The organism is Pseudomonas sp. GW821-FHT11D10, from assembly GCF_058808435.1.
Map to the genome: position 1 here is coordinate 429,086 of NZ_JBXARR010000001.1, position 112,709 is coordinate 541,794.

Here is a 112,709-nt window from a genome sequence, read left to right on the forward strand (position 1 = left end):
CTGTTGATCCTGTGCCAGCTGACCCAGGGCGAACGCAACGTCGGCGAGCTGGAGAAAATGACCGGCGTGCGTCAGCCGACCCTGTCCCAGCAACTGGGCATCCTGCGTGATGAAGGGCTGGTCGCGACCCGTCGTGAAGGCAAGTACATTTTTTACGGTCTCGCCAGTCACGAAGTGATCCAGGTGATGAAAACCCTTTCCGGACTCTACTGCGGAGCCGTGCTCAAAAGCTGGGCGCAATAGACCCGGCTATCCTTGCGTGCAGCCATAAGGAACAAACAATGAACGATCAACACTGGGGCCCATCCATCAGTGCGGACATCGTGGTCATCGGCGGCGGCACTGCCGGCATCGGTTTTGTCGCGAGCCTGCTCAAGCGCGATCCCGGCCTGAAAATCACGTTGATCGAGCCGAGCACCCTGCATTACTACCAGCCGGCGTGGACGCTGGTCGGCGGTGGCGCCTTTGATGCCAAAGACACCGCCCGACCAATGAACAAAGTGATGCCGCGTCAGGCCACCTGGATTCAGGCGGCAGTGACCGGCATCGACCCCGACCAGCGCCGTCTCACCCTCAACGATCAACGCACGGTCACCTATCAGAACTTGATTGTCTGCCCCGGCCTGCGCCTGGCGTGGGAGAAGATCGAAGGCCTTCAGGAAAGCCTCGGCCAGCACGGCGTCACGTCCAACTACAGCTATCAGCACGCGCAATACACCTGGGATCAGGTGCAGAAACTGAGCGGCGGCAAAGCGCTGTTCACCCAGCCACCGATCCCGATCAAGTGCGCCGGCGCGCCGCAAAAGGCGCTGTACCTGTCCTGCGATCACTGGCTCAAGCGCAATGTGCTGAGCAAGGTCGAGGTCGAGTTCAATCTGGCCGGCGCCGCGCTGTTCGGTGTGCCGACCTTCGTGCCGCCGCTGATGAAGTACATCGAGAAATACAACGCGCGGCTGGCGTTCAATTCCAATCTGGTGAAGGTCGATGGCCCGGCAAAAACCGCCTGGTTCGAGGTCAAGGATGTGGACGGCAACGTCACCCGCCAGGCCAAAACTTTCGATCTGCTGCATGTCGTTCCGCCGCAGGTTTCGCCGGATTTCATCGCGCAAAGTCCGCTGGCCGACGCCGGCGGCTGGTGCGAGGTCAACCCGCACACGCTGCAACATCCGCGTTATCCCGAAGTGTTTGCCCTGGGCGATATTTGCGGAACCACCAATGCGAAGACCGCCGCAGCAGTGCGCAAGCAGGTCGTGGTGTTGGCGGAAAACCTGCTGGCCCTGCGCAAGGAACTGGCGCTGCCGCTGAAGTACGACGGCTACGGTTCCTGCCCGCTGACGGTGGAGAAAGGCAAGGTGATCCTCGCCGAGTTCGGCTATGGCGGTAAGTTGCTGCCGACCTTTCCACTCGATCCGACCGTGCCGCGCCGCTCCGCGTGGTGGCTGAAGGCGACGCTGCTGCCGTGGTTCTACTGGAGCGGCATGCTCAAGGGCCGCGAATGGCTGACAAGCCTGTCCAGGGTCGACTGAGAACACTCTATGTTGCTGGCAAGTCTGTTTGGCGTGGTGATGGGATTGATCCTCGGTCTGACCGGGGCCGGCGGCGGGATTCTCGCCGTGCCGGCGCTGGTGCTCGGGCTGGGCTGGACGATGACGCAAGCGGCGCCGGTGGCGTTGTTCGCCGTCGGCAGCGCGGCGGCGGTCGGCGCTATTGATGGCTTGCGCCATGGTCTGGTGCGTTACCGCGCGGCGCTGCTGATTGCGGCGCTCGGCGCGGTGTTTTCGCCGGTGGGCATCTACTTCGCCCATCAGTTGCCGGAAAAGATCCTGATGATCCTGTTCAGCCTGCTGATGGTGATGGTGGCGTGGCGCATGCTGCGCCGCGAACGCCAGCAGGAGGGTCCGAGCGATCATGGCCACGCCAGTTGGGGCCAGAAAAATTGCATGCTCAACGAGCAGACGGGGCGTTTCGACTGGACCGCCAAATGCACCGCGACCCTCGCGGCGCTCGGCGCGGTCACCGGCGTGGTGTCCGGGTTGCTGGGGGTTGGCGGCGGGTTTCTGATCGTGCCGGCGTTCAAGCAACTGACCGATGTGCAGATGCGCGGCATCGTTGCCACGTCCTTGATGGTCATCAGCCTGATTTCCGCGATCGGGGTGATCGGCGCGTTCCATGCAGGGGTGCGCATCGACCATCTGGGCGCGTCGTTCATCGTCGCCAGCATCGTCGGCATGATGATCGGCCGCAAACTCTGCGCGCGAGTACCGGCGAGGACGTTGCAGGTGGGATTCGCCAGTGTGTGCCTGGTGGTTGCGGCTTACATGCTGCTGCGGGCGTGAGCCGTTAAGCAAAGAAAAAAATCGCAGCCCTGGCTGCGATTTTTTTGTCACTGGTTGTACGCCGCCTCGGTGTTGTCGATCAGCGGGTTTTTCTCGGTCAGGACGATCTGGGCAATTTGATCCTTGCGCATGAATGTCACCTTTGGATGCGACTGCGCGTAACGGATAAAACGCTCCATGGCCTCGACCATTGCCGGTGTGCCGCCGATGCGGTCGTGCAGACTCACCGACATCATCCGCCGCTTGCTCGCGCCTTCGGCGTAGAGGCGATCGAATTCCAGCACCAGTTGCTGGTAGAACTGCTCCGCGGAGAAGTGTCGGCCCTCGACCAGCACGATGTCGTTGTTGCGCAGGGTGTACGGCACCACGGCAAATTTGCGCCCGCGAACCATGGTCACGAACGGCTCGTCGCGGCTGACGTCATCGATGTGATAGGTGAAATTCAGATCCTGCAGCACCTTCAGCGTATTGGGACTGCGCCGCAGCCAGTTGGCGTTGTAGCCGACCGAGCGCTGACCGGTGATTTTCTCCACCGCCGCAACGCCGTCGCCGATGAACTGTTTTTCCTGGGCGTAGTTCATGTTGTACGAATCGGCCCAGCGCATGCCGTGGGCTGCCAGTTCATGGCCGCGCTCGGCGATCGCCTTGGCCAGTTCCGGGTGCTTGACCGCCGCTTCGCCGACCACGTGGGAGGTGACTTTGATGCCGGTGCGATCCCACAAGTCGAGCATGCGCCACAGGCCTTCCTTGTAGCCGTAATCGAACCAGGTCTGCGCCGGCAGGTCCGGATAACCTTTTGGCAGCGGTGTACCGGAGAACGGGCTTTCTGCACCTTCGGGCTGGCCTCCGGTTTCGAATTGCATCGACACCGAAATCACCAGTTGCGAGCCATCCGGCCACGAGCGTTCCTGGGCAAAGGCGAGGGCGGGCAGCAACAGCGCGGCGGCCAGCAGGTTTTTCAGCAGACGCGGGGAGCGTTGCCAGCGGGGAGTGGTCATATCGGGCACCTTGCAGGTTGAGAAGTGCTGCAAGGTTGGCATTCGCCAGGCCCGGGAAAAATCCGCTGCGGGCGAGATGACTTTTAAACAAAATTTACGAATCCACCCCAAACCCGTGTGAGCAGGCAGCCACAGGGATATGGGTTTGGCTGCCGTTTTACGGCACACTCAAGCCATCACCGTACAAGGCCGATCAATGAACCAATACGCCCCGCGCAACTGGCAGCCGCACGAGAAGCCCAGTCTGCCCGGTTCCCCCTCGACGCCGCTGCACTCCAACCCCAAGCGCCTGGCCTATGCGCTGGTCGGGTTGCTGGTGGCGTTGACCGGCGGGTTGGGCAATTCGCTGGTGGTCGCCAACCTGCCTTACCTGCAAGGCGCGCTCGGGGCGACCACGGCGGAGATGGCCTGGCTGCCGGCGGCGTATGTGATGACCAACGTGTCGATGAACCTGCTGCTGGTGAAGTTTCGCCAGCAGTTCGGCCTGCGGGCGTTTACCGAGGTGTTTCTGGTGCTGTATGCGCTGGTGACCTTCGGCCATCTGTTCGTCAATGACCTGAATTCGGCGATCGCCGTGCGGGCGGCCCACGGCATGGTCGGTGCGGCGTTGAGTTCGTTGGGCCTGTATTACATGGTGCAGGCGTTCCCGGCCAAATGGCGGATGAAGGCGTTGGTGCTGGGCCTCGGCACCTCGCAACTGGCCTTGCCACTGGCGCGGCTGTTTTCCGAAGACCTTTTGCAGATCGCCGAATGGCGCGGCCTGTACCTGTTCGAATTGGGCATGGCGCTGCTGTCGCTGGGCTGCGTCCTGATGCTCAAACTGCCGCCGGGTGACCGGTTCAAGACCTTCGAACCTCTCGATTTTCTTACCTTTGCGATCCTGGCCAGCGGCGTGGCCCTGCTGTGCGCCGTGTTGTCCCTGGGCCGGATCGACTGGTGGCTGGAGGCCGACTGGATCGGCATCGCCCTGGCCGCGTCGATTGCCCTGATTCTCGCGGGGCTGGCCATCGAACATAACCGCAGCAACCCGATGCTGATGACCCGCTGGCTCGGCAGCGGGGTGATGATCCGTCTGGCGCTGGCGGTGATCCTGATTCGCATGGTGACCTCGGAGCAATCCACCGGCGCCGTGGGCTTCATGCAAAACCTGAACATGAGCAGCCAGCAGCTTCATAGCCTGTATGTGGTGATGCTGATCGGCAGCGTCGCCGGGTTGCTGACCAGTGCGCTGACCATCGACCCGAAACACCTGCTGATGCCGCTGATTGTTTCGCTGGCGTTGATGGCCACCGGCTCGATCATGGACAGCTCATCGAACAACCTGACCCGCCCCGGCAACCTGTATTTCAGCCAGTTCCTGCTGGCGTTCGGCAGTACCTTCTTTCTCGGCCCGACCATGGTGCTGGGCACGCGCAACGTGCTGACCAATCCGCGCAACCTCGTGAGTTTTTCGGTGTTGTTCGGGATCTGCAACAACCTTGGCGGCCTGATCGGCGCGGCGTTGCTGGGGACCTTCCAGATCGTGCGCGAGAAGTTTCATTCCAGTCATATCGTCGAGCAACTGGTGATGTCCGATCCACGCGTCGCCGCCCGGGTGCAGAGCGGTGGTTCGGCGGTCGGCTCGCTGATTGCCGACCCGAGCCTGCGCAACCTGCAAGGCATTCGCAGTCTGGCCAACGCCGCCACCCGCGAAGCCAACGTGCTGGCCTATAACGATGTGTTCATGCTGATCGCGGTGATCGCGATCCTGACCATGATCTGGATTTCCATCCGTGCGCTGTGGCTGATCAGCACCACCCGAGCCGTCGCCCCGACACCTTCCGTACCTTCCAGCGGTGCCACTTCTTCATGACCGAACCCACTACCACGACCACCAATGCCATCGCCGCCACCCCTGAAGGCGTGGCGCCGCCGTCATCACCGAACACCGAGCCGCGCTCGTTGCGGGTGCGGATCATCTCGTCGCTGGGCTTTGCCGCAATTGCCATCGTCGGCGTGCTGATCGTGCTCTACGCCTGGCAGTTGCCGCCGTTCAGCAGCGCGGTCGAGACCACTGAAAATGCCTTGGTGCGCGGGCAGGTGACGATTATCGGCCCGCAGCTCAGCGGTTATGTGTTTGAAGTGCCGGTGCAAGATTTCCAGTTTGTGAAGGAAGGGGATTTGCTGGTGCGTCTCGATGATCGCATCTATCAGCAACGCCTCGACCAGTCGCTGGCGCAACTGGCGGTGCAGAAGGCCTCGCTGGCCAACGTGGTGCAGCAGCGCAACAGCGCCGAAGCGACGATCAAGTTGCGGCAGGCGGTGGTGGCCGACAGCGAAGCGCAGCTGCGCAAAAGCGAGGCGGATCTGCGACGCAACAAGGCGCTGGTCAATGACGGCTCCGTGTCCAAGCGCGAGATGGACGTGGCGCTGGCCGCCAACGCGCAAAGCATTGCAGCGGTGGCGCAGGCGAAGGCCAATCTGGAAATCGCCCGGCAGGATCTGCAAACGGTGATCGTCAATCGCGGTTCGCTGGAAGCGGCGGTGGCCAGCGCCGATGCCGCGGTGCAACTGGCTCGGATCGATTTGTCCAACACCCGGATCATCGCTCCGCGTGACGGTCAGCTGGGGCAGATCGGCGTGCGTCTCGGCGCCTACGTCAACTCCGGGGCGCAGTTGATGGCGCTGGTGCCGAACCAGAAATGGGTGATCGCCAACCTCAAGGAAACCCAGATGGACAATGTGCGCGTCGGGCAACCGGCGAGCTTCACCGTCGACGGCTTGAACCACCGTAAATTCACCGGCCATGTGCAGCACATCTCGCCGGGCACCGGTTCCGAATTCGCGTTGTTGCAGGCCGACAACGCCACCGGCAACTTCGTGAAAATCGCCCAGCGGGTGCCGGTGCGCATCACCATCGATCCGGATCAGCAGGAGAGCGAGCGTTTGCGGCCGGGGATGTCAGTGGTGGTCAGCATTGATACGGCGGCGGGCGACACCCAGAAACACTGACCTCAGGCGGCGATCATCGGCGGCAGGGTGCCGAGCACGGAAACCGCCGCCACGGCGCCGATCCCCAGCAGCCATTCGAGCATGACGCTGCGCTTGAGGGTGTCGATCCGCTGTTCGCACTCGTTGATCCGCAGGCGATTGAACAGCGCCAGTGCAAGCATGCCGAACACCAGCAGCGCCTTGATCAACAGGATCAGGGCGAACCCCGAGAACAACGGCGTCGGCCACCATTGGCCGGTGAGGACGCGTACGTTGATCAACCCGGTGATCAGCAGGCCGGCGACCAGCCCGTAACCGAGACCGCTGAATCGCCGCAAGACTTCGCGCATGTCTTCGTGACGTTGGCGCAGGATCATTACCAGCATCAGCAGCCCGCCGAGCCACGCGCCGACGCAAGTCAGGTGAATGACTTGATTGAGGATCAGCATCTGCCCGCTGAAGCCATCGAGCATCGCGCCGTGACCAACCGGCGCGAGCGTCATCAGCAGCACCGCGCTCAGACCCAGCCGCAATGACCGGTTCGAACGCCACGGCGTAAACAGCAACGCCAGCAACAGCGCATTGATCAGCAGATGCCAGCGCCAGACCTGACCGAAAAACGTATGACCGAGGACCAGTTCGACGGTGGCCGGATCAAACGCGGCAGCCGCCGAACCCGCCATGCTGGCGGTAATCAGCAACGCCCAAGTGACGCCGCTGGCCAGGGCAATCGCCGCCAGCCAGCGAGCCAGCCGCGCGAGGTGCCGATCCAGCGCCGGCGCTTCACCCTTGAGCAGCAAGGGGCGGAACAGCCAGGCCCCGAACAGCATCAACACCACGATGAAATGCAGAAACCGGCACAGCACCAGCGCTTCACTCATGAATTACTGGCCAACCTTGAACTGATAGGCGCCTTCGCTTTTGTGCGTGTCGACCGACACCGCGTGCCATTCGACCTTGTATTCGCCAGCGGTCAGCGGTGCTTCGGGGGTAACGATCAGGGTTTTCTTGTCGCCTTCGGTGGTCAACGGTTTGACCGCCACCGGCTTGCCGTCATGGATCACGGTGACTTTGGTGAAGCTGGCTTCGACGCCTTCGGAAAACACCAGACGCAGATCCGCCGGTGCCGCGACGGTGCTGTCGGCAGCCGGCGTCTGGCTTTTCAGATGGGCGTGGGCGAACGCCTGGGAAGTGACAACCAGCGAAGCCAGCAGCGCGCCAGCGGTGAACAGTTTTTTCATCGACATGGAAAGATTCCTTTCAGTGAAATGGCGGGCTGAGTATAGAACGTGGATCACAGGGCTTTCAGGCGCATGTGAATGACCGGGAAGGGCCGGCCTTCGCCGTCGAGCGCCGAGCGGCCGATGTCTTCGAATCCGTAGTGCCGGTAGAAGCCGTGGGCCTGCGGGTTCTGTTCGTTGACGTCGACCTTCAGCAGCGGGCGGCGGACGTGGTCGAGCAAACGTCGGCCGATGCCCTGGCCACGAAACGCCGGGTCGATGAACAGCATCTGCACGGTGTCGTCGTCGGTGGCGATGAAGCCTGCCAGGGAGTGATCGGGGTTCTCGAAAACCTGCACATTCAGGGCAGGCAGGTAGGTGTCACGCACCAGCGGGAACAGCCGGTGAATGTCGTCTTCCGGGAGAAAATCGTGGGTGGCGCGGACCGAGCGCTCCCACAGTGCGGCGAGCTGCGGATCATCCGCAGCGATGCGCTTTCGAATGGTCATGGACAGATCCTTCAGTGTCTGACGGGGAGAAGGAGGGCGATCCTAAACCAGAAAAAAGCCCAAGTGTGTGAAGAATCGTTCTCGGCTGTCGCCCCTTGCCCAGAGCGGATGCTAGTCTTCAACAACGTTGTCTTCAGGGAGCCCTCATGGGCAATCACAAGATCGAAATCCGCCGCACCAACGTCGACAAGATCCTGCTGGCGGCGGAAAAAGTCTTCGCCGAAAAAGGTTTCGGCGGCACCGCCATGGCGGATATTGCTGCTGAAGTGCAGCTGCCGCGATCCAATCTGCATTATTACTTTTCGACCAAGAGCGAGCTGTACAGCGCGGTGCTGTTCGACCTGCTGGAAGTGTGGAAGCAGGACGCGCTGTGCTTCGAGATGTTCGACGATCCGCGCGTGGTGCTCAGCAGCTACATCCGCGCCAAGATGAACCACTCGCGCAGCCGGCCCTATGGCTCGAAAGTCTGGGCCAACGAAATCATCCACGGCGCCCCGACCCTCGGCGAGGCGCTGGATGTGAGCCTGTATGACTGGGCGAAGATGAAGGAGGCGAAGATCCGGCAGTGGGTGGAGGACAAGCGGATTCTGCCGGTGGAGCCGTCGAGTTTGTTGTACATGATCTGGGCGTCGACGCAGCACTATGCCGACTTTGATCATCAGGTGAATATTTTGAATGAGCATCAGCCGTTGTCGGACATGCAGTTCGAGCGGGCGGTGCAGACGGTGACTAGCGTGATTTTGCGGGGGATTGGATTAGAGCCTTGAGCCATGTGTTGTGACTGCCGACCCCTTCGCGGGCTTGCCCGCGAAGGCGTCACCTCAGACGCCGCATGCCTCAAGGTGAGACATGGTAGGGATTGCGCGGATCATGATTCCAGTCCAGAAACGGCTTCCCTGTCTCCATCGGCACCATTTCGATGCAATCCGCCACCGGACAAGTGATCTGACACAGATTGCACCCCACACACTCATCATCGATCACTTCATATTGATGCGTGCCATCGGCCTGTTTCAGACTGCTGATCGCCTGGTGTGAAGTGTCTTCGCAGGCAATGTGGCAGCGCCCGCAACCGATGCACGCCTCCTGATCAATCTTCGCGATCACCTGATAGTTGATGTCCAGGTACTTCCAGTCCGTGGTATTGCCCACCGCGCGCCCGGAGAACTCGGCGATGCTGGCGTAACCCTGACTGTCCATCCACCGCGACAAACCATCCTTCATCTCATCGACAATCCGGAAACCATGCAGCATCGCCGCTGTGCACACCTGCACCGCGCCGCTGCCCAGTGCGATGAACTCCGCCGCATCGCGCCAGCTGCCAATACCGCCAATGCCGCAGATCGGCAGGCCCTGGGTCTGCGGGTCGCGGGCGATTTCCGCGACCATGTTCAGCGCGATCGGCTTGACCGCCGAGCCACAATATCCGCCGTGAGTGCTTTTGCTGCCGACGGTGGGCAGGGCGACCATGTGTTCGAGGTCGACGCTGGTGATCGAGTTGATGGTGTTGATCAGCGACACCGCATCGGCGCCGCCCCGGTGTGCGGCGCGGGCGGCGACGCGGATGTCGGTGATGTTCGGTGTGAGCTTGACGATCACCGGCAGCGAGCAATAGGTCTTGCACCAGCGCGTGACCTGCTCGACGTACTCCGGCACCTGACCGACTGCCGCGCCCATCCCGCGTTCGGGCATGCCGTGGGGGCAACCGAAATTCAACTCGATGCCATCGGCGCCCGTGGCTTCCACCAGCGGCAGGATGTGTTTCCACGACTCTTCGACGCACGGCACCATCAGCGACACGATCAGCGCGCGATCCGGCCAATCCTTCTTCACCTGAGTGATTTCCCGCAGGTTGATTTCCAGCGAGCGGTCGGTGATCAGTTCGATGTTGTTGATGCCCAGCACTTCGCGGTTGGCGCCGTAATGCGCTGAGTAGCGCGACGACACGTTGACCGCCGCCGGGTCTTCACCCAGGGTTTTCCAGACCACGCCGCCCCAGCCGGCCTCGAAGGCGCGCACCACGTTGTAGGCCTTGTCGGTTGGCGGCGCGGAGGCCAGCCAGAACGGATTGGGGGCTTTGATTCCGGCGAAGACAATCGAGAGATCGGCCATTTACGCAGCCTCCACATTAAGCATCAGTTGAGCGTTGATCGCCTCGGCGGCGCGCTTGCCGTGTTGCACCGCTTGCACGGTCAGGTCCTGATCGAGGCTGGTGCAGTCGCCGCCCGCATACACGCCGGGGATGCTGGTGCGCAGGTTTTCATCGACCTGGATGCGTTCGCCCTGACGCTTGAGTTCGCGGGCCAGCGGGTCGGCGAGGGCGCTGCCGTCGAAGGCCTGGCCGATGGCTTTGAAGATCGCATCGGCGGCCAGCTCGAACGTTTCGCCAGTGGTTTGCAGGCGACCGTCCACCAGATGGGTACGGGCGAAGCGCATGCCGCGCACCTTGCCCTGAGCGTCGAGCAGCACTTCGTCCGGTTGCGCCCAGGTGAGCAGTCGCACCTGATTGGCTTTGGCGATGTCCTGTTCATGGCCGGTGGCGCCCATGTCCGCGGCGCCACGGCGATAGACCAGATTGACGTCGCGCGCACCGAGGCGGGCCATTTGCACGGCCATGTCGATGGCGGTGTTGCCGGCGCCGAGGACGATGCAGTGTTCAGCCAACGGCAGTTGCGACAGGTCATCGGCCTGGCGCAGTTCGCGGATGTAGTCGGTGGCGGCGAGCAGGCCGGGCGCGTCTTCATGGGCCAGGCCGAGTTGCTTGCTGGCGTTCAGGCCGAGGCCGAGGAACACCGCGTCGAACTGCTGATGCAGTTCGCTGAGGGTCAGATTCTCACCGAGTTTCTGGCCGTGACGGATTTCGATGCCGCCGATTTGCAGGAGGAAATCCAGTTCCTTCTGCGCGTAGTCGTCGACCAGTTTGTACTTGGCGATTCCGTATTCGTTGAGCCCGCCAGCCTTCTCCCGCGCTTCGAAAATCACCACGTCGTGACCGTGCATCGCACTGCGATGGGCACAGGACAGACCCGCCGGGCCGGCACCGACCACCGCGATGCGTTTGCCGGTAGCAGCGGCACGCTGGAAAGGGTGCTCGGTGAAGTGCGCGTTGTCCACGGCGTAGCGCTGCAGCAGGCCGATCAGCACCGGCGCGCATTCGTGGGCGTTGTTGCGCACGCAGGCTTGCTGGCAGAGGATCTCGGTCGGACAGACCCGCGCGCAGCTGCCGCCGAGGATGTTCGCCGAAAGGATTTTCTGCGCCGCACCGGGCACGTTGTCCTGATGGATGTTGCGGATGAACGACGGAATGTCGATCTCGCTCGGGCACGCATTCACGCACGGCGCGTCGTAGCAATACAGGCAGCGCGAGGCTTCCAGATGCGCCTGACGGTCGTTGAGCGGCGGCGCCAGATCGGTGAAATGGCCGGCGAGGGCGGCCGCACTTTCGTGCGGGTGCGGGAGATGGTTCAGGGTCTCGATCACGGTTTTTTGCCTCACGGTTAATTGAGGTTTTCTGCCTCTGTCGGGCAGTGGTTTTTGATCGTTCCCACGCTCCGCGTGGGAATGCCTCAAGGGACGCTCCGCGTCCAGTGACGCGGAGCGTCACGGGCTGCATTCCCACGCAGAGCGTGGGAACGATCGGGGATCAGCGCTTGACGGCCACAGGCCTGTGCAATTCCGCCCGCTTGCTCAGCAAATCAAACACCGCCGGATACGCCGGCCGTTCGATATACCGGCCCGCCCCACGCTCGGCGCGCAGGTCGCCATCGGCCCAGACCACCCGGCCCTGGCTGACGGTATGGCTCGGTACGCCGGTCACGGTCTTGCCTTCGAAGATGTTGAAGTCCACCTGCTGATGGTGGGTCTTGGCGGAGATGGTGCGAGTGCCTTGCGGATCCCACAGCACCAGGTCGGCATCGGCGCCGACGCGGATCGCGCCCTTGCGCGGGTAGAGGTTGAAGATTTTCGCAGTGTTGGTGGAGGTGAGGGCGACGAAGTCCTGCATCGACAAACGTCCCGAGTTCACCCCTTCATCCCACAACACTGCCATACGGTCTTCGATGCCGGCGGTGCCGTTGGGGATCTTGCTGAAATCGTCACGGCCGGCGGCTTTCTGCTCGGCGCAGAAACAGCAATGATCGGTGGCGGTGGTGTGCAGATTTCCGCTCTGCAAGCCATGCCACAGCGCCTCCTGATGCCCGCGCGGACGGAACGGCGGGCTCATCACGTAACCGGCGGCGGTCTGCCAGTCCGGGTGCTGGTAGACGCTGTCGTCCAGCAGCAGATGCCCGGCCAGCACTTCGCCGTAGACCGGTTGGCCCTTGCTGCGGGCATAGGTGATTTCGTCGAGGGCTTCCTTGGTCGAAACGTGCACCAGGTACAGCGGCGTGCCGATGGTTTCAGCGATACGGATCGCCCGGCTCGCGGCTTCACCTTCGACTTGTGAAGGCCGCGACAGCGGATGCGCTTCCGGCCCGGTGATGCCCTGGGCCATCAACTTGCGTTGCAGGTGATAGACCAGCTCGCCGTTTTCCGCGTGCACGGTCGGCACCGCGCCGAGTTCCAGGCAGCGCTCGAAGCTCGCCACCAGCGTGTCGTCGGCTGCCATGATCGCGTTCTTGTAGGCCATGAAATGCTTGAAGCTGTTGATCCCGTGATGGCTGACCAGCTCGGCCATTTCCTCACGCACCTGCTCGCTCCACCAGGTGATCGCGACATGGAAACCGTAGTCGGACGCGGACTTTTCTGCCCAACCACGCCACTGGTGAAACGCTTCGAGCAGCGATTGCTGCGGATTGGGAATCACGAAATCGATGATCGAGGTGGTTCCGCCGGCCAGGCCTGCGGCGGTGCCGCTGTAGAAGTCTTCGCTGGCCACGGTGCCCATGAACGGGAGTTGCATGTGGGTGTGCGGATCGATACCGCCGGGCATCAGGTACTGGCCGCTGCCGTCGAGCACTTCGGCGCCGGCGGGAACATCCAGGTTTTCACCAATGGCTTTGATCACGCCGTCAGCGCAATAGACATCGGCGCGGTAACTTTCATCATGGGTAACAACGGTGGCGCCACGGATCAACAGAGACATTCCGAGTTCCTCGCAGGCATGACCGACTTGTGCCGGTTCTAGTGTTTTATTGTTTGCAGCACCAAATGCGTAATCTTGTCAGCGCTGTCAGGAATAGACGCTAGTCGCAGTTATGCAATTGATCAAGATTATTTTTTATAAGCTTATGACTGTTTTAAATTATTGAAAAATAACGATAAAATACAAAATCACCAAAATGGTGAGGCGCTTCACCATTTTGACGCACTTGACAGGTTGGAAATATGAGCAAGATTTCCTATGTGAAATCAGCCGCTTGAAGTTGAGCGGAGAGTGAGGCGTCCTGAAGAAAAATAATGCAGTGCACCAGATTGAGTCCTGACAGTTCGGACAACTTGCCTGGCATTTAGCCTGAGTGTTCAGTCAAGTTTTCGCGGCCTCACAAGGTGAATAATTAAAACTGATAAACATCAGTCGGTTACAAAAAAAATAGAAGCACGGCCCGATGCGAAAGCGGGGCACCCGGCACGTTTATTGATGCCGCCGCTGACACCATGGCCGGTGCATGAAAGTTGTCAGTTCCTCCGGCCATCGTCCGGCTCGCACCTGCGTGTGCAGCCGTCTGATGAGCAAAAAAATAATCAGAAGAACAGTGGAGCGGCCATGCAACAGAACAGATCGCAAGTGACCGAGCGCGACGGCTTGTTCGAACTCGAAGCCGGCAGCGACGTCCTCGACAGTCCCCGTTACAACCACGACATGGCACCGACCAAGGTGCGCGAACGAACCTGGAACAAATGGCACATCACCGCGCTGTGGGTCGGCATGTCGATCTGCGTGCCGACCTACACCCTCGGCGGCGTACTCACCGCGTATTTCGGCCTGAGCGTCGGCGAGGCCTTGCTGGCGATTCTGTTTGCCAACGTCATCGTCCTGATTCCTCTTACGCTCAACGCGTTTCCCGGCACCAAGTACGGGATTCCGTTTCCGGTATTGCTGCGCTCGTCGTTCGGAATTCTCGGCTCCAACGTGCCGTGCCTGATCCGGGCGCTGGTGGCGTGCGGCTGGTTCGGCATCCAGACCATGTTTGGCGGGCTGGCGATTCACCTGTTTCTCGGCTCGGTGTTCGAGGGCTGGAAATCCCTCGGCGGGACGGGGGAGGTGATCGGTTTCATGATCTTTTGGGCGCTGAACCTGTGGGTGGTGATCCGTGGCGCCGAGTCGATCAAATGGCTGGAAACCCTGTCGGCGCCGCTGCTGGTGGCGGTCGGCATCGGGTTGCTGGTGTGGGCCATGCCCAATGTGTCGATGACCGAACTGCTGGCGATTCCGCCGAAGCGTCCCGAGGGCGCGAGCGTGGTCAGTTACTTCGCCGCCGGGCTGACGGCGATGGTCGGTTTCTGGGCCACATTGTCGTTGAACATTCCCGATTTCAGCCGTTATGCCCGCAGCCAGAAGGATCAGATCCTCGGGCAGATTTTCGGCCTGCCGCTGACCATGTTCCTGTTCGCCGCACTGGGTGTGGTGATGACCGCCGCGTCGGTGAAACTGGTGGGCGTCAGCGTCTCCGATCCGGTGACGCTGATCGGCCACATCCAGAGCCCGGTGTGGGTCGCGGTGGCCATGGCACTGATCATCATCGCCACGCTGTCGACCAACACCGCTGCCAACATCGTTTCGCCGACCAACGACTTCCAGAACATCGCGCCCAAGGTCATCAACCGTACCAAAGCGGTGATCCTCACCGGGTTCGTCGGGCTGGCGTTGATGGGCCATGAATTGCTGAAAAAGCTTGGGTTGATCGTCTCCGATGTCAGCCTGGAAACCGTGTATTCGAACTGGCTGCTGGGCTATTCCAGCCTGCTCGGGCCGATCGCCGGGATCATGGTGGTGGACTATTTCCTGATCAAGAAACAGCAACTGGACCTGGCTGGCCTGTACCGCGACGACGTGTACCCGGCGTGGAACTGGTCCGGGTTCATCGCGTTCGGCGTGCCGGTGGTGCTGACCTTGTTGTCGCTGGGCAGCAGCGCATTCAGCTGGTTCTACAGCTACGGCTGGTTCACCGGCTCGGCGCTGGGCGGGTTGATCTATTACGGGTTGTGCGCGATGCGTGCGCAGCCTTCGGTAGTGAAATCACCGGTGTAGCAGATGATCGTTCCCACGCTCTGCGTGGGAATGCAGCCCGGGACGCTCCGCGTCCCCACAGCGGACGCAGAGCGTCCATGGATGAATTCCCACGCAGAGCGTGGGAACTATCGATATCCATAAGAAAACTGCCTGAGGAGATCCCCATGAACGCAGCCGTAGACGTTCTGCAATCGACCCATCAGCACATCAACCGCGACCGCTTGTGGGCGTCGCTTATGGAGCTGGCCAAGCTCGGCGCCACGGTCAAGGGCGGGGTCTGTCGCCTGGCCCTGACCGACCTCGACCGCCAGGCCCGCGACCTGTTCGCGCAGTGGTGCAAGGACGCCGGTTGCAGCGTCACGGTCGATGAAGTCGGCAACATCTTCGCCCGTCGCCCCGGCCGCAACCCGAACCTGCCGCCGGTGATGACCGGCAGCCACATCGACACCCAGCCCACCGGCGGCAAGTTCGACGGCTGCTTCGGCGTGCTGGCCGGGGTCGAAGTGCTGCGCACCCTCAACGACCTCGGCGTGGAAACCGAGGCACCGCTGGAAGTGGTGGTCTGGACCAACGAAGAAGGCTCGCGCTTCGCCCCGTGCATGATGGGCTCCGGCGTGTTCGCGGAAAAATTCACCCTCGAAGAAACCCTGGCCAAGGTCGATGCCGACGGCGTCACGGTCGGCGAAGCACTGAACGCCATCGGCTACGCCGGGCCGCGCAAAGTCAGTGGGCACAAGGTTGGCGCCTATTTCGAGGCACACATCGAACAAGGCCCGATTCTTGAGGATGAACAGAAAACCATCGGCGTAGTGCTCGGCGCGCTGGGGCAGAAGTGGTTCGACCTGAAACTGCGCGGCGTCGAAGCCCACGCCGGCCCGACCCCGATGCACTTGCGCAAGGACGCGCTGGTCGGTGCCTCGGTGATCGTCGGCGCGGTCAATCGCGCGGCGCTCGGGCACCAACCTCACGCCTGCGGCACGGTCGGTTGCCTGCAAGCCTATCCCGGCTCGCGCAACGTCATCCCCGGCGAGGTGCGCATGACCCTCGACTTCCGGCATCTGGAACCGGCACGCCTCGACTCGATGATCGCCGAGGTGAAGCAAGTCATCGAAGCCACCTGCGAAGAGCACGGCCTGACCTATGAACTGACCCCGACCGCCGACTTCCCGCCGCTGTACTTCGAAAAAGGCTGTGTCGAAGCGGTACGCGGCGCCGCCAAAGGTCTGGGCCTGTCGCACATGGACATCGTCAGCGGCGCCGGCCACGACGCGATTTTCCTCGCCGAACTCGGCCCGGCCGGGATGATCTTCGTGCCGTGCGAAGGCGGCATCAGCCACAACGAAATCGAAAACGCCGCGCCGGACGATCTGGCGGCCGGGTGTGCGGTGTTGCTGCGGGCGATGCTGGCGGCTTCGGCGGCGGTGGCCGGGGGACAACGCGCTGCCTGAGGTTCATTAATCGTTCATGAAAATGTGCGACGTTGCCGCCCCTGAAAAGGAAGTCAGGGACGCGCAATGTCGCCCATCAAAGTCATCACTTCAGGCTCGGCGTATCTGGACATCGACGCCTACGCCTGCTGCATCGCCTACGCCGAACTGCTCAACCTGCAGGGCATTTCGGCCCGCGCCGTCAGCAGCGCAAAACCCAATGCCAGTGTCTCGAAAACCGTGCTCGGCTGGGGCGCTGTTCTGGACGATTACCGCCCGACATCCAGCGACGAGTTTGTGCTGGTCGACGTCTCCGATTACCACCATTTCGACCCAATGGTCGCGCTCGATCGGGTGGTGGAAGTCATCGACCATCATCCGGGCTTCGAACACCATTGGGCACAGACACTCGGATCTGCCGCCGACATCCGCCCAATCGGCGCAGCGGCGACGCAGATTTTCCAGCGCTGGAAAGGCGCAGGATTGCTGTGGAGGATCAGCGAACAAAGCGCCGCGCTGCTGGCCACGGCGATTCTGGACAACACACTGAATTTCACCGGGCAGATGACAACGGCGGCGGACATCGATGCCTATGCCGAACTCGCGCCCCACGGGAAACTCACAGCTGACTGGCCCGAGCAATATTTTCTCGAATGCCAGGCAACCATCGAATCAGACATCTGCGCCGCATTGGCCGCAGACTTGAAACGGATGAAACCTGACAGTCTCCTGCCGCAAGTCTTCGCTCAAATGACGGTGTGGGACGCCGATGCCTTGCTCGAAAGGCATCGCTCGACGATCAACGACTGGATGGCCGGGCAGGGCGATGACTGGCTGCTGAACCTCATCAGCATCCGCGACCAAAAAAGCTGTCTGCTGGCCAAACCCTTGGTCTCCCAACAGAAGCTGAGCCATTTGTTATCACTCGAATGGCACGCTGGAATGGCCGTTAAAGAGCCATCAATGCTGCGCAAGGAACTGCTGAAGCTTTCTTTACAGACCCCACGTCACAAACCCGAAAGCTGAATCGTCATCCCGTTGAATCCCTCAAACACGGAGCAACGCGATGTCGTCCAACACCCAAGCCGTCAACCTGCAACAGGCCATGCCGCAAGTGTTCGAAAGCCTGACCCAGGTGCATGTCAGCATCAACGACCATGACTTGCCGCCGTTGCTGCGGCACCTGATCCATCTGCGTGCCTCGCAGATCAACCAGTGCGGTTTCTGCGTGAAAATGCACACCCGCGAAGCGCGCGAAGCCAATGAGAGCAACGAGCGTCTGGATCGCTTGATCGTCTGGCGCCACGTCAACGATTTCACCGCCGCCGAACAAGCGGCGCTGGCCTGGACCGAAGCCCTGACGGTGCTCGATCCTCACGCCGATTACGCACCGTTGCGTGGTGCCCTGCGCGAGCATTTCAACGACGCGCAGATCGCTGCCTTGACGGCGGAAATCGGCATGATCAACCTGTGGAACCGTTTGCAGGTGTCGAGGCACTGATCGATGAACTTCGCTGAAAAAACCGTCGCGGTGTTCGAACAGCGACGACCCTTTCTGCTGGGGCTGGCGTATCGCATTCTGGGTTCCCGCGCGGAAGCCGAGGATGCGGTGCAAGAGCTGTTCATCAAATGGCTGGAGGCCGATCAGGCTTCCATCGCCACACCGGCCGCGTGGCTGACGACGGCTTGCACCCGCCATTGCATCGACCTGCTGCGCTCGGCGCACAAGTCCCGTGTCGATTACGTCGGCACCTGGTTGCCGGAGCCGATTCACACCACTCACCACCAGTCGCCCGAACACATGCATGAACTCAGTGCGTCGCTGTCCACCGCGTTTTTACTGATGCTCGAACGGCTGACGCCCAAGGAACGGGCGGCGTACCTGCTGCACGACATCTTCGATTTCGATTATCCGCAGGTTGCTGAAACCCTCGGCATTCAGGAAGCCGCGTGCCGCAAACTGGTGTCACGGGCCAAGGCGAGTATCGGTGGCGAGCAGATCCGTTTTCAGCCGGAGCCGGCGCGTCAGTCGCAGTTGCTGGATGCCTTTCATTCAGCCATCGCCAGCGGCTCGACCACCGCTCTAAGTGCGTTGCTGAGCCAAGACGTCGAACTCTGCGCCGACAGCGGCGGCAAGGCGTCGGCGATCCGCGAAACCTTGCTCGGCCAGAAGAATGTGCTGGATTTCATCGGCCAATCGCTGCACACCTACTGGCAGGCGCAGGAGTGGCTGCCGGTTGAGATCAATGGCGCGAAAGGGGTGGTCATCAAGGCTGACGGGCTCGTCACCGCATCGATGACATTCGGGTTCGATGGCGCAGGGCGGGTGAACCGGATCTTCATCATGCGTAACCCTGACAAGCTGTCAGGGTTGCAGGCTTCGGCCAATATCCTCTAGCCGGGCACCTGTGGGAGCGAGCCGCTCCCACAGTTTTTTGTACCGGCCGGGGAAGTGTTATTCCTTGATCGCCGAACCCTTGCGACGGTTACTGCCGTTCGGATTGCCAACGTCCAGCAATCGTCTTTCCACCAGCACATTCTCCAGCGCCTGGCGTTCGGCCGGCGCCATCTCGTGCTCGCGCTTTTTCAGCTCCAGCAGGATGGGGCTGGACCAGGTGCGATAGGTCTGTTCGATGAGGCGGTTGGATGTCATCAGTCTCTCCTTGATCAAGAGCCCGGTGTAACTGGCAGGGGCTCAATCCGATGAGGTACTAACGTTAGTCGACAAAAGCGCAGGGCGCTAATGCCGCCGGCGGGAGCTGACGAGGCGAATCGTCGCACCGCCGCTCCCACCGGTCATGCATCAATCGTCGACCTTCATCATCGCCTGCACACCCTCCCAGGCCTCGGCCCGCATCCGCTCGATATCCAGCCCCGGAATCACGCCGTTGTCGACGACGATCCGCCCACCCACCAGGCTGTATTTCACGGCGATCGGCTCACCCGCGACAACCGGTGCGACGGCGCTGTCGTGGAAACCGTAGAACCGTGGATGGTCGAGGCTGTAGATCACCAGATCAGCCGCTTGACCAACCTCCAACGTACCGACCGCACCGAGCCCGAGCACTTGCGCACCGCCGGCCGTGCCCCAGTGGATGACGTCTTCGGCGGTGGTGGCCGAGGCGCCTTGTTCGGCGCGGTGGATCAGCCAGGCGGTGTTGGCTTCGCCGACCATGCTTCCGGATTCGTTGGAAGCCACGCCATCGACGCCGAGGGAGATCGGCACGCCGGCCTCGTACATTTGCGGGATCGGCGCGACGCCGCTGCCCAGCCGGGCATTGCTGACCGGGCAGTGGGAGACGCCGGTGCCGGTCTGGGCGAGCATGCGGATTTCCCCCGGTTGCAGGTGCACGGCGTGGGCGAACCAGACGTCCGGGCCGAGCCATTCGTGTTCGGCGACGAACTCCACCGGCAGACAGTTGTACTTGTCGCGGCAGAAATTCACGTAGTTTTCGGTTTCCGATAGGTGCGTGTGCAGGCGCAGTCCCATGCCTCGGGCGGTGTGCGCCAGTTCGCGCAGCAGCGTTGGCGGCAGCGAGAAAGTCGGCGTGGTTGGCGCCACCACTACCCGGCGCAGAGCATCCGGGGTGTCCTGGTGGTAGCGCGATTTCAGCCGTTCGATGTCGCCGACCATTTGCTCCAGGGATTCCGGTTGCAGCGCGGTTTTCGAGAAGCCCGGATGCGCGCTGGCCGATTCCAGTGCACCGCCACGGCAGAGCACGAAACGCAGGCCGAACTCTTCGGCGAGGTCGAACAGCAGGTCGCCGGTCTCGGTGCTGCCGTGGGCGTGGTAGAGGTAGTGGTGGTCGGCGCAGGTGGTGACGCCGGACAGCAGCAGTTCGACCATCCCCAGCCGTGCGGCGATCCGTGCCAGTTGCGGGGTGAAGCGGTTCAGGCGCGGGTAGGGCACGCTGGCCAGCCAGCCTTGCAGGTCCTGATTCAAACCTTCGGGCACGGCTTTGAGCAGGTTCTGGAACAGGTGATGGTGGGTGTTGATCCAGCCCGGATAGACCACCGAGTTGCGCGCGTCGATCACTCGCTCACCGGGTTGTGGCTCAAGGTTGGCGGCCATCTCCGCGATCCGGCCGTTGACCACGCGGATGTCCACGGCGCCGGCCCGGGCACGGGGGCCGCGCAGACCGGTCATCACCGCGACCGGGTGCTTGATCAGGATGTTTTGAAGTTGAGTCATGGGCAGCTCCAGTCAGAGGATGTGCGAGGCGGATTTGCCGGGTGTGGTTTCTGGCACGCTGACGCCGTTGAGCGCCGCGTTGAGCAGTACCGACACCAGGCAGGCGATGACCACGCTGCTGTGCAGGAACGGCTGTGACCACTCGGGCAATTGTTTGAACAGGGTCGGGGCGAGCACCGGCACCAGGGCGGCGGCGATGGTGAAACCGACGATCAGCACGTTGTAGCGATTGCGCTCGTAGTCCACCTTGGCCAGGGTCTGGATGCCCGCCGCCGCGACCACGCCGAACATCGCGATGCCGGCACCGCCCAGCGCGGCGGTCGGCATCGAGGCGATGATCGCCCCGGCCTTCGGCACCAGCGCAATCGAGCACATCAGCAGACCGCTGATCGCCACCACCCAGCGGCTGCGCACGCCGGTCAGGATCACCAGCCCGACGTTCTCCATGAAGGCAATGAACGGAAACGCGGCGAACATCCCGGCGATGGTGCTGGCCAGGCCATTGGCGCGCAGGCCGTTGATCACCTGTTTGTCTTCCACCGGTTTGTCGACGATGTCGCCGATGGCCACGAACAGCCCCATGGACTCGACCATCTGCACGATCATCACAACCACCATGGTGGCGATGGGGATCAGGCTGAAAGTCGGCAGGCCGAAATAGAACGGGTAGGGCACGGTCAGCCACGGCGCGTCCTCGACGCTGTGAAAGTTGCCCATGCCCAGACCGTAAGCCAGACCGGCGCCCACCAGCATCCCGACCAGCACCGCCATGTTGCGCAGCAACGGGCTGCCATAACGGTTGACCAGCAGGATGGTCAGCAACACCACCACGGCCACGGCGAGAAACGCCGGCGCGCCGAAATTGCTCGCGTTGCGCCCGCCGCCGACCCATTCATAAGCAATCGGGAACAGCTGCAAACCGATCACCGTGACGATGCAGCCGGTCACCACCGGCGGGAAAAACCGTCGCAAGCGGCCCACGAAAGGCGCGATGAGCATGGTGAAAATCCCCGCGCCGATCACCGCCCCGCAGACCCCGGCGAATCCCACCTCCGGGTTACTGCCGATGGCGATCACCGGGCCGACGCTGCTGAACGCCACGCCTTGCAGAATCGGCAGGCGCACGCCGAACTTCCAGAAGCCGACGGTCTGCAGCAGCGTGGCGATGCCAGAGCAGAACAGCGTGGTGCTGATCAGCACCACCGTGTCGGCGTGGGACATCTTCAGGGCGCTGGCGACAATCAACGGCACGGCGATGGCGCCGATGTACGAGACGGCCATGTGCTGCAGGCCGAGGGTGAGCATCTGTCGCACCGGCAAAACGCGGTCGACAGGGTGGACGGTGGAGGAGGAACTGGCTGACGACATGGGGAATCACCTCTAGCTGTTGTTATTCGGTACAGAGGGGTATTCGTTCTGTGTGCCCGGAACCGCCATCCACCGGCTCCGATGCCGGGTTTCAGCCGGCCAGGCAGGCGGCGAAGCCCTGGTTCAGCGCCGCCCGATCCAGGTCGCGGCCGATGAACACGATCTTGCTCGAGCGCGGCTCGGAACCCCACGCGGTCGAGGCGCGGAACTCCACCAGGCTGTGCACGCCTTGCAACACGTAGCGCTGGTCTTCGTTGGCCACCGCCAGCACGCCTTTCATGCGGTACAGGTTGTCGGCCTGAGCACTGCGCAACTCGCTGATCCAGCGGTGGAAAGCCATCAGGTCGACAGCGCCGTCTACGGCAATGCCCACCGAAGACACGCTCGGGTCGTGCTCGTGATCGGGCTCTTCAGCGTGATGGTCATGGTCGTGGTGATCGTGATCGTGCTGATCCGCGCCGATTTCCATCAGCTTCTGCGTGCATTCGAAGGCGCCGATGCCGAGGATTTTCGACAGGTCGATCTGCGCGTGGGTCGAGGTCACCAGATCCGCCGTGGCGTTCAGTCCACGGATCTTGCCGCGCAGGGTTTCCACCTCTTCAGCGCTGACCAGATCGACCTTGTTGATGACGATGCGGTCGGCGCAGACGATCTGATCCACCGCCTGATTGTCGACGCCGTCCAGTTGCAGGTCTTCCAGATGCTGGGCGATGTGTTTGGCATCGACCATGGTCACGATCGCGTCGAGCTCGACTTCCTCGGCAATCGGGTCGTTGATGAAAAAACTCTGGGCCACCGGGTACGGGTCGGCCAAACCGCTGGTCTCGATCAGGATGTGGTCGAGTCGCACCGGGCGCGCCACCAGTTCGCGGACGATGCGCACCAGATCCTCGCGGACTTCGGCGGTGCAGCAGACGCAGCCGTTGACCATTTCGTAGATCTCTTCGGTCTCGGAACTGAGCACCAGATCGCCGTCGATACCGACCTCGCCGAACTCGTTTTCGATCACCGCGATCTTGCGGCCGTGGTTCTCCTTGAGGATGTAATTGAGCAGGGTGGTTTTGCCGGCACCGAGGAACCCGGTGAGGATGGTGACCGGGATTTTGGTGTTCGGGGTCGGGGCGTTGAAGGGGGTGTTCATGTGAGGCTCCTTGGTATTGATAGACCGGTGCACGATGAAGGGGAGTGAGGCTGGATTTGGCTGGGGGCCGGGGTTTCACCCCAGCGCAACGCGGTGCCGGCATCGAGGCCGAACAGGTCGAGGACGCGGCCGAGGCTGTGCTCGACCATTTGCGCCAGGCTGTCGGGGCGGGCGTAGAAGGCCGGGACCGGCGGGGCGATGATCCCGCCCATCTCGGTGATGGCGGTCATGTTGCGCAGGTGGGCGAGGGTCAGCGGCGTTTCGCGGGCCATCAGCACCAGGGTGCGGCGCTCCTTGAGGGTGACGTCGGCGGCGCGGCCGATCAGCCCTGATGAGGTCCCGGTGGCGATCTCCGCCAGCGTCCTCATCGAACACGGCGCAACCACCATGCCCAGGCAACGGAACGAACCGCTGGCGATCCCGGCGGCCACGTCATCGGCGCGGTGGTAGTGGCTGGCGAGGGCGGTGACGTCCGCCAGTTTGTAGTCGGTTTCGTGGGCCATGGTCAGCAGCGCGGCGCGGCTGATGATCAGGTGACTTTCGATGTTCAGCTCGGCCAACAGCTCCAGCAGGCGCACGCCGTAGATGAACCCGGACGCACCGCTGATGCCGACCACCATCCGCTGACGGTTCACGATGGCAGACCTTCAAGCAGTCGCCGCGCGCGTTCGAGCACATCCTGATCGAGCTGCGCCTTGATCCCGTCGAACCCCGAACCGCGCGTGGCATCCAGGCCCATGCGCGACGTGGTGCCGTTGACCGATGATGACGGGTCCAGCGGACTGCCGGGCAAACCGTCAATCGTGAAAATGTCGAGGTGTGGCTGGAAATGCGTGGCCAGCGCCCACAGCACCTGGCTGTCGTCGGTGAGGTCGATATCGCTGTCCACCGCGATCACGGTTTTCAGGTACGGATCCCAGCCGAGCAAGGCGAGCATGATCTGCCGGGCCTCGCCGTCGCGGCTCTGGTCCAGCGCCACGTAGCAGTGAAAATGGGTGCCGGAGTTCGGGTAATGCACGGCGGTGACGGCGGGGAAGCGCGCCTTGAGCTTCTCGCTCATTTCCGCCTCGCGGGGCAGCCGCGCCAGGGTCAGGTGTTCGGCGTAGCGCCCGCCCATCACGTCCACCAGCCACGCGTCCTTGCGCCGCAACAGGGTGTCGACGCGCAACACGTTGTTGGTCGAGCGGTCCGAGGAGTAACCGCTGAACTCGCCGAACGGACCTTCTTCGGCATAGGCCGTCGGGTCTATCGCGCCTTCCAGCACGAATTCGGCGTAAGCCGGGACGCCGATGCCGTAGCGCGGGGTCTTCACCAGTTCCAGTGGCGCACCGAACAGCCCGCCGGCCACTGCGCGTTCATCGCTGCCGTAGGGCAAACGTGCAGCGGCGGCGAGCATGAACAGCGGGTGCGCGCCGACCACCATGGCCACGCGCAATTCTTCGCCACGTTCGCGAGCGGTTTGCAGCATCCGCCACAGATGCCCGCGTGAATGCAGGCTGGTGGCCAACGCCTGACGGGCGTGGCGCATCGAGCGGTGGTAGCTCATGTTGGCGATGCCGGTCTGCGGGTCCTCGGCGATGATGATCGCGTTGGTGATGTAGGGGCCGCGATCACTGTCGAAATGCTTGAGCATCGGCAGCAGTACCAGGTCCAGCGCTTCGCCTTCGAAGACTTCATCGAGCACCGGGCCGGTTTCAACGTAGCGGGGCGGGATCGGCTGGTTGGCGCGGGTCTGAAAGGTTTCGTGCAACTGCGCGGCCGTGACGCCGAACAGCCGGGCGATACGCCGGCGGGAGGCGAACAGATTGGTCGCCACCGGCACGCCGAGGTTGCCGACGTTTTCGCAGATCAGCAGCGGATCGCGGCCCTGAGTGGCGAGGGCATCGACCAGGGCGGTGACGTCCTGATCGGCGGAAAGAGGGTGGGTGATGGTCAGCACATCGTCCGGGTACTGGCGGCGATAGGCGTCGATGAATACGTGAAAATCCTGAGAGTCGCCGAGCGTCGAACGGGTCATGGTTTCACCTCGTAAAAAGCAGGCACGCAGGGGTGAGGCTGGCGTTCGATCGACAAGCCGTTGGCCTGCCGGTCGAGCGAACGCCGGGTCATCTTCGCGCCTGTAAAGTCGCTGTGTGGCTGGGTTGAAGCCGGGTCAGATCCTGTTTAGAGATAGGTCGTGGTCAGACGAATGTCCGCCTCGGCCAGATCCTTGGGCGGCGGGGTCGGTTCGATCCCGCACAACCGGGCGATGTTGTTGCCCAGGTAATCCTCAAGGTGATCCTCGTCGATCCCCAGGCCCTGCGGCGCCGGCGAGCACAACACTTCCAGCTCGCGCAGCCACATGCCCGGTTCGTTCGGCGGCGAGTCGGTGCCGAACACGATCTTGTTGCGCGGCAGCTCCTTGGCGAACTCGACGATCCGCGACTGGAAGCACCAGCCGGATTCGCAGTACACGTTCGGCGTGTCCATCGCCATCCAGAACGCCTCGAACGAGTAGTTGCCACCGGTCTGGATGCCGAAGTGACCGATGATGAAATTGACCATCGGGAACTCGCGGATGATCGGGTAGAACATCGTCGGAATGGTGTACGGACCGTCACCGGTGTGGATCAGCACCACGATGTTGTACTTGGCGCAGACTTTCATGGCCGGACGCAGCCAGTCGAGTGCGCGATCCGGGCGATAGCCGTGCATGTTGGCGTGCAGCTTGAGCATCTTGAAGCCGTATTCCTTGATGTGGAATTCCAGCTCTGCCGCACCGTTTTCCGGTCCCCAGCGCGGGTTGAAGTTGAAGTTGCCGATGAACCGGTCCGGATACTTCACGCACAGTTCGGCGACGTAAGACATGTAGTCACGCACGCCCTCGCGGCCACGTCGGTTGCCGTCGCGGTAACCGGTGTTGCCCGGTGGCGGCTGGATGAAGCCCATGTCGATCCGGCGCGGTTTGCCGTTGATCATGTACGGGCCGTCCATCAGCTTGAGCATGCGCTCGCCGGTGAACGGTTCGCCGGTGTGGCGCCAGGCCTCGTCGACCAGGTTGGTGGGGTGCAGATGGGTGTCGATGATCATCGGTTCAGCTCCTGGCCAGTTGGGTGGTGACGGGGCGCTTGAGTTGCGCCTCTGCTTCGGAAACGGAACGCGGCGGCGGGGACGGCTCGAGGCCGATCATCCGTGCGGTGTTGTTGCCCAGGTAGTCTTCGAGGGTGTCCTCGTCGAGGTTCAGGCCCTGCGGCGGCTCGTGGCAGAGCACTTCGAGCAGGCGCAGCCACATGCCCGGTTCGTTCGGCGGGGTGTCGGTGCCGAACAGGATCTTGTGGGTCGGCAGGACCTTGGCGAACTCGACGATCCGCGATTGCAGGCACCAGCCGGACTCGCAATAGACGTTGGGCAGCTCCATCGCCCATTGCATCGGTTCGAACACGTAGACGCCGCCGGTCTGCACGCCGAAGTGGGCCATGATGAAATCGACGTTGGGGAACTCCTTGATCATCGGCACCCATTCCGACGGGATGCTGTAAGGCCCGTCGCCGGTGTGCAGCTTGACTGGAATGCCCAGCTCGGCGCATTTCTCGAAGGCCGGGCGGACCCAGTCCAGCGCACGGTCAGGCCGGTAGGCGTGCATGTTGGCCTGCATCTGAACCATCTTGAAACCGTGTTCCTTGACGTAGCGCTCGATCGCCTCGACGCCGTTTTCCACGCCGCAGCGCGGGTTGTAGACGAAGCAGCCGATGAAACGGTCCGGGTAGGTCTGGACCATTTTCAGGGTGTAGGCCATGTAGGCGTCGATGGATTCGCGGCCCGACAGTTCACCGTCGGTCCAGGTGTAGATGGTGTTGCCTTGAGGCGGCTGGATGAAGGCTTTGTCGATGCGGCGAGGCTTGCCGTTGACCATGTACGGGCCATCCATCATCTCCAGCAGACGCTCGCCGGTGAACGGGTCACCGTCATGCCTCCAGGCGAGGTCCACGAGATCCGTGGGATAGCAGCTGATATCGATGATCATTGAAGTCGATCTCCTGATAGCGGGGAAGGGAGCCTTGCGGCTCACAGCATCCACGTCCCGGGCAATCGGCCGTTTCTATGCGCAGCACTCGCGCATTCCCTCGCCTGTTCGCATCCGGCCCGGGTGGGTGGTTGCTTGAGGCGAGTATTGGAAGGCGGGGGAGGGTTCGTACAATATTAATTGGGTGGGGTGGTGATACTTGTTCGATATGGGCTTGCCAGCGATGGCGTCAGTGAAGTGTTTGCATGGCCAACTGCTTGATCACTTCAACAACAGGGGCTACCCGCTCGGCCTGCCCATGCGGCCACACCGCATACAGGTTGTAATGCGCCGCAATCTGCGCCTCGTTCAACGCCACCAGCCGCCCGCTGCGCAACGCATCGGCGGCCAATAATCCACGCACCAGCCCCGCGCCGACACCCGCTTCGGCCGCCGCAATCAGATTCGCCGCATTATCAAAAATCACCCGCGCCGGCGGTTCGGTCGGTGTCATCCCCGCCGCATCCAGCCACGGAATCCACGACCTGCGCGTATACCCCAACAACGGCAATTCAAGAATCTGCGCCGGGCTCAATGGCAGCTGCAAACCATGCCGCTCCAGCAACGCCGGAGACGCCACCGCCAACACCCGATCCCCACAAATCTGGGTCATCTCGCAATCGTCCCAATCGCCATAGCCATAGCGCAGCGACAGGTCCACCCGTTCGAACGTGCTGCGATCACTGCGCGGCATCGACAGGATTGTCACTTCGTAATCCGGCAAGCCGTCGAGCAGTTGCGGCAGACGCGGATTGAGCCAGCTCTGCGCCAGTTCGCTGTCCACATCCAGGGTCAGACGCTGAGCCACGCTGCGGTTTTTCACCGAAGACAATGCCCGGTCAATCTGCGCCAGACCATCCGACAGCACGCTGGCAAACAGCTGCCCGGCATCGGTCAGGTTGCTGCCGCCGCCTTCGCGCACGAACAGCGGCTGGCCGATGAAGTCTTCCAGGGCGCGGATCTGCTGGCTGATCGCGCTGTGGGTCAGGTCGAGCTTGCGCGCGGCGCTGGAAAAACTGCCGCTGCGCGCTGCGTGGATGAACGCGCTCATGGACTGGACCGACGGGTATCGCTTGTACATGTTGTTAGTCCTGCTTACACCGGTTGGCAGAAATCGTCGCTGGCCGCGCGTTGCCGGGGGTTCCAATAATCGGTCACCAGGCCCGCACAAAGACGGGCCGCTCTTTTGGAGCCTGACAATGATTGCATTCACGGTAAACGGCGAACGACGCGAGCTGGATGAGGCGTCCCCCTCCATGCCCTTGTTATGGGTGTTGCGTGATCAGTTGAAACTCACCGGCACCAAGTTCGGCTGCGGCATGGGCCTGTGCGGTGCCTGCACCGTGCACCTGAACGGCGTCGCGGTGCGTTCCTGCCAGTTGCCGCTGGCCGCCGTCGCGGGCCACAGCATCACCACCATCGAGGGCCTGTCGCCCAGCGAAAACCATCCGCTGCAACTGGCCTGGGTCGCCGAAGATGTGCCGCAATGCGGCTACTGTCAATCCGGGCAGATCATGTCCGCCGCTGCGCTGCTCAACACCGGTGCACCGGTCAACGACGACTCGATCCGCAACGCCATGTCCGGGAATATCTGCCGCTGCGGCACTTACGGGCGCATCAACAAGGCGATCAAACGTGCGGCGAATGCGCCGAAGGAGGCGTGATGAGCCTCATCGACGGCACACTTCATGAACCCTCGCGCCGGGTGTTTCTCAAGCAGGCGGTGACGGTGGCGTCCGGGCTGGCGATTGCGCTGTACCTGCCTTCCGGCGCGGCGGCGACTGAAGCGAAAACCACAGCCGCTGAATTCGAACCCAACGCCTGGGTGCGCGTGCTGCCCGACGGGACGGTGAAACTGGTGGTGCACAAGCACGATTCCGGCACCGGTACCCAGACCGCGCTGGCCGCATGTGTGGCCGAGGAACTGGACGTCAACCCGATGACGGTGCAGGTCATCACCCCGGAAGATCCGTTCTTCGAAACCTACATTCATCCGGTCTGGAAAGTCTTCTCTACGGGCGGCAGCACCAGCGTTTCACTGGAATACGACCGCCTGCGCATGGCCGGTGCCACGGCACGCGCGCTACTCATCAGCGCGGCGGCGCAGCAGTGGAAAGTCAGCCCCGACAACTGCACCACCGAGGAAGGTCGGGTCGTGCATGCGTCAAGCAAGCGCAGCCTCGGCTACGGCGAACTGGCCGGCGCGGCGGCGCATCTGCCGGCCCCGGCCAACGTCACGCTGAAGGATCCGGCGCAGTTCAAATACATCGGCAAGTTGCGCCACAAACGCGATGCGGCGGCCAAGGTTTGCGGGCGTTTCAAGTACAGCATCGACGTGCAGTTGCCGGGGATGCTGGTGGCAGTGATTCAGCGTGCGCCGGTGGTGGGCGCCAAGGTTGTCGCGGTGGATTCGGCGGCAGCCTTGCAGGTGCCGGGCGTGCGCAAGGTGATCGCGATTCCCGGTCGGCCGGACGTGCTCGGCGGCAACCTCGAAGGCGTCGCGGTACTGGCCGAAACGTTCTGGGCCGCGCAGCAGGGACGCCAGTTGCTGGAGATCAAATGGAGCGATTCCCCGCTGGCCGGCTTCGACAGCGCCGAGCTGGCCAAGGCACAGATCGCAGCGATCAGCGACCCGGCAACGCAAACCGTCAAAGCCATGGCCCAGGGCGATGTCGCCGGGCAATGGCCGGGTGCGGCGAAGCTGCTCGAAGCCGATTACACGATGCCCTACAAGGTGCAAAACCCGCTGGAGCCGATCTGCATCACCGCGCAGGTCAAGGACAAGGCGATCACCTATTGGGGCGGCGTGCAGGTGCCGTCGTCGGCGCTGGAAGCGGCGCAGACCGTGTGTGGAATCGGCAAGGACAAAGTCACCATTCATGAGCTCGTGTCCGGTGGCAGCTTCGGTGCGCGGGAAGCCAAATACTGGTTGTTCGAAGTGGCGTATCTGGCGCAGAAAACCGGTGTGCCGGTGAAACTGCTCAACAGCCGCGAAGACGAAATGCACGCGCTGTTCAATCACCCGGCGACTTTGCACCGGGCAAAAGGCGCACTGGATGCCCAGGGCAAACTCACGGCGCTGCAACTGCATGCGGTGTCACCGGCCTCGCCGGAGCAGTGGGAGCCGGGCTATTTCGAGCGCCCGGATCACATGGATTACAGCACCACCGAAGCAATCACCGCGTGGGACTTCGCCTACCGTCTGCCGCACCTGGAACTGAACTGGGTCAAGCACGAAAGCAACGTGCCCAGCGGCTGGTATCGCTCGGTCAGTTTCATTCCCAACGTGTTCGCCGTGGAAAGCTTCATGGATGAACTGGCCCATGCGGCCGGTGAAGATCCGCTGGCGTTCAGACTGGCCAACATGCAGGAGCGGCCACGGCATGTTGCGGTGCTGAAACAGGCGGCCGAACGAGCCGGTTGGGGCCAGAAACTGCCGCCGGACACGGCGTTGGGGATCGCCACTAACCAGGGCTACACCAGTTTCATCGCCGTGGTGGCGCGAGTCGCGAAGGTGGACGGCAAGGCGCGGGTCGAGAAGCTGACCTGCGTGGTCGATTGCGGTCTGGCGGTGTCGCCCGGCGGGGTCGAGGAACAGATCTATGGCGGGCTGATGTGGGGCCTCGGTCACGCGCTGTTCGATCGCCTCGACATCCAGCAGGGCAGAGTGATGCAGAGCAATTTCCACGACTATCGCGTCACCCGCATGTCGGACATGCCGCCCGTGGACATCCTCGTGCTCGAAGGCCAGCCGGACAAACCGGGTGGCGTCGGAGAGTTGGGCAGTCCATCGGTGGTTCCGGCGATTGCCAATGCGCTGTTCAGCCTGACCGGGGTGCGTCAGCGTTCCACGCCACTGAACCTGGGGTAAGCCGCCATGGACCTGCGTTTGCTGCGGTACTTCATGGCGCTGGCCGATGAGCTGCACTTCGGTCGCGCCGCCGAGCGGCTGCACATCTGCCAGCCGCCGCTGAGCCAGCAGATCCGCTTGCTGGAGGAAGAGCTCGGCACCCCGCTGTTCGAGCGCAGCCATCACCGGGTCGAGCTGACAGCGGCGGGGCAGATGCTCAAGGAGCAGGCGCCGCTGGTGTTCGAACAACTCGAAAGGGCGCTGGACCTGACTCGCCAGACCGGGCGCGGGCAACTGGGCGAGCTGGAAATCGGCATGATCAGTTCGGTGATGGTCGGCGTGCTGCCCAAGGCGCTGCACCTGTTTCGCGAGCGCTATCCGCAGGTCACCTGGCGTCTGCATGAGATGACCCCGGCGGCGCAGGTCAAGGCGTTGAAGGAAAAACGCATCGACGCCTGCGTGTTCCGCGTCGGCTATGACGACCCGCAGTTGCGCAATGAATTGCTGATCCATGAGCCGATCCATGTGGTGATGCCGCAGGATCACCCGTTGGCCCGACGCGAAGTGCTGGCGCCGGCTGATCTGGCGCAGGAGCCGTTTGTGGCGCTGGAACTGAAGCAGTCGCGGTTCGCCAATTTTCTCTATCAGTGCTGCATCCAGGCCGGGTTCACCCCGCAGATCCGCCAGCAGGTGATCGAAGTGCAGACCTTGCTCAGTCTGGTTCGCGCCGGGTTCGGTGTGGCGCTGTTGCCGGCCTCCATCGAACAACTGGCCCCGGCCGGACTGGTGTTCCGGCGCCTGACCCCGGCGTTGCCGCAAGTGCCGCTGTACGCGACGTATCGGGCGGACGATGCCTCACCGGTGCTCAAGCTGTTTCTCGATACGCTGCGCGAGCTGGTCGATCACTCATCGCGGTAATCAGGCACAAAGTTGCCCGGCACGATCACAACGGCCTGCGGTCGTAAACTTCACATGCGCGAACTTGTGGAGAACCAATGAGCCGGGACGTCCTGACCACCGAAACCAATCGCCGTCAGTTGCAGCAGATCATTGCCGGCCTGTCCGACGGGGTGATTCTGCTGGAGCTCGACCAGACGATTCTCTGGGCCAACGAAGCCGCGCTGGCGATGCATGGCGTCAGCCGGATCGGCGAGCTGGGCAACAACGCCGGGGAATACGTCGAGCGCTTCAACCTGCGCTATCGCAACAACCACACTTTGGCGCCGGAGCAATACCCGATCAGCCGCGTGGCCGCCGGCGAAACCTTCAGCGACGTGCTGGTCGAAGTCACCCCGAACAGTGACGAGGAACGCACCTGGGTGCACAGCGTGCGCAGCATGGTGTTGACCGATCGCGACGGCGACACCGAGTCGCTGGTGTTGATCATGAGCGATGTCACCGACTGGGCCAACGCCGAGCAGCGCTTCGAAAAAACCTTCAATGCCAACCCGGCCCCGGCGGTGATCTGTCGCCTCAGCGACCTGCGTTATATCAAGGTCAATCCGGGTTTTTTGGAAATGACCGGCTACACCCGCGATCAGGTGATCGGCGCGTCGACCTATGAGCTGGATATTCTCGAACAGGCCGAGCGCAAGGACCTGGCGATCCAGCGCCTGCGCGATGTCGCGACGATTCCGCAGATGCAGGCTGAATTGCGCTTGCCGGACGGCGGCAGCAAACAGGTGATCGTCGCCGGCCAGCCGCTGGTGCTCAACGACGAGGACTGCATGCTGTTTTCGTTCGTCGACATGGAGCCCCGACACAAGGCCGAAGTCGCCCTGCGTCAGAGTGAGGAACGGTTCGCCAAGGCCTTTCGCCTGACACCGGTGCCGATCCTGATTTGCAGCGCCGACGAGCAGCGGCTGATCGACGTCAATCAGGCCTTTCTCGATACCCTGGCGTACGAGAGCGACGACGTGCTCGGCAAGACTGTCGCGCAACTGGACTTCATCGATGAACCGGCGGAGCGCGCCCGGTTGCTGGCGGCGCTGGAGAAGACCGGCCGCGTTGACCGCGTCGATATGCGGATCCGCAGGAAAGACGCCGAGCTGCTGGAATGCGCGGTGTCCGCCGACACCGTCAACATCCAGGACGCGGTTTGCTATTTGCTGGTGCTGATGGACATCACCGAGCGCAAGCGCACCGAGCTTGAGCTGGTGGCGGCGATTGAAGAGGTGATGAAGGATGCTTCATGGTTCAGCCGTACGCTGATCGAAAAGCTGGCAAATGTGAAGAAGGTCAATTCGCCGCAGCTGCCGAGTGTGTCGTTCACTGATCTGACGGCTCGCGAGCGTGATGTGCTGGGGCTGATTTGTGAGGGGCTGGCGGACAAGGAGATTGCTGCGCGGTTGAAGCTGGCGCCGAACACGGTACGCAATCATGTGGCGACGGTGTATTCGAAGCTGGATGTGCACAGTCGCAGCGAGGCGATTGTCTGGGCTCGCGAGCGTGGGTTGTTTTCGGGGGGCGGTCGGGGGCAGCGGTAAGGTGCAAATGCACTAGTTCATGGGGTGCAAATTCGGGTGTTTGATCGGGCGGGGTGTTCTTAGTCTGGTGAGGTGCGATGCATTTTTTTGGTGATCGTGTCTTTTTGGAACCTGCTAATGGATCAGCCCTTTATGAATGTGTTGTTGGTTGTTGAGTCTGGTTGTGTGGAGCTGGCGCGATGATTTATCTGGCGCAGTTGCGGGCTCGGCTTGAGCGTAGTTTTTCGCCGTTGGCTTGTGAGTGTGTGGTGGATGGGGATCATTCGCTTACGGTGAAGCTGTATCACCCGGCTTCAGGGCAGGTTGATCTTGTCATCAGTGGGTTGAGCCTTGATGCCTTGCGTACTCCGGAAGCGGTGGATGCCTTGATTGATGAATTGCGGTATGAGCTTCAGAGTAATTCCCTGCGTTCGCCCGGTTGAACTTGGCGGCCTCTGGGCCGACCAGGTTCTTGTTCGGTTTGGGTGAATATCCGTTGCTTCGGGGGCTGCCGCTGGCGGTTTCGCCCTTACGGCGAGTCACCTTTTCCAAACGCCGAAAAGGTAACCCAAAAGGCTTTACCCTGACGTACGGCCCTCGCTGTGGCTCGGGTTCCTTCGCTCCGGGATTGATCCGGGGGCATCGCCTACGGTTTGCTTCGCTGCACCTCCTCTCGATGCATGCGGCTGCGCCGCACGGTCGCTGCGCTCCCACCCCCGGATCAATCCCTCCACTCAGCCTGCCGACGGGCCCTGCGATCAAAAGCGGTACTCGAGCTAACGCTCATCGTGGTGAGTGGTGAAGAGCGCGAAGCCGACTTGTGTGCTCTTCAAAGCTTGAGTTCGCCTCGCTGGTTCAGGTCGATGTAACTCGAATGAACAACTCCGTAGGCTCCCTCTCCCTCCGGGAGAGGGCTGGGGTGAGGGCAGGCTCTTGAGGTTGTCCTCGATTCGTCGAAACCCACGATCCAATCAACAACTCCGCCCAAAATCGACAGCCAATTCCCCCCAATCCCACCATTTCACTGGCACTCACCCCCCACTGGTCTATAAGGAATGAGTGGTTCGGTTTCCATAACCGGGCGTTGTCCTGCTCGGCGACGGGAGTTTTCTTCCATTCATCGCGGGTCATCCTATGAACAATCCTGGGAAACGCGTGTGTTTTTCGTTGTTGTCGGCTTTCGGTCTGGTGCTGCTCAGTGGCTGTGCCAGTCCTCCACCCCCTCCGCCGGCAGCACCGCCTCCGCCTCCTGAGCGGACTTGTCAGGTCATGGAAAATACCGAGGTCGCCGGTGATGCGTATGTCGACGGGCAAGTGACTCGACACATCACCAAGACCCGTTGCGTCACTCAATAAGCCGGACGCCTGTGAGGGCGCGGGTCGAGTGGATTGTGCTGGTGGCCGATCTGGTCGGCACGGCGGTGTTTGCGGTTGAAGGCGCGATTGCGGCGATGCGCAGTCAGCTTGATCTGCTCGGGGTGATGGTGATTGCGTTCATCGTCGCGCTCGGTGGCGGGGTGACGCGTGATCTGTTGATCGGTGCGACGCCGCCCAAGGCTGTGGCGGACTGGCGCTATCCGGCGCTGGCGTTTGCCATGGGCGGGGTGGCGTTTGTTTTTCATGAACTGGTGCTGGGCTGGTCCGGTTCGACGCTGATCGTGCTGGATGCGGCGGGGTTGGCGTTGTTTGCCGTGGCCGGGGCGCAGAAGGCGTTGAATTTCGGGATCTCGCCGTTTGTGGCCATGCTGATGGGCACGATTACCGGGGTTGGTGGCGGGGTGCTGCGTGACATTGTGCTGGCGCGGGTGCCGGTGGTGTTGCAGGCGGATTTGTATGCCAGTTCGGCGTTTGTCGGGGCGGCGGTGTTGATCGTCGGGCGCAGGCTGGGTGTGCCGCCGGTGGCGGCTGCGTTGCTGGCCGGGGCGGCGTGTTTGTTGTTGCGGTTGTTGTCGGTGCATTTTGGCTGGCAGTTGCCGAAGGTGCTGGAGGCATGAAAAAGGCAGCCCTTGGGCTGCCTTTTGTTTTGCGTCAGAAGCGGATCAGGACAGGAAACCACCGTCCACGTTCAGCGACACGCCGGTGGTGTAGCTCGACGCATCGCTCGCCAGGTACAGCACGGCGCCGGCCATTTCGCTCGGGTCGGCTACGCGTTTGAGCGGGATCTGCGTCAGGGCCTGTTTCAGGATCGCGTCGTTCTTCACCAGGGCCGAGGCGAATTTGGTGTCGGTCAGGCCTGGCAGCAGGGCGTTGCAGCGGATGCCGAATTGCGCGCATTCCTTGGCGAAGACTTTGGTCATGTTGATCACCGCGGCTTTGGTCACCGAGTAGATGCCCTGGAAGATGCCTGGCGAAATGCCGTTGATCGACGCCACGTTGATGATGCTGCCGCCGCCGTTCTCGCGCATCAGCTTGCCGGCTTCCACCGACATGAAGAAGTAGCCGCGGATGTTCACGTCGACGGTTTTCTGGAAGGCGCCGAGGTCGGTGTCCAGTACGTTGCAGAATTGCGGGTTGGTCGCGGCATTGTTGACCAGGATGTCCAGGCGCCCGAACTGTTCCTTGATCCCGGCGAAGACCTGGCTGATCTGTTCCATTTCGCCGATGTGGCAGGCGACCGCTGTGGCCTTGCCGCCGGCGGCGATGATGGCGTCGGCCACGTGCTGGCAGCCTTCGAGTTTGCGGCTCGAAACGATCACATGGGCGCCTTGCTGGGCCAGCAGTTTGGCGATGGCTTCACCGATGCCGCGGCTGGCGCCGGAGACGAAAGCGATCTTGCCGTCGAGGTCGAACAACTGAGTCTTGGACATGGGATTCCCTTGTAGTAAGCCTTGTTATAACGCCGTCATCAGAGGCTTGATTTGGCAATGACCTGCAGGCTCATCTGCTCCAGCAGTTTGTTCATGTGAATGAATTGCGCGAAGCGTTTGTCCTGGGTCTGGCCATGAAAGAAGCGGTAGTAGATCTGCTGCACGATGCCGGCCAGGCGGAACAGGCCGTAGGTGTAGTAGAAGTCGAAGTTGTCGATCTGGATGCCCGAGCGCTCGGCGTAGTAGTCGACGAATTCGCGGCGGGTCAGCATGCCCGGGGCGTGACTTGGCTGGCGGCGCATCAGTTGCACCGGTGCCGGGTCGTCGGCCTGGATCCAGTAGGCGAGGGTGTTGCCCAGGTCCATCAATGGATCGCCGAGGGTGGTCAGTTCCCAGTCGAGCACGCCGATGATCTGCATCGGGTTGTTCGGGTCGAGGATGACGTTGTCGAAGCGGTAGTCGTTGTGGACGATGCTGGAGGTCGGGTGATCGGCCGGCATCTTGTCGTTGAGCCAAGCTTTGACCTTTTCCCAGTGCGGTGCGTCCGGGGTCAGGGCTTTTTCGTAGCGCTCGCTCCAGCCTTTGATCTGGCGGGCGACGTAGCCTTCAGGCTTGCCGAGGTCGCCGAGGCCGCAGGCGTTGTAATCGACCCGGTGCAGCTCGACGAAACGATCGATGAAGCTCTTGCACAGGGCTTCGGTCTTCGCTGAATCCAGGCCCAGCTCCGGCGGCAGGTCCGAGCGCAGGATGATCCCCTTGACCCGTTCCATCACGTAGAACTCGGCGCCGATCACCGAATCGTCGGTGCAGTGCACGTAGGCTTTCGGGCAATACGGGAAGCCGTCGCGCAACTGGTTGAGGATGCGGAATTCGCGGCCCATGTCGTGGGCGGACTTGGCCTTGTGGCCGAACGGTGGACGGCGCAGGACGAATTCCTGGTCCGGGTATTCCAGCAGGTAGGTCAGGTTCGACGCGCCGCCGGGAAACTGGCTGATCTGCGGCGTGCCGGTCAGGCCCGGAATGTGCGCCTTGAGGTACGGATCGATCAGGCTGGCATCGAGTTCTTCGCCAGAGCGGATACGGGTGGACTGGTCAGTAAGCGCCATGCTTATCCCTTCTGCTTATTTTGGAGGCCAGACATCATTGGCTAATCTAATGGCGCGCTCGGGTCGTCACAAGCGCGGTTCGGTCTTATAGGTTAGCGTGTTGGACGATAATCACCTTTGGGAATGTGCGCGGCGGGCCGCTGGCGACTAAGGTTTAGCGCGTATGCCTTGTTCACGAAGGAGCTTTGAAATGGGCTGCCCGCAAGTCTGTGCCAGCGCCACCCTGCAATGCAGTTTCGGCGCCGCGCCGGCGGTGCTCAACGTATTGCCGGTCAACCGCACGCTGACCGGCGGGATGCCGGCGGCGAACATCATGGATCATATTCCGCTGGTCAACGTCACCACGTTTGGCATGTGCATGAGCATGGCCAACCCGATGGTCGCCGCCGCCACGGCTGCGGCATTGGGCGTACTGACGCCGATGCCGTGCATTCCGGCGACCGCCACGCCGTGGATCCCCGGCGGTGCGCCGACCCTGCTGCTGGGCGGGATGCCGGCGATCGATGCCAACAGCACGTTGATGTGCAACTGGGCGGGGGTGATCAAGATCGTGATGCCGGGGCAGATGCAGATGTTGATTCCCTGAGTCAGGCCTGCGCCGGATCTGTCCACTTGCGAAACCACCAGCGCACCCGGGAAATCGGTTTGCCATCGGCATCCAGCGGTCGCCCGTCCACGGCAAATCCTTGCTCCGGCTCCATCAACTGCCCGTTCAGATAACGCGCATCCACCGCCGGTTTGCCGTTGGGATGAAAGCGCTGATAACGCCCCTCACGCACGCCATCGCGATAGAACTCGGCCTCCGCCACTTGTCCGTCGGGAAAGTAATTGAACGCCTCGCCATGCAACAGCCCGCGCCGGTAGGTGGCCCTGCGCTGCAACCAGCCCTCGGGCGCATAGAAACTGGCGATGCCTTGCAGCTTGTCACGCACGAACGGCATCTGCGCCGAGACCTTGCCATTGGGGTGATAGAGCAGGGACGTGCCCTGCAATTCGCCCTGGCTGTAATTCAGGTCCGCCTGTTTACGCCCGTCATCCTTGATGTTCAACGGGCCGTCGAGCTGGCCGTCCTGCAATCGCCCCTTGAGGCGTTTGTCATCCTGCTGCAGATCCAGCGGTGTGATCGCCATGGCTTCTCCTTGTCAGTTGACTTGCACCAGTCCGCCCTTGATGGTCAGCATGCCGCCGCCGTCCACGGTCTGTGAGGCCGCGCCCTTGTTGGTCAGGCTGATGCCGGCGTCGTTGGTCAGTGTCGTTCCGGCCTTGTTGTCCAGCGAGGTGCCGGCCTGATTGGTCATGGCAGTGCCGGCCTTCTGGGTGATCGAGGTGCTGGCCGAAGTGGCCAGATCCGCGCCGCTCTTGATCGTGAAACTGCCGCCGCTTTGCAGCGTGAGGGTGCCGCTGACCTTGATCGTCAGGTTGCCGTCCACCGTCAGGCTGTAATCGCCGGTGACCTTGTCGGTGTAGTTGCCGCCGGTGCTGTGGTTCTGGTCGGCGCCGACCTTCACGGTGCGGCTGTCCTTCACATCGAGGCTGTCGCTGCCGGTCTGGATCGTCACGCTGCGTTTGCCTTTCTCCAGCGTCACGGTTTCGTCGCCGTCCTTGACCGTGCGGGTGCGCGCGTTCTGCACCATGAGGGTTTCATCGTGGCCGACGGTGGCGGTGGTGTCGTTGAGCACGTTGATCTTCAGATCTTTCTGCGCTTGCAGGAACACCTCTTCGGCATCCTTCTTGTCCTCGAAACGCAGCTCGTTGAAACCGCCGCCACCCTTCGAAGATTGAGTCTTGATCCCCGACTGGGTCTGGTTGGCGGGCAAGGCATAGGGCAGGGCATTGTCGCCGTTGTACACGCAACCGGTGACCAGCGGCCGATCCGGATCACCGTCGATGAAGGTCACGATGACTTCCTGACCGATGCGCGGCACGAACTGCATGCCGAAACCCTTGCCGCTCCACGGCAGCACCACGCGGACCCAGCAGGAACTGGTTTCGTCATTCTTGCCGTCGCGATCCCAAGGGAACTGCAACTTGATCCGGCCGTATTCGTCGGTCCAGATTTCCTCGCCGGACTTGCCAACGACGATGGCGGTTTGCGGATGCATGCGCGGTTTGGGCGTGAGGCGTTGCGGACGAAATGGTGTGGCCTTTGGGATCGCTTCGAAGCGATTGCGATAGCTTTCATGACTGGCGTCGTGGGTCACCCGCGTGACGACCCAATCGATGTTCAGGCTTGCGTCTTCGTGGCCGTCGAGGGTGAACCAGTGTCCCGGGATCAGCCAGCGACAGTCGCTCTCGCCGACGAAGCGTTTCTCCTCGCTGCGCAGCCCGTCAACGCGTTGTTTGGTCAACGCATCGCCCCGAGCCTTGGCGTTGTAACCGCCGGGATGCTCATAGATCGAACGCGGCCCGGCCACGGCTTCGGCCTGGCCATAGAGTGAAGTGGTCGGGGTGGTGAACTCGTAATCTGTCGCCTTGTACACGCCGGCCACGGCTTGCAGGCACACCTGACCTGAGCGGATGCCATGCAGCTCACGCTCACCCATTTTCTGACCCAGATACTTGATCTTCGGGCCGTTGGGGATCTGCACGAAGGCGTCGTTGCTGTCGCCCAGCACCAGCGTGTGCTTGCCGTCCTCGTGGGTGAAAAACCAGAAGATGCCTTCCTCTTCCAGCAACCGCGAGACGAAGGCGAAATCGGTCTCGCCGTACTGCACGCAGTACTCGCGGGGCGTGTAACTGCCGGTGAGCGAGAGTTTGAAATCGGTGAAACCGTGGGCTTTGAAGATCGTGGTGACAATGTCCGAAGTGGCGAGGTTCTGGAACACCCGGTTGTTGCTCGCCAGGGTCAGCCACCAGAGCCATGGCCTTAGAACCAGCTGATAACGCTCGGCGGTGGCGTCGGCGGGGAGCTGGCGGATCTCGGCAACCAGTGCGTCGAAGGGACGGAGCTGGGCGTCGTTGTGCAGGGTGGTGGTGACGTGGCTGGCGATGGCACTGGTCAGGGTGAGCGAGGCTTCGTCGTTGAGGCCATTGAGGATTTGCGCGCCCAACGTGTTGAGCGCTTCGTCGCCGGACAGCGACTCAGGGTAAAGCGCCGACAGCGAAGCGGCGGTGAGGGAGAGGGTGGTGTTGCTGTCGGTCGAGCGGGGCATCAACGGCTCCTCGGTTCATCAACGGACAAGGGTGAGAGGCGCCGAAGACGCTGCATGCGCCGGCCGATCAAACGCTCAAGCATCATGTGTATAGAACACCGGAAAATGGTCACTGCGCATGACTGCGCCGAACGCCATTCGAACCGGCCCGGTATTTCTCTCGACATCTACGGCGCGACGGTCGACAGAGGCACTGCATTCGGCCGTCCATTGCGCAGCATCTTCGACAAACGCGTAGTCGAGCGTCCTGACAGTCGCGATCCATATTCTTCTTAACCTGATGATTTGCCGAGGTCGTCTGCCTTGACTCAACTCCGACAGTTCAAAGGCAGTTTGTTCCGGCGTCGGCGGGATGATCCTGTGAGCTGACCGGATACTGGCATGGGTATAGCCGGGCCCTTCGGGTACCACTTTGGTCAGCACATGTTCTGCGACGACGTAGCGCTTGCTGTATGGGTTGTCAGCGTTGCGGGAGCCTAGTATCGGGGTCTTGATCTCTTCGTAGGCATTGGCCGCGTCGTAGTTCAGATCACCACCAAAGAATTTCAGTGTGCTGAGTTTTAGCATGGACAGGTTCTGGACGATGAAACCGACCGTATCGAGGATGTTCTTTGATGCCAGGTAAGAGGAGTTGGCATGATAAAAGGCAAACCCGTAGCCGGTTCCTTTGTGCCGAATGAGGATGGCGGAGCGCTGTTCGGTGGGAGAGAGCACGTATTCCGAGACCTTCTGAAACTGACCGGCCAGCTCATTGCGCACAAAGACCAGCGTACCCAGCGTGGTGGTCTTCTTCTTGCCGTCCTCTTGTAGAGAGCCCGCAATCAGTGAATAGGCATTGGACAACTCAGTCACCAGTTTCTCGTTGAGTGCGCCGGTCTTGCCTGTCTCGAACAAGGCCAGAATATCCACGCTGCGCTGCGTAAGGCAGTGTCTCAGGAACGCCAGTTTGTCCTGGTAGGCAACCGAAGGGTTGTCTCCCTGATTATCGAAATGCTGGGCATTCCACATCATGATGCGAAGCGGCATGGCTTTCTCTCCCGCGATGCTGGCAAGTTCCCTTACACCTCAACGTCTGCGGCTACGGCAGCAACCGGTGCCGGCCATGTCACTGCGTCCACTCGGGTGCCGCCAAACAACAGCCCGAACCGTGCGTTGGTGATGTCGACTTTTGACAGTGGTGGCGCGACGAGAGGGGGTTCGAATGCAGACGGACAGGTGGACTTGGTCGCGGAGGTCGCCGGGCGGGCGTCTTCCGGGGTATGGAGAGAGGCACCATTCGCCAGTATTTTCTTGTAGTTATCAATCCACTTCTGGCAGTTCTCACATGCGGCCTTTTTTCCGCCCAGGTAGATTCTTGTCTTTGGGAACTGGCCTTCAACCAGACCTTTCGTGAAAAACTTCAGAAGTGCCAATTCGGCGTGTACGTTCTCCTCGTCATTTTCGATCACGTTCACTGTCTGCGTACCGATACTGGCTAGCGAAGTGACAAGGTGAAGGCTCCCGGTCGTCGTTTTGATCTTCTTGGGGTCAATGCCTTTTCCTGCCAGTTTCTTGTAGAGCCAGGCGTGGGAGGCTTCGATGTCTTTCGGCAGACTGGCGTCCAGGTCGATGATCTTTTTGATCTTTGTGCACTGCTCCCCGGTCAGCGGTGAAGGATTGAACGACGCATTGACAGCGTGGATGTCGCGGTAGCCATCCTTGTCTTGAGCCGAATAGAAGTACTGGATGCCCAGTTGATTCAATATCAGGGCCGAGGCGCTGAAAATCTTGTGTGCCTTGTACAGGAGCTGGATCAAACTGCTGAGATTGGTGACACCGCAACTGTTCAGCATCTTGAGGACACCACCATGCTCGCCAGGGTTCGCCGCTATGAAAAGCCGTTCTTCCCCCTGGAAGAACGCGCACTGAATCTCCTGAATGTCGAAAGCCTTTGACGCGACGTAGGCGTGAGGAGCCCAGTCTTGCCCGCTGGCGAGCGATCCCAGGATGATCGAGATCTTGGCCAGATCGTATTGATTGCTCAGCTCCATGCGTGCGTTGCCTTCTGTCATTGATCAATCAAGATTTGCCTTTGAAAACGAATGCAGGCTGCTGCCCGGGCAGTCAGCGAACCGAAGGTTGATCCTTTTTCATCTGTCACAACGCCACTGCGGCACCGATGATCAAAGATTGAAGTCGGTCATTTCAATTTCCGTGACGGGAGCGTTCGTATTGGACTGTGCCGGACTGCTGGACGACGCGACCATGCTGTGACCGTCTCCGAACGTATAACCGGCCTTGGTGATTTCCTTTTTGATTTCAAGCCAGATCAATTTATAGACCTGATCGGTCGGATGAACCTCATCGATTGTGGTGGTATAGCTTGACGAGGAACTGGACTGGTCATGGCTCGATGAGCTGACGTGTGTTGACCGGCTCGGCGCAGCCCCCCACACCAGGCGGCTGTTGCTCTCGACGAGTTGTGAAATGGCTTCCTCGCTCAGGCACGTATCGATCTCGGTAACCCGGTCGTTTTGCTGGGTAGCAAGTTCTGCAAGCCTGGCGTTGAAGATGATCACGCCTTTTTCAAGTTCCTTGATTTCATGGATTTGCTTGGCGAGCTGCTCGTAGGCGCTTGACCGCTTCTTTCCAGGGTTCACGTAAAGATCGTAATCCAGAGCCGAGTCGGCCTTCTCCATGCTGCCCTGGAAACGACCTGACATGTCCTGCAGCTCAATGACGTTGGGGTTGGCCAGATCACGAAGTTTCTTCTCGGCCTTTTTCAGGCGCATGGTGTAGCGCACGGAGGTCAACGGTCGGGCGAGATTGACGAAAATGAAGGCGGACGATTTGCCATATCGCTGCGCCAGTTCCGCCAGCCGATTGCGTTGCACGGTCGCGACTTCCTGTGCCACGGTTGCCATCTGGGTGGCCGTGCAGCCTGCAGTGTAGAGATCGTTGGCACCGAACCAGATGATGAAGAGCATTCTGCCCAGCGGTTCATTGACGGCGCTGCAATCCTTGCTGAATGCATCAACCTGATCCTTGAACGTTCCGAGGAACGGCCCCTTGCTGGCCGGCGTATCACCGCAGGCGCCACCTTCGGCATAGTTTGCGTAGTAAAACGAGTCAGTGCCATCGAAGTGACTGCTCTTGCTCAGCGATGTGAATCTGGCGCTGAACTCGACGGTCGACTTCTCCGACTCGAAAATCATCTCTGACCCGGTCGCTTCCTCGATCATGAAATCGGTCCAGTTTCGGCAATCGCTGAATCGCCCGGAGGGGCTGACGTACATTTGATTGGTGGCTCTGGCGAGCTTGCCGCTTTTGGTCAGCCACTTCTTCCCGATGTCTGACAGGCTGTCTCCGAAGACGATGACCGAATTGATTTTCATGGAAAGCGCTCCCGAATCCTGATGTCCTTATGAAAAGAGAAAAAAAGAAAAGGGGACAGATCTATTTGTTTGGCGAACGGCAAAAACAAATCCACCCCCTTTGACTCAGTTACCTCCGAGCATTTTTGGCCTCAGCCGCCTTGGCCTGCTGCCACATCGGAATCGCCTTGAACGCGGTCACCATGTCGTAATCCAGCGCCACCGGTTTCGCACCTTGTGCGGTGTCCGGCCCCATCGGGGTCTTGCCGTCGCGGCTCTGGAACCAGCTCATCCAGAGTTTCGAGCCGGGTTCGGCCATGACCAGGGCCGCGTCAGGGTCACTGCCCGAAAGTGGCGGATCGATGGTTTGCGGTGGGTAGCTGGAGGTGGGCAGCAGGAAAGCGGTCATCGGATATTGGGCGCTGCTGTGGCAGCCCAGGCATCCGGCACTGGCCAGTCCGGCCGGGAAGTAGTGCGAACCGGTCCAGGCCGGGGTTACGACGGCGCCGTCATTCGGGCCGGACAAGCGACCGTCCCATCCCAGGGTGGAGACCGAATAGGCTGGCGATTTGGGATTGACCCAGTTTTCGCTGAGTTTCTGATTGATCGTGACCGGCGGCGTCAGCGCGGTGGGCGCGGTGTTGATGACGTCCGGGTTGCCACCCCAGGTGGCGCCCAGCGGGATCATCTTGTCCCAGGCGTCTTTACCCGGCGCGTTCTTGTCGTAGACCAGCGTCGAAAACACCCAACCGGTTTGCGGGGACGCGACGCTGTCCTTGACGATGATGTCGAACTGCATCAGCGACACTTTGGTCATCGCCGGTTGAGTGGTGGTGCCCTTGAAGTCTTTGCCGACGCATTGGGTTTTATTCAGCGCGCTGCCATTGCTGGTGTTTACCGGTGCGTAGATTTCCCACTGGGCGGCGCCTTCCATGGGGGCCCAATCGCTGCCACAAGCACTGACCATCGCGAACTTGATGATGACGCTGCCTTCGGCAAACTGCGTGGTGTTCGTTTCCAGCACCGGATTCATCGCGCGTTCAGGGGTTTTGCCCCAGATATCGCCAAGGGTTTTCGCCGCGCGGGTGTCGTACAGCGTCAGCACATACGTGGTCACGGGCAGGGTCTGATCCGTCAGCGTGCCGGCGGGAAAGCCTGACCCGACATACACGCCACGAATGGGCTCACGTTCTATGCCCAGCCAGATCGAGTCGTACCAGCCACTGCCCTTGTAGTTCCAGTTCGCGTAGTCGTAGACGATCTTGCGCATGTCAGGCGAGACGTAGTCTTTGAGTGCCTGAACGTAGGCACCGGCGTTGGCCTGGGTGATCTTGCCGTTGCCGGTGGTCTTGCTCCACGGGAAGGAAGTGCCGGCCGGTAACTGGGTCGGATAATCATGGCTGAGCGTGAACAGCGGCCCCTCGTAGTCCGGCGGCGGGGAAATGGCCGAGGTCAGAAAGGGGTCGATCTGCAGGTTCGCGTCATTGAGCTTTTCGACGGTGGAGGTCAGGAAGGATACCTTGCCCACCAGCTCGTCTTCAGAATGTCGAGTGTCCGCCTGGGCGGACAACGGTATTGCGATACAGGCGCCCAGCAGACTCATCGGGTATTTCAGGCTTTTTTTCATGACATTATCCTTGTCAGTTTTGGAAGAACGCCTTCCTTTCATCACGGTTTTCGTGCGCTTGCTGCGGACGCGGGGCGTTACTCCAACACCCACTCCGCCAATTTCCCTGTCACCTGCGTCATCAACACGTTCTCGACATCCCGCGCGCCTGCTGCGCTGCATTTGGCGAGCACGGCTTTGACGATTCCCGAATCAAATTCGAACTGCTTGCCGGTCGCTGCCTTGTAGCGGCCACGCAATTTCTCCAGTTTCGCCAGCACAATCCCTTCCAGCGTCTGCTCATCCAGCGGTCGATACGCGACCACCGTCATGCGCGCCAGAAACGCCGGGCGGAAGGCTTGCAGGAGGACTTTGTGCAGCGTTTCGTTGAAGGCTTCCGAGCCAAGTTGTGCAGTCGGTGTATCGAGCAGCAACTCAGCGCCGACATTGCTGGTGGCGAGCATCACAGTGTTCTTGAAGTCGACCACCAACCCGGTGCCGTCTTCCATCAAGCCCTTGTCGAACACGTTGTAAAACGCTTCCAGCACATCCGGATGCGCCTTCTCGATTTCATCCAGCAACACCACCGAATACGGTTTGCGCCGCACGGCCTCGGTCAGTACGCCGCCGCTGCCATAACCGACATAGCCGGGCGGCGCGCCTTTGAGCTGGCTGACGGTATGGGCTTCCTGATACTCCGAGAGATTGATGCTGATCAGGTTGCGCTCGCCGCCGTACAAGGCGTCGGCCAGCGCATACGCGGTTTCGGTTTTACCGACGCCCGTGGGGCCGACCAGCAGAAACACGCCGACCGGTTTTTGCGGATCGGTCAGCCCGGCTCGGTAGGCCTGCAAGCGTTGCGCGATGGTGTTGAGCGCAGTGCTCTGACCCATCACGCGCTGGCCCATGCGTGTGCCGAGCGTGCGCACGGCGTGGGCTTCGTCGGCGAGCATTTTGCCGACGGGGATGCCGGTCCAGCCGGCGATCACGGCGGCGACGGTTTTGCCGTCGACCTGTTCGGGCACAAGCGGGTCGTCCTGGCGAATCGCATCGAGCCCGGCTTCCAGGCGCAGCAGTTCGGCGGCCAGATGATCGATGCGACTGTCGGTGGCTTCGTCGGGTTTGTCGCTGTCGGCGCGTTCACTGAGGTCGAGCAATTCGCGGCGGGTATCGAGCAGTTCGCGCACGGCGACGCGCTCTTCGCCCCAGCGGGTTTCCAGTTCGCGGATGGCCTGGACGTTGGTCTTCGATTCGCTTTCCAGCAGGGTGATGCGCTCGCGGTGATCGAGCCCCGTGGCCTGTTCCCGGCGCAGGCGTTCAACTTCTTCTTTGAGGCTTTGCTGACGGTGGCGCAGGCTCTCCAGCGGAGGCGGTACATCATGCTGGCCGAGGGCGACCCGGGCGCAGGCGGTGTCGAGCACGCTGATGGCTTTGTCCGGCAACTGGCGGCCAGAGATATAGCGATGCGAGAGTTTCACCGCTTCGTGGATTGCCGCATCCAGAACCTGCACGCCGTGGTGCTGTTCGAGTTTGGCGGCGACGCCACGGAGCATTTCCACGGCGGTGATTTCATCCGGTTCTTCCACCTGCACCAGCTGAAAGCGGCGGGCGAGGGCCGGATCTTTCTCGAAATATTTTTTGTATTCCATCCAGGTCGTGGCGGCCAACGTGCGCAATTCACCTCGGGCCAGCGCGGGTTTGAGCAGGTTGGCCGCATCGCTGCCACCTTCGGCACCGCCAGCGCCGATCAAGGTGTGGGCCTCGTCGATGAACAGGATGATCGGCTTGTCGGCGCTGCGAACCGCGTCGATCACCCCTTTGAGTCGCTGCTCGAATTCGCCTTTGACCCCGGCCCCGGCCTGCAACAGTCCGAGATCGAGCACCCGCAAACTGACTTCCTGCAACGACGGCGGCACGTCCCCGGCGGCGATGCGCAGCGCCAGGCCTTCGACCACGGCGGTTTTGCCGACTCCGGGTGCACCGACCAGAATCGGGTTGTTCTGCCGACGCCTCAGAAGAATGTCGATGCACTGGCGGATTTCGCCATCGCGACCGACGATCGGGTCGATGCGCCCGGCATGGGCGTCGGCGGTCAGATCCTGGGTGTATTGATCGAGCACCGAGTCTTGCCGTGGCGTTGGACTCCCCGAAGACACGGAGCGCGGGCCAACATGCTCGCGGGAGTTTTCCGTCCACTCCAGCAGGTTTGCACGCAGCGCTTCTTTTGGAATGCGCAGCAGTGACGAGGCACTGTTGAGCAACAGGCTGCGACGCTCGTCACGGTCGATCAACGCCAATAAAAGCAGCCCGGAACGAATGCTGTCGATGCCCAGCACACTGGCCTGCACCACGGCGTCTTCCAGCAATCCCAAGGTATGCGAAGACAACGCTGGTGTGCGCGTGCTGCCGGCCTTGAACAGGTCCAGCGCCTTGTTGATCTCCGCCGTCAGCGCATCCCGTTCCAGCCCGAAGCGCGGCAACAGAAAGGCAAAATCGCCGCCCTCGATATCCAGCAACTCCAGCAACAAATGCTCGATCTCGACAAAGTGATGCCCGCGCTGCAAGCACCGTTGCGCGGCGCGTTCGAGGGCGCGGCGGTTGTCCGGGTTGAGGCGTCCGATCAGGCTGGCCAGTTCCATTTCAGGTGATCTCCAGCTGACGCAGGCGGGTTTCGATCCGTTGCACGGCCAGGCTGGTCTGCCGTTGCAGGCCGCCGTTCCAGCTCAACAGGGTCGGGGTTTGTCGGCCGAGTTGCAGCGGCCCGGCACCGCGCACCAGCAGCACCAGTTTCACGTCCAGATCCGGGCCGAAATACAGCGCAGCAAGGCTGGCCAGTGCCGGATGCGCCTCACCGTCAGGCAAGAAGCGCGCGGCCTGCGTCGATGGCAGTGGTCCCAGCGTCAAACGAATTCCGGCATGTTCATCCCAGACCCGAGTACCGGCGACAGCGCTGCGGCCAAGTTGCAGATTGCGTCCGCCAGCCTTCATGACGCTGCGGCTGGCGCGTGGAATCTCACGCCACGCCCCCTCATAAGCACTCAGTTCCACCGCCACGGAAAACTGCTCACGGACAATCGCCGCGAACCCCGCCAATGACCGGCGGCCATCGGCGTACAACGCGGTGCAGGCCAGAACGGCGCAGTCGGGAATTGCCTGGCGCTCTTGCAGGGACTTGGGCAACAACCCGGTCAGCGCCCGCAGTTGCGCCTGCACCGGCGAGGCGCCGGGCGTGGTGAAACCGAGGGCGATCCGGTGTTTGCGCATCACCTTGTACAGCAGGCTCAGCAGCCGATGCTGGAACAGGTCGAGGAATTCGACGGGCGCATGATCCTTGGCCCGCGCCCGTTGTTGCAGCCATTCCTGATAAGCGTAAGGCAGCGGGCCGTCGGGGCCGCCGAGGCCGAACATCGGCGAGTTCAGGGTCAGCGGTTCACCGGGGTTTTCCTCCAGGCTTTCGATCTGACTGGCGGCGAACAACGGCGTCAGCGGCCCGCGTAATTTCAGCGCTTCGGCCTGTGGCGATGTACCCGAACCGAGGGCGTCGGCCTGGGGCTGTTCGCGCTCCAGCAACAGCAACGCCTGCAACCATTCGAACGCCTGCGGATCACGGCGCAGGCGCTGGCTCAGGGTCAGAGCGACAGGGGCATGCCGGCTTGGGGTTGCCATGCCTTGACCTCCTTGTCTGCCTGCATGAGCACCGTGCGCATAAAACGATTGGCCGTGGCGTACACCGAAAAGAATTGCGCGAGTACCGCTGAAAACAACACCGCGCTGCTGCCGACGAAATGCTGTGGATCGAGCTGCAATTGCACTTCAAGTCCATTACGCCAACCACGCCAGGCGTCGGCGCCGACATGGCCGATCACTCGTTCACAACCGAGGCTCAACAAGCCATCGATCTGGCGCAGGGCGCTGGCCTCATCGCGCAGGTTGTGCAGGGTCAGGATTTCCTTCAGCGCATCCAGTGCCTGTGGCCCTTCGACCAGCGACAGATGATTGAGGGTCAGTTGCGACACCAGCCGCCAGCGCGAATCACCGTCCAGACGCGGCAGGCTTTGCGGGCTCGGCGGATTTCGCAGGCGTGCCCACGCCACCGGGCCCGGCCGTTCGAAACCCAGCGGCGTACCGGCGGGCAGGCTCTGGGCCAGATGCCGATTGGTGCACAGCAGTTCGGCGGTCAGGCTGTAATCGGGCAGGTCGGTCTGCGGTTCGAAACGGGTGTCGACGACGCTGACCAGAAGGTCGCTGCCGAGCCGGTTCGGCGTCTGCCCGATGACCCGTCGCGCATGCCAGTAACGTTGCCGGTCACCGCTGCTGTGCTGGCTGCCGAAATACGCCGGCAGCCGTTGCACCCCGCTGGCGGAGCTGGCGCGGATGCTGCGAATGCTGTGGATTTCGACGCTGTTTTCCCGGTGGCTGTCGGCGATCAGGCGATATTCGCTGCGGGTGCCATCGGGCCGCAGCGGCTCTGAGGTCCGTGGGAACAGGTTGATCACCGGCGCGCAGCCGAGGGCGATATCGCTGGCCTGCAGGTGCAATCGGCCGGCCGGAGCACTATCAAAAACGATGTACAGATACAGCGTCTGGCTGTCACTCGAAACACCGGACAGCGGCAGATCAAAGAAGTGGAATTTCTCCGGGAACGCGAAGTACTCGGCCAGCAGACGCATGCCCGGATGCACGCCGTCTTCGTCCGGCAGCAGCACTTCGTCGTCGGCGAAACCGACGATCTTCGGCAGGCCTTTCACGCCGGCGGGAATGCTCCCCGGCGAGCCGGCCAACACCTGCACCGCGTGGGCGCCGAGCAGGTCATAGAGACTGGCGTTGACCACCGGTGACGCGGCCAGGTGAATGCGCAGTTGTTCGATGCCAAGCTCCGACCACTGACTGTCGCCGAGGCAACGCAGACTCAGGCGCAACGCCGAGCGGGACTGCGCCACACCGGTCAGCGCCTGCGCTTCATCGCTGCCCAGCAACAAGGCTTCGCTGACTTCGACCGGCCACAACCGCACGGCAGCACTGGTGCGAAAGTGAATGCTTTCGCCCTTGCTGGTGGTGACGAACAACGGCGTGTCCCGGGGCAGGGGATAGCCGCCGTCGAGTTTGCCTTTGCTCGGGTCCGGCTCGAACTGGACGATCGCGCAGGACGGCAACGGGCGCATGGCCAGGGGATAAAGCTGTTCGAGCAATGCGTCGCTGAATTCGGCGTAGTCGTCATCCAGCCGCCGTTGCAGGCGTGCGGCGAGCAAAGCGAAACCTTCGAGCAAACGTTCGACGTGCGGGTCCGGACATTCGCCGGGAGACAACTCCAGACGTCGCGCGACTTTCGGATAGCGCTCGGCAAACTGTCCGCCGGCATGTCGCAGCCAGGTCAGTTCGCGCTGGTAGTAGTCGAGCAGTTGCGGGTCAATCGAGTCGCTCATGGCGCACCTCCAGCCCTTCGTTGCCGGGCTCGATGACAAATGCCACCGGCCAGTGCTGCGAGCCGCTGCGCAACTCGCCGACCAGACGAATGCTCAGGCGCTGCGGGTGCTCGGGCAGGGGATTGACCTGAACCTCGCCCAGCAGCAGGCGCGGTTCGAAATGGGTGATGGCTTCGCGAATGTCCCGGGTCAGCCGACGACGGTCATCGCTGCGCTGTTGTTGCAGGGCGCTCCAGTCGGCGATGCCGTAGTCGATGACGCTGGGCGGGGAGGTGAGGGGGCGCGGGCCACGGCGGGTGTTGAACAGGCGCGCCAGTTCGGTGTGCACCGAATCGAGCAGGCCCTGGCGATCGAACGCCTGCACGCCATCCGCCTCGCTGGACGCGAGGCGTTCGAACAGCGGCGGGAGAATCCCCGTGCCTGCCATGGCCGTTGCGTCCGGTTACTTGCTGGCCTTGTTCGCGGCCAGGTCCCAGACCGTGCCGGCGGTACCTTCCTTGGTGCCGTCGTCTTTTTGCGCGGTGAGTTCCCATTTGATCTTGGTGAAGTTCAGGGAAAGCGTCTCCACCGGTTTGCCACCGGTGCCGCCACTGACGCTGACGTTGGAGATCACCACATTGGTCAGGGTGTAGATGATGAACGGCATGATCTGCCCGCTGCCTTCGGCGGCGTTGCGACCGATGGTGATCTTGGCTTCCGGGATCGGCTTGCCGGCGCAGCAATACTCGTTGAGCGAGGGGGTCGAACTGTCGATGAATTTGGTCAGGGTAAATTCACCGATGTGCGGCCGGCCGGAGGTGCGCTCCGAGTTGCTGACGTCGTTGGTCACCTGCATCGCCACGTTGTGGCTGTAAGACATGACTTCGATCTTGTCCTTGTAGCCCTCGAGCAGACTGTCGCCTTTGATGTCGCCGCCGAGGTCGAGAATGATTGCATCCATCGCTTGAAACTCCTGAAAGGTGTCGCGCTAGGCAAACGGGAGGCGCCCGCAGGAAAATCCTGCGGGCGTGTGCAGGTCAGGCGGCGACCGGTGGCGGCAGGGTCGCAACCAGGCGGATCGACGCGGTCAGCTCTTCGAGCTGGAAGTGCGGCCGCAGGAACACCGTCGCGCGATAGGCACCGGGCTTGCCGGCGACTTCGGTGACGTCCACCCGCGCTTCACGCAACGGGTATTGCGCCTTGATTTCCTGCGGGGCGTTGTCGTTGATCAGCACGTAGTCGGCGATCCAGTTGTTGAGGTAGGTCTGCACGTTGTCGCGGGTCATGAAACTGCCGACCTTGTCGCGCATGATCACCTTCAGGTAATGGGCGAAACGCGAGGCCGCGAGCACGTACGGCAACATCGCCGAGATCCGTGCGTTGGCGTTGGCCTCGTTGGTGTTGTAGACCTTGGACTTGTTGGTGGTCTGGCCGCCGAAGAACACCGCGATGTCGCTGTTCTTCTTGTGGCACAGGGCGATGAAGCCGAGGTCGTTGAGCTCCTTCTCGCGGCGGTCGGTGATCGCCACTTCGGTCGGGCATTTCAGCGACAGGTCGCCGGAGCTGGTGCGGAAGGTGTGCGCCGGCAGGCCTTCGACCGCGCCGCCCCCTTCAGCGCCACGGATCGCCGCGCACCAGCCGTATTTGGCAAAGGCTTCGGTGATGCGTTGCGACAGCGCCCACGCGGCGTTGCCCCACAGGTATTTGCTGTGGTCGGTGCCGTTGGTGTCTTCGACGTAGTTGATGCCTTCCACTGGCGATGTGTCCGGGCCGTAAGGCAGACGCAGCAGGAAGTGCGGCAGCACCAGGGAGACGTAACGCGAGTCTTCGCTTTCACGGAACGAGCGCCACTTGATCAGTTCCTGGCTCTCGAACACTTTCGACAGGTCACGCGGCACGGCCAGTTCGGTGAAGCTGTTCATGTCGAACAGCCGTGGGCTTGCGGCAGCGATGAACGGGGCGTGGGCAGCGGCGGCGACGTTCGACAGTTTCTCCAGCAGGCCGATGTCCTGCGGGTGTCGGCCGAAGGTGTAGTCACCCACCAGCAGGCTGAACGGGTGACCACCGAAGGTGCCGTATTCCTCTTCATAGATCTTTTTGAACAGCGCGCTCTGGTCGAACTCGACGGCTTTTTCCAGATCGTTCTGCAGCTCTTTCTGGGTCACGTTGAGCAGGCGCAGTTTCAGCCGGGTGCTGGTTTCGGTGTTCTGCACCAGCATGTGCAGGCCACGCCAGGACGCTTCGAGTTTTTGCAGGTCCGGGTGATGCAGCACCTCGTTGAGCTGGGCGCTGATCAGCTCGTCGATCTGGCTGATGCGGTCGTTGATCATCGCCACGGTGTCCTTGTCGATGGCCATGCCTTCGTCGAGCACCTGGGTGGCGAATTCCGCGAGCATGTCGCGGGCGTAATCCTGCTGACTGTCGTCATGGGCCATGCGGCCCTCGGCGATGATTCGATCGAGCAGGGATAAAGTCTCGGCAGCAGCATTTTCGCTGGCTTGATTCTGGGCGGCGGCGGGCATGGCGAATTCTTCCTCGGTCAGGTGGACGATCAGGCTTGCGGTTCGGCCGGAGCTTCGGCATCAGCGGCCGGGACAGCGGTGTCCGGGCGGGCCGACTTGATCTCTTGCAAGCCTTCGGTGTTGGCGATGACGTCGCGCAGCAGCTTGTCCAGATCATCGTTGCCGTCGAGTTTGGTCAGCAGATCGCGCAGGCGCTGACGGGCTTCGAACAGGCGGCGCAGCGGGGTGACTTGCTCCACCACCTTGACCGGATCGAAGTCGTCGATGTGCTTGAAGTTGAGTTCGATGTTGAGCTTGCTGTCGTCGCCGCTGAGGGTGTTGTTGACTTGCAGCGTGGCGCGGGGAGCGATGGAGGCGAGGACGTCGTTGAAGTTGTCGCGGTCGATTTCGGTGAAACGGCGTTCGGTCAGTTTTGCCAATGGTTCGAGCGGCTTGCCCGAGAGGTCGGCCAGGATGCCGACCACCAGCGGCAATTCTTTTTTCTCGATGGCGTTGCCGATTTCGACGTCATAGGTGATTTGCACTCGGGGCGGGCGAACCCGGTCGAGCTTGTGCTGGGTACTTTCTGCCATGTCGGCGGACTCCGATGCGATGAGCGGGCGCAATGCATCGGGGAGGCCCGTTCATCGCTTTCCCTTGCTGGACCACAGGTTAGAAAGGGTGGCAGATGACCTGTCGTTCCTTTGACAAACCTTCCTCATTCGGCTGTAGGAACCGAACTACCCAAGACGCTAGAACAGGTCTATAAAAATGCAAGCGAAAAACTTTTTTGGACTGACTGGCGAAAAGGAAAATTCATTTTGTCTGCACGACTTTTTCTAACGATCGGGTTTGCGCTGCTCGCCGGCTGTTCGTTTTTCGGGCCGAAAGTGGATCTCGACAGCCTGACCCTCGACGTCGCGCCCAAGGCCAATGACGACACCCCGATCGCCGTGGATTTCATCGCGGTCAACGATCCGGATCTGCTCAAGCAACTGTCGGGCATCAGTGCCCGTCAGTGGTTTGCCGAGCGCGAGCAGTACCAGCGCGACTATCGTCAGTTGATGAGCGTCTGGGGGCTGGAGCTGGTGCCGGGGCAATTCATCGACCGCCAGCCGTTCCCTTTGGGGGGCAAGCGGGCGGCTGGACTTTTGGTCTTCGCCAGCTATAACACTCCCGGAGCGCACCGCCTGCGGCTGGACGATCAGAGCGACGCATGGCTCAAGTTCGACAGTCGCGAGATGAGCCTGGTCAGCAAGGAAAACTGAAACACACCGTCCGCCGCCGGTTCGCGGTGCAGTCGAAGGGAGTCGTATGAGTCTGCTACCTGACGCGGTCTGCTGGCATGAAGGCATGCAATTGCTGCCACAGCATTTTCAGTTACAGGGCCTGCGGGCCGAGGCGCTCGGCGCGCATCTGGCTCAGGCGTGCAATCCGTGGTTTTTCGGCGTCAGCCACATGGAGTTCGACCCGTCGGCGATGAGCGCCGGGGTGGTGCGGGTGCTGTCGTTGCTAGGGACGATGCCGGACGGTCTGCCGGTCAATCTGCAGGTCGGCGTCGACCCGACGCTGGAGCTGGACGTCGCTACCGCGATCGACGCCACGGACGATGCGACGGTGACGGTCTATCTGGCGATCAGTCCGCTGTGGCGCGCCGGTCAGTTGCTGCCGCTCAAAGGACGCTTGCAATCGGTGGTCGGCGAGGCGTTACCGGATCTCACCAGCGGCGAATTTCCTGAGTCGATCACGGTATGGCGCCCCAATCCACGGCTGTGTACGCAACTGAACAAAGCCGATTCGATCTGCCTGCCGCTGCTGAAAATCCGCAAGGAGGGCGGTGGTTTCCTGCCGTTGCCGTACACGCCGCCGACACCGGTCCTATTGCCGGAATCGCCACTGGGTCGGCGGGTAGCCGGGCTCTGTGCGCGGGCTCGGGAAAAGTGCCTGTTTCTCGGCGGGCGGTTGCGTCAGGCGCAGCAGGCGGGCAATCAGGATGACGCGCTGGAAATCCGTCGGCAGATGACGGCGTTGTGGGCGCGATTGCCGGAAGTGGAAGGGGCGCTGATCAGCCGTGTCGCTCATCCGCAAAGCATTTATGTGCAACTGCTGGGACTCGCCGGTGCGTGGTCGGCGCTGGATCCGCTGGCGGGCGTGCCGGCTTTTGCGCCACTGGATTTTCTCGAATTGCAGCGCGGTTACGAACCGCTGCTCGACTGGCTGGAAAACACCCTGGAACTGATCCGCGCCGGTTATCGCAGCATTGCGTTCGAGCGCGGCGAGCAGAGTTTCTCCATTCAGTTGCCGGACGAGCAACCGAGCCAGCGTCTGGTCATAGGCCTGCGCATGCCCAACGGTGCCAGCGAGCAGGCGGCCGGCGAATGGCTGCGAGGCGCGATCATCGCTTCGGCGCCGCACATTGCCTTGCTCAGCCGCCAGCGCATGAGCGGTCTGACGCATCAGGCCATGAGCCGTAGCGAGCAGGTGGCCTACAGCGTCGGCGACGACACCCGGCTGTTCGTGGTGACCGCCGAAGGCAGCTGGTTCGACGCGCAACTACCGCTGATGATCGCCGCGCCGGCCACCAAGCTGACCAGCAGCCCGTGGCAAGTGGTGTTGTTTGTCGCCCAGAACAGTGAACGTGCCTGATCACACAAGGAACGTCGTATGTCGCAAGGAAGTGCCGCAAGCCTCGGGTTGCAGGACGCTCCGCTGAGCAGTGCGTTCCGCCACACCTGGCAGCAGTGGTCGCAGGACTGGAGCCAGTTGCCCAAGGACAGCGAGGACGAAGCGGCGCTGGTCGAAACCGTGGTCGAACTCTCGACCCAGGCTTCGCAACGGTTGTGGCGCACGGCGTTTGCCCGGGTGGGCGATTCGGCGACCGAACAGGTCAAGGCGTTGGTGTATGCCTTTGTCGCGCTGGTCGATGAGACCCTGTTGTTCAGCCCGTGGCCGGGCCAGAGCGCCTGGCAGGAAAAGCCTCTGGAGTCGCGACTGTATTCCAGCCGTCAGGCCGGCGAGCAAGTGCCGGCGGCGATCCAGACCCTGCTCGATGAACAGCAGCCCACCACCCGCGATTTGGCCAACGTGTATTTGCAGTGTCTGATCCTCGGTTTTCACGGACGCCTGCGCGGTGAGCAGGGTCAGGTGCAACGGGAAAAATGGCGGCGCGCCCTGTTCACGTTTGCCTGGCAGGACGAAGCCGATTACACCGACGTCAGCCAGCGACTGGTACAGCCCTCGCTGGCGACACCCTTGCAGTTGCCGGTACGCACAGCGTTGCCCGATGGCTTTCGTCTGGCGCTGGGCATTCTGGCGATGATTCTGCTGCTGACCGGGCTCGGGCAGTTTCTGTGGCGCGACATCCGTCAGGAACTGGAGCCGGTGTTGCAGGCGCCCGACACGCTGACGGCGCCGGAGCAAGACTCATGAGTACCCTGACGATCGTGGCCTGGGTGGTCGCCATCCTCCTGCTGCTGGTGATCATTGCGGTGGCGGTGTGGTGGTTGCGCACCCAGAGCGGCGCGGCGATCCGCAGTTTCTACGCCGCGGTGCGGCACATGGAACAGGAGCAGGGCGCCCACGACCGGTATCAGATGCCGTGGCTGCTGATGCTCGGCGATGAAACCCAGGGCGCCCAACTCGCCACACAATGGCGTCTGCAACCCACCGACAAACCGGCGTGGTTCGGTCGCTGGTGGTCGGACTCCGAGGGCGCGGTGCTGGTGCTGCCGCAAGCGCTGTTTTTGCCGGAAGACGGCATGCACCTGCAACGCGGCGGCTGGTGGCGCCTGCTCGGGCTGATCCTGCGCCTGCGCAGCAAGCGTCCGCTGGACGGGGTGATCTGGACGGTGCCGGTCAGTCGGCTGAGCAATCTGGAACAGGCCACGCAACTGGGACTGGCGGCGCGTCGGCGCTTCATCGATCTGTTGCAGCGCTTTGGTCTGAGCCTGCCGGTGTACGTGGTCATCACCGGGCTGGAAGAGCTGCCGGGGTTTCAGGAACTGATCAGCGCCTTGCCGGACGAGGCCCGCGATCGCACCTTGGGCTGGTCGTCGCCCTATGCGCGCGATGCGGTGTGGCAGGGGCAATGGAGTGATCAGGCGCTGGACCGGTTGCATCGTGCGGTGGCGGAAGCGGTGATCGAAATCGGCACCTTGTCCGGGCATTTGAGTGCGGATCTGTACGCCTTGCCGGAACGTCTGGAAACCCTGCGCCGTGGTTTGCAGAACGTGCTCGAGCCGGTGTTCCAAGGCAACGCTCAGGGCGAGGCACCGTGTTTTCGTGGTGTTTACCTGACGGCCAATCAGCCGGCTGACGATGCGCTGGACGGTTTTTCTGCCGATGACAGCGGCCTGCAGCAAAGTGCGTTTGTGCGTCAGTTGTGGCGTCAGCGAATAGTCGGCGAACGCGGACTGGCCCAGGGCGTGCCGCGCCTGTTGCGCTTGCGCCAGCGCTGGCAGCGAGTCACCGCCGGGGTGGCGCTGGTGGTCGGGGTGGTCTGGGCGGTGGCGATGCTCTGGGTCTGGCAGGCGTCGGTCAAGGACGCCCATGAACTGGCGCGACTGCTGCAAGGCGCGCAGAAGAATTATGTGGCGGTCACCGACGACGAACATCGGTTCGAGCCGACCCGGCGCAACGTGCAGAACTTCTGGCGGGTGCTGGAACGGGCGCCGCACTGGCACTACGTTTCGCTGGCCTTTCCGACGTCGTGGTTTTCTTCGCTGGACGGTCGACTCGAACAGGAAGTGTTCAGGTCGACCCAGCGTCACATGCTGCAACCGCTGCACGATCTGCTGGTCGCGGAGCTGGCAAAAATCAAGGCGATCCGCGCCACCGACCGGCGCACCAGCGTCGAAAGCGAAGACCCGGCGCAGTGGCAGAATTATCAGAAGGCCACGGATCTGGTCGAGCGGGCCTTGCGTCTGGAACAACAGAACCAGTTGTTCGCCCAGGTGCAGAACAATCAGCGGGTGCCGCTGGAGGACTTGGCGCAACTGAGCAACAGCGCGCTGTCACTCAACCTCAACGCCGGCACTTTGCCCCACGCCGCCTACTACAACCGACTGCTGGCGGCCAATGATGGCGGCGACTTGCAGGCGCTGGATCTGAGCGTTGAACGGCCGCTGATCGTGAGCAATTTCACCGGGCTGATGGAGCGCTGGCTCGATCAGTATTTTCTGGCCGACAACTTCGTCAGCAAGGCCGGCTACCTCAAGTTGCATCTGGAACAGCTTGAAGCCGGGAGTGGCAACAGCCTCACCGAACTGGAAGACCTGCGCGCGCTGATCGACGACCTGCAAGCGGCGATCGCCCTGACCAACTCGACCTGGAGTCGCGGCAAGGGCCAGGAGCTGGTGCCGGGTTATCGCGAGTTTCTCGACAAGGTGCGCAAGAGTTCATTGCTCGGCCCGGCCGTCGAACAGCAGCTCGATGCGCAGGCCGGCAAGTTGCAGCAGAGTTTTCGCGATCAATGGATCGCCCAGGTGGGTTCGCGGGGCAATCTGCTGGTGCAGCAGGGCAGCGGGCAACTGGCATTGCAGGATCAGGTGGTCAAGCTCAACAACGCGGTGCAGGCGCTGTTCAAGCGTGACTTCGTCTCGATTGCCCTGCGCGCCAGCCAGGACAGCGTCAACCGGCAAGGCCAGACCGTGGACGGCGATGACCTCAACGAGTCGCTGAATTATTTCGCCAGCTACAAGAGCTACGTCGCCGAAGAGCTGCCGCGCATTCCGCCGGCCTATCGCGAAGCATTGCTGCAAGCGGCCGAAACCGCCGCCGCGCAAGCGATGTGGTTGAGTCTCAAGGATCACGATGACCAGACTCATCCCTACGCGGTGTTCAACGTGCAGGCCGTGCAGGCGATGAACCTGCAGAAGGCCTTTGTGGAGGTCCATCGCAGTGATCTGGCGGCACGTCTGCAAGGGGCGCTGAACCGCCGGGCGATGGCGCAGATTGTCGGCGGGCTGGATGAAATCACCGCGCAGCCGCTGTTCGGTGGCCGCACGGAAATCAGCCAATGGGACGGCTCGAAAAACCTCGGCCTGCAACTCTACGGCGCCAGCGACGTGCAGGATCTGAAGCTGAGCCTCAAGCAACAGTTCAACACCATGCTCGGCATCACCGAGCGTCGCGCCCCGGCGCTGGAATGGCTGAAGACCCAGCAGGGCAATCTGTCGGCGCTGGATTACGAGCGCGTGACCCAGTTCAGCGCGCTCAACGACGAATTGCTCAAGTACAAGGATTCCAACCCCGCCAGTTCGCCGGCGCAGATCGAGCAACTGGTCAGCCGCGACTTCATTGAAATGGACACCGGCTCCTGCGTGCAGGTGTTGCAGACCGCCAATCTGACCGGCGGCCGCGGCACCCTGGCGATGCGTGCGGTGGAGCTGCAACAGTCGGCCCTGCAACGCTGCCAGTTTCTGCAACAGCAACAGGCGGCTGCCGCGTGGAACGAACTGGCCGGCTACTTCAATCAGTATCTGGCCGACCGCTTTCCGTTCGCCAACGGCGTGCAGGCGCAGGATGCCGACCCGGCGCGGGTCCAGCATTTTCTGGCAATCATCGACAAGCGCTTGCCGGTGGCCCAGGCCGGACTGGTCCTGAGTCAGACCCCGGAGCGGCTGGCGGCAGAGGATTTTCTCAACCGGGTGAAACAGGCCAGCGTCTGGCTGACGCCGCTGTTCGTGCGCGACAAGAGCGGTATTCTCGGCGTCGAGCTGGACGTGCGCTGGCGCACCGATCGCGAAGAAGAGAAGGGCGCCGATCAGGTGATTGCCTGGGGCTTGCTGGCCGGCAATCAGCAGATCAGCTATCCCGCTGCCGTCCAGCCGAACCTGCGCTGGATGCCCGGCCAGCCGATCCGCCTGACCCTGCGCTGGGCGCGCAACGGCAAGGAGCGCCCGGTCAACGACCCGCTGCAACCGAACCTAGTGGTGCGCGATCTCGAGGCCGGTTGGGAGTATGGCGGGCCGTGGTCGCTGCTGCGCCTGATGCGCGCGCACTTCTCGGTGCAGCGCCAGCCGAGCATGGATTACACCGATTTTCCGCTGAGCCTGCGCCTGCCGGTTACCGCGCAGAACGACAGCGTCACCAGCGAATTCACCCGGATGTTCGTGCGCGTGTCACTGATGAGTCAGGGCTCGAAACTGCCGCTTTCGATTCCGCCGTTACCGACCCGTGCGCCGCGTTCACCGTTCCAGGTGACCGGCACCACCGCCGCCCTTGAATCGCAGAAGGAGGATTTGTGAGCCTGCCATCGACCCCGTTGCCGGACCTGATCGATCAGTTGCTCGCGCCCATCAGCGACGATGCGCCCTGTGGTGCGGATCTGCGCTATGAGCGTGAGTACGACCAGTTGCGCGATCTGCGCCGCGAGGACGACGCAAGTCTGCCCACGGGCGTCTGGCAGTCGACCCTGAAACGGGCCAACTGGCCGGAAGTCGAGCGGCTGACCACCGCGTTATTGCTCGAACGCAGCAAGGACCTGATGCTCAGCGCCTGGCTGGGTGAGGCCTGGCTGCATTTGCAGGCACTTGATGGACTGCCGGGCAGTCTGGCGCTGATCGCCGGTCTGTGTGAGCGCTATCCCGAACATTTGCATCCGCAGGCCGACGACGGTGACCAGTCGTGGCGGGCGATTCCCCTGGAATGGCTGGTGCGTCGCTACAGTGAAGTGCTGCTGACCCGGGTGCCTTTATTTGGCGCCAGCAACAGCGATTTTGAGGGTTACACCCTCGAAACCTGGCGACGGATTCAGGTGCAGCAGGTGCAGGCCAACGACTCCAAAGGCGCCAAGGCGTCGGCCGAGACCGCGCGCAGCGAACACAAGAAACTCATCGAACAGGTGCGGGCCACGCCCATGGCATTCTGGTTGCGCCATCAAGGCAATCTGCTGCTGAGCCTGCAACACCTGCAGCGTCTCGATGCCTGGTGCGATGCGTATCTGGGAGATCAGGGGCCGGGGCTCGGGCCGTTGCAGGACACCCTTCAAGCGTTGTTGACCCTGGTTCAGGAGTTCATCGCCATGCACCCACAACAACCACTGTCGGCACCGCCGCCCGCACCGGTCGCGGTCTCACCGGTTGAAGCGTCTGTCACGGCCACGCCCGAAGCCGCGCCAGTGCCGCGCGAACCGGCCAGCCGCGAAGAGGCTTATCGGCAATTGCTGCTGATCGCCGAGTACCTGGCCCGCACCGAACCCCACAGTCCGGTGCCGTATCTGATCCGGCGCGGGGTCGAGTGGGGCAACAAGCCGTTGAGCGAACTGCTCGGCGAGCTGATTTCGGCAGACGCCGAATCCCGGCGACTGTGGACCTTGCTCGGCGTGCTTTAGTGCACGCGCTGGTTGTTCAGTTTCGGCGGCAACTGGAGCGGCGTCAGCACCGGTTCGCCGGAGAAGAACGCCACCAGATTCTTGCCTACCAGCTCAACCGTGCCTTGGGTGGCCTCCGGTGACAGCCCGGCGACGTGCGGGGTCAGAAGCACGTTGCTCAGCCCCTTCAGCGCATCGGGTACTTGCGGCTCGTGATCGAAAACATCCAGCGCTGCGCCGGCAATTCGCCGTTGTTCCAGCGCGCTGATCAGGTCGGCGGTGGCGATCACGCTGGCACGGGCAATGTTGACGATAAAACCGTTGGGGCCCAAGGCATCAAGCACCGGACGGGTCACCAGATGTTGGCTGCCGATGCCGCCGGGTGTGGCGATCACCAGAAAGTCCGAGGCCCGGGCCAGTTCGGTCGGGGTCGAGCAGAACGCGTAAGGCACGTCACTGCGCACCTGACGGTTGTGGTAGCTGATCTCCATGTCGAAGCCCAGGCCTGCGCGTTTGGCAATCGCCATCCCCACCGCGCCCAGCCCGAGAATCCCCAGACGCTTGCCGGCCAGCGACGGGCGCATGATCTTCGGCCACTCGCCCCGACGCACTGCTGCATCGCAGCGCGGAATGTCGCGCACCAGCGCCAGCAGCATCGCCATGGCGTGGTCGGCCACCGATGAAGCGTTGACGCCGGCACCGTTGGTGACGGTCAGGCCACGGTCGCTGGCGGCCTGCAGGTCGACCTGCTCGTAACCGGCGCCGATCACGCAGATGATTTTCAGCGCGGGCAAGGCCGCGATTTCTTCAGCATATAAACCCAGCGGGCCACGGGTCAGCACCGCATCGATCCGTGCCCCGTGGGTGGCGATGGCTTGCGCGCGCTCGGCAGGGGTCGGCGCAAGAATCAGGTGAAAACCCTGACGTTCGAGGATCGGCAAATAGTCATTGATGGTTTCAACCAGTACCAGAACGGTGGCGGGCATTGCTCGGCTCCTGTGATCGTCTGTCTTGGGCGCAAAAGTCGGTTCAGAGTGCTGATTCCAGAGCGGTTTGGCAATGGCTGGCACGGCCCCGCATCAGGCAGTGTAGGAGCTGATGCGGGGAGTGCGCGGGTGCTTCGTCAGAAGGTGACGTCGGCGCTGGGAGTCACAGAATCAGGTCACGTACTGGGCGATGCCGTTGCCGAATGACCAGTTCTCTTTTTTCACTTCCACCAGATTGATGAACACATCCTCCTGACGCACGGCCAACTGCTGGTTCAGGTTGCGCGCGATGGTCTGGAACAGCCGTTGTTTCATTTCCACGGTGCGGCCTTCGCTGATGGTCAGCTGGATGAACACGATGCCGTCGCTGCGCTGGATCCCCAGGTATTGCGGGTCATAGACGAAGTGCTGGTCGTCGTGCTCGGCCAACACCTGAAAGTTGTCATGTTCCGGCACATTGATCTCGCTGCGCAGGGCGGCGTAGATCACTTCGCCAATGCGTTTGGCGAACGTCGGGTCCGGGTTTTTCTTGATGTCGACGCGGACGAGGGGCATGGGATGGCTCCACAGGCGAGGGGACTGGACGGGGATGTCAGTCAATTCGCCATTGGGTATAGCCGAAAAATGCCAGACGGTGAGGTTGTTTAAAAACGGTAGGAAATTGACGCACCGTCCTGCGGTATTTACGGATGTTGCCTACGCGTGCTGCCGGATTCATCCGCTATACGGCGGGGTGAGAAGCGCGGAATTATAGAGAGCAGGACGGGATGCGTTCTTCATGACGAAGCAGTAATCCGGACGGAAATTGCCATCAGCCAAGGAAGGCCAATGCTTCAGAACAACCGCGAAAACCTGGAACTCGACAGGCTGCATAACGAAACGCGAAAACTGATAGCTGAGCGGCAGAAGCTTATGGCGGAACAGAAGAAGCTGAAGTGGGAGACGTATTTTTATCCGGTTGCGGTGGTGGCCGGCGTGTTGACGGCAAGCGCGGCATTGGCAGGCGTCTTTTTCAAGTTTTGAGCGTTCGTTTTCGCAATCTTCAGACACATGACCCAAAAGGAAATCAACATGAGCACCTATGACGCCAAAGCCAGAATGGAACAACTGGAACGGGAACACGATGAGTGGGCCGAAAAAATACGTATCAAAGACAGGAAAGAAATGCGCCCGATCTGGGGGTTGATGGGGCTGGGCATCTTTTGCATGTTCCTCGGCTTCATATTGGCCCGATCGATCTGATCGGGCTTTCCCATGGCTCATTCGGCGCCGGTGCATGTCATAAAACGACATGTCGCGTATCTGGCGCCGACAGGCTTTTTCCTGAAAACGACAAGCCTCCGATCTGCTCCGTACAACCATTCCTCAGCTAAGTCTTTGCTTCTGCTCATTTATCGCGGAGAATCGCGCCCCTGTTTCGGCCGGAGCATGTCTGTCGGTTTTTTCCGACGCGTCCTGACCGAGTGGCAAGTGACCGGAATGCGGAGATCCGACCGGATGAATGATCAGGCCAATAGCGTCGAACAACGCTTTGAAGCGGCAGCACCAGCCGAACTGTCGAGCTGGAATCGCCATGACACTACCTGGATGTTGGGACTGTTTGGGACGGCCATCGGCGCCGGCACCCTGTTTTTGCCGATCAACGCAGGTCTGGGTGGCTTCTGGCCGCTGGTGATCCTCGCGCTGCTGGCCTTCCCGATGACGTTCTACGCACACCGCGGTCTGACACGCTTCGTGCTCTCCGGTCGCGAAGGCGCCGACATCACCGACGTGGTGGAACAGCATTTCGGCATCAAGGCCGGCGCGCTGATCACTCTGCTGTACTTCTTCGCGATCTTCCCGATCCTGCTGATCTACAGCGTCGGCCTGACCAACACGGTCGCCAGTTTCCTCGAACACCAACTGCACATCACGCCGCCACCGCGCGCACTGCTGTCGTTCGTGCTGATCCTCGGCCTGCTGGCCGTGGTGCGCTGCGGCGAACAAGTGATCGTCAAGGCCATGAGCCTGATGGTGTATCCGTTCATCGTCGCGCTGCTGTTCCTGGCGGTGTACCTGATTCCGCACTGGAACGGCGGCATCCTGACCACCGCTTCGCAGGTGCCGGCACCGTCGGCGCTGCTGCATACGCTGTGGCTGGCGATTCCGGTGATGGTGTTCTCGTTCAACCACTCGCCGATCATCTCGGCGTTTGCGGTGGATCAGAAGCGTCGTTACGGCGTCCACGCCGACGAGCGTAGCTCGCAGATCCTGTCCCGCGCCCATCTGCTGATGGTGGTGATGGTGCTGTTCTTCGTCTTCAGCTGCGTACTGACCCTGTCGCCGGAGCAACTGGCGGAAGCCAAGGCGCAGAACCTGTCGATCCTGTCGTACCTGGCCAACCACTTCAGCAACCCGACCATCGCGTTCGCGGCGCCCCTGATTGCGTTCGTGGCCATCTCCAAGTCGTTCCTCGGCCACTACATCGGTGCCAGCGAAGGCCTGAAGGGCTTGATCGTCAAAAGCGGCAAGCGTCCGGGCGCCAAGGCCCTGGACCGCATCGTGGCGGCGTTCATGCTGGTGGTGTGCTGGATCGTGGCGACCCTGAACCCGAGCATCCTCGGCATGATCGAAACCATCGGTGGCCCGGTCATCGCGGCGATCCTGTTCCTGATGCCGATGTACGCGATCCGTAAAGTGCCGGCAATGGCCCGTTATCGTGGGCAGATGTCGAACGTGTTTGTCACCGCAGTGGGTCTGGTGGCGATTTCGGCGTTGATCTACTCGCTGACTGCTTGAGGTTCAACACAAGATCCCGTTTGATCTTGTGAAACACAAAGGCCGATCTGCCTCGCAGGTCGGCCTTTTTTGTGCCTGCGATCTTCGCGGGCAGGTCAACTCCCGCCAGGTGATCATTCCCACGCAGAGCGTGGGAACAATCAGCGCCAGCCGTTCAGCAGGCATAAAAAAACGCCGCTCATCTCGCGATGGGCGGCGTTTTTCATTGCGTTGCAGCGTTAGGCTTGAACGACAGGGATCTTGGCGTTCGCAGCAGCTTCACGGAACTCGGCAATCTGGTCGAAGGACAGGTAGCGGTAAACATCGGCCGCCATGCTGTCGATCTTGCCAGCGTATTCCATGTACTCCTCGACGGTCGGCAGGCGACCCAGGATCGAAGCAACGGACGCCAGCTCGGCCGAAGCCAGGTAGACGTTCGCGCCGTCGCCCAGACGGTTCGGGAAGTTACGGGTCGAAGTTGACACCACGGTGCTGTTCGGCTCAACGCGTGCCTGGTTACCCATGCACAGCGAGCAACCTGGCATTTCCATGCGGGCGCCGGCCTTGCCGTAGATGCCGTAGTAGCCTTCTTCGGTCAGTTGGTGAGCGTCCATCTTGGTCGGCGGCGACAGCCACAGACGGGTTGGCAGCTGACCCTTGACCTGATCCAGCAGCTTACCGGCAGCGCGGAAGTGACCGATGTTGGTCATGCACGAACCGATGAACACTTCGTCGATCTTCTCGCCAGCAACGCTGGACAGCAGACGGGCGTCGTCCGGGTCGTTCGGCGCGCACAGTACAGGCTCGCTGATGTCGGCCAGATCGATTTCGATGACTTCGGCGTATTCGGCGTCGGCATCGGCTTCCATCAGTTGCGGGTTGGCGATCCAGGCTTCCATCGCTTGGGCACGACGCTCCAGGGTACGCGCATCGCCGTAGCCTTCGCCGATCATCCAGCGCAGCAGGGTGACGTTGGACTGCAGGTACTCGGTGATCGACTCTTTCGACAGCTTGATGGTGCAACCGGCAGCCGAACGTTCGGCCGAGGCGTCGGACAGTTCGAACGCCTGTTCCAGGGTCAGACCTTCCAGGCCTTCGATTTCCAGGATGCGGCCGGAGAAGGCGTTTTTCTTGCCTTTCTTCTCGACGGTCAGCAGACCGTTCTGGATGGCGAAGTAAGGAATGGCATGAACCAGGTCACGCAGGGTGATGCCAGGTTTCATTTTGCCTTTGAAGCGCACCAGGATCGATTCCGGCATGTCCAGCGGCATGACGCCGGTGGCAGCGGCGAACGCGACCAGACCGGAACCGGCCGGGAACGAGATGCCCATCGGGAAACGGGTGTGCGAGTCACCACCGGTACCGACGGTATCCGGCAGCAGCATGCGGTTCAGCCAAGAGTGGATGATGCCGTCGCCCGGACGCAGGGAAACGCCGCCGCGGGTCATGATGAAGTCAGGCAGGGTGTGGTGGGTGGTCACGTCGATCGGCTTCGGATAAGCCGCGGTGTGGCAGAAGGACTGCATCACCAGATCAGCGGAGAAGCCCAGGCACGCCAGGTCTTTCAGTTCGTCACGGGTCATTGGACCGGTGGTGTCCTGAGAACCTACGGTGGTCATCTTCGGTTCGCAGTAGGTGCCAGGACGAACGCCTTTGCCTTCTGCCAGACCGCAAGCCTTGCCGACCATTTTCTGCGCCAGGGTGAAGCCCTTGGTGCTTTCAGCCGGAGCTTCCGGCTTCTTGAACAGGTCGAACGCAGGCAGACCCAGTTCGGCGCGAGCCTTCTCGGTCAGGCCACGGCCGATGATCAGCGGGATACGGCCGCCGGCGCGGACTTCGTCCAGCAGGACCGGGGTCTTCATTTCGAAGGTGGTGATGACTTCGTCGGTACCGTGCTTGCAGACTTTGCCAGCGTGCGGGTACAGGTCGATCACGTCGCCCATGTTCATGTTCGATACGTCGAACTCGATTGGCAGTGCGCCGGCATCTTCCATGGTGTTGTAGAAGATCGGAGCGATTTTGCTGCCGAAGCAGAAACCGCCAGCGCGCTTGTTCGGCACGTAAGGGATGTCGTCGCCGAAGAACCACAGCACCGAGTTGGTCGCCGATTTACGCGAGGAACCGGTACCGACCACGTCACCGACGTAGGCGATAGGGAAGCCCTGGCCGCGCATTTCTTCGATCTGCTTCATCGGGCCGGTCTTGCCTTGCTCGTCCGGAACGATGCCGTCACGGGCCATTTTCAGCATGGCCAGGGCGTGCAGCGGGATGTCAGGACGCGACCAGGCGTCTGGCGCAGGGGACAGGTCGTCGGTGTTGGTTTCGCCGGTGACCTTGAAGACGCGCAGGCTGATCTTGTCGGCCAGCACAGGGCGCTTCTTGAACCACTCGCCGTCAGCCCAGGATTGCAGCACGGCCTTGGCGTGAACGTTGCCGTTCTTGGCTTTTTCAGCCACGTCGTGGAAGGCATCGAACATCAGCAGGGTGTGCTTGAGTTCTTCGGCGGCCACTGGCGCCAGCTCGGCGTCGTCCAGCAGTTCAACCAGGGTCACGATGTTGTAGCCGCCCTGCATGGTGCCGAGCAGTTCTACAGCGCGCTTCTTGTCCAGCAGAGGGGAGGAGACTTCGCCCTTGGCCAGTGCGGAGAGGAAACCGGCCTTGACGTAGGCGGCTTCGTCCACTCCTGGTGGTACGCGATTGGTGATCAGGTCAACGAGGAAAGCTTCTTCGCCAGCCGGAGGATTCTTCAGCAGCTCGACCAGGCCTGCAGTTTGTTCGGCGTTAAGCGGCTGGGGAACGATACCCAGGGCTGCACGCTCTTCGATATGTTTGCGGTAGGCTTCAAGCACAGTTATTACCCTCATCAGTGGTCCCAAATGGGTGTCCGGGACGCTCATCCCGAAATTGCCGTACTCATGCTCCTCACGACGTTGTGGGTCGTTCGGCCAGAATTACCGGCAATTCCTTACAGAAGCTGCTTTCAAAGTTTTACGCCTGCAGAACGGGGAGCTGATGAGGGTTGGCGTATGGCTTTTCCCCGCTGGAAAAACCTTACGCCAACACCGCTCTGAAGGAACGACTGTGCTCGTGACGCTTTGAAAACAGCTTCTAACGGACATTGGCGCCTAAAAAGGCTGGCTGATTCTACGGCAAAAAAAATTTAAAGGTAAGTCGCGCTCTATTGGACTTTGGTTGCGTTGTGCGCGGGTGGGGCAAACCTTGATCCAGCGCTTGTCCCTGACGTTTGAGGGGTGATGAATGGCGGACAAAGGGCTAACATGCCGACCTGTTCCGCGTTTCAAGTGTTCTGCCCATTCTATGCCCAATCAGACCATCAAGACCCCCTGCGTCGGCCTCTGCTCCACCGTTTACGGTGATCTGGTGTGCCGTGGCTGCAAGCGTTTCCACCACGAAGTGATCCACTGGAACGGTTACAACGAGGAAGAAAAGCGCGCGGTCTGGCTGCGTCTCGAGCAATTGCTGTCACAAGTGATGGCGAGCAAGGTCGAAGTCTTCGATCCGGCGCGCCTGCGCCATCAGCTGGAACAGCGCAAGATCCGCTTCGTGCCGCATCAGTCGCAATATTGCTGGGCGTATCAGCTGATTGCCCGGGGCGCGCGGGTGATCATTAATCTGGAAGCCTACGGAATGGTGCTGCTGCCGGAGTTTCGCGACTGGAACCTGCCGGAACTGCGCGATGCCATTGATCGGGAATTTTTCCTGCTGTCGGAAGCGCACTATCAACGCTACATTGCGCCCGGTTTCCTCAAGGATGCCCTCGGCGACTGAGCATTACCTGTGGCGAACACGCTCGCCACAGGATCACAACAATGCTTAATGTTTCACCGCCAACTCCACCAGATGGTCTTCAACCTCCGGCGGTTTGAGCACCAGCACATCACTCTCCAATTGATCCAGCACCTGTTCGGCCGTATTGCCGATCAACGCACCGGATACCCCGCTGCGCGCCACGGTGCCAATCACCGTCACCGCCGCCTGCAGCTTGTGCGCCATGAACGGAATCAGCACATCCGCCGGGCCTTCCTCGACGTGCAGGTGAGCGTCATCGATGTCGAATTCAGCCTGAAACGCCCGGCATTGCTCGCGATAGCGCGCCTCGATGGTTTCCTTGAGCTGGAACGTCGGGTCCGCCGCCGACAGCATCGGTGACGGATGGGCGGTAATCACGTGCAGATGCCCCTTGGCCAGGCTGGCGATGTCGAAGCCGTGGTCGATGATCGTGGTGTGCAGATGACGGTGTTCGCCATCGGCATTGCCCACGTCGACCGCCGCCAGAATCACCTTGTCCTTCCACGAACCGGCGGTTTTCACCAGCAGCACCGGGGTAGGGCAGTGGCGCAGCAGTTTCCAGTCTGCCGGGGTCAGCAGGGCCTTTTTCAGCGAGCTGTCGGGGAAATGCTGTTTGATCACCAGCCCGCAGCCTTCGGCCTGCTGCACGTCGATGATGGTTTCGTGCAGGCTCTCGTTCCACGCCTGTTCGGTGGTGACGCTGTAGCCGTCCGCCAAAAGCGCGGCCTTGAGCACGCTGAGCATGCCGGCGTGATCGTGCTTCTTGTCGCAGACCAGCAGGTGCAGATGGGCCTGGGTCACCCCGGCGATCAGCTTGGCGCGCTTGAGCGCCAGGCTTTCCGCGTGTTCGGGTTCGATGACCACCAGAATGCTGCGAATGGCTTGCATGAGTGAGTCTCCAGCAATGAAAAGGCACGGCGTTGCACAACTATAGTTGCTGCGCATCCGTCTGCGACTTGATGCATATCAACGCGCGCGGCTGGTGGTCTGCGGGCAGGCCGGTATAATCGGCGCCCTTCGCTCGAACACCTTTTGACCGTGAGCCCCATGATCCTTCCCGAAATCCACGAATTCCTTGGTTGCCGCACGCCTGACGCCTGGGTTGAAGCCGCGCTGGCCGATCAGGAAACCCTGCTGATCGACCACAAGAACTGCGAGTTCAAGGCCGCCAGCACCGCGTTGAGCCTGATCGCCAAGTACCATTCCCACGTCGATCTGATCAACATGATGTCGCGTCTGGCCCGGGAAGAACTGGTGCACCACGAACAGGTGATGCGCATCATGAAGCGACGCAAGATCGAGCTGCGCCAGCTGCACGCCGGCCGTTATGCCTCGAGCCTGCGCAAAGTGGTGCGCAGCCACGAACCGGTGAAACTGGTCGACACTCTGGTGGTCGGCGCCTTCATCGAAGCGCGCAGTTGCGAGCGGTTCGAAGCGCTGGTGCCGCATCTGGACGAAGAACTCGGCAAGTTCTACTTCGGCCTGCTGAAAAGCGAGGCCCGGCATTTCCAGGGTTACCTGAAACTGGCTTACCAGTACGGCGACGCCAAGGACATCGCTCAGGTGATCGAGAGAGTCCGCGCCGCCGAGCAGGACCTGATCGAGTCGCCGGACGAGGAATTCCGTTTCCACAGCGGCGTACCCGTCGCGGCATGAATTGTTAAAAACTCTTAAGAGTATGAAACTTCAACGAAAACCGGCCCTGGAGGCCGGTTTTTGCTGCCTGCGATAAACGTCTCGTCATTGAATGCCCGCATAATGTCGCCCACTTCACAAAGCGGTTGGCGGCGGTTGTTATGGATAACCTGGGTTTTGGCAGAGTCCTGCTGGTGGAAGACGATGAGCGGCTGGCCGCGCTGATCGCGCACTTTCTCGAACAACACGGCTACGAGGTGCGCACGGTGCATCGCGGCGATCTGGCCGTGGCCGCGTTTCTCGAATTCAAGCCCAAGGTGGTGGTGCTCGACCTGATGCTGCCGGGGCAGAGCGGCCTGCACGTGTGCCGGGAAATCCGCAGCGTGTCGGACACGCCGATCGTCATCCTGACGGCCAAGGAAGACGACCTCGACCATATTCTGGGCCTGGAGTCCGGGGCCGATGACTACGTGATCAAACCGATCAAGCCGCCCGTCCTGCTCGCGCGCCTGCGTGCCTTGCAACGACGGCAAGTCCCCGAAAGCGGCGTGGTCAGTTCGCTGGAGTTCGGCAACCTGATCATCGACCGCAGTTGCCGCGAAGTGCGTCTGGCGGGCGAGCTGATCGAACTGACCACCATGGAGTTCGAGCTGCTGTGGCTGCTGGCCAGCGCTGCCGGCAAGATCCTGTCGCGCGATGACATTCTCAACCGCATGCGCGGCATCGCCTTCGATGGCCTCAACCGCAGCGTCGACGTGTACATCAGCAAGTTGCGCAACAAACTCAAGGACAACCCTCGCGAGCCGGTCTGCATCAAGACCGTGTGGGGCAAGGGTTACCTGTTCAATCCGTTCGCGTGGGAGTTGTAGATGCTGCGGTTATTTCTCGGGCTGTTTCTGGTGATGACGGTCGGGCTGGTGGCGGCGCTGCAAACCGTCGAACACACCTTCAACGCGTTGCTCGACAACCAGATGCAGGCCTACAACCGTGAAGCGGTGCGCGGTCAGGCGTGGTCGCTGATCGAACACATGCGCGACCAGCAGGGCGCGGCGCGCGAGGCGCAACTGGAGGCGTTGCGGCCGCACTACGGGTTGACGCTGAGCCTGGTCGAGGCTGACCAGTTGAACCTCAACGATCAGGAAAAAGCCGAACTGGCCCAGGATCTGCTGGTGATTCGCGATGACTACACCCAGTTCATCAGCAACATCGACGGTGGTTCGCAGTTGCTCAGCATCAAATTGCCGCCCGAGCCGAGCCTGATGCCGTTCTACATTGCCGGGGCCTACCTGATGCTGGCCGTGTTGCTCGGCATCGTCCTGTACTTCTGGGTGCGCCCGCACTGGCGCGATCTGGAAAAACTGCGGCTGGCCGCCGAGCGCTTCGGCGACAACGACCTCTCGGTGCGGATCCAGCTGTCCAAACGTTCGAACATCCGCGACCTGGCCGGCCACTTCAACCTGATGGCGGCCCGCATCGAAGGCCTGATCGCCAATCAGCGCGAACTGACCAACGCGGTCTCCCACGAACTGCGCACGCCGATTGCTCGGCTGTCGTTCGAACTCGACCAACTCAAGCAGCAACCGGACGCCAGCCAGAACCGCGAACTGATCGCCGACATGTACGCCGACCTCGGCGAGCTGGAAGAAATGGTCTCTGAACTGCTGACCTACGCCAGCCTCGAACGCGGCGCGACCGTGATCACCCGCGAAAACATCCAGGCTGCCAACTGGCTCGACAGCGTGGTCGGCAGCGTGGCGCTGGAGGCCGAGGCCGCCGGGGTGCAGCTGTTGATCGTTGATTGCCGGGTCGATGAAGTGCGGATCGAGCCGCGCTTCATGGCGCGGGCGGTGATCAATCTGCTGCGCAATGCCATTCGGTATGCCGAGCAGCGGGTCGAGGTGTCGCTGGTGCGTATCGGCGATCAATACGAAGTTCAGGTCAACGACGACGGGCCGGGCGTGCCGCTGGAAGGACGGGAGAAAATCTTCGAACCGTTCTCTCGCCTGGACGCCAGCCGCGACCGCCGCACGGGCGGCTTCGGCCTTGGTTTGGCGCTGGTGCGGCGGGTGTCGCAGTCCCATGGCGGGCAGGTCGAGGTCGGTGATTCACCGTGGGGCGGCGCATCGTTTCGCATGACCTGGGCGCATCTGGATTGATTGAATTTCCTCCCCCCGAAGGGGGATGTGTCTGATCAGCTCAGTACGTAATCCACCGGTTTCAGCGCCGGCGGCAAAGGCTCGGTCCCCAGCTCCGAGAGAATATCCCGCTCGATACCCCGCACCAGCGCATCGGTTGGCAAATCGTTTTCATCCCGGCCGAACGGGTCTTCCAGCTCATCGGCAATCGCATCCAGGCCGAAGAAGGTGTAGCTGACAATCGCCGTGAACAGCGGCGTCAGCCAGCCCAGCGGTTCGGCCATGGCGAACGGCAGCAGGATGCAGAACAGATAAATCGTGCGGTGCAGCAGCAAGGTGTAAGGGAAGGGCAGCGGTGTGTTCTTGATCCGCTCGCACACCGCCTGCGCCTGGGTCAGGCTGGTCAGGTGATTGGCCAGCAGCATGTAGCGCCATTCGCTGAGATCGCCAGACTCATGCAGATCGGAACATTGCTGGCCGACCGTCTGCAGGATGCGCCCGCTGTAATCCGGCACCTGTGCATCGTGCTGCGGGGTGATCCATTCGGCGCTGGCGGCGGCTTCGTCTTCCCGGCGCAGTCGCGCATTCAGCGCGTGGGCGAAACCAGCGAGGTTGAGCAGCAACAGACGGCGCTGGGCGGATTCGCGGATCACATGAGTCTCGCGAATCACCGAACGCACATGCACGATCACTTCGCCCCAGGCCTTGCGCGCTTCGTACCAGCGGTCGTAGCAGGCGTTGTTGCGAAAATTCATGAAGATCGACAGCGACAGACCAAGCAAGGTGAACGGCGTGGCGTTGACCTTGGTGAAGTTGCTCGGGTGGAGCATTTCCACCAGCACGATGGCCGACGCCAGCAGCGTCACCATCAGGGCGCGCAGGGCGATGCGCTTGGCAATCGAGCCCTTGAGGGTGAAGAGAATGGCGAATTGATTGACCTTGGGTCGGATGATCATGCGGCTCTCTGCCTTGAAAACGTGGCGGATCAGCCGCCGGTCATGTTCATGAAACGCACCACTTGCACGTCGTCGTTCACTTCAAAGTTGTGCCGGTAAGGCTTGAGCTTCATCGCTTCGATGATGGCTTTCTCCAAGCGTTCCGGTTGACCCGGATGGGCACGCAGTACCGCCTTCAAGTCCACCGAATGCTCGTTCCCCAGACACAGTAGCAAACGCCCCTCGACGGTCAGTCGCACCCGGTTGCAGGTGCCGCAGAAGTTGTGGCTGTGGGGCGAAATGAACCCCAGCCGGATGTGCGGCGCTTCGGCCAGCCGCCAGTAGCGCGACGGGCCCTGCGTCGACTCGGCGGAGTCGATCAGGGTGTAGCGCTCGGCGATCTTTTCGCGCACCTGGGTACTGGAAAAGAACGACTCGGCGCGGCTGTGTTCGCTGATGATCCCCAGCGGCATTTCCTCGATGAAGGAAATATCCAGATTCCGTTCGATGGCGAATTGCACCAGATCGTTGATCTCGTGATCGTTGCGGCCTTGCATCACCACGCAGTTGAGTTTAGTGCGGGTAAATCCGGCGGCGCGCGCGGCGTCGATGCCGTCGATCACCTGGGCCAGGTCGCCGGTGCGGGTCATCTGCTTGAAGCGCGCGGCATCGAGACTGTCGAGGCTGACGTTGAGGCGTTTGACCCCGGCGTCGAACAGCGGACTGGCGAGTTTGCCGAGCTGCGAGCCGTTGGTGGTCAGGCACAGCTCGCGCAGGCCGGGCAGGGCGGTGATCTGCTTGCACAAGCCAACGACGCCGGGGCGAATCAACGGCTCGCCGCCGGTCAGGCGAATCTTGCGGGTGCCGAGAGCAACGAAGCTCTGCGCCAGTTGATAGATCTCCTCCAGCGTCAGCACCCGTTGGCGCGGCAGGAACTGCATGTCTTCGGCCATGCAATACACGCAGCGAAAGTCGCAGCGGTCGGTGACCGACATGCGCAGGTAGTCGACGCGGCGGTTGTAACCATCGATCAAGACGCGCTCTGACATGACAGCCTCGCTTGGGTGAAATCCGCTATTGAAGGGATTGGGTCGGCGCAGGTTATGAGCAACTTGAGACAGCGTCCAATCACTCTTAATGACCGGCCGATTGATGCTGTCGATGATGAAATAATTATTCGGTTTTTTGCGCTTCTTAGTTTTGCAAGTGCTCGTATTTAAAGGGTTTAAAGCCGTGATAGATGCTTTCGATAACGCAGTCATTAATAGCGATTAGACAAGTTTTTGCAGCGGTTCCTATCCTTGGCCCCGTCAAACGAAACGACCGCTTTTTAACTTGAAAGTCAGTCGTCGCTGTTTAAACCCGATCAGGTTTTTGCCTGTGTGCATCGTCATGGAGAAGTCCCATGTCACAAGTCGACCGTTACAAACCCTACAAGGGTGCCGCTGCGGGTTGGGGCGCTGTCATCAGCCTCACCAAGAACTGGCTGGGCAGTGAAAACGCCCTGAAAAACATCCGCGCCATGCTCAAGACCAACCAGAACGGCGGCTTCGACTGCCCCGGTTGTGCCTGGGGTGAGGCACCCGGCGCGAGCATGCTGAAGTTCTGCGAGAACGGCGCCAAAGCGGTGAACTGGGAAGCCACCGGCCGCCTGGTCGATCCGGCGTTCTTCAACAAGTACACGGTCTCGACTCTGGCCGAGCAAAGCGATTACTGGCTCGAATATCAGGGGCGGATCACCCATCCGATGCGCTACGACGCGCGGGTCGACCGCTATGTCGAAACCACCTGGGACGACGCCTTCGCACTGATCGCCAAGCACCTCAAAGGCCTGAAATCGCCTCACGAGGCCGAGTTCTATACCTCGGGTCGCGCCAGCAACGAAGCGGCGTTTCTCTACCAGTTGTTCGTCCGCGCCTATGGCACCAACAACTTCCCGGACTGCTCGAACATGTGCCACGAAGCCAGCGCGGTGAGCATGGGCGAGAGCCTGGGCGTCGGCAAAGGCACAGTGGTCTATGAAGACCTGCACCACGCCGACGCGATTTTCGTCATCGGCCAGAACCCCGGCACCAACCACCCGCGCATGCTCGAACCGCTGCGTGAAGCGGTGAAGCGTGGCGCTCAAGTGGTGTGCATCAACCCGCTGAAGGAGCGTGGGTTGGAGCGTTTCCAGAACCCGCAGAACCCGATCGAGATGCTCAGCAACGGCTGGGAAGCGACCAACACCGCGTACTTCCGTCCGGCACTGGGCGGCGACATGGCGATGATCCGCGGCATGGCCAAGTTCCTGCTGGAGTGGGAGCGTGAAGCCCAGGCCACCGGCGGCGAACCGGTGTTCGATCACGCGTTCATTGCCGAGCACACGTCGGGTCTCGACAGCTATCTGGCCGAAGTCGATGCCACGAGCTGGGAGCACATCGTCGAGCAGTCCGGCGTGCCGCTGCATGACATCGAACTGGCCGCGCGCATGTATGCCCGCGCCAAGAGCGTGATCATGTGCTGGGCCATGGGCCTGACCCAACACGTGCACTCGGTGCCGACCCTGCAGGAAGTCATCAACCTGCAACTGTTGCGCGGCAACGTCGGCCGTCCGGGCGCCGGGCTGTCGCCGGTGCGCGGCCACAGTAATGTGCAGGGCGACCGCACCATGGGCATCAATGAACTGGCGCCGACCGAGCTGATGGACGCCCTGGAAAAACGCTTCAACTTCAAAGTGCCGCGCATGCACGGCCACAACACGGTGATGGCGATTGGCGCTATGGAGCGCGGCGAAGCCAAGGTGTTTATCGGTTTGGGCGGCAACTTCGCCCAAGCCACGCCGGACACTCCGCGCACCCACGCCGCGATGCGCAAACTCGACCTGAGCGTGCACATCTCGACCAAGCTCAACCGCAGCCATCTGGTGACCGGGCGTGATGCGTTGATCCTGCCGTGCCTGGGCCGTACCGACATCGATGTCCAGGCCGAAGGCCCGCAAGGCGTGACCGTGGAGGACACCTTCAGCATGGTGCACTTGTCGTTCGGCCAACTGAAGCCGAAGTCGGCGCACCTGAAATCCGAGCCGGCGATCATTGCCGGGATCGCTGCCGCCACATTGGGCAAACACCCGATCGACTGGGAATGGGCGGTGGGCGACTACGGGCGCATCCGCAACCTGATCGCCGACGTGATTCCGGGCTTCGAGAATTTCAACGAGAAGCTGCTGATCCCCGGTGGTTTCCACCTCGGCAACAACGCTTCCGACCGTGTCTGGAACACTGAATCCGGTAAAGCCCAGTTCACTCCGTGCGTGCTTCCGGAACATCTAATCAGCGAAGGCGTGCGCAACCTGCCGGTCAAACCGCATCTGATCCTGCAAACCATGCGTTCCCACGATCAGTACAACACCACGTTGTACGGCCTCGACGACCGTTATCGCGGCGTTTACGGCATGCGCGACGTGGTGTTCGCCAACGAGCAGGACATCCGCCGGCTCGGTTTCGAACCGGGGCAAAAGGTCGATCTGGTGGCGCTGTGGGGCGACGAACGCGAACGTCGGGTCAGCGGTTTCACCCTGATCGCCTACGACATTCCGGCCGGGCAGGCTGCCGCGTACTACCCGGAAACCAATCCGCTGGTGCCGCTGGAAAGTTACGGTGACCGCACCTACACGCCGACCTCCAAATTCGTGGCGATCCGCCTCGAAGCGGCCGAGGCGAGCAATCTGATCCCGTCGTCGGTGGCATAGCCGACCCACGCGATCCAACCCTTTTGCATTTTGACTGGCTGCAGGCGTTCGCGCCTGGCGGTGGCCTGCTCGTGTGCTGCCGCTTTTCAGCCTTGATGAGGACATCATCATGTTCAACCTGGAGGCACTGGACCTGGCGCGAATTCAATTCGCGTTCACGGTTTCGTTCCACATCATTTTCCCGGCGATCACCATTGGCCTCGCGAGTTTCCTGGCGGTGCTCGAAGGCCTGTGGCTGAAAACCCGTAACGACACTTACCGCGATCTCTACCACTTCTGGTCGAAGATCTTCGCCGTCAACTTCGGCATGGGCGTGGTCTCGGGGCTGGTCATGGCGTACCAGTTCGGTACCAACTGGAGTGGGTTTTCCGACTTCGCCGGCAGCGTCACCGGGCCGTTGCTGACCTATGAAGTGCTGACTGCGTTCTTCCTCGAAGCCGGTTTCCTTGGCGTCATGCTGTTCGGCTGGAACCGCGTGGGGCGTGGCTTGCACTTCTTTGCCACGGTGATGGTTGCCATCGGCACGCTGATCTCGACCTTCTGGATTCTCGCCTCCAACAGCTGGATGCAGACGCCGCAGGGTTTCGAAATCGTTGACGGCCGGGTGATGCCGGTCGACTGGCTGGCGATCGTGTTCAACCCGTCGTTTCCGTTCCGTCTGGCACACATGGCGATTGCCGCGTTCGTTGCCACGGCGTTCTTCGTTGGCGCTTCGGCGGCGTGGCATTTGCTGCGTGGCAACGACAGCAAACCGGTGCGCAAGATGTTTTCCATGGCGCTGTGGATGGCACTGATCGTCGCGCCGATCCAGGCGGTGGTCGGTGACGCCCATGGCTTGAACACCCTGGAGCATCAACCGGCGAAAATCGCCGCCATCGAAGGCCACTGGGAAAACGCCGACAACGGACCGACCCCGCTGGTGCTGTTCGGCATCCCGGACATGCAGGCGGAGAAGACCAAATACGCGATCGAGATTCCCTACCTCGGCAGCCTGATCCTCACCCACAGCCTCGACAAACAGATCCCGGCGCTCAAGAGCTTCCCGAAAGAAGACCGGCCGAACTCGACCGTGATTTTCTGGAGCTTCCGCGTGATGGCCGGGCTCGGCATGTTGATGATTCTGGTCGGTGTGCTGGGGCTGGCGTTGCGGCGCAACGGCAAGGTCTACCGTCATCGCGGCTTCCAGCGGCTGGTGCTGCTGATGGGGCCGAGCGGTCTGATCGCGCTGCTGGCGGGTTGGATCACCACCGAAGTCGGGCGTCAGCCGTGGGTGGTTTACGGTCTGATGCGCACCCATGACGCCGCGTCCCATCACTCGGTGGCGCAGATGAGCACCTCGCTGGCGCTGTTCGTTGTCATCTACTGCTCGGTGTTCACCGTGGGCATCGGCTACATGATGAAACTGGTGAGCAAGGGCCCGCAGCCGCACCACGAACATCCGCCCGAAGGCACCCAGGTGCAGACCCCGCGCCGGCCACTGTCGGCGGTTACCGACAACCTCGAATCCGCGGCCCGGATCCACTGAAAAAGGAGCGTTGAGTCATGGGTATTCAAGGTATCGATCTCTCGTTGATCTGGGGTGTGATCATTGCCTTCGGGGTGATGATGTACGTGATCATGGACGGCTTCGATCTGGGCCTCGGGATCCTGTTCCCGATGATCAGCGACGAGCAGGAACGCGACGTGATGATGAACACCGTCGCGCCGGTCTGGGATGGCAATGAAACCTGGCTGGTGCTCGGCGGCGCGGCGTTGTACGGCGCGTTTCCGCTGGCTTACGGGGTGATTCTGGAGGCGCTGTATCTGCCGCTGATCTTCATGCTCGCGGGGTTGATTTTCCGTGGGGTGGCGTTCGAGTTTCGCTTCAAGGCGCCGGCTGAAAAACGTCATCTGTGGGACTGGGCGTTCATCGGCGGTTCGCTGCTGGCGACGTTCTCCCAGGGTGTGGTGATCGGCGCGTATGTGGCGGGGATTCCAGTGGTGGATCGGCAGTTTGCCGGTGGCGGTCTGGACTGGCTGGCGCCGTTCCCGCTGGTGTGCGGCGTCGGTCTGGTGGTCGCTTACGCTTTGCTGGGCAGCACCTGGTTGCTGGTCAAGACCGAAGGCATGCTCGAATCGCGGATGCGTCACTACAGCCGTCCGCTGGCGTGGCTGTTGCTGGCGATGGTGGTGGTGATCGGCGCGTGGACGCTGCAACTGCACCCGGAACTGGCCGGCCGCTGGTTCAACCATGCGCACCTGACCGTCTTCGCCGGGCTGGTGGTATTGGCGGTGCTGGCGCTGTTCGGTCTGTTACGCTCGCTGCGTCAGCGGCACACCCACTGGCCGTTCGTGTTCACCCTGGTGCTGATGTTCCTCGGTTACATCGGCCTGGCCCTGAGCATCTGGCCGAACATCATCCCGCCGTCGGTCAGCCTGTGGGCGGCGGCTTCACCGGCCACCAGCCAGCTGTTCGCCCTGATCGGCGCGCTGTTCATCCTGCCGGTGATCCTGATGTACACCTTCTGGAGCTACTACGTGTTCCGCGGCAAAGTGAGGATTGGCGATGGCTACCATTGATTCGCGTGAGGTGAAATCCAGCCCCTGGTACAAGCGTCTGGGCTGGCTGTTGCTGATCTGGTTTGGCAGCGTGGTCTCGCTGGCGGTGGTGGCGAGTCTGCTGAAACTGGCGATGTATGCGGCGGGGATGAGGACTCATTGACCATGAAAAAACCGGAGCCTGGCTCCGGTTTTTTATTGCCTGCGATTTACTTCTTCCCCTTGGGGGAGGAGCTGCCTTGATGTTTATTCCCCGCCAAACATCGCAGTCCAGTAAATGCCGGCGCTGCTCTTCGGATCGACTGCGTAAGCAGCACCGAGTTCGCGGTACTGCGGGTTCATCAGGTTGGCACAATGACCGGGGCTGGCAAGCCAGCCGGCGACGACTTTCTGCACCGTGTCCTGCCCGGCGGCGATGTTTTCGCCGACCTGCTGACCGCTGTAACCGGCCAGTTCGGCGCGGTCACCGGGGGTGCGACCGTCGCGGTCCTTGTGGTCGAAATAATTGTTGTTGGCCATCTCGCGGCTGTGTTCCTGGGCGACGCCGCCGAGTACTACGTTCCACGCCAGCGGCGCAGTCGCTGCGAAGGCCTGACCGCCGCACTGGCGCGGTTGGGCGCGGGCGGCGTTGAGTTGTTCGAGGAGTTTCTGGCCTTCAGCCTGACCATCGCCGAGGCGGGCGGCCAGCAGTGGCCGGGCGAGGGTGATGCGCCAGTCACGGTCGGCGCGACTGACGCCGATATCGACGAACTGCGGATCCAGCACAACCTGACAGAAACTTTCCTGAATCGCCTTCATCGCCGACGCCGCATCCCGTGGCCCGTTGAGGGTAATCGCCTGCACGTTGACCATCGGGTAGCGAGCGCTGGACATCGCCTGCTGCAAATCCACCACGCCGCTGGCCGGCAGAATCAGGCGCGGATTGGCCGACAGCGGCGGCAATTCGCTGGACGCCTGGCTGCCACAACGCTGCGGCTGGCTGCGGTAGCTGTTGATCGATTCGATCAATTGCGACTCGTCGGTGGCCATGGCCGAAGTGGCCAGCGCCAGGCCCACGGACAACGCGGCGAGTCGCAGAACGGATGGCATGAAGCGCATGGAAATCTCCCTTGGGCTGAGTGCGCACATCATGCGCGAAAGGGCCCCGGTTCGTGCAATGTCTTTTTCTTCACAACGCGGATTTTTCTGCAGAACGATTCCGTGCAATTTGCCGTCTACACTCTGCGAAGACCCCGGAAACCGGGCGTCTCAACCACGTAACACTTTGCCCGCATCGGGCCCTGCCGGAAGAATGATCATGCGATTGAACGGGTTGCTTTGCTGTCTTGCGTTGACCCTGCTGAGCGGCGCGGCACTGGCCACCGATCAGGCACCGATCAAGGAAAAGGCCGAGGCGAAAGCCGAGGTTCTGGAAGAAAAGGCCGCTGACAAACCCGACGCGCCTCCGGCACCCAAATCCGAAGCGATCACCCCGACCGAAGCGCAGGCGGTCGACCCCGCTGGCGCCGCACCGCTGGACGATCCGATCACCTGTCTGGCACGCAGTATCTATTGGGAAGCCAAGGGCAAGGACAATGCCGACATGGAAGGCGTGGCGAGCGTGGTGATGAATCGCCTCGGGCATGACGGCTTTCCAGGCACCGTCTGCGAGGTGGTCAAGCAGGGCTCGGAAACCAAGAGCTGCCAGTTTTCCTGGTGGTGCGACGGGCGTCCGGATCAGGTCAAGGAAGATGCCGAATACGCGTTGGCCAAGGAAATCGCCGGCAAGGCGCTGAACCGTCAGCTCACCGACCGCACCCGCGGCGCGCTGTATTTCCACGATCGCAACGTTCATCCGAGCTGGGCCAAGGAGTACACCAAGACCGCCGAGACCAAAAAATTCCTGTTCTATAAACCCGCTGGCGGGGATGCGCGTTAGGCGCAGACTTCCCGCACGCAATTGCGCAACCAGCGGTGCGCCGGGTCGGCGTCCATGCGCGGGTGCCAGAGCATCGACACGCTGATGTCCGGCATCCGGAAGGGCAGGGCGAAACTGTGCAGGCCCGTCCGCAGCTTGCTGGTGTGACGTTCCGGGACGGTGGCGATCAGGTCCGACTCACGGACCAGCGTCAGCGCTGCCGAAAATCCACCGAATGAAGTGACGATGTCTCGCGTCAGGCCAAAGGCGAGCAATGCTTCGTCCACCGGGCCACTGCTGCGCCCGCGACGTGACACCAGAATGTGCTGGCCTGCGGCGAAGCGTTTGGCGCTGACCTTGCCGCTGCTCAACGGATGCCCCTCACGTACTACACCAATCCACTGATCGCGGAACAGGATGCGGCTGTGCAGCGTCGGGTCGGTGCTGTCGTCGACCACGCCGGTTTCCAGATCCACCCGGCCTACGCGCAGCAGCGTGCTGTCCTTGTCGGCCTTCTGCACGAAACGCAGGCGCACGCCAGGCGCCTCTTCGGCGATGCGGGCGAGCAAGGCGGCGGCGAAGGTTTCGACAAAACCGTCGGTGTTGCGCAGGGTGAAGGTGCGCCGCAACTGGCCGGGATCGAGCACTTCTGCCGGGCGCAAAACCGCTTCGGCTTCCTGCACCAGATAACTGACCCGGTCGCGCAGCTCCAGCGCGCGCGGGGTCGGCACCAGTCCTCGGCCGGCGCGCACCAGCAGCGGATCGCCGGTGGTTTCCCGCAGCCGGGCCAGCGCGCGGCTCATGGCTGACGGGCTCAGACGCAGGCGCTCGGCGGCGCGGGCGACGCTGCCTTCGCTCAGCAGCACATCGAGGGTGATCAACAGGTTCAGATCCGGTGCATTCATGACATGGCGTTCCATGCAGGTATCAAGTGCAAAGCATGCGTCTTGCGCCTCTTATTGTCGAGGCTCAGGCTATGTCCCATGACTTCTGCCCAGTGAGCCCCCCATGCACCGAGAACCCCTGAGCCCTTCAGCCCGCTGGGCGCTGACCAGTCTGGCGCTGTCGATGCTGATGCCGTCGCTCGACACCAGCATCGCCAACGCCGGACTGCCCACGCTGGCAGCGGCGTTCGATGCGACGTTTCAACAGGTGCAGTGGATCGTGCTGGCCTATCTGCTGGCGGTCACCACGTTGATTGTCAGCGTCGGGCGGCTGGGTGACAGCTTCGGGCGGCGGCGCTTGCTGTTGATCGGCATCGGCATTTTTACCGCCGCTTCGCTGGCTTGCGCACTGGCGCCGAGTCTGGCCTGGCTGATTGGCGCACGAGCGGTGCAGGGCCTGGGCGCGGCGATCATGTTCGCGTTGACGGTAGCGCTGGTGGCCGACGCGGTGCCCAAATCCCGGGCCGGCAGTGCGATGGGGTTGCTGGCCACGATGTCAGCCACCGGCACCACCCTCGGGCCATCGCTCGGCGGGCTGTTGATGGCGCATGTCGGCTGGCAGTCGATTTTTGTGATCAACGTGCCGTTGGGATTGCTCAATGCGTGGCTGGTGTATCGCTATTTGCCGAAGGATCGGATCGTGCGCTCGGGTGTGGCATTCGATTATCCCGGCACCGCCTTACTGATGCTGACGCTGGCGGCCTACGCGCTGGCGATGACGGTTGAAGGACTCACCCCGGCGTTGCTGTTGCTCAGCCTGTTGGGCGTGGGGTTGTTCATCCTGGTCGAGAAGCGGAGCAAGGCGCCGCTGATTCACCTGTCGTTGTTCACCGACACGCGAATCAGCAGCAGTCTGGCGCTGACCTTGCTGGTGACCACGGTGATGATGACCACGCTGGTGGTCGGGCCGTTTTACCTGAGCCGAGGCCTGGGGCTCACCAGCACTCAGGTCGGACTGGTGTTGTCGATCGGGCCGTTGCTGGCGGCATTCAGCGGCGTACCGGCCGGGCGGCTGGTGGATCGTTTCGGCGCGCGGCGGATGGTGCCGGGTGCGTTGTTCGGCCTGGCTTGCGGTTGCGGTTTGTTGGCGCTGTTTCCGGTGAGTTTCGGAGTGCTTGCATACGTGCTGCCGATCACGGTGGTGGCCTTGAGTTACGCGCTGTTCCAGGCCGCCAACAACACCGGGTTGATGTCCGGCGTTGCTCAGGATCAGCGCGGTGTGGTTTCGGCCATGCTCGGGCTGTCGCGTAATCTGGGCTTGATCACCGGGGCGGCGGTGATGGGCGCGGTGTTCGCCTTGGCCACGGACGATCCGACTCAGGCGCCGGCCGCCGTCATTGCGAGCGGCTTGCACATGACCTTCGGTGTGGCCACGGCGTTGATGTTCGCGGCGTTTGCGCTCGGCGCCTTCACGCACCTGCGTCTCGCGTCTCCCGTGCCGGAAAGAACAGTTCAAAGCAGGTGATGCCGTCAACGCTGCTGACGCTGTAGCCGCCCTGATGCAACTGCATGATGGTCGCGACAATCGACAGGCCCAGTCCGTTGGATTGGGCCGAGCGCTCGCGGGAGGGATCGACGCGGTAGAAGCGCTCGAACAGCCGCGACAGATGCTCGGCAGGAATCGTCGCGCCCTGATTGCGTACCCGCAGGTAGCTGCCGTCCGCTTCGGCGATGGCCTCGACCTGCAACGTTGAATCCGCCGCGCCGTACTTGATCGCGTTGGCGCACAGATTGGCCAGTGCCCGACGCAGCAGCATCGGTTCGGCCCAGATCACGCCGCTGCCACTGGCCTCGATGGTGACACCGACGTCCGCCGCCAATCCCTCGAAGTAATCGGCAATGCGCTGCATCTCATCGCAGGCATCCAGCTCCTGCCGCTGGCTCAGTGCGCTGGCCGGGTCGGTGCGGGCGAGAAACAGCATGTTGTCGAGCATCCGCGCCAGCCGTTCGAGTTCTTCGACGTTGGAGGCGAGCAGCTGTTGATAGGCGTCGACGCTGCGGGTCTGTTGCAGGGCGACCTGGGTTTCCCCGAGCAGGTTGTTGATCGGCGTGCGCAGTTCGTGGGCCATGTCGGTAGAGACCTGGCTCAGTTGCGCAACCCCTCGGTCGAGCCGGTCCAGCATCGCGTTGAAGGCTTCGATCATCGGCTGCAATTCACGAGGCGTGCCTTGGCGGTCGAGGCGTTCGCCGAGGTTGGCGATGCCGATCCCGTGGGCATGCCGGGCAATCCGCCGCAATGGCAGCAAACCGCGATACACCAGCAGGCAGCCGACCAGCGCCAGCACGATCGCGGCCAATGATGCGAGGCCGTACACGCTGAGCCGGTAATTGGCGAGCATCGCCGTGCGCTCGCTCATCACCTTGGCGATGAGCACCTGCAGGTTGCCCTGGTCGCCGGAATCGATACTGGCCGCCACCGCCGAGAACGGCACGCCGTTGAGGCTCGGCAGATGCTGCACGTCGTTGAGCGCCATAACATGGTCGACCGGCACGGCGGGCACACTCGGCAGTGCCAGGTCGCTGGGATTGACCACGAACAAGGGCGGTTGCCCCGGCGCACCGATGGTCAACAGCGCTTCGCGGTTGCCCAGCATGTTCTGAAACAGCGCCGGTTTGGTCTTGATCAACTCCAGCGTGTTGCTGTCGTTGAGGATGGTGCGCAATTGGTCGATGCGGCTGACCAACTGAATGTCGTCGCGGCGGGTCAGTTGCTCTTCCAGCTGGTTGTAAAGCGCCGCGCCCAGGCCTGCCAGTGCGGCGAAGGCGAGCACGGCGAACACCAGCGCCAGACGCAAGGTCAGGGAGTAAGTGCCGGCGATTTTCATGGCTGGGTATCGAAGCGGTAGCCGATGCCGCGCACGCTGTGGATCAGCTTGAGCGGGAACGGATCGTCGATCTTCGCCCGCAGGCGGCGCACGGCGACATCGACCACATTGGTGTCGCTGTCGAAATTCATGTCCCACACCCGCGAGGCGATCAGCGAGCGCGACAGCACTTGCCCCGTGTGGGTGGCAAACAGTTGCAGCAGGGCGAATTCCTTGTTGGTCAGGGTGATCCGGCTGCCGGCGCGGGTGACCCGGCGCTTGAGCACGTCGATCTGCAGATCGGCCACCTGCAATTGCTCCTCTTCATGGATCGGCCCACGCCGGGTCAAGGTGCGCAGGCGCGCCACCAGTTCGGCGAAGGAAAACGGCTTGATCAGGTAATCGTCAGCGCCCAGTTCGAGCCCTTTGACCCGGTCGGCGATGTCGTCGCGGGCGGTGAGAAACAGCACCGGCGTGTCGGTTTCCTTGCGCAGCCGGCGCAGCACTTCCCAGCCATCCATTTTCGGCATCATCACGTCCAGCACGATCACGTCGAAGTCGAACTCCAGCGCCAGGTGCAGACCGTCGGCGCCGTCCCTGGCCAGGCTCACGCTGTAGCCCAGTTCCTGCAAGCCGTTGAGCAGGTAATTGCCGGCCTTGGGTTCGTCTTCGACAACAAGGATATTCATGGGCACTGCGCCTCAATTGTCATTGATGCAGCCGCTGCCTTGCACTTGATAGTCCAGCACATGTTCACGGCCCTGGTGGTCGAGGTAGTTGAGCTGCGCGGGGATCACGCCGCAAGCCTGGGAAATATCGGTGCTGGAGAGGACTTTGTCGACATCCAGGTGCACGTAGAAGCCGTTGGTGTCGTGAATCACCGTGCGCTCAGGCATTTCAGCGGCGAACACGGAACCGGTGGCGAGGAGGGCGGTGAAGGCGAGGATCAGGGTTTTCATGATGGGTCACTCGAGTCGTTGAAGTTGATCGGCGTTCTGGCCGGGACAACTTCAAGCTACCGGGCGATCCGCTCGGCAAACCGACAACTCGATGACAAATCTGTAATAAACCGAACCTGTGGGAGCCAGCGCACTCCCACAGAGTATTCAGCTGGCGTGAGTGCTGAGAATGCTCGCGATCTGTTGTGGCTGGCAGTTGAGGTACGGCGAGGATTTCAGCCACTGCTGATCCGGGTACCAGGAGAACATGAATTGGCCATTCTTCAGACTGTCGATCACCCGTTTGGCAACTTGCGGTCGCACCGCCGGGCAACCCTGGCTGCGGCCCAGACGGCCGGTACGTTTGCTCCAGAACGGGTTCACGTAGTCGGCGGCGTGGATCACGATGGCGCGATCACGGGCCATGTCGTTGACGCCCGGTTCCAGACCGTCCATGCGCAGCGAGTAACCGTGGGTGCCCTGGTAACTTTCCTGGGTCCGGAACAGGCCGAGGCTGGATTGAAAACTGCCTTCACGGTTGGAGAACCGGGTGGCGAAGTTTTCCCCGGAGTTCGAACCGTGGGCGACCAGATCGCGCAGCACCAGTTTTTTCCGGGTCAGGTCGAAGATCCACAACCGGCGCTCGGTGGACGGCTGCGAATAGTCGATGATCGCCAGGTGACGGGACTGCTTCGCGCCGTTGTTGATCGCACATTGCATGGCGTTCAAGGCACCTTTCAGCGCCTGGGGATTGAGTTCCGGAGCGGCGTGCGCGAGGCTGGTGTACAGAACCGGCGAAGAGGTGCCGGCGGCAAAGGCTGGACTGGTCAGCACGCCAATGGCGGTGGCAGTCAGCAGAAGTCGGCGCAAAAACGTCAACATTTAAAGTGAGTCTCCACTTGCTACTTGTTTGGCACTTAGGCTCCTGACGTCCAGTCGTTCCCGGCAAGCCCGCGAATCGGGCCTGACTGTTCACCGCACCTGAGGTAAGGTTGACCGTCAATCAGGACGGCCATGGATTGGAGTAAAGCAGTTGTTCAAAAAGTACGCATGCTACTTGAGCATTTGTTTGCTCGCTGCGCCGTTTGTCGCTTGCGCCGAAGAGCCGTTGCCGGGACTCCCGACGCTGCCGCCCGTGCCGACGGAAATGCCCATCGAGCCGCAGAGCCCGTTGCAGGCTGCGCTGATCAGTCTGCCCCAGGCGTGCCCGACGATCGGCACCAGCCTCAACGGTGCGGCGCTGGATCAGTTGCGCGCCTTCTACCAGCAGCAGGACTGGCTGCCGGTGTGGGCCGATGGCGGGCAATTGCCGGCCTTGCATGCGCAATTGCAGCTGTTGGCCGACGATGGCCTGAACCCGAAACGCTATCCGGTGGCGCTCACCGCCCCGCAGGACGGCGAACTGTGCGCCGACATCGAGATCAGCCGTTACTACCTGCAAGCCCTGCAGGATCTGCATTACGGCCGCCTGCTGCAATCGCATTTCGAACCGCTGTGGCATTCCGACGAAACGCCACGCGACCGTCAGGCCGAATTGCTCGCCATCGCCGTACCGGGCGTGCACAACGTTCCGGCCGCCTTCGATCTGGCCCGCCCGCAGCTGGCTCAGTATCAGAATCTGCGTCATCTGTATGCCGCGCAGCGCCTGAAAGCCTTGCCGCAGTGGACATCGGTGGGCAACGGCCCGTTGCTGCGTCCGGACATGGAAGACAAGCGCGTGCCGGAACTGGCCCGCCGGTTGTACAGCGAAGGCTACCTCAGCAGTGTGGTCGGCACGCCGGACAACGCTTATCACGGCGTATTGGTGGAGGCGGTGAAAAGCTTTCAGGCCAACCATTCGTTGCAGGCCGACGGGGTGGTGGGTCCGGGAACGATTGCCGAACTCAACATCAGTCCGCTGACCCGCCGCGAACAGTTGCGGGTCAACCTTGAACGTTTCCGCTGGATGGCCCAGGACATGGAGCCGGACGGTTTGCTGGTCAACGTCGCCGCTGCCGAGCTGACGCTTTATCAGGGTGGCCTGCCGGTGTGGCAGACCCGCACCCAGGTCGGGCGCGCCGAACGCCAGACCCCGCTGCTCAAATCCCGGGTCACGCGCCTGACCCTGAACCCGACCTGGACCGTGCCGCCGACCATCTGGAAGGAAGACAAGCTGCCGGAAATCCGCAAGGACCAGACCTTCCTCAGCCGCCAGAACCTGCAAGTGCTCGACGCCAACGGCCAGCCGCTGGCCGCCGCCGACATCGACTGGGACAACCCCGGCAACATCCTTCTGCGCCAGGACGCCGGGCCGCGCAACCCGCTGGGGCAGATGGTCATTCGGTTCCCCAACCCGTTCTCGGTGTACCTGCACGACACGCCGAGCAAGGCGCTGTTCGACAAGGGGCCACGGGCGTTCAGTTCCGGCTGTGTGCGGGTCGAGCATCCGATGAAGCTGCGCGATTTCCTGCTCAGCCCGGCGGAGAAGGCGCGCACCGACACCTTGCTGGCCACCGGCACCACCCATGAATTCCGCCTGAGCAATCCGGTGCCGATTCTCATGACTTACTGGACGGCACAGGTCGATGGCCATGGTCGCGTGCTTTACGCGCCGGACATTTACAGCCGAGACAGCGCGTTGCTGGCCGGGCTGGACCGGGCGCATTGATCTTCAGCGGCTGGCGCGTTTCCAGAAGAACCGCGCCAGCCACGCATCCACGCTCAACTTGCCGGCCCCGGCAAACACCAGCGGCACCAGCGCAGCCAGATAAATCGCCGGCAGTTTGAAGTTGCCGAAGCCCTTGTTGGTGATCGCGTAACCCTGGGCCAGCTCACTCAGCGATGACCAGTCCGCCGGCCAGTGCACGGCAGCGGTGGCGACGACGGTCACGACGATCAGCGAAATCGCCGAAATCCGCGTGCCGAATCCGATCAGGATCGCCAGCGCGCAGATCAGCTCGGCCCACATCGACAGCTCCCAGTTCAGCGTCGCCGGAAGATGATCGAAGGGAAACGGGAACCGCTCCTGAATGTCTTCGAACCAGTTTTGGCCGTTGAATTTCTCCAGCCCCGATTCGAAAAATTCCCAGGCGATGAACAGGCGCAAGGTCAGCGGCGCGAGCCACTGCCCGGCGCGGTCAAGGTTCACATGCAGGCCTTTGACGGCCGACGAGAGAGCTGTGGTCATGGGAAGGCTCCATTCATTCAAAAGAAAACGGGGCACCGACGTGCCCCGAAAAAAGGGTTACTCGCCGGCGCCGCACTTGCCTTCGCCGCATTTGCCTTCCGAGGTTTTTTCCGCCGAGTCGGCCTTGGCCTGGGTCTGGCTGTAGCCGTGATCCAGTTGCTTGACGCTGAAGGCTTCGGAAGCCGAAGCGGCGTTGGACAGGGCCAGGCCACCGGCAAGCAGCAGGCCCAGAGTCAGGGAGGTTTTCGAGAGCTTGGTCATGGTGAATCTCCGATGCGATAGGTGAGTTCAAAGGCTTGATCGGGGCTGCCGATCGACAGGTTCATTTGAACGCCGGGCTGTATCGGTGATGTGTCGCGAAGGGCCGGATTTGTGCGCGGGATGTGTCGGGCGTCGGGCCGTACACACTGCGATACACAGCGCCGGTGTGATTCGATTGCCGGGCGCAGCGTCTAGCCACGGTGTCCCCGCAATCCCATGGGGCGAGACTTCGGAACCCGGCATGCAAGCGCTGTTGAACGAGATCCTTGACGCTGTCCGGCCCCTGATCGGGCAGGGCAAGGTGGCTGACTACATTCCCGCCCTCGGCACCGTGCCGGCCAATCAACTGGGCATCGCCGTGTATGGCAACGACGGCGAGATGTATTGCGCCGGCGACGCCGAGACGCCGTTCTCGGTGCAGAGTATTTCCAAGGTGTTCAGCCTGGTGCAGGCCATCGAACATTCCGGCGAGGCGATCTGGGAACGCCTGGGCCACGAGCCGTCGGGCCAGCCGTTCAACTCGCTGGTGCAGCTGGAATTCGAACGGGGCCGTCCGCGCAATCCGTTCATCAATGCCGGGGCGCTGGTGATCTGCGACATCAACCAGTCGCGCTTTGCGGCACCGGCCTTGTCGATGCGCGACTTCGTGCGACGGCTGTCGGGCAACCCGCAGGTGATGGTCGACGGCAAGGTCGCCGATTCCGAATACCAGCATCGCGCGCGCAACGCGGCGATGGCCTACCTGATGCAATCCTTCGGCAATTTCCACAATGACGTTGAAGCGGTGCTGCGCAGCTACTTCAGTCACTGCGCATTGCGCATGAATTGCATCGACCTGGCCCGGGCGTTCTGCTTCCTGGCCAATGACGGTTTCTGCAAACACAGTGGCGAGCAGATTCTGAGTCGACGCCAGACCCAGCAAGTCAACTCGATCATGGCCACCAGCGGCCTCTACGACGAGGCCGGCAACTTCGCCTACCGCGTCGGCCTGCCGGGCAAGAGCGGCGTCGGTGGCGGCATCGTTGCGGTGGTGCCGGGGCAGTTCACGGTGTGCGTGTGGTCGCCGGAGCTGAACGCGGCGGGCAACTCGCTGGCGGGGATGGCGGCGCTGGAAATGCTCAGCTCGCGGATTGGCTGGTCGGTGTTCTGAGCCTGTGTTGCTTTGAGGGAGGCCAACCTATACATTTTCCGGCCGCCCTCAATATGGTGAATCCGCTCCATGTCTCTCGCGCTCGAACGTCTCGTCGCTGGCACGCCCATCCCTTTCGCCGGTAACCGCGTCACCGTGGTCAGCCCCGAACTGGCCGAGCGTTTCCGACCCGGCGACCACCTGCTGGTGGAGCAGGTGAGTGGCGAGCTGTTGCTGATTCCGGTGGTGGATCAGCAGGCTGCATCGGTAGCGATCGAGCGTGCAGCAGCGGCGTTTACCGCGTTGTCCGCGGTGCCGGATGAGGCCATCAGCCGCTTCTTTGATCTGTTCGCCCAACGCCTGGAAAACCCGGACGCCTGGGCACTGATCGAAACCGCCAACCTCGCCGACATCGAGCGGGCCAAGGCTCGCGGTCGTTCCACCACCCGGTTGCTCGCCGATGAGCGCATGCGCCGCGACATGATCGCCGGCCTGCGCGCCTGGCGTGATGCGCCGGCCACCCGTGGCAAAGTGATCAGCAGCGTCGAGCATGACGGCTGGAAAGTCGAGCAGGTGGTGTCGCCGCTGGGCATCGTCGCGTTCGTGTTCGAAGGTCGGCCAAACGTCTTCGCCGACGCCGCTGGCGTACTGCGCACCGGCAACACCGCCGTGCTGCGGATTGGCAGCGATGCGCTGGGCACCGCGCAAGCCATCGTCACTCACGCCCTGAACCCGGCGCTGGCCGATGCCGGACTGCCGGCGGGAGCGGTGTCGCTGGTGGAGAGCGTCAACCACGCTGCCGGTTGGGCGATGTTCGCCGACCGGCGTCTGTCGCTGGCGGTGGCCCGTGGTTCGGGTCGTGCGGTCAGTCAGTTGGGCAGCATCGCCCAGCAGGCCGGCACCGCCGTCAGCCTGCACGGCACCGGTGGTGCGTGGCTGATCGCCGATCGCGATGCCGACGCCAAGCGTTTTGCCGCCGTGGTGCGCAACTCGCTGGATCGCAAGGTTTGCAACACCTTGAACGTCTGCCTGATCCAGCGCGACCGTGCTGCCGAACTGGTGCCGCTGTTCCTCGATGCCTTGAAACAGGCCGGTACCGCGCGCGGTCAGGGCTGCAAATTGCACATCGTCGAAGGCAGCGAAAGCTACCTGACGGGCGACTGGCAGAACGCGACGGTCGAGGTCTATCGCGCTGAGGGCTACCAGACCGAAGCCCTGGCTGAACCATTGCCGGAAGCGCAACTGGGCCGCGAGTGGGAATGGGAAGAAACCCCGGAAACCAGTCTGATGATCGTCGACGATCTGGATCAGGCCATCGCGCTGTTCAATCGCTACAGCCCACAGTTCACCGTGTCGTTGATCAGCGAAGATGCGGCGGTTCAGGAGCGGTTCTACAGCGCGGTCAACGCGCCGTTCGTGGGCAACGGCATCACCCGTTGGGTCGATGGCCAGTACGCGCTGAACAAACCGGAACTGGGCCTTTCGAACTGGGAAAGCGGCCGGTTGTTTGCCCGCAGCGCGATTCTCTCCGGTGACGGTGTGTTCACCGTACGCAGCCGCATGACGCAAATCGATCTGGGCGTAAAACGCTGAACAGAACAACGCCGCGCCCGTCGCAATGACGGGCGCGGCGTTGTGATTTCAAGCAGCATCGACTGCCTGACCGTACACCGCGCACGTCGACGGTTGCTCGGCCAGCGAGACAAAGGTGCGACGGTCAGCACTCAGCGCGTCGATGGAACCGGTCTCGATGTCGTACACCCAGCCGTGCAGATTCAGCAGGCCTTTCTCCTGGGCCAGGCGCACGCTCGGGTGAGTCTGGATGTTCGCCAGTTGCGCGATCACGTTTTCCCGCACCATCGAACTGAGCTTGGCCGCGTCATTGGCATGAGGCCGCGATTCGTTGACCACTTTCGCCGACTCGGCGTGTTGCAACCAGCCGCTGACGGCGGGCAGGTGATCCATGCATTTGCACTGGGCGATGGCGGTCATCGCGCCGCAATCGGAGTGGCCGCAGATCACGATGTCGGTCACGCCGAGCACAGCCACCGCGTATTCCACCGTTGCCGAAACCCCGCCCGGATGCGGGCTGTAGGACGGCACGATATTGCCGGCATTGCGGATCACGAACAGCTCGCCGGGTTCTTGCTGGGTCAGCAGTTCCGGGACGACGCGGCTGTCGGAGCAAGTGATGAACAAGGTGCCCGGGGTTTGGGTAGTCGCCAGGTGTTTGAACAGTTCGGTGCGTTGCGGAAACGCTTCGTTCTGGAACTTCAGGAAGCCTTCGATCAGGTTTTTCATGGTGTGTCCTCTCAGTTCGAACAGCCGGAGCCGAATTCGCTGTATTGAAGAATGTGTTTTGCGCCGTGGCTGTCGAGGTAAGTCATCTCGACCGGCACTACGCCGCAGACGTCGGCAACCGGGGTGATGCTCACGACTTCAGCGATATCCAGAGACATGCCGTAGCGATAGGCGACGGCCTCTTCATCAGCCTGGGCCTGGGCGGCAAGGCCGGCGAGCAGGGCCAGGGTCAACAGAATTTTTTGCATGGGGCAGCCTCCAGACAGATGTGGTGACGACTTGGTAGTTGAGGTTTGGAGGGGCCCGCACGCGGGGTGCGGGCCCGGGATGGATCAGAACGGACGCAGTGGGAGGAACTTGCCGTCGAGGGTGACCACGGCGCGGGAACCGCCTTCAGGGTCTTCGACTTTCTTGATGTCGAGCTTGAAGTTGATCGCGCTGATGATGCCGTCGCCGAACTGTTCGTGAACCAGCGCCTTCAGGGTGGTGCCGTAGATCTGGATCATCTCGTGGAAGCGGTAGATGGTCGGGTCGGTCGGCACACCGTCGAGGCTGCCGCGCAGCGGGATGATCTGCAGGGCGGCGACGTCTTCGGCGCTCAGCTCAAGCTTGTCGCCGACCACTTCTGCCGCGGCTTTCGGCAGTGGATGCTGGCCGAGGAGGGCGGCGGTGACGTAGGCCAGGCTCAGGCCGGTGCCGTCAGCCAGATCCTGCCACGACAGGTTTTTCTGTGCCTTGGCATCCAGGGCGCGAGTGGTCAGGGCGATGCGGCTGTCGTTGTAGGCTTGGGATTGCATGGTGCTTCTCCTTTCGGGGTTGGCTTGCTGTGTGGGATTCATCTTCTGCCGATTGATCCATAGCGTCCAAGACCGATATACAATGCCAAGCATAAGCACTGCCTATAGATGGAGCGTTCCATGCTGCTGCGACATTTGCGATACCTGCTGGCCGTGGCCGATCACGGCGGCTTCACCCGGGCAGCCGAGGCGCTGCACGTGTCGCAGCCGACCCTGTCGCAACAGATCCGCCAACTGGAGGAAAGCCTCGGGGTGGATCTGTTCGACCGCACTTCGCGCTCGGTGAAACCGACTGATGCCGGCCAGGCCTATATCGAATGTGCGCGACGGGTGCTGGTGGAACTGGAGGCGGGCAAACGCGCGTTGCACGACGTGAAGGATCTGTCCCGAGGCTCGCTGCGGCTGGCCATGACGCCGACGTTCATGGCGTACTTGGTCGGGCCATTGGTGCGCGATTACGTGGCGCGGTATCCGGGCATTCACCTGGAGATTTTCGAGCTGTCGATGGATGACATCGAGGCCGGGCTGGCGGATGACTCGCTGGATATCGCGATTGCCTTCACGCCGGTGCGCAATCCGGACATTGAGTGTATTCCCGCGTTTGTCGAGACGCTGGGGGTGATGGTCGGGCGCGAGCATCCGCTGTATGACAGCGCTTCTGTGCTGACGCCGGATGACATTGCGCAGCTGGATTTCGCCTTGCTGGCACCGGACTTTTTCACTCGCCTGTCGATCGATGAATACTTCCGCCACAACGGCATCACGCCCAAGGTGCAGATCGAGGTGAATTCGGTGAGTACGCTGCTGGAAGTGATCCGGCATGCGCCGATTGCGACCATGTTGCCGGAGGCGATTGCGACCGAGGACCGGGCGTTGCGCCGGTTGCGTGTCGAGAGCGAGGCGCCGCAGCGGGGAGCGGCGTTGTTGCGGCGCCAGAACAACTATCACAGTGCGGCGGCGGAGGCGTTCATGAAGCTGGTGCTGGAAACCCGTTCATGAGCATTGTTTGCGAGCAATAAAAAGGGCCTGCTCCTTATCGGAAGCAGGCCCTTTTGTTTATTGAAGTCAGAACTCAGTAGAACCGATCAATCACCCGAACTTCGTTGTTGTTCTGCATCGAGTCCCACGCCTGTTTCAGCGTTTGCAGAACATTACCGATGAAGTCCTTGTCGGCCGCGGCTTTCTTGCCGACATAGCCGTGGCCGCGGCGGTACATCTTCAGGCGGGCCAGCAGGTTCTGGTTGTTCCGGTCGAACTCTTCTTCACCAGCATGGGGCGACAGGCAGTCGATATGGACCTGACCCGACTTGCTGATCCACAGAATATGGCTGTCGTGGCTGTCTTTTTGCGCAGCGAACATACGAGCCAGTTCTTCGATAGTAGGTTGATTGTTCAGATTCATGATATTGCCCCTTGACCAGTCTGGTGATCTTTCAAAGTTGATTCGCTAATACAGGTAGCCCATCGGTTAGTTGATCCCTGGCACCGAAACCAGGACGTCAGCGGTCGCCCGTGTGAAGTACGGGGTCATGCGTCTGTTGCATGTAGTCGTGTTGAATAACTGCTACGCAATAGCGTCACAACGAGGAGAAGCAGCGAAAACCGGGAGGCTCCTTGACGACGTTTTCAGGGTCGACCACAAGCGTCTTGAGAATTTTCGCCAGCGCTTCTCGTCCTTGTACTGGACGTTCAGGCCAGGTCAGCTTCTTCAATCTGCCTTGTGGGCAGCGTGTATCCGGAAAAAACAGCTCGGCGGTCAGACGAGCTTGCTCAAGCGTGTTGCCAGTACTCCCGATCGGGGAGACGTCTGCATCATGCAAAAGCAAAACGACGCCGTCAACGGTTTTGTAGTGATTATTTTTGGTCACTACATATTGTCGGACAAAGTCATTCTGGAATGAAAAAAGCGGCGTTCAGGCAGCGGGAGAAAGGCTGCGCAGGCAGTAGAACGTGCAGGGATAGCCGTCTACTGTTTTGGTCTGGCGGGTAAAGTCGCCGCCGCTCAGCTCGGGGATGAGCCGGGCCCAGAACCGCTGTGCAGGCAGGTTGGCGTCGACATGGAAAATCTGCCATCGACCGGGCAAGTGGCTCAAGAGGGCAGAGGCGACAAACTGCGCGACGCCTTGGCCACGCCAGCGTCGGCTGACGAAGAAGTAGCCGATGTTGTAGTCGGCGCCTTCGATGAGGAGGTGGTCATCCACGGTCACGAACCCCGCCAGTTCTCCGTCCACATGGATCAGGAATGGTCGGGTCGCCGGCTGGCGCCAGTAATGGTCTTTCAACTGGATCGGGAAGAACCCATGCCCGCCCAGCTTCAGCGGCAGCCACTCGCTGAAGTCGTAGGTGTAGAACTGCATCAGGTTTTCGAGTGTGTCCAGTTCGTCGCGCCGGGCGACCCGCAGTTCGATGACAGACATGCCGCTGCCTCCTGACCATCACTGCAGAAACAGTAGCGTGCGGCGGGCTATTTGGCAGCCGGTTTCGCCGAGCGCTTGCTGGTTCCGGTGGTTTTGCGCCGGGTGGTCTTGCGTTTGTTCTTCCACGGCGCAGCGGCCTTGCCGGCGGGCGGCGGGCCGCTGATGGTCAGGCTCAGCCCGGCACAACGGGTCACTTGCTTGCTCATCCAGGCCGCCTGTTTGGTGACGAATTCTTCCAGACTCATCTCGCCACTCTGCACCATGTCCAGCGCCTGCTCCCAGATCGCTGTGGTGCCGGGGTCGGCAATCGCGCGCGGCACGGCGTCGATCAGGCTGAAGGCGGCGGGCGTGGCGGACAGCGCCTTGCCGTTCTTCACCAGATAACCGCGATCCAGCAGCCCTTGAATGATCGAGGCACGGGTGGCCTCGGTGCCGATGCCGGTGGTGTCCTTGAGTTTCTGCTTGAGCAGCGGATCTTCCACCAGTTTGGCGACGTTCTTCATCGCCTTGATCAGGTCACCTTCGGTGTAAGGCTTGGGCGGCTGCGTCCACAGGTCCTTGAACTTCACGTCCGCCACGGCGCATTCGGCACCTTGGGTCAGTGTCGGCAAGGTTTGCGGGGCCGGCGCTTCGCGTCCCTTGGCCGGTGCCAGCGCTTCGGGCAACGCGCGTTTCCAGCCCGGCTCGATGATCTGCTTGCCGACCGCGCGCAAGGCTTCCCCGGCGCAATCGAAATCGGCCTGGGTGCGGTCGTATTCGTGATTGGGCAGGAACTGCGCCAGATACCGCGCGCGAATCAGCGTGTAGACCGCGCGGTGCTTGCCGGTCAGGCGCTCCAGATTTTTCGCGGCAGCGGTGGGGATGATGCCGTGGTGAGCGCTGACCTTGGCGTCGTTCCAGGCGCGGGAGCGGCGCTGTGGCTCCAGATGCTCGCGCAGCGCTTCCAGACTCGGATCGGCCTGACGCAGCGCTGCAAGAATCCCCGGCGCTTCGCTGTGCTGGCTCAGGGGCAGGTAGCCGCAATCGCTGCGCGGGTAGGTGATGACTTTGTAGGTTTCGTAAAGCGCCTGGGCGATGTCGAGGGTTTCCTGGGCACCGAGGCCGAGCTTCTTCGAGCAGACTTCCTGCAAGGTGCCCAGATCGAAGGGCAGGGGCGCCACTTCGCGCATGCGTTCGGTACGCAGCTTGACCACCCGAGCGCTGGCGGCGCTGCCGATTGCGGCCGCCGCTTGCTGGGCGAGGGCCTGATTAAGGCAGCGATCCTGATCGTCACAGGCATCGCCCGGTGCACGCCATTGCGCGGTGAACGGCGTGCCGTTGTGCAGCAGTTGCACATCGATAGCCCAGTACGCGACCGGCACGAAGTCAGCGATGCTGCGGTCGCGATCCACCACGAGTCGCAAGGTCGGCGTCTGTACCCGGCCCACCGGCAGCACGCCTTGATAGCCCGATTGTCGGCCGAGCAGGGTGAACAGCCGACTCATGTTCATCCCGATCAGCCAATCCGCCCGCGAGCGCCCCAGTGCCGAGTGATACAGGCTGAAGGTTTCGGCGCCGGGTTTCAGCGCCGCCAACGCCTTGCGAATCGAGGCTTCGTCCAGCGCCGACAGCCACAAGCGGCGGATCGGCCCGCGATAGCGGCAGTGCTCGACCAGTTCACGGGCGATCATCTCGCCCTCGCGGTCGGCGTCGGTGGCGATGATCAACTCGCTGGCCTCGCCGAGCAGGCGCTTGACCGCCTTGTACTGGCTGGCGGTACGCGGCTTGACGGTCATTTTCCACTTGTCGGGGATGATCGGCAGATCGGCCAGTACCCAGCGCTTGTATTTGGCGTCGTAGGCGTCCGGCGGCGCGGTTTCCAGCAAATGGCCGATGCACCAGGTCACCGTGACATCCGTTCCCAGCCAGCAGCCGTCGCCGCGACGCTTCGCGCCGAGCACGGCCGCAATGTCCTTGGCCTGGGAGGGTTTTTCACAGAGGTACAGCCGCATAACCACCGTCGTCGATCATTGCCCGAAGAGGCGCACAGAATGGCCTGAGTCGGGCGATCGGGCAACTTTTATCTGTATGGATATACAGATAAAAGGATTGCCGGTCATGACAGCCCGCGTCGTGGCAATCCGGGACGCTATCGAGAAATTGATTAGCGCACCCTTTGGCGGCTGTGGCAGGTTCAATCTGCCTAACAGGGCGAGTGACAGGACGATCTCGCCAGAAGATCGCCGCTTTTCTGTCTGACACTGACTCTTCAGAAACAAGGACGTACACCATGTCTCAACCTTCCTCCCAGGCCAGCAGCGCCTTCACCGCCGTCGACACCTTCAGCCACCTGTACGATCGCGGCACCGGGACCGTCAACGGCAAGCCGTCGTTCACCGCCGACCAGGCCGCCGACGAAATCCTGCGCAAGGGCATGTCGTGGCAGGACAAGAATGCCGACGGCAAGATTGATCTGACCTACACGTTCCTGACCGACAAACCGTCGAACTACAACCCGAAACTCGGCAACTTCAGCGAGTTCAGCGCCCAGCAAAAGGCCCAGGCCGTGCTGGCGATGCAATCGTGGTCGGACGTGGCCAACGTGACCTTCACCGAAGGCAAGGGTGGCGACGGTCACATGACTTTCGGCAACTACGACGTCAGCACCGGCGGCGCAGCGTTCGCCTACCTGCCGCAGGGCAGCAGCTACGACGGTCAGTCGTGGTACCTGATCAACGATCAGTACCAGGTCAACAAGACCCCGGACACCAACAACTACGGGCGCCAGACCCTGACCCACGAAATCGGCCACACCCTTGGCCTGTCGCACCCGGGCGCCTACAACGCCGGCAACGGCAACCCGACCTACGGTGACGCCAAATACGCCGAAGACACCCGTGGCTACAGCCTGATGAGCTACTGGAGCGAGGCCAACACCGACCAGAACTTCAGCAAGGACGGCAGCGGCGCCTACGCCTCGGCGCCGTTGATGGACGACATCGTTGCGGTGCAGAAACTCTACGGCGCCAACTTCGAAACCCGTGCCGACAACACCGTGTACGGCTTCAACTCCAACGCTGATCGCGATTTTTACAGCGCCACGTCGAACACCTCCAAAGTGGTGTTCTCGGTGTGGGATGGCGGCGGCAACGACACGCTGGATTTCTCCGGCTTCAGCCAGAACCAGAAGATCAACCTCAACGAAGGCTCGTTCTCCGACGTCGGCGGTCTGGTGGGCAACGTGTCCATCGCTCACGGCGTGACCGTGGAAAACGCCATTGGCGGTTCGGGCAATGACCTGCTGATCGGCAACGCAGCGGCCAACGACCTGATCGGCGGTGCCGGCAACGACATCATTTACGGCGGTGGCGGCGGTGATTCGCTGTGGGGCGGTGAAGGCGCAGACACCTTCGTGTTCGGCGCGGCCAGCGACTCGACCATGACCGCGCCGGACTGGATCATGGATTTCACCAGCGGCCTGGACAAGATCGACCTGTCGGGCATCGTCGGTTTCGCCACCGGCGCGGCCACGCTGAACTTTGTCAGCGGCTTCACCGGGCACGCGGGCGATGCGATCCTCACGTACTTCGAACAGACCAACCAGACCAGCCTGATGATCGACCTCACAGGCCAGGGTTCGGTGGACTTCGCCGTGGGTGTGGTGGGGCAGGCCGTGGCGACCGATATCGTCGCCTGATCTGAAAACGGAAAATCTGAAACGAAAAAACCGCAGTCCTTCGCAGGCTGCGGTTTTTTTTGTGAACGGAAAAGCCGTTCGGCTGCGAACCCGACGAGTTTCCCCCGCATGGGTTATACCTGAACCGGTGCCTTCGCCGCAGTCAGGAGAAACCGATGAAAACCTCCGGTCCCAGTCCCGTCATCACCATCGCCGAGCAGCCAGGCTGCCTTCTTGTGAAATTCCACGGCATACAGGTCGCCGCCTCGGCCCGAGCGCTGGTGCTGCTCGAAGCCAATTACCCGCCGGTCTACTACATCCCGCGCGAAGACATCGACGAAAAATACTTCGCCCGCACCGACCACACGAGTTATTGCCCGTACAAGGGCGACGCCAACTATTTCAGTCTGCAAGTGCCGGGGCATGAAGGGGCGAATGCGGTGTGGACGTACGAACATCCGAAGATTTCGGTCAGCCAGATCAAGGACTACGTGGCGTTCTATCCCGATCAGGTGAAGTTTGAATTACTGGAGGCGGAGGTCTGAGTTTGCCGGCCGTAAGTCTTAGGCCGGCGAAAAAAATGGGGGTGCAATCAGGATTGTTTGCTGATTTCGGCATTCAAGAGCAGTAGCGCGACCAGCGGATAGCGCTTGTTGTCGTGACTAGGGGTTTTCTGAGCTTTGAGGGGACAGATCCAGGCGAGCGCGTCGCTGGGCAGGGTCTGAAGCATTGTCTGGAAGGCCTGGATCTGCTCATCGCTTGCCGGACTGCCGAGCGAATAGGGTGCGATAAATACGGCCCCCAATTTATGGTCGTTGCAGTCGAGCCTGGCGGCATCGACAGTCGCCGATTTGCATTTGCCCAAGATCCAGTTTCGGGCGTACGTCAAATTATCGATCGGCACGTAAGCGACCTTGGCTTCAATGCAGAAGCCGTTGGTGTCATCAGCAATGTACAAGTCGTTACGACCGATCAATGCGGTCCTTTCGTCCGCCTCGGTGGCGATCTTGCTGATCTGATATTCCTCGATGGCAGTCCAGTCGGCTTTCCAGGCAGCACCGGCGAGGATGCTGACGTTGGCCTGTTCGTTGTACCAGTAGGGCAGATCATCTCCGTCCCACACGTTGATGTAACGCTGGGTGCAAGTTATCCAGCTGTGCAGCACTGGTTCGAGTGGCTGCAGGGTCGGGCAGGAAATGCGTACATATTGATCGTTCATCGAGACGATGATCCTTGTCACTTGACGACGTTGGTTAGAAGAGATAACTGAAGAAACCGAAGCACTGAAGGAGCGGCGCTGCATTGGGTGATGCTGGATGATATGTAACTGCCACTATGCTGTCGATGGCAGGAGAATATCCACAAAAAATCCGCTCCAGGCCTGACCTGAAGCGGATCGGTTGTGCCAATCAGTTCTTGTCCAGATCGATATTCTTCGTCTCACGCAGACAGATCATCCCCACCACCAGGCTCACCCCGGTAATCAGCACCGGGTACCACAGCCCGTAGAAAATATCCCCGGTGTACACCACCAACGCAAACGACACGGTTGGCAGGAATCCGCCGAACCAGCCGTTGCCGATGTGGTACGGCAGGGACATCGAGGTGTAGCGGATGCGGGTCGGGAACAGTTCGACCATCAGCGCCGCGAGCGGGCCGTAGCACATGGCGGAGATGATGATCAGCGCGACGATCAGGGCCACGATCATCGGCTTGTTGATCTGTTGCATGTCCGCCTGTTGCGGGTAGCCGGCGAGGGTGATTGCACCGCGCAAGGCGGCCTCGTCGAAGCCGTCGAGTTTCACATCGCCGACGCTCACGTGCACCGCGCTGCCCGCCGGGGCGGCGACGCTGGAGTAGGGCAGGCCTTGCTTGACCAGGAAGGTCTTGACCTTGTCGCACGGGCTGTCGAATTTGGCCTTGCCCACCGGGTCGAACTGGAAGGTGCAGGTGGCCGGATCCGCCACCACGGTGATCGGTGCCTGTTGCCTGGCGTGGTCGATGGCCGGGTTGGCGTAGTGGGCCAGGGATTTGAAGATCGGGAAGTACAGCGCCGTGGCCAGCAGCAGGCCGAGCATCAGCACCGGTTTGCGCCCGACCTTGTCCGACAGCCAGCCGAAAAAGATAAAGAACGGCGCACCGATCACCACGCTGATGATCAACAGACTGTTGGCCACCGCCGGGTCCATTTTCAGGAACTGGGTGAGGAAGAACAGCACGTAGAACTGCGCGGCGTAGAAGGTCACCGCTTGCCCGGCGTTGATGCTGAACAGGGCGATCAGCACGACTTTGAGGTTTTCCCACTTACCGAAGGATTCTCGGATCGGCGCCTTGCTGGTTTTGCCTTCCTCTTTCATTTTCAGATAAGCCGGCGACTCGTGCAGGCTCAGGCGAATCCAGGTGGAAATCCCCAGCAGCACGATCGACAGCAGGAATGGAATGCGCCAGCCCCAGACTTCGAATTGATCGCCGGTGAAGTAGCGGCAACCGAGCACCACCAGCAGCGACAGCAGCAGACCGAGGGTTGCGGTGGATTGAATCCAGCTGGTGTGGAAACCGCGTTTGCCGATCGGCGCGTGTTCCGCCACGTAGGTCGCGGCGCCGCCGTATTCGCCGCCGAGGGCCAGGCCCTGCAGCATGCGCAGTATCACCAGAATGATCGGCGCGGCGATGCCGATGCTGGCGTAGGTCGGCAGCAGGCCCACGGCGAACGTCGCCACGCCCATCAGGATGATGGTTGCGAGGAAGGTGTATTTGCGCCCGATCATGTCCCCCAGCCGACCGAACACCAGCGCCCCGAACGGCCGCACGATGAAGCCTGCGGCAAACGCCATCAGCGCGAAGATGAACGCCGTGGTGTCGTTGACCCCGGCGAAGAACTGCTTGCTGATGACCGCCGCCAGGGCGCCGTAGAGAAAGAAGTCATACCACTCGAACACCGTCCCCAGGGACGAGGCGAAGATGACCTTTCGGGTATCGGGGCTGGCGTCCGTGCTGCGCACGGCGTCCAGAGGCTGAACGTGTTCTGACATATCGGTATCCCTCACAGTGATTGTTTTTGTTGTTTCCACTGTCGGCGCCGACCTTGTGGGCGTGCGCCGCTGTTCCTTTGGTCAAGAGAGTGCGGTCAGTGCTTTTTCTTCGGCGGGAAAACTCCGGGCGGTTGGGTTGAGAATCAGCTGTGCCGCTTTTTCAGCAATCATCAGCGTAGGCGAACAGGTGTTGCCCGAGGTAATGCGCGGCATGATCGACGCATCGGCAATCCGCAGGCCCGGCACGCCATGCACCCGCAGTTGCGCATCGACCACCGCGTTCGCGTCATTACCCATGCGACAGGTTCCGACTGGATGGAAAATCGTCGTGCCGATCGCCGCCGCCGCTTCGTGCAGTTGTTCTTCGGTTTGCAGGCTGGCGCCGGGCAGGTATTCCACCGGATTGAAGGCTTGCAGGGCGGGGGCACTGACGATGCGCCGGGTCAGGCGAATCGCGTCGGCGGCCACGCGCAGGTCTTCGGGATGGCTAAGGTAATTGGGTTGGATCAGTGGCGCTGTTTGCGGATCGGCTGAGCGAATCTCGACCCGGCCACGGCTCTGCGGCCGCAAATCACACACCGATGCGGTGAACGCGGGGAAGCTGTGCAGCGGCTCGCCAAAACGCTCCAGCGACAGCGGCTGCACGTGATATTCGAGGTTGGCCGAGGCCTGCTCCGGCCCCGAGCGGGCAAACGCGCCCAGCTGACTCGGCGCCATCGACAACGGCCCGCTGCGGTCATACAGATAGCGCAGGCCCATGCCCATCTTGCCCCACACGCTGCCGGCAATCTGGTTGAGGGTGCGGGCGTTTTCCAGTTTGTAGATCAGCCGCAGTTGCAGGTGATCCTGCAGGTTGCCGCCGACGCCCGGCAGTTCATGCACGACGCCGATCCCGAGTTTTTCCAGCAGCGGACGCGGGCCGATTCCGGAGCGTTGCAGAATGCTCGGCGAGCCCACGGACCCGGCGCACAACACGATCTCCTTGCGCGCCTTGAAGCTTTTCACCTGGCCCTGCCAACGTGCGCTGACTTTCGAGGCGCGACCGTCTTCGAACAACACTCGATCCACCTCGACGTCGGTCAATACCGTGAGATTGACCCGATCGCGAATCGGCTTCAGAAATGCCTTCGCCGCGTTCCAGCGCACCCCTGCCTTCTGATTGACCTGAAAGTAGCCGCAACCCTCGTTGTCGCCCTGGTTGAAGTCATCGATGCTGGCGATCCCGCTCTGCTCGGCAGCACTGCGGAACGCATCGAGAATCGGCCATGACAAGCGCTGGCGTTCGACCCGCCATTCACCCTGGTCGCCATGAAACTCCGCCGCGCCGGCGAAGTGGTTTTCGCTCTGCTTGAACAGTGGCAGCACGTCATTCCAGGCCCAGCCCGGATTACCCTCGGCAGCCCAGCCGTCGTAGTCGTTGGCCTGGCCGCGCATGTAGATCATGCCGTTGATCGACGAGCAGCCGCCCAGCACCTTGCCGCGCGGATAACTCAGCGCGCGGCCATTGAGGCCCGGTTGTTCTTCGGTCTTGAAGCACCAGTCGGTGCGCGGGTTGCCGATGCAGAACAGGTAACCCACGGGGATGTGAATCCATGGATAGTTGTCGCGCCCGCCGGCCTCCAGCAACAGCACGCGCTGCTGCGGATCCGCCGACAGCCGATTGGCCAGCAAACACCCGGCCGGCCCGGCGCCGACCACGATGTAATCGAATTCATCGAGGGAAGTCTGCATTCCCTGACCTCGCTTATTGTTTTTGTTGTCAGTCATCCTAGTTGTTAGCTTTCGTCAAAAGAATGTTAGTTTTTGCGCAGCCGCTGTGCGTTTTCAAACAGCGCTCCCTGACGATAAGCCGACAAGGACAAGCCATGTTCGACTGGAACGACCTGCGGTTCTTTCTTGAGTTGCAGCGCAGCGGCCGCTTGCTCACCGCCGCCCGCCGTTTGAACACTACGCACGCGACCGTCGCGCGGCACATCGAGGCCATCGAAAAAAGCCTCGGCACCGCGCTGTTCGTCCAGCACGCCCAAGGCTACGAAATGACCCCGGCGGGGGAGGCGCTGCTCAAACATGCCGAGGCCATGGAGAACGTCGCGCTGCTGGCGCAGGAGGAAATCACTCAGTCCACTGCACCGCTGGGCAAGATCCGCGTCGGTGTCACCGAAGGCTTGGGCATCATGTTTCTCGCCAGTCGCATGATCGGGTTGTTCGAGCGTTATCCGGGACTGGAAGTGGAGCTGGTGGCGGTGCCGCGCTTCGTCAGCATCCTCAACCGTGAGGCGGAAATCAGCATTCACCTGGAGCGGCCGGCAGCGGACATGCTGGTCACCCGCAAACTCACCGATTACCGGCTCGCGCTCTATGCCAGCCGCGCCTATCTCGACAATGCGCCACCGCTGCGCAGTCGCGAAGATCTCGGCCGGCACGCGTGGATCGGCTATGTCGACGATCTGCTGTTCAGTCAGGAGCTGATGTTCCTCAACAGTTTCTGCCGCAATCCGCGGGTGGTGTTTCACAGCACCAGCGTGATTGCCCAGCAACAGGCGGCGCGTTCGGGGCTTGGGATTGCGGTGCTGCCTTGTTACATGGCGGCGTCGGATCCGGATCTGGTGGCGTTGTTGCCGGATGAGAGCATCGAGCGCAGTTACTGGATCAGCACGCGGCGCGAGTTGCACAAATCGGTGCGGTTGCGGGTGGTTTGGGATTACGTCGTGGGGCTATGCGAAGGCGAACGCGAGTTGTTGCTCAACCCCTGAAATCAAAGGTTCACAGTCGTCAGTAGCCCCGACACCGATTCCTGTAAGCGATGCCGAAGGCTGTTATCAATTGGTCTTGTCCACTGCATTTCTGGTCGCTCTGACGCGAAACGGATGGCGGTAACTATGGACCAATTCGAATAGTATGACCGGTAACTAACCTCACTCCCGCCGAAAGGACACGTATTGGTCATGAAACTCAAGGAATGGGCCGACTTGAAGGTGCTCTACAAACTCAGCCGCAAACAACCAAATGAGTTACTGTTCAAACGCGAGAATGTGTTTGGGTTATGGCCCGTTTGTGCCGCTCTCATCATGACTCTAACGCTCTTGGCCTTCGTACTCTCGGGTCTCAAGTATCCAGCGGTGCTTCCTTATGCCTACATGGCGCTAGGTCCTTGGGCTATTGTGCTCTATGCCGCCAGGATCAAGGCCCTTCGCCGCGTGTTTCCCCGGCAGTTCACCGAACATGCCATCGATCTTCAGTCCTGGCGGGAGAAGGAAAATATGCTTTGCTATTCCTTTTTTCTGGCAATAGTCCGTGAGGAAGGCTATACGGCCTCAAAGCTTCGAAAATTGTCGGCCTATTCGGATCTTACCGTCGCACCAAGCAAACCTGCGCTTTCACAAAATCTGGGCTTCGTTTCACTCTTCGGATTGATGATTGCGCTCTCGACTGAAGTAATCAAACTCACTTCATTCTTTTCATCGGGGAAGGGTGCAGTCCCTCTCATCATCGTCGTTGTGTTGTCGTTCATTTACTGGCTTGTGTGGGACGGTTTTCAAAGTGCGCCATACGAAAGACTACGTATAAAACGCTATGTGGATCTGGCTGCCTACGACCTGGAAGAGTTTGTTCAGGAGGTCCGACAGTTGAACCCTGCAACAGAATTGATGGATTCCGTACCTCTTTTAACGATGAGTAATCAAAGCGAGCCCTGACATGACCGACGACACCAAAGTAAAAGGCCCGGCATCCTACTTTCCTTCAATCGAAAAGAATTACGGCCAGCCCATCGAGCACTGGCTGAATCTGCTCGCCAGCATCACCGACAAAAAACACATGGAACTGGTCGCCTGGCTCAAGACCGAACACGGCATGGGCCATGGGCATGCGAATGCATTGGTTGCCCATCATCTGGCAAGTGGCAAGAAGTGAGGGCAGGGCAACCATGAACGCATGATCGACAGAGAGCGACCCATAGGCGGCCTTGGCGGAGTGCTGTCAACGCTACACCGGAAACGAAAAAGCCCGCTATTTGGTGCACGGGTTTTTCGTTCCCGGTGATGATTACCTGCTCATGGAAAACGATATAGATATGGGATCGCCCGCGCGCTGGTGATGCCTTATCGTTTCAAGCCGCGACCGGAATCGGGCTGATCGCTTGTTGCTTCCAGGCTTTCGGCGACATGCCTTCAGCTTTCACGAACGTACGGCAGAAGTGAGCTTGATCGCAGAAGCCGCATTCCAGTGCGATCTCTGTGAGCAGCAAGGTGGAGTCCTTCATCAGTTCTCTGCTTTTCATGACCCGCTGTTCACGCAGCCATTGCTGCGGGGACATCCGGGTGCTTTGCTTGAACATGCGGGAGAAGTGACTGCGCGACAAAGCGCAGGCTTCGGCCAGTTCAGTCACAGTAATGCCGGTATCCAGTCTGTCGAGCATCAGTTGTTGGGCAGTCCTTATCTGCCAGGATTTGAGCTGTCCTGTCGAAGTCAGGGTGAGCGTCGCCAGCACGGTAGATTTGTCCATGTTCATACACATCCGGAAATTCAGGTAACAGGATGCGCGCGGCTGACTCGACTCAGTCGACAGCGCACCCTTTGCAAGTCTGGACAGCCCCCGGGGCAGGGGCCGGCGATGGTTCAGACAGAAGCAGCGACAGGCGCCAGGGAGGGGCCATGCTGAACGCGCTCGGGTGCTTTGTGCACCATGGTGTAGGCGTAGTCGACGCCCATGCCATAGGCACCGGAATGTTCCCTTACCAGTTCCATCACGGCGTCGTAGGTGGCGCGGTTCTTCCAGTCCCTTTGCCATTCCAGCAGCACCTGCTGCCAGGTCACCGGTACGACGCCGGCCTGGATCATGCGCTGCATGGCGTAATCGTGGGCCTCTTTGGTGGTGCCGCCGGAGGCGTCTGCGACCATATAGATCTCATAGCCGGCATCGTTCATTGCCGACAGGGCGAAGGTGGCATTGCACACCTCGGTCCACAGACCGGAGACGATGATCTTGTTGCGACCATTTTTCTTGAGTGCGTCGCGCACCTTCTGATCGTCCCAGGAGTTCATGGAGGTGCGCTCCAGCAGCGGGGCGTCCGGAAACACAGCGAGTAGCTCGGGATAGGTGTGACCCGAGAAGCTTTCTGTCTCAACCGTGGTGAGGGTGGTGGGGACATTGAAGATCTTCGCTGCCTTGGCCAGGGCAACGGTGTTGTTCTTGAGCGTTTGCCGGTCGATGCTCTGCACGCCGAAGGCCATCTGTGGCTGGTGGTCGATGAAGATCAGTTGGCTGTTCAGTGGAGTCAGGACTTCAGTTTTAGGATTGTTCATTCTTGTTTCCTTTCAGCTCGATGCTGTTCAGTCGCACAAGTCTCGGGCCCTTCAGGTATCACCGTAACCACAAGTGCGTTCCTCAGCGTCATTGCTGAGGGCGAGCAAAAGATAACGAAACAAAATGTTTATTGGTGGCGCATTTTTGCGCCTTTTTGGGCTTATTAATGCGCCATAAGATGTGCGTTCGCACTGCTAGCATTCGCCCACCCATACGGATCAGACCGATCCCTCATGAGCTGGAGAGTGCAATGGCAGTTTCACAACCGTTCAACAAACAGACCGTCTACTGGGGCGTCCCCTGGGAGGAGGCCTATGGCTATCCGCAGGCGCGGCGGGTAGGAAACGAGATCTACGTATCAGGTCAATTCAACCATGATGAAGAAGGTAATCTGGTCGCCCCGGCGCCGCTGAATGCCGACGGAAAACCCAGTGATTTCTCTTCGATGGGAGAGCAGATGCGGGTCTCTTACGACAACATTTCGAAGCTGCTCGCCTTGTATGGCGCAACGCTGCAAGACGTTGTCGAGGAAACGCTTTACGTGCTGGATATGGATGCTGCGTTCGCGGTCGTCGGCAAAGTGCGCAAGGCTGCCTATGGCACTGAGCGGCCTCAGTGCGCGAACAATATCATTGGGGTGTCAAGGCTTGCCCAGCGCCCGCAACTGATCGAGATCGCATGCAAGGCCGTGATCGGTGCGCGAAACATCTGAGCTGCACTCCCGGTTTCGATCTAGGTGACCGGGAGTATCGACTGCCCTTCGACCAAGGGCTTCTGACTGGTCACGGCAGCCGCGCAGAAGGTCATGAATGCCTTGACTCGCCACGATTTTCGAATGTCCTGGTGAGTCAGCAGCCATAACTCATCCTGAAGCTCCGGCACCACCGGCCCGGCGCGTACCAACCCTGGGGTGATGTCGCCCAACATGCAGGGAAGGAATCCAAATCCCAGGCCCGCCGCGATGGCTACGCTTGCCGCTGCAACGGAATCGGTGCGGTATGCTATGCGCTCCGCAGCGACTCTGCTTTCGACATAACGGGTCGCCCTCAAACCGCAGAGCGCTGCGGAGTAGGAGACCCAAGCCTTGCCCTCTTCGAAAAGGGGCGAGTCAGTCATCTGCCTGGCAGAGCAGTAAGGTGCCCAGGCAATGTTTGCCAGTTTGCGGCCCACCAGGCTTTCCGCGGGTTTTCTCGTCGCCCGAATGGCGATGTCCGATTCATCCCGGGCGAGGCTGAGGGTTTCATTGCCCACCAGCACCTCGATGGTGATTCCCTCATTCAGAGCCTTGAAGTCCGCGATGATGGGGGTGAAGAAGTACAGCAGCAGCGAGTCGCTGGTGGTAATTCGAAGTTTTCCGAGGGGACCCTGTCCTGAACGTGAAACACGCCGCGTGACACTGACGATATCCAGCTCCACACGCTCGGCGAGCGCTCGCAATTCAGCACCCTCGGCGGTGAGCAGATACCCTGATTTGCGGTGATCGAACAACGCGACGCCGAGCGTGCGCTCAACTTGAGTAATCCGGCGCGAAACGGTGGATACATTGATGCCAAGCTTTTTGGCCGTCGCCGAACGATTGCCGCAATCACTGAGCGTCTTGATGATGCGCAAGTCGTCCCACGAGAGCTGACTGGCAGCCTCGCCTGCGTCCCATTTCGTCCTGTCAGGGGAAGCCAGAGCTTTATCGGTTGGCGATTTCACACAGTTAGTTCCAGATGCGAAGGCGCTGATGATACGAGAAGCGGTTAGGTGAAGCAGCCACATTGTTCTGGCAATTGGTTGAAAGCTATTATTCCGCTGGCTCAGCGGCCGTATGTGGATCAGGCGACGGCGGTGGCGCAGCGGTGTAATCCGTACTGAGGTTTTTCGCGGTGAAATCCGGTCTGCCGATGCCGTGGGTGTCGGCAGACCGTTCTGTTTTCCGTTGGTCAAACAGCGTATTGACATATCGAATAATCTCGATATTCTCGCGGCATGGACCTGATCGAAGTATTCAAAGCACTCTCAAACCCGGTACGGCTTGAAATCCTGAAAGGCTTGAAGGACCCCGTAAAGAACTTCCCCCCGCAGGACGAGGGCGATGTTCACACGGTGGGCGTGTGTGTGAGCAGTATTCAAGAGGGCATCGGACTCTCGCAATCAACGGTGTCCGGTTATCTTGCAACGCTGCAGCGCGTGGGCCTGGTTGAAGTCAGGCGCATCGGTCAGTGGACCTACTACAAGCGCAATGAAGCCAACATCAGCGCTTTGGCCGAGGTCATAGGGAAAGAGCTGTAAAAAAATTTACCGCATGATATCGAGATATCTCGATATCCCTTATTGTCGATACGAGGATTCACCATGAAAGCGATGCTGCTTGAATCATTTGGCAACCCGGAATCGTTCACACTCTGCGACGTACCCAAGCCCGTGCCGGAAGCGGGACAAGTGCTGGTCCGGGTACACGCCACCTCGATCAATCCATTGGATTATCAAGTCCGACGCGGCGACTATTCCGACCTGGTGCCACTGCCGGCCATCACCGGACATGACGTCTCCGGCGTAGTCGAAGCGGTCGGCCCCGGCGTGACGGCTTTCGCCCCCGGAGATGAAGTCTGGTACACGCCGCAAATCTTCGACGGCCCCGGCAGCTATGCCGAGTATCACGTAGCGTTCGCCAGCATCATCGGCAAAAAGCCTTCCTCGCTGAGCCATCTAGAAGCCGCCAGCCTGAGCCTGGTCGGCGGGACGGCATGGGAAGCCCTGATCGTGCGGGCAGCGCTCAGAGTGGGGGAGAGCATTCTGATTCACGGCGGCGCGGGAGGCGTCGGACACGTCGCGATCCAGCTCGCTAAAGCGATGGGCGCCAAAGTGTTCACCACCGCACGCGAAGCAAACGCCGAGTTCGTTCGTCGCATGGGCGCCGATGTGATCATCGACTACGAAAAGGACGACTACGTCGACGCCATCCTGCGGGAAACCAATGGCCTCGGAGTGGACGTGGTGTTCGACACCATCGGCGGCGACACCCTGTCGCGCAGCCCCGATGCCCTCGCACAACTTGGCCGCGTGGTCTCGATCGTCGACATCGCCCAGCCACAAAACCTGGTTCAGGCCTGGGGTAAGAACGCGAGCTACCACTTCGTTTTCACCCGCCAGAACCGCGGCAAGCTCGATGAATTGAGTGCCCTGGTGGAGCGCGGTCAACTGCGGCCACATGTTGGCGCGGTGTATTCGCTTGCGGAGATTCCGCTGGCCCATGCTCGGTTGGAAAGTCCCAACAACGGTCTTCAAGGGAAGATTGCGATTGCGGTCGAGCCTGCACTTCGTTCGGGTTCTGTGGGGAATGCGTCATGATTTATGAGATCGCTTTGCTGCCTGTTCACGCAGAACGTGTTGATGAATTCAGGAATGCATTTGCCGAGGTTGCGCCTTTGCTCCGCCGCGCGAATGGGTATGGCGGGCACATGCTTGCGCAAGGGATTGAAACGCCGGAGCGGTTCAACTTGATTGTGCGGTGGGAATCGCTTGAAGCTCATACGGATTTTGAGGCGGGTGAAGACCACAGGGTCTTTATGCTGGGGCTGGAGGGGTATTTTTCGGAGGAACCGCAGGTTTATCACATTGAGGG

107 protein-coding genes (2 of these 107 running past the window's edge) are annotated in these 112,709 nt (G+C 61.5%); 49 read left to right on the forward strand and 58 right to left on the reverse strand.

Going from position 1 to position 112,709, the window contains the following annotated elements; translation table 11 throughout:
• The 3 genes in view from AC1RT4_RS02115 to AC1RT4_RS02125 are tightly spaced (at most 38 nt apart) and all read left to right on the forward strand, a layout consistent with a single transcriptional unit that may run on beyond the window.
• Positions 1-243: the 3' portion of an ArsR/SmtB family transcription factor gene (locus AC1RT4_RS02115; RefSeq protein ID WP_007952897.1), read on the forward strand. It extends 96 nt beyond the left edge of the window; the window shows 243 of its 339 coding nt (coding positions 97-339); its start codon lies off the left edge, out of view; its stop codon occupies positions 241-243.
• Positions 244-281: 38 nt separating this feature from the next.
• Positions 282-1,526 carry an NAD(P)/FAD-dependent oxidoreductase gene (locus AC1RT4_RS02120; RefSeq protein WP_493083221.1) on the forward strand — a complete coding sequence of 415 codons (1,245 nt, stop codon included), beginning with the start codon at positions 282-284 and terminating at the stop codon, positions 1,524-1,526.
• 9 nt (positions 1,527-1,535) lie between these two features.
• On the forward strand, positions 1,536-2,336 hold the full coding sequence (locus AC1RT4_RS02125) for a sulfite exporter TauE/SafE family protein (RefSeq protein WP_493083223.1): 801 nt from the start codon (positions 1,536-1,538) through the stop codon (positions 2,334-2,336).
• A gap of 47 nt (positions 2,337-2,383) precedes the next feature.
• On the opposite strand, the gene AC1RT4_RS02130 is transcribed toward AC1RT4_RS02125, so the two are convergent.
• Entirely contained in the window at positions 2,384-3,334 is a 951-nt protein-coding gene (locus AC1RT4_RS02130; protein ID WP_493083225.1) for a polysaccharide deacetylase family protein, read from the reverse strand.
• A 196-nt stretch (positions 3,335-3,530) separates the two neighbouring features.
• On the opposite strand from AC1RT4_RS02130, the gene AC1RT4_RS02135 reads away from it, so the two are divergent.
• Together AC1RT4_RS02135 and AC1RT4_RS02140 are read left to right on the forward strand one after the other, a co-directional pair.
• On the forward strand, positions 3,531-5,186 hold the full coding sequence (locus tag AC1RT4_RS02135; RefSeq protein ID WP_007952891.1) for an MFS transporter: 1,656 nt from the start codon (positions 3,531-3,533) through the stop codon (positions 5,184-5,186).
• A complete protein-coding gene (locus AC1RT4_RS02140) occupies positions 5,183-6,325 on the forward strand; it encodes an HlyD family secretion protein (protein WP_007952890.1) in 1,143 nt (380 codons plus the stop codon). Before AC1RT4_RS02135 ends, AC1RT4_RS02140 begins: the two co-directional genes overlap by 4 nt.
• 2 nt (positions 6,326-6,327) lie before the next feature.
• On the opposite strand, the gene copD is transcribed toward AC1RT4_RS02140, so the two are convergent.
• The 3 genes from copD to AC1RT4_RS02155 are packed head-to-tail and all read right to left on the reverse strand — an operon-like array spanning position 6,328 to position 8,033.
• The gene (gene copD / locus AC1RT4_RS02145) at positions 6,328-7,185 is read right to left on the reverse strand and encodes a copper homeostasis membrane protein CopD (protein WP_493083228.1); all 858 of its coding nucleotides are present in this window, start codon (positions 7,183-7,185) and stop codon (positions 6,328-6,330) included.
• 3 nt (positions 7,186-7,188) lie between these two features.
• On the reverse strand, positions 7,189-7,551 hold the full coding sequence (gene copC / locus AC1RT4_RS02150) for a copper homeostasis periplasmic binding protein CopC (protein ID WP_493083230.1): 363 nt from the start codon (positions 7,549-7,551) through the stop codon (positions 7,189-7,191).
• Between the two features lie 47 nt (positions 7,552-7,598).
• Positions 7,599-8,033, reverse strand: coding sequence for a GNAT family N-acetyltransferase (locus AC1RT4_RS02155; protein WP_493083232.1), 435 nt, complete (start codon positions 8,031-8,033; stop codon positions 7,599-7,601).
• Between the two features lie 146 nt (positions 8,034-8,179).
• Here AC1RT4_RS02155 and AC1RT4_RS02160 point away from each other — a divergent pair, with 146 nt between their 5' ends.
• The gene (locus AC1RT4_RS02160; RefSeq protein ID WP_007952885.1) at positions 8,180-8,800 is read left to right on the forward strand and encodes a TetR/AcrR family transcriptional regulator; all 621 of its coding nucleotides are present in this window, start codon (positions 8,180-8,182) and stop codon (positions 8,798-8,800) included.
• A 70-nt stretch (positions 8,801-8,870) separates the two neighbouring features.
• Here the strand turns inward: AC1RT4_RS02160 and preA are convergent, their stop codons facing one another.
• The 3 genes from preA to hydA form a co-directional block, all read right to left on the reverse strand.
• Positions 8,871-10,145, reverse strand: a complete 1,275-nt coding sequence (gene preA, locus AC1RT4_RS02165) for an NAD-dependent dihydropyrimidine dehydrogenase subunit PreA (protein WP_103385958.1) — start codon at positions 10,143-10,145, stop codon at positions 8,871-8,873.
• A complete protein-coding gene (locus tag AC1RT4_RS02170; protein WP_134023198.1) occupies positions 10,146-11,513 on the reverse strand; it encodes an NAD(P)-dependent oxidoreductase in 1,368 nt (455 codons plus the stop codon).
• A 163-nt stretch (positions 11,514-11,676) separates the two neighbouring features.
• Positions 11,677-13,116: a dihydropyrimidinase gene (gene hydA / locus AC1RT4_RS02175; protein ID WP_262195646.1), complete on the reverse strand. Its 1,440-nt coding sequence runs from the start codon at positions 13,114-13,116 to the stop codon at positions 11,677-11,679.
• Between the two features lie 621 nt (positions 13,117-13,737).
• Here hydA and AC1RT4_RS02180 point away from each other — a divergent pair.
• From AC1RT4_RS02180 to sigJ, 5 genes are all read left to right on the forward strand, one after another.
• On the forward strand, positions 13,738-15,222 hold the full coding sequence (locus tag AC1RT4_RS02180) for an NCS1 family nucleobase:cation symporter-1 (RefSeq protein WP_221535586.1): 1,485 nt from the start codon (positions 13,738-13,740) through the stop codon (positions 15,220-15,222).
• 146 nt (positions 15,223-15,368) lie between these two features.
• The gene (locus AC1RT4_RS02185) at positions 15,369-16,652 is read left to right on the forward strand and encodes a Zn-dependent hydrolase (RefSeq protein ID WP_493083236.1); all 1,284 of its coding nucleotides are present in this window, start codon (positions 15,369-15,371) and stop codon (positions 16,650-16,652) included.
• Between the two features lie 75 nt (positions 16,653-16,727).
• Positions 16,728-17,657: a DHH family phosphoesterase gene (locus tag AC1RT4_RS02190; RefSeq protein ID WP_493084433.1), complete on the forward strand. Its 930-nt coding sequence runs from the start codon at positions 16,728-16,730 to the stop codon at positions 17,655-17,657.
• Positions 17,658-17,697: 40 nt separating this feature from the next.
• Positions 17,698-18,132, forward strand: a complete 435-nt coding sequence (locus AC1RT4_RS02195) for a carboxymuconolactone decarboxylase family protein (protein ID WP_493083238.1) — start codon at positions 17,698-17,700, stop codon at positions 18,130-18,132.
• A 3-nt stretch (positions 18,133-18,135) separates the two neighbouring features.
• Positions 18,136-19,029, forward strand: a complete 894-nt coding sequence (gene sigJ / locus AC1RT4_RS02200) for an RNA polymerase sigma factor SigJ (RefSeq protein ID WP_493083240.1) — start codon at positions 18,136-18,138, stop codon at positions 19,027-19,029.
• A gap of 57 nt (positions 19,030-19,086) precedes the next feature.
• On the opposite strand, the gene AC1RT4_RS02205 is transcribed toward sigJ, so the two are convergent.
• The 9 genes from AC1RT4_RS02205 to AC1RT4_RS02245 form a co-directional block, all read right to left on the reverse strand.
• Positions 19,087-19,284 carry a hypothetical protein gene (locus AC1RT4_RS02205; protein WP_007952870.1) on the reverse strand — a complete coding sequence of 66 codons (198 nt, stop codon included), beginning with the start codon at positions 19,282-19,284 and terminating at the stop codon, positions 19,087-19,089.
• Positions 19,285-19,434: 150 nt separating this feature from the next.
• Positions 19,435-20,823, reverse strand: a complete 1,389-nt coding sequence (locus AC1RT4_RS02210) for an amidohydrolase family protein (protein WP_493083242.1) — start codon at positions 20,821-20,823, stop codon at positions 19,435-19,437.
• Positions 20,824-20,835: 12 nt separating this feature from the next.
• Complete coding sequence (locus AC1RT4_RS02215) at positions 20,836-22,191, reverse strand: nucleobase:cation symporter-2 family protein (RefSeq protein WP_007952866.1); 1,356 nt, start codon at positions 22,189-22,191, stop codon at positions 20,836-20,838.
• A gap of 91 nt (positions 22,192-22,282) precedes the next feature.
• Positions 22,283-23,332, reverse strand: a complete 1,050-nt coding sequence (locus AC1RT4_RS02220; protein WP_249486725.1) for a CobW family GTP-binding protein — start codon at positions 23,330-23,332, stop codon at positions 22,283-22,285.
• Entirely contained in the window at positions 23,329-23,952 is a 624-nt protein-coding gene (locus tag AC1RT4_RS02225) for a UbiX family flavin prenyltransferase (RefSeq protein ID WP_493084435.1), read from the reverse strand. The genes AC1RT4_RS02220 and AC1RT4_RS02225 overlap by 4 nt, the downstream gene beginning before the upstream one ends.
• 11 nt (positions 23,953-23,963) lie before the next feature.
• A complete protein-coding gene (locus AC1RT4_RS02230; RefSeq protein ID WP_493083245.1) occupies positions 23,964-25,349 on the reverse strand; it encodes a UbiD family decarboxylase in 1,386 nt (461 codons plus the stop codon).
• A gap of 146 nt (positions 25,350-25,495) precedes the next feature.
• A complete protein-coding gene (locus AC1RT4_RS02235; RefSeq protein WP_007952854.1) occupies positions 25,496-26,401 on the reverse strand; it encodes an amidohydrolase family protein in 906 nt (301 codons plus the stop codon).
• 4 nt (positions 26,402-26,405) lie between these two features.
• Positions 26,406-27,335, reverse strand: coding sequence for an amidohydrolase family protein (locus AC1RT4_RS02240; RefSeq protein WP_007952852.1), 930 nt, complete (start codon positions 27,333-27,335; stop codon positions 26,406-26,408).
• Between the two features lie 229 nt (positions 27,336-27,564).
• Entirely contained in the window at positions 27,565-28,455 is an 891-nt protein-coding gene (locus tag AC1RT4_RS02245) for a LysR substrate-binding domain-containing protein (RefSeq protein ID WP_474731237.1), read from the reverse strand.
• 118 nt (positions 28,456-28,573) lie between these two features.
• On the opposite strand from AC1RT4_RS02245, the gene AC1RT4_RS02250 reads away from it, so the two are divergent.
• From AC1RT4_RS02250 to AC1RT4_RS02275, 6 genes are all read left to right on the forward strand, one after another.
• The gene (locus tag AC1RT4_RS02250; RefSeq protein WP_085602752.1) at positions 28,574-29,038 is read left to right on the forward strand and encodes a (2Fe-2S)-binding protein; all 465 of its coding nucleotides are present in this window, start codon (positions 28,574-28,576) and stop codon (positions 29,036-29,038) included.
• Entirely contained in the window at positions 29,038-31,245 is a 2,208-nt protein-coding gene (locus AC1RT4_RS02255; protein ID WP_493083249.1) for a xanthine dehydrogenase family protein molybdopterin-binding subunit, read from the forward strand. Before AC1RT4_RS02250 ends, AC1RT4_RS02255 begins: the two co-directional genes overlap by 1 nt.
• Positions 31,246-31,251: 6 nt before the next feature.
• Entirely contained in the window at positions 31,252-32,142 is an 891-nt protein-coding gene (locus tag AC1RT4_RS02260) for a LysR family transcriptional regulator (RefSeq protein ID WP_011334794.1), read from the forward strand.
• 77 nt (positions 32,143-32,219) lie between these two features.
• On the forward strand, positions 32,220-33,710 hold the full coding sequence (locus AC1RT4_RS02265; protein WP_493083251.1) for a helix-turn-helix transcriptional regulator: 1,491 nt from the start codon (positions 32,220-32,222) through the stop codon (positions 33,708-33,710).
• Positions 33,711-33,889: 179 nt separating this feature from the next.
• Positions 33,890-34,132, forward strand: a complete 243-nt coding sequence (locus AC1RT4_RS02270) for a DUF1652 domain-containing protein (protein ID WP_493083253.1) — start codon at positions 33,890-33,892, stop codon at positions 34,130-34,132.
• 954 nt (positions 34,133-35,086) lie between these two features.
• Complete coding sequence (locus AC1RT4_RS02275; protein WP_235375874.1) at positions 35,087-35,683, forward strand: trimeric intracellular cation channel family protein; 597 nt, start codon at positions 35,087-35,089, stop codon at positions 35,681-35,683.
• A gap of 45 nt (positions 35,684-35,728) precedes the next feature.
• Here AC1RT4_RS02275 and AC1RT4_RS02280 read toward each other — a convergent pair whose 3' ends face one another.
• Together AC1RT4_RS02280 and AC1RT4_RS02285 are read right to left on the reverse strand one after the other, a co-directional pair.
• Positions 35,729-36,496, reverse strand: a complete 768-nt coding sequence (locus AC1RT4_RS02280; protein ID WP_085687598.1) for an SDR family oxidoreductase — start codon at positions 36,494-36,496, stop codon at positions 35,729-35,731.
• A 38-nt stretch (positions 36,497-36,534) separates the two neighbouring features.
• A complete protein-coding gene (locus AC1RT4_RS02285; RefSeq protein WP_127798534.1) occupies positions 36,535-37,602 on the reverse strand; it encodes a phosphotransferase family protein in 1,068 nt (355 codons plus the stop codon).
• A 190-nt stretch (positions 37,603-37,792) separates the two neighbouring features.
• Here AC1RT4_RS02285 and AC1RT4_RS02290 point away from each other — a divergent pair, with 190 nt between their 5' ends.
• The gene (locus tag AC1RT4_RS02290) at positions 37,793-38,188 is read left to right on the forward strand and encodes a DUF4280 domain-containing protein (RefSeq protein WP_007958887.1); all 396 of its coding nucleotides are present in this window, start codon (positions 37,793-37,795) and stop codon (positions 38,186-38,188) included.
• A 1-nt stretch (position 38,189) separates the two neighbouring features.
• Here AC1RT4_RS02290 and AC1RT4_RS02295 read toward each other — a convergent pair whose 3' ends face one another.
• From AC1RT4_RS02295 to tssB, 13 genes are all read right to left on the reverse strand, one after another.
• On the reverse strand, positions 38,190-38,732 hold the full coding sequence (locus tag AC1RT4_RS02295; protein ID WP_493083256.1) for a toxin-antitoxin system YwqK family antitoxin: 543 nt from the start codon (positions 38,730-38,732) through the stop codon (positions 38,190-38,192).
• A 12-nt stretch (positions 38,733-38,744) separates the two neighbouring features.
• A complete protein-coding gene (locus AC1RT4_RS02300) occupies positions 38,745-40,754 on the reverse strand; it encodes a type VI secretion system Vgr family protein (RefSeq protein ID WP_493083258.1) in 2,010 nt (669 codons plus the stop codon).
• Positions 40,755-40,829: 75 nt separating this feature from the next.
• On the reverse strand, positions 40,830-41,780 hold the full coding sequence (locus AC1RT4_RS02305) for a hypothetical protein (RefSeq protein WP_493083260.1): 951 nt from the start codon (positions 41,778-41,780) through the stop codon (positions 40,830-40,832).
• Positions 41,781-41,812: 32 nt separating this feature from the next.
• Positions 41,813-42,784: a hypothetical protein gene (locus AC1RT4_RS02310; RefSeq protein WP_493083262.1), complete on the reverse strand. Its 972-nt coding sequence runs from the start codon at positions 42,782-42,784 to the stop codon at positions 41,813-41,815.
• Between the two features lie 132 nt (positions 42,785-42,916).
• The gene (locus AC1RT4_RS02315; RefSeq protein WP_493083264.1) at positions 42,917-44,128 is read right to left on the reverse strand and encodes an SGNH/GDSL hydrolase family protein; all 1,212 of its coding nucleotides are present in this window, start codon (positions 44,126-44,128) and stop codon (positions 42,917-42,919) included.
• Positions 44,129-44,237: 109 nt separating this feature from the next.
• Positions 44,238-45,734 (reverse strand): hypothetical protein, encoded by a 1,497-nt coding sequence (locus tag AC1RT4_RS02320; RefSeq protein WP_493083266.1) that lies wholly within the window; start codon positions 45,732-45,734, stop codon positions 44,238-44,240.
• Positions 45,735-45,811: 77 nt separating this feature from the next.
• A complete protein-coding gene (gene tssH / locus AC1RT4_RS02325) occupies positions 45,812-48,352 on the reverse strand; it encodes a type VI secretion system ATPase TssH (protein ID WP_493083268.1) in 2,541 nt (846 codons plus the stop codon).
• Position 48,353: 1 nt separating this feature from the next.
• Complete coding sequence (tssG, locus tag AC1RT4_RS02330) at positions 48,354-49,379, reverse strand: type VI secretion system baseplate subunit TssG (protein ID WP_493083270.1); 1,026 nt, start codon at positions 49,377-49,379, stop codon at positions 48,354-48,356.
• Positions 49,343-51,136: a type VI secretion system baseplate subunit TssF gene (gene tssF, locus AC1RT4_RS02335; protein WP_493083272.1), complete on the reverse strand. Its 1,794-nt coding sequence runs from the start codon at positions 51,134-51,136 to the stop codon at positions 49,343-49,345. The genes tssG and tssF overlap by 37 nt, the downstream gene beginning before the upstream one ends.
• On the reverse strand, positions 51,120-51,563 hold the full coding sequence (gene tssE / locus AC1RT4_RS02340) for a type VI secretion system baseplate subunit TssE (protein WP_493083274.1): 444 nt from the start codon (positions 51,561-51,563) through the stop codon (positions 51,120-51,122). Before tssE ends, tssF begins: the two co-directional genes overlap by 17 nt.
• A gap of 15 nt (positions 51,564-51,578) precedes the next feature.
• On the reverse strand, positions 51,579-52,076 hold the full coding sequence (locus AC1RT4_RS02345) for an Hcp family type VI secretion system effector (RefSeq protein WP_025111453.1): 498 nt from the start codon (positions 52,074-52,076) through the stop codon (positions 51,579-51,581).
• 76 nt (positions 52,077-52,152) lie between these two features.
• Positions 52,153-53,637: a type VI secretion system contractile sheath large subunit gene (gene tssC / locus AC1RT4_RS02350; protein WP_039767165.1), complete on the reverse strand. Its 1,485-nt coding sequence runs from the start codon at positions 53,635-53,637 to the stop codon at positions 52,153-52,155.
• A 29-nt stretch (positions 53,638-53,666) separates the two neighbouring features.
• Positions 53,667-54,209 carry a type VI secretion system contractile sheath small subunit gene (gene tssB, locus AC1RT4_RS02355; RefSeq protein ID WP_007958861.1) on the reverse strand — a complete coding sequence of 181 codons (543 nt, stop codon included), beginning with the start codon at positions 54,207-54,209 and terminating at the stop codon, positions 53,667-53,669.
• A gap of 228 nt (positions 54,210-54,437) precedes the next feature.
• On the opposite strand from tssB, the gene AC1RT4_RS02360 reads away from it, so the two are divergent.
• The 5 genes from AC1RT4_RS02360 to tssA are packed head-to-tail and all read left to right on the forward strand — an operon-like array spanning position 54,438 to position 61,948.
• Entirely contained in the window at positions 54,438-54,884 is a 447-nt protein-coding gene (locus AC1RT4_RS02360; protein WP_039767163.1) for a hypothetical protein, read from the forward strand.
• A gap of 46 nt (positions 54,885-54,930) precedes the next feature.
• Complete coding sequence (gene tssK / locus AC1RT4_RS02365) at positions 54,931-56,262, forward strand: type VI secretion system baseplate subunit TssK (protein ID WP_493083277.1); 1,332 nt, start codon at positions 54,931-54,933, stop codon at positions 56,260-56,262.
• Between the two features lie 18 nt (positions 56,263-56,280).
• A complete protein-coding gene (locus tag AC1RT4_RS02370) occupies positions 56,281-57,045 on the forward strand; it encodes a DotU/TssL family secretion system protein (RefSeq protein ID WP_493083279.1) in 765 nt (254 codons plus the stop codon).
• Positions 57,042-60,863 carry a type VI secretion system protein gene (locus tag AC1RT4_RS02375; RefSeq protein WP_493083281.1) on the forward strand — a complete coding sequence of 1,274 codons (3,822 nt, stop codon included), beginning with the start codon at positions 57,042-57,044 and terminating at the stop codon, positions 60,861-60,863. Before AC1RT4_RS02370 ends, AC1RT4_RS02375 begins: the two co-directional genes overlap by 4 nt.
• Positions 60,860-61,948, forward strand: coding sequence for a type VI secretion system protein TssA (gene tssA, locus AC1RT4_RS02380; RefSeq protein WP_493083283.1), 1,089 nt, complete (start codon positions 60,860-60,862; stop codon positions 61,946-61,948). Before AC1RT4_RS02375 ends, tssA begins: the two co-directional genes overlap by 4 nt.
• On the opposite strand, the gene AC1RT4_RS02385 is transcribed toward tssA, so the two are convergent.
• Both AC1RT4_RS02385 and AC1RT4_RS02390 read right to left on the reverse strand, forming a co-directional pair.
• Complete coding sequence (locus AC1RT4_RS02385; protein ID WP_493083285.1) at positions 61,945-62,913, reverse strand: 2-hydroxyacid dehydrogenase; 969 nt, start codon at positions 62,911-62,913, stop codon at positions 61,945-61,947. The two genes, tssA and AC1RT4_RS02385, sit on opposite strands and share 4 nt — an antisense overlap.
• A gap of 171 nt (positions 62,914-63,084) precedes the next feature.
• Positions 63,085-63,468 carry a tautomerase family protein gene (locus AC1RT4_RS02390; protein ID WP_007958838.1) on the reverse strand — a complete coding sequence of 128 codons (384 nt, stop codon included), beginning with the start codon at positions 63,466-63,468 and terminating at the stop codon, positions 63,085-63,087.
• A 273-nt stretch (positions 63,469-63,741) separates the two neighbouring features.
• On the opposite strand from AC1RT4_RS02390, the gene AC1RT4_RS02395 reads away from it, so the two are divergent.
• From AC1RT4_RS02395 to AC1RT4_RS02405, 3 genes are all read left to right on the forward strand, one after another.
• Positions 63,742-63,936 (forward strand): hypothetical protein, encoded by a 195-nt coding sequence (locus tag AC1RT4_RS02395; RefSeq protein WP_007958836.1) that lies wholly within the window; start codon positions 63,742-63,744, stop codon positions 63,934-63,936.
• Between the two features lie 48 nt (positions 63,937-63,984).
• Entirely contained in the window at positions 63,985-64,155 is a 171-nt protein-coding gene (locus AC1RT4_RS02400; protein WP_007958834.1) for a hypothetical protein, read from the forward strand.
• A gap of 255 nt (positions 64,156-64,410) precedes the next feature.
• On the forward strand, positions 64,411-65,691 hold the full coding sequence (locus AC1RT4_RS02405; RefSeq protein ID WP_039767145.1) for an HAAAP family serine/threonine permease: 1,281 nt from the start codon (positions 64,411-64,413) through the stop codon (positions 65,689-65,691).
• 218 nt (positions 65,692-65,909) lie between these two features.
• Here AC1RT4_RS02405 and acnB read toward each other — a convergent pair whose 3' ends face one another.
• The gene (acnB, locus tag AC1RT4_RS02410) at positions 65,910-68,519 is read right to left on the reverse strand and encodes a bifunctional aconitate hydratase 2/2-methylisocitrate dehydratase (RefSeq protein ID WP_045121882.1); all 2,610 of its coding nucleotides are present in this window, start codon (positions 68,517-68,519) and stop codon (positions 65,910-65,912) included.
• A gap of 469 nt (positions 68,520-68,988) precedes the next feature.
• Here acnB and AC1RT4_RS02415 point away from each other — a divergent pair, with 469 nt between their 5' ends.
• Positions 68,989-69,459 carry a DUF1289 domain-containing protein gene (locus tag AC1RT4_RS02415; protein WP_493083289.1) on the forward strand — a complete coding sequence of 157 codons (471 nt, stop codon included), beginning with the start codon at positions 68,989-68,991 and terminating at the stop codon, positions 69,457-69,459.
• A 45-nt stretch (positions 69,460-69,504) separates the two neighbouring features.
• Here AC1RT4_RS02415 and AC1RT4_RS02420 read toward each other — a convergent pair whose 3' ends face one another.
• Positions 69,505-70,368 (reverse strand): universal stress protein, encoded by an 864-nt coding sequence (locus AC1RT4_RS02420; RefSeq protein ID WP_493083291.1) that lies wholly within the window; start codon positions 70,366-70,368, stop codon positions 69,505-69,507.
• A gap of 159 nt (positions 70,369-70,527) precedes the next feature.
• Here AC1RT4_RS02420 and AC1RT4_RS02425 point away from each other — a divergent pair, with 159 nt between their 5' ends.
• From AC1RT4_RS02425 to AC1RT4_RS02435, 3 genes are all read left to right on the forward strand, one after another.
• A complete protein-coding gene (locus AC1RT4_RS02425; protein ID WP_085602796.1) occupies positions 70,528-71,136 on the forward strand; it encodes a MiaE family protein in 609 nt (202 codons plus the stop codon).
• 140 nt (positions 71,137-71,276) lie between these two features.
• On the forward strand, positions 71,277-71,984 hold the full coding sequence (locus AC1RT4_RS02430) for a response regulator (RefSeq protein ID WP_007958821.1): 708 nt from the start codon (positions 71,277-71,279) through the stop codon (positions 71,982-71,984).
• Positions 71,985-73,271 carry an ATP-binding protein gene (locus AC1RT4_RS02435; protein ID WP_007958820.1) on the forward strand — a complete coding sequence of 429 codons (1,287 nt, stop codon included), beginning with the start codon at positions 71,985-71,987 and terminating at the stop codon, positions 73,269-73,271.
• Positions 73,272-73,306: 35 nt separating this feature from the next.
• Here AC1RT4_RS02435 and AC1RT4_RS02440 read toward each other — a convergent pair whose 3' ends face one another.
• The gene (locus tag AC1RT4_RS02440) at positions 73,307-74,206 is read right to left on the reverse strand and encodes a bestrophin family protein (protein WP_007958819.1); all 900 of its coding nucleotides are present in this window, start codon (positions 74,204-74,206) and stop codon (positions 73,307-73,309) included.
• Between the two features lie 29 nt (positions 74,207-74,235).
• Complete coding sequence (gene moaA / locus AC1RT4_RS02445; protein ID WP_493083295.1) at positions 74,236-75,234, reverse strand: GTP 3',8-cyclase MoaA; 999 nt, start codon at positions 75,232-75,234, stop codon at positions 74,236-74,238.
• A 356-nt stretch (positions 75,235-75,590) separates the two neighbouring features.
• Here moaA and AC1RT4_RS02450 point away from each other — a divergent pair, with 356 nt between their 5' ends.
• The 4 genes from AC1RT4_RS02450 to AC1RT4_RS02465 all read left to right on the forward strand — a co-directional run bounded on the left by AC1RT4_RS02450 (position 75,591) and on the right by AC1RT4_RS02465 (position 80,616).
• Entirely contained in the window at positions 75,591-77,915 is a 2,325-nt protein-coding gene (locus AC1RT4_RS02450; protein WP_493083297.1) for an FdhF/YdeP family oxidoreductase, read from the forward strand.
• Positions 77,916-78,024: 109 nt separating this feature from the next.
• Positions 78,025-79,440 carry a cytochrome ubiquinol oxidase subunit I gene (locus AC1RT4_RS02455; protein ID WP_493083298.1) on the forward strand — a complete coding sequence of 472 codons (1,416 nt, stop codon included), beginning with the start codon at positions 78,025-78,027 and terminating at the stop codon, positions 79,438-79,440.
• 17 nt (positions 79,441-79,457) lie between these two features.
• On the forward strand, positions 79,458-80,474 hold the full coding sequence (gene cydB, locus AC1RT4_RS02460; protein ID WP_085698191.1) for a cytochrome d ubiquinol oxidase subunit II: 1,017 nt from the start codon (positions 79,458-79,460) through the stop codon (positions 80,472-80,474).
• Complete coding sequence (locus tag AC1RT4_RS02465) at positions 80,461-80,616, forward strand: DUF2474 domain-containing protein (protein ID WP_007950587.1); 156 nt, start codon at positions 80,461-80,463, stop codon at positions 80,614-80,616. The genes cydB and AC1RT4_RS02465 overlap by 14 nt, the downstream gene beginning before the upstream one ends.
• Before the next feature lie 83 nt (positions 80,617-80,699).
• On the opposite strand, the gene AC1RT4_RS02470 is transcribed toward AC1RT4_RS02465, so the two are convergent.
• Positions 80,700-81,551, reverse strand: a complete 852-nt coding sequence (locus AC1RT4_RS02470; protein WP_493083301.1) for a CAP domain-containing protein — start codon at positions 81,549-81,551, stop codon at positions 80,700-80,702.
• A gap of 199 nt (positions 81,552-81,750) precedes the next feature.
• Here AC1RT4_RS02470 and AC1RT4_RS02475 point away from each other — a divergent pair, with 199 nt between their 5' ends.
• The gene (locus tag AC1RT4_RS02475) at positions 81,751-82,371 is read left to right on the forward strand and encodes a cell wall hydrolase (RefSeq protein ID WP_493083303.1); all 621 of its coding nucleotides are present in this window, start codon (positions 81,751-81,753) and stop codon (positions 82,369-82,371) included.
• Here the strand turns inward: AC1RT4_RS02475 and AC1RT4_RS02480 are convergent.
• Positions 82,368-83,255 (reverse strand): LysR family transcriptional regulator, encoded by an 888-nt coding sequence (locus AC1RT4_RS02480; RefSeq protein WP_007950584.1) that lies wholly within the window; start codon positions 83,253-83,255, stop codon positions 82,368-82,370. The two genes, AC1RT4_RS02475 and AC1RT4_RS02480, sit on opposite strands and share 4 nt — an antisense overlap.
• 103 nt (positions 83,256-83,358) lie before the next feature.
• Between AC1RT4_RS02480 and AC1RT4_RS02485 the strand changes: the two genes are divergently transcribed.
• Positions 83,359-84,759: an MFS transporter gene (locus tag AC1RT4_RS02485; protein ID WP_493083306.1), complete on the forward strand. Its 1,401-nt coding sequence runs from the start codon at positions 83,359-83,361 to the stop codon at positions 84,757-84,759.
• On the opposite strand, the gene AC1RT4_RS02490 is transcribed toward AC1RT4_RS02485, so the two are convergent.
• The 4 genes from AC1RT4_RS02490 to AC1RT4_RS02505 form a co-directional block, all read right to left on the reverse strand.
• A complete protein-coding gene (locus AC1RT4_RS02490) occupies positions 84,704-86,119 on the reverse strand; it encodes a heavy metal sensor histidine kinase (protein ID WP_493083308.1) in 1,416 nt (471 codons plus the stop codon). The two genes, AC1RT4_RS02485 and AC1RT4_RS02490, sit on opposite strands and share 56 nt — an antisense overlap.
• Positions 86,116-86,787, reverse strand: a complete 672-nt coding sequence (locus AC1RT4_RS02495) for a heavy metal response regulator transcription factor (protein WP_493083312.1) — start codon at positions 86,785-86,787, stop codon at positions 86,116-86,118. Before AC1RT4_RS02495 ends, AC1RT4_RS02490 begins: the two co-directional genes overlap by 4 nt.
• Before the next feature lie 12 nt (positions 86,788-86,799).
• A complete protein-coding gene (locus tag AC1RT4_RS02500; protein WP_085602814.1) occupies positions 86,800-87,057 on the reverse strand; it encodes a DUF2790 domain-containing protein in 258 nt (85 codons plus the stop codon).
• Between the two features lie 147 nt (positions 87,058-87,204).
• Positions 87,205-87,918: a murein L,D-transpeptidase catalytic domain family protein gene (locus AC1RT4_RS02505; RefSeq protein WP_007950579.1), complete on the reverse strand. Its 714-nt coding sequence runs from the start codon at positions 87,916-87,918 to the stop codon at positions 87,205-87,207.
• A gap of 151 nt (positions 87,919-88,069) precedes the next feature.
• Between AC1RT4_RS02505 and AC1RT4_RS02510 the strand changes: the two genes are divergently transcribed.
• Positions 88,070-89,683, forward strand: coding sequence for a L,D-transpeptidase family protein (locus tag AC1RT4_RS02510; protein ID WP_493083315.1), 1,614 nt, complete (start codon positions 88,070-88,072; stop codon positions 89,681-89,683).
• A gap of 3 nt (positions 89,684-89,686) precedes the next feature.
• Here AC1RT4_RS02510 and AC1RT4_RS02515 read toward each other — a convergent pair whose 3' ends face one another.
• Entirely contained in the window at positions 89,687-90,202 is a 516-nt protein-coding gene (locus tag AC1RT4_RS02515; RefSeq protein ID WP_236195080.1) for an HvfX family Cu-binding RiPP maturation protein, read from the reverse strand.
• 57 nt (positions 90,203-90,259) lie between these two features.
• Complete coding sequence (locus AC1RT4_RS02520; RefSeq protein WP_007950576.1) at positions 90,260-90,463, reverse strand: HvfA family oxazolone/thioamide-modified RiPP metallophore; 204 nt, start codon at positions 90,461-90,463, stop codon at positions 90,260-90,262.
• 241 nt (positions 90,464-90,704) lie between these two features.
• On the opposite strand from AC1RT4_RS02520, the gene glsB reads away from it, so the two are divergent.
• Both glsB and AC1RT4_RS02530 read left to right on the forward strand, forming a co-directional pair.
• Positions 90,705-91,613, forward strand: a complete 909-nt coding sequence (glsB, locus tag AC1RT4_RS02525) for a glutaminase B (RefSeq protein ID WP_179694554.1) — start codon at positions 90,705-90,707, stop codon at positions 91,611-91,613.
• A gap of 69 nt (positions 91,614-91,682) precedes the next feature.
• Entirely contained in the window at positions 91,683-93,185 is a 1,503-nt protein-coding gene (locus tag AC1RT4_RS02530) for an aldehyde dehydrogenase family protein (protein ID WP_493083318.1), read from the forward strand.
• A gap of 48 nt (positions 93,186-93,233) precedes the next feature.
• Here AC1RT4_RS02530 and AC1RT4_RS02535 read toward each other — a convergent pair whose 3' ends face one another.
• The 3 genes from AC1RT4_RS02535 to cynS all read right to left on the reverse strand — a co-directional run bounded on the left by AC1RT4_RS02535 (position 93,234) and on the right by cynS (position 94,690).
• On the reverse strand, positions 93,234-93,893 hold the full coding sequence (locus AC1RT4_RS02535) for a carbonic anhydrase (RefSeq protein WP_007950573.1): 660 nt from the start codon (positions 93,891-93,893) through the stop codon (positions 93,234-93,236).
• Positions 93,894-93,904: 11 nt separating this feature from the next.
• The gene (locus AC1RT4_RS02540; protein WP_007950572.1) at positions 93,905-94,141 is read right to left on the reverse strand and encodes a DUF2790 domain-containing protein; all 237 of its coding nucleotides are present in this window, start codon (positions 94,139-94,141) and stop codon (positions 93,905-93,907) included.
• An 84-nt stretch (positions 94,142-94,225) separates the two neighbouring features.
• Entirely contained in the window at positions 94,226-94,690 is a 465-nt protein-coding gene (gene cynS / locus AC1RT4_RS02545; RefSeq protein ID WP_011334741.1) for a cyanase, read from the reverse strand.
• A gap of 120 nt (positions 94,691-94,810) precedes the next feature.
• On the opposite strand from cynS, the gene cynR reads away from it, so the two are divergent.
• Positions 94,811-95,689, forward strand: a complete 879-nt coding sequence (gene cynR, locus AC1RT4_RS02550) for a transcriptional regulator CynR (RefSeq protein ID WP_493083321.1) — start codon at positions 94,811-94,813, stop codon at positions 95,687-95,689.
• Positions 95,690-95,762: 73 nt separating this feature from the next.
• Here cynR and AC1RT4_RS02555 read toward each other — a convergent pair whose 3' ends face one another.
• From AC1RT4_RS02555 to AC1RT4_RS02570, 4 genes are all read right to left on the reverse strand, one after another.
• Positions 95,763-96,092: a hypothetical protein gene (locus tag AC1RT4_RS02555; RefSeq protein ID WP_007950569.1), complete on the reverse strand. Its 330-nt coding sequence runs from the start codon at positions 96,090-96,092 to the stop codon at positions 95,763-95,765.
• Positions 96,093-96,267: 175 nt separating this feature from the next.
• Positions 96,268-96,558: a hypothetical protein gene (locus AC1RT4_RS02560; protein ID WP_176504837.1), complete on the reverse strand. Its 291-nt coding sequence runs from the start codon at positions 96,556-96,558 to the stop codon at positions 96,268-96,270.
• A 45-nt stretch (positions 96,559-96,603) separates the two neighbouring features.
• Positions 96,604-97,107: a GNAT family N-acetyltransferase gene (locus AC1RT4_RS02565; RefSeq protein WP_493083324.1), complete on the reverse strand. Its 504-nt coding sequence runs from the start codon at positions 97,105-97,107 to the stop codon at positions 96,604-96,606.
• 47 nt (positions 97,108-97,154) lie between these two features.
• Entirely contained in the window at positions 97,155-99,098 is a 1,944-nt protein-coding gene (locus tag AC1RT4_RS02570; RefSeq protein WP_493083328.1) for a DNA topoisomerase III, read from the reverse strand.
• Between the two features lie 278 nt (positions 99,099-99,376).
• Between AC1RT4_RS02570 and AC1RT4_RS02575 the strand changes: the two genes are divergently transcribed.
• Together AC1RT4_RS02575 and AC1RT4_RS02580 are read left to right on the forward strand one after the other, a co-directional pair.
• Positions 99,377-100,783, forward strand: coding sequence for a serralysin family metalloprotease (locus AC1RT4_RS02575; RefSeq protein ID WP_493083330.1), 1,407 nt, complete (start codon positions 99,377-99,379; stop codon positions 100,781-100,783).
• A gap of 155 nt (positions 100,784-100,938) precedes the next feature.
• Complete coding sequence (locus AC1RT4_RS02580; protein ID WP_096820174.1) at positions 100,939-101,307, forward strand: DUF427 domain-containing protein; 369 nt, start codon at positions 100,939-100,941, stop codon at positions 101,305-101,307.
• A 47-nt stretch (positions 101,308-101,354) separates the two neighbouring features.
• Here the strand turns inward: AC1RT4_RS02580 and AC1RT4_RS02585 are convergent, their stop codons facing one another.
• From AC1RT4_RS02585 to AC1RT4_RS02595, 3 genes are all read right to left on the reverse strand, one after another.
• Entirely contained in the window at positions 101,355-101,981 is a 627-nt protein-coding gene (locus AC1RT4_RS02585; RefSeq protein ID WP_493083332.1) for a hypothetical protein, read from the reverse strand.
• 190 nt (positions 101,982-102,171) lie between these two features.
• Positions 102,172-103,794 (reverse strand): MFS transporter, encoded by a 1,623-nt coding sequence (locus tag AC1RT4_RS02590; RefSeq protein ID WP_493083334.1) that lies wholly within the window; start codon positions 103,792-103,794, stop codon positions 102,172-102,174.
• Positions 103,795-103,875: 81 nt separating this feature from the next.
• Positions 103,876-105,525, reverse strand: coding sequence for a GMC family oxidoreductase (locus AC1RT4_RS02595; RefSeq protein WP_493083336.1), 1,650 nt, complete (start codon positions 105,523-105,525; stop codon positions 103,876-103,878).
• Between the two features lie 134 nt (positions 105,526-105,659).
• On the opposite strand from AC1RT4_RS02595, the gene AC1RT4_RS02600 reads away from it, so the two are divergent.
• The 3 genes from AC1RT4_RS02600 (at position 105,660) to AC1RT4_RS02610 (ending at position 107,706) form a co-directional block, all read left to right on the forward strand.
• Positions 105,660-106,547: a LysR family transcriptional regulator gene (locus AC1RT4_RS02600; protein ID WP_493083338.1), complete on the forward strand. Its 888-nt coding sequence runs from the start codon at positions 105,660-105,662 to the stop codon at positions 106,545-106,547.
• Between the two features lie 192 nt (positions 106,548-106,739).
• Positions 106,740-107,489 (forward strand): hypothetical protein, encoded by a 750-nt coding sequence (locus tag AC1RT4_RS02605; protein WP_493083340.1) that lies wholly within the window; start codon positions 106,740-106,742, stop codon positions 107,487-107,489.
• A 1-nt stretch (position 107,490) separates the two neighbouring features.
• Entirely contained in the window at positions 107,491-107,706 is a 216-nt protein-coding gene (locus tag AC1RT4_RS02610) for a DUF4287 domain-containing protein (RefSeq protein WP_493083343.1), read from the forward strand.
• 196 nt (positions 107,707-107,902) lie between these two features.
• Here AC1RT4_RS02610 and AC1RT4_RS02615 read toward each other — a convergent pair whose 3' ends face one another.
• Together AC1RT4_RS02615 and AC1RT4_RS02620 are read right to left on the reverse strand one after the other, a co-directional pair.
• Complete coding sequence (locus AC1RT4_RS02615) at positions 107,903-108,304, reverse strand: helix-turn-helix domain-containing protein (RefSeq protein ID WP_474731180.1); 402 nt, start codon at positions 108,302-108,304, stop codon at positions 107,903-107,905.
• A 107-nt stretch (positions 108,305-108,411) separates the two neighbouring features.
• Complete coding sequence (locus AC1RT4_RS02620; protein WP_085711437.1) at positions 108,412-109,098, reverse strand: hydrolase; 687 nt, start codon at positions 109,096-109,098, stop codon at positions 108,412-108,414.
• Between the two features lie 251 nt (positions 109,099-109,349).
• Between AC1RT4_RS02620 and AC1RT4_RS02625 the strand changes: the two genes are divergently transcribed.
• Entirely contained in the window at positions 109,350-109,811 is a 462-nt protein-coding gene (locus AC1RT4_RS02625) for a RidA family protein (protein ID WP_493083345.1), read from the forward strand.
• A gap of 20 nt (positions 109,812-109,831) precedes the next feature.
• Here the strand turns inward: AC1RT4_RS02625 and AC1RT4_RS02630 are convergent, their stop codons facing one another.
• Entirely contained in the window at positions 109,832-110,800 is a 969-nt protein-coding gene (locus AC1RT4_RS02630) for a LysR family transcriptional regulator (protein WP_474731175.1), read from the reverse strand.
• A gap of 273 nt (positions 110,801-111,073) precedes the next feature.
• Here AC1RT4_RS02630 and AC1RT4_RS02635 point away from each other — a divergent pair, with 273 nt between their 5' ends.
• The 3 genes from AC1RT4_RS02635 to AC1RT4_RS02645 form a co-directional block, all read left to right on the forward strand.
• Positions 111,074-111,376, forward strand: coding sequence for an ArsR/SmtB family transcription factor (locus AC1RT4_RS02635; RefSeq protein ID WP_007950555.1), 303 nt, complete (start codon positions 111,074-111,076; stop codon positions 111,374-111,376).
• 63 nt (positions 111,377-111,439) lie between these two features.
• Positions 111,440-112,435, forward strand: coding sequence for a zinc-dependent alcohol dehydrogenase family protein (locus tag AC1RT4_RS02640; RefSeq protein WP_493083348.1), 996 nt, complete (start codon positions 111,440-111,442; stop codon positions 112,433-112,435).
• Positions 112,432-112,709, forward strand: partial view of an antibiotic biosynthesis monooxygenase family protein gene (locus AC1RT4_RS02645; protein ID WP_493083350.1) — the 5' portion only. The gene runs 52 nt beyond the window's last position; the window shows 278 of its 330 coding nt (coding positions 1-278); it begins with the start codon at positions 112,432-112,434; its stop codon lies beyond the right edge, outside the window. Before AC1RT4_RS02640 ends, AC1RT4_RS02645 begins: the two co-directional genes overlap by 4 nt.

Bases quoted from the DNA above. Each gene is read 5' to 3' on its own strand.
- AC1RT4_RS02120 (WP_493083221.1), top strand. From the start codon at position 282: ATGAACGATCAACACTGGGGCCCATCCATCAGTGCGGACATCGTGGTC.
- AC1RT4_RS02125 (WP_493083223.1), top strand. From the start codon at position 1,536: ATGTTGCTGGCAAGTCTGTTTGGCGTGGTGATGGGATTGATCCTCGGT.
- AC1RT4_RS02130 (WP_493083225.1), bottom strand. From the start codon at position 3,334: ATGACCACTCCCCGCTGGCAACGCTCCCCGCGTCTGCTGAAAAACCTG.
- AC1RT4_RS02135 (WP_007952891.1), top strand. From the start codon at position 3,531: ATGAACCAATACGCCCCGCGCAACTGGCAGCCGCACGAGAAGCCCAGT.
- AC1RT4_RS02140 (WP_007952890.1), top strand. From the start codon at position 5,183: ATGACCGAACCCACTACCACGACCACCAATGCCATCGCCGCCACCCCT.
- copD (WP_493083228.1), bottom strand. From the start codon at position 7,185: ATGAGTGAAGCGCTGGTGCTGTGCCGGTTTCTGCATTTCATCGTGGTG.
- copC (WP_493083230.1), bottom strand. From the start codon at position 7,551: ATGTCGATGAAAAAACTGTTCACCGCTGGCGCGCTGCTGGCTTCGCTG.
- AC1RT4_RS02155 (WP_493083232.1), bottom strand. From the start codon at position 8,033: ATGACCATTCGAAAGCGCATCGCTGCGGATGATCCGCAGCTCGCCGCA.
- AC1RT4_RS02160 (WP_007952885.1), top strand. From the start codon at position 8,180: ATGGGCAATCACAAGATCGAAATCCGCCGCACCAACGTCGACAAGATC.
- preA (WP_103385958.1), bottom strand. From the start codon at position 10,145: ATGGCCGATCTCTCGATTGTCTTCGCCGGAATCAAAGCCCCCAATCCG.
- hydA (WP_262195646.1), bottom strand. From the start codon at position 13,116: ATGTCTCTGTTGATCCGTGGCGCCACCGTTGTTACCCATGATGAAAGT.
- AC1RT4_RS02180 (WP_221535586.1), top strand. From the start codon at position 13,738: ATGCAACAGAACAGATCGCAAGTGACCGAGCGCGACGGCTTGTTCGAA.
- AC1RT4_RS02185 (WP_493083236.1), top strand. From the start codon at position 15,369: ATGAACGCAGCCGTAGACGTTCTGCAATCGACCCATCAGCACATCAAC.
- AC1RT4_RS02195 (WP_493083238.1), top strand. From the start codon at position 17,698: ATGTCGTCCAACACCCAAGCCGTCAACCTGCAACAGGCCATGCCGCAA.
- sigJ (WP_493083240.1), top strand. From the start codon at position 18,136: ATGAACTTCGCTGAAAAAACCGTCGCGGTGTTCGAACAGCGACGACCC.
- AC1RT4_RS02205 (WP_007952870.1), bottom strand. From the start codon at position 19,284: ATGACATCCAACCGCCTCATCGAACAGACCTATCGCACCTGGTCCAGC.
- AC1RT4_RS02210 (WP_493083242.1), bottom strand. From the start codon at position 20,823: ATGACTCAACTTCAAAACATCCTGATCAAGCACCCGGTCGCGGTGATG.
- AC1RT4_RS02215 (WP_007952866.1), bottom strand. From the start codon at position 22,191: ATGTCGTCAGCCAGTTCCTCCTCCACCGTCCACCCTGTCGACCGCGTT.
- AC1RT4_RS02220 (WP_249486725.1), bottom strand. From the start codon at position 23,332: ATGAACACCCCCTTCAACGCCCCGACCCCGAACACCAAAATCCCGGTC.
- AC1RT4_RS02225 (WP_493084435.1), bottom strand. From the start codon at position 23,952: ATGGTGGTCGGCATCAGCGGTGCGTCCGGGTTCATCTACGGCGTGCGC.
- AC1RT4_RS02230 (WP_493083245.1), bottom strand. From the start codon at position 25,349: ATGACCCGTTCGACGCTCGGCGACTCTCAGGATTTTCACGTATTCATC.
- AC1RT4_RS02235 (WP_007952854.1), bottom strand. From the start codon at position 26,401: ATGATCATCGACACCCATCTGCACCCCACCAACCTGGTCGACGAGGCC.
- AC1RT4_RS02240 (WP_007952852.1), bottom strand. From the start codon at position 27,335: ATGATCATCGATATCAGCTGCTATCCCACGGATCTCGTGGACCTCGCC.
- AC1RT4_RS02245 (WP_474731237.1), bottom strand. From the start codon at position 28,455: ATGTACAAGCGATACCCGTCGGTCCAGTCCATGAGCGCGTTCATCCAC.
- AC1RT4_RS02250 (WP_085602752.1), top strand. From the start codon at position 28,574: ATGATTGCATTCACGGTAAACGGCGAACGACGCGAGCTGGATGAGGCG.
- AC1RT4_RS02255 (WP_493083249.1), top strand. From the start codon at position 29,038: ATGAGCCTCATCGACGGCACACTTCATGAACCCTCGCGCCGGGTGTTT.
- AC1RT4_RS02260 (WP_011334794.1), top strand. From the start codon at position 31,252: ATGGACCTGCGTTTGCTGCGGTACTTCATGGCGCTGGCCGATGAGCTG.
- AC1RT4_RS02265 (WP_493083251.1), top strand. From the start codon at position 32,220: ATGAGCCGGGACGTCCTGACCACCGAAACCAATCGCCGTCAGTTGCAG.
- AC1RT4_RS02270 (WP_493083253.1), top strand. From the start codon at position 33,890: ATGATTTATCTGGCGCAGTTGCGGGCTCGGCTTGAGCGTAGTTTTTCG.
- AC1RT4_RS02280 (WP_085687598.1), bottom strand. From the start codon at position 36,496: ATGTCCAAGACTCAGTTGTTCGACCTCGACGGCAAGATCGCTTTCGTC.
- AC1RT4_RS02285 (WP_127798534.1), bottom strand. From the start codon at position 37,602: ATGGCGCTTACTGACCAGTCCACCCGTATCCGCTCTGGCGAAGAACTC.
- AC1RT4_RS02290 (WP_007958887.1), top strand. From the start codon at position 37,793: ATGGGCTGCCCGCAAGTCTGTGCCAGCGCCACCCTGCAATGCAGTTTC.
- AC1RT4_RS02295 (WP_493083256.1), bottom strand. From the start codon at position 38,732: ATGGCGATCACACCGCTGGATCTGCAGCAGGATGACAAACGCCTCAAG.
- AC1RT4_RS02300 (WP_493083258.1), bottom strand. From the start codon at position 40,754: ATGCCCCGCTCGACCGACAGCAACACCACCCTCTCCCTCACCGCCGCT.
- AC1RT4_RS02305 (WP_493083260.1), bottom strand. From the start codon at position 41,780: ATGCCGCTTCGCATCATGATGTGGAATGCCCAGCATTTCGATAATCAG.
- AC1RT4_RS02310 (WP_493083262.1), bottom strand. From the start codon at position 42,784: ATGGAGCTGAGCAATCAATACGATCTGGCCAAGATCTCGATCATCCTG.
- AC1RT4_RS02315 (WP_493083264.1), bottom strand. From the start codon at position 44,128: ATGAAAATCAATTCGGTCATCGTCTTCGGAGACAGCCTGTCAGACATC.
- AC1RT4_RS02320 (WP_493083266.1), bottom strand. From the start codon at position 45,734: ATGAAAAAAAGCCTGAAATACCCGATGAGTCTGCTGGGCGCCTGTATC.
- tssH (WP_493083268.1), bottom strand. From the start codon at position 48,352: ATGGAACTGGCCAGCCTGATCGGACGCCTCAACCCGGACAACCGCCGC.
- tssG (WP_493083270.1), bottom strand. From the start codon at position 49,379: ATGGCAACCCCAAGCCGGCATGCCCCTGTCGCTCTGACCCTGAGCCAG.
- tssF (WP_493083272.1), bottom strand. From the start codon at position 51,136: ATGAGCGACTCGATTGACCCGCAACTGCTCGACTACTACCAGCGCGAA.
- tssE (WP_493083274.1), bottom strand. From the start codon at position 51,563: ATGGCAGGCACGGGGATTCTCCCGCCGCTGTTCGAACGCCTCGCGTCC.
- AC1RT4_RS02345 (WP_025111453.1), bottom strand. From the start codon at position 52,076: ATGGATGCAATCATTCTCGACCTCGGCGGCGACATCAAAGGCGACAGT.
- tssC (WP_039767165.1), bottom strand. From the start codon at position 53,637: ATGCCCGCCGCCGCCCAGAATCAAGCCAGCGAAAATGCTGCTGCCGAG.
- tssB (WP_007958861.1), bottom strand. From the start codon at position 54,209: ATGGCAGAAAGTACCCAGCACAAGCTCGACCGGGTTCGCCCGCCCCGA.
- tssK (WP_493083277.1), top strand. From the start codon at position 54,931: ATGAGTCTGCTACCTGACGCGGTCTGCTGGCATGAAGGCATGCAATTG.
- AC1RT4_RS02370 (WP_493083279.1), top strand. From the start codon at position 56,281: ATGTCGCAAGGAAGTGCCGCAAGCCTCGGGTTGCAGGACGCTCCGCTG.
- AC1RT4_RS02375 (WP_493083281.1), top strand. From the start codon at position 57,042: ATGAGTACCCTGACGATCGTGGCCTGGGTGGTCGCCATCCTCCTGCTG.
- AC1RT4_RS02385 (WP_493083285.1), bottom strand. From the start codon at position 62,913: ATGCCCGCCACCGTTCTGGTACTGGTTGAAACCATCAATGACTATTTG.
- AC1RT4_RS02390 (WP_007958838.1), bottom strand. From the start codon at position 63,468: ATGCCCCTCGTCCGCGTCGACATCAAGAAAAACCCGGACCCGACGTTC.
- AC1RT4_RS02395 (WP_007958836.1), top strand. From the start codon at position 63,742: ATGCTTCAGAACAACCGCGAAAACCTGGAACTCGACAGGCTGCATAAC.
- AC1RT4_RS02400 (WP_007958834.1), top strand. From the start codon at position 63,985: ATGAGCACCTATGACGCCAAAGCCAGAATGGAACAACTGGAACGGGAA.
- AC1RT4_RS02405 (WP_039767145.1), top strand. From the start codon at position 64,411: ATGAATGATCAGGCCAATAGCGTCGAACAACGCTTTGAAGCGGCAGCA.
- AC1RT4_RS02415 (WP_493083289.1), top strand. From the start codon at position 68,989: ATGCCCAATCAGACCATCAAGACCCCCTGCGTCGGCCTCTGCTCCACC.
- AC1RT4_RS02420 (WP_493083291.1), bottom strand. From the start codon at position 70,368: ATGCAAGCCATTCGCAGCATTCTGGTGGTCATCGAACCCGAACACGCG.
- AC1RT4_RS02425 (WP_085602796.1), top strand. From the start codon at position 70,528: ATGATCCTTCCCGAAATCCACGAATTCCTTGGTTGCCGCACGCCTGAC.
- AC1RT4_RS02430 (WP_007958821.1), top strand. From the start codon at position 71,277: ATGGATAACCTGGGTTTTGGCAGAGTCCTGCTGGTGGAAGACGATGAG.
- AC1RT4_RS02435 (WP_007958820.1), top strand. From the start codon at position 71,985: ATGCTGCGGTTATTTCTCGGGCTGTTTCTGGTGATGACGGTCGGGCTG.
- AC1RT4_RS02440 (WP_007958819.1), bottom strand. From the start codon at position 74,206: ATGATCATCCGACCCAAGGTCAATCAATTCGCCATTCTCTTCACCCTC.
- moaA (WP_493083295.1), bottom strand. From the start codon at position 75,234: ATGTCAGAGCGCGTCTTGATCGATGGTTACAACCGCCGCGTCGACTAC.
- AC1RT4_RS02450 (WP_493083297.1), top strand. From the start codon at position 75,591: ATGTCACAAGTCGACCGTTACAAACCCTACAAGGGTGCCGCTGCGGGT.
- AC1RT4_RS02455 (WP_493083298.1), top strand. From the start codon at position 78,025: ATGTTCAACCTGGAGGCACTGGACCTGGCGCGAATTCAATTCGCGTTC.
- cydB (WP_085698191.1), top strand. From the start codon at position 79,458: ATGGGTATTCAAGGTATCGATCTCTCGTTGATCTGGGGTGTGATCATT.
- AC1RT4_RS02465 (WP_007950587.1), top strand. From the start codon at position 80,461: ATGGCTACCATTGATTCGCGTGAGGTGAAATCCAGCCCCTGGTACAAG.
- AC1RT4_RS02470 (WP_493083301.1), bottom strand. From the start codon at position 81,551: ATGCGCTTCATGCCATCCGTTCTGCGACTCGCCGCGTTGTCCGTGGGC.
- AC1RT4_RS02475 (WP_493083303.1), top strand. From the start codon at position 81,751: ATGCGATTGAACGGGTTGCTTTGCTGTCTTGCGTTGACCCTGCTGAGC.
- AC1RT4_RS02480 (WP_007950584.1), bottom strand. From the start codon at position 83,255: ATGAATGCACCGGATCTGAACCTGTTGATCACCCTCGATGTGCTGCTG.
- AC1RT4_RS02485 (WP_493083306.1), top strand. From the start codon at position 83,359: ATGCACCGAGAACCCCTGAGCCCTTCAGCCCGCTGGGCGCTGACCAGT.
- AC1RT4_RS02490 (WP_493083308.1), bottom strand. From the start codon at position 86,119: ATGAAAATCGCCGGCACTTACTCCCTGACCTTGCGTCTGGCGCTGGTG.
- AC1RT4_RS02495 (WP_493083312.1), bottom strand. From the start codon at position 86,787: ATGAATATCCTTGTTGTCGAAGACGAACCCAAGGCCGGCAATTACCTG.
- AC1RT4_RS02500 (WP_085602814.1), bottom strand. From the start codon at position 87,057: ATGAAAACCCTGATCCTCGCCTTCACCGCCCTCCTCGCCACCGGTTCC.
- AC1RT4_RS02505 (WP_007950579.1), bottom strand. From the start codon at position 87,918: ATGTTGACGTTTTTGCGCCGACTTCTGCTGACTGCCACCGCCATTGGC.
- AC1RT4_RS02515 (WP_236195080.1), bottom strand. From the start codon at position 90,202: ATGACCACAGCTCTCTCGTCGGCCGTCAAAGGCCTGCATGTGAACCTT.
- AC1RT4_RS02520 (WP_007950576.1), bottom strand. From the start codon at position 90,463: ATGACCAAGCTCTCGAAAACCTCCCTGACTCTGGGCCTGCTGCTTGCC.
- glsB (WP_179694554.1), top strand. From the start codon at position 90,705: ATGCAAGCGCTGTTGAACGAGATCCTTGACGCTGTCCGGCCCCTGATC.
- AC1RT4_RS02530 (WP_493083318.1), top strand. From the start codon at position 91,683: ATGTCTCTCGCGCTCGAACGTCTCGTCGCTGGCACGCCCATCCCTTTC.
- AC1RT4_RS02535 (WP_007950573.1), bottom strand. From the start codon at position 93,893: ATGAAAAACCTGATCGAAGGCTTCCTGAAGTTCCAGAACGAAGCGTTT.
- AC1RT4_RS02540 (WP_007950572.1), bottom strand. From the start codon at position 94,141: ATGCAAAAAATTCTGTTGACCCTGGCCCTGCTCGCCGGCCTTGCCGCC.
- cynS (WP_011334741.1), bottom strand. From the start codon at position 94,690: ATGCAATCCCAAGCCTACAACGACAGCCGCATCGCCCTGACCACTCGC.
- cynR (WP_493083321.1), top strand. From the start codon at position 94,811: ATGCTGCTGCGACATTTGCGATACCTGCTGGCCGTGGCCGATCACGGC.
- AC1RT4_RS02555 (WP_007950569.1), bottom strand. From the start codon at position 96,092: ATGAATCTGAACAATCAACCTACTATCGAAGAACTGGCTCGTATGTTC.
- AC1RT4_RS02565 (WP_493083324.1), bottom strand. From the start codon at position 97,107: ATGTCTGTCATCGAACTGCGGGTCGCCCGGCGCGACGAACTGGACACA.
- AC1RT4_RS02570 (WP_493083328.1), bottom strand. From the start codon at position 99,098: ATGCGGCTGTACCTCTGTGAAAAACCCTCCCAGGCCAAGGACATTGCG.
- AC1RT4_RS02575 (WP_493083330.1), top strand. From the start codon at position 99,377: ATGTCTCAACCTTCCTCCCAGGCCAGCAGCGCCTTCACCGCCGTCGAC.
- AC1RT4_RS02580 (WP_096820174.1), top strand. From the start codon at position 100,939: ATGAAAACCTCCGGTCCCAGTCCCGTCATCACCATCGCCGAGCAGCCA.
- AC1RT4_RS02585 (WP_493083332.1), bottom strand. From the start codon at position 101,981: ATGAACGATCAATATGTACGCATTTCCTGCCCGACCCTGCAGCCACTC.
- AC1RT4_RS02590 (WP_493083334.1), bottom strand. From the start codon at position 103,794: ATGTCAGAACACGTTCAGCCTCTGGACGCCGTGCGCAGCACGGACGCC.
- AC1RT4_RS02595 (WP_493083336.1), bottom strand. From the start codon at position 105,525: ATGCAGACTTCCCTCGATGAATTCGATTACATCGTGGTCGGCGCCGGG.
- AC1RT4_RS02600 (WP_493083338.1), top strand. From the start codon at position 105,660: ATGTTCGACTGGAACGACCTGCGGTTCTTTCTTGAGTTGCAGCGCAGC.
- AC1RT4_RS02605 (WP_493083340.1), top strand. From the start codon at position 106,740: ATGAAACTCAAGGAATGGGCCGACTTGAAGGTGCTCTACAAACTCAGC.
- AC1RT4_RS02610 (WP_493083343.1), top strand. From the start codon at position 107,491: ATGACCGACGACACCAAAGTAAAAGGCCCGGCATCCTACTTTCCTTCA.
- AC1RT4_RS02615 (WP_474731180.1), bottom strand. From the start codon at position 108,304: ATGAACATGGACAAATCTACCGTGCTGGCGACGCTCACCCTGACTTCG.
- AC1RT4_RS02620 (WP_085711437.1), bottom strand. From the start codon at position 109,098: ATGAACAATCCTAAAACTGAAGTCCTGACTCCACTGAACAGCCAACTG.
- AC1RT4_RS02625 (WP_493083345.1), top strand. From the start codon at position 109,350: ATGGCAGTTTCACAACCGTTCAACAAACAGACCGTCTACTGGGGCGTC.
- AC1RT4_RS02635 (WP_007950555.1), top strand. From the start codon at position 111,074: ATGGACCTGATCGAAGTATTCAAAGCACTCTCAAACCCGGTACGGCTT.
- AC1RT4_RS02640 (WP_493083348.1), top strand. From the start codon at position 111,440: ATGAAAGCGATGCTGCTTGAATCATTTGGCAACCCGGAATCGTTCACA.